Source organism: Cellulosilyticum sp. (genome assembly GCF_982396655.1).
Window position 1 is genome coordinate 1 of the sequence record NZ_CEVXFV010000011.1, and the last position, 99645, is coordinate 99645.

Annotated in this window: 83 protein-coding genes and 1 other RNA gene; 81 read left to right on the forward strand and 3 right to left on the reverse strand. The window is 34.1% G+C overall.

The window, feature by feature from the left end; genetic code table 11:
• The first annotated feature begins 98 nt into the window (after positions 1 to 98).
• From AC1VAQ_RS06570 to AC1VAQ_RS06740, 35 genes are all read left to right on the forward strand, one after another.
• Positions 99 to 338, forward strand: coding sequence for a hypothetical protein (locus AC1VAQ_RS06570; RefSeq protein ID WP_479903660.1), 240 nt, complete (start codon positions 99 to 101; stop codon positions 336 to 338).
• 103 nt (positions 339 to 441) lie between these two features.
• Positions 442 to 609 carry a Blp family class II bacteriocin gene (locus AC1VAQ_RS06575; RefSeq protein ID WP_303244135.1) on the forward strand — a complete coding sequence of 56 codons (168 nt, stop codon included), beginning with the start codon at positions 442 to 444 and terminating at the stop codon, positions 607 to 609.
• A 20-nt stretch (positions 610 to 629) separates the two neighbouring features.
• On the forward strand, positions 630 to 779 hold the full coding sequence (locus AC1VAQ_RS06580; protein ID WP_302595376.1) for a Blp family class II bacteriocin: 150 nt from the start codon (positions 630 to 632) through the stop codon (positions 777 to 779).
• Positions 780 to 1002: 223 nt separating this feature from the next.
• A complete protein-coding gene (locus AC1VAQ_RS06585) occupies positions 1003 to 1128 on the forward strand; it encodes a Blp family class II bacteriocin (RefSeq protein ID WP_302595377.1) in 126 nt (41 codons plus the stop codon).
• A 162-nt stretch (positions 1129 to 1290) separates the two neighbouring features.
• Positions 1291 to 3474, forward strand: coding sequence for a peptidase domain-containing ABC transporter (locus AC1VAQ_RS06590; protein WP_302595379.1), 2184 nt, complete (start codon positions 1291 to 1293; stop codon positions 3472 to 3474).
• Positions 3471 to 5000 carry a beta-barrel domain-containing protein gene (locus AC1VAQ_RS06595; protein WP_302595380.1) on the forward strand — a complete coding sequence of 510 codons (1530 nt, stop codon included), beginning with the start codon at positions 3471 to 3473 and terminating at the stop codon, positions 4998 to 5000. The genes AC1VAQ_RS06590 and AC1VAQ_RS06595 overlap by 4 nt, the downstream gene beginning before the upstream one ends.
• Before the next feature lie 213 nt (positions 5001 to 5213).
• Positions 5214 to 6530, forward strand: a complete 1317-nt coding sequence (eno, locus tag AC1VAQ_RS06600) for a phosphopyruvate hydratase (RefSeq protein WP_302595381.1) — start codon at positions 5214 to 5216, stop codon at positions 6528 to 6530.
• Positions 6531 to 6799: 269 nt separating this feature from the next.
• Positions 6800 to 7669, forward strand: a complete 870-nt coding sequence (locus tag AC1VAQ_RS06605) for a Yip1 family protein (protein ID WP_302595382.1) — start codon at positions 6800 to 6802, stop codon at positions 7667 to 7669.
• A 72-nt stretch (positions 7670 to 7741) separates the two neighbouring features.
• Complete coding sequence (secG, locus tag AC1VAQ_RS06610; RefSeq protein ID WP_330699208.1) at positions 7742 to 8224, forward strand: preprotein translocase subunit SecG; 483 nt, start codon at positions 7742 to 7744, stop codon at positions 8222 to 8224.
• 405 nt (positions 8225 to 8629) lie between these two features.
• Positions 8630 to 10933, forward strand: coding sequence for a ribonuclease R (rnr, locus tag AC1VAQ_RS06615; protein ID WP_479903688.1), 2304 nt, complete (start codon positions 8630 to 8632; stop codon positions 10931 to 10933).
• Positions 10934 to 11085: 152 nt separating this feature from the next.
• Entirely contained in the window at positions 11086 to 11727 is a 642-nt protein-coding gene (locus tag AC1VAQ_RS06620; protein WP_479903661.1) for a peptidoglycan recognition protein family protein, read from the forward strand.
• Positions 11728 to 12021: 294 nt separating this feature from the next.
• The gene (locus AC1VAQ_RS06625) at positions 12022 to 12402 is read left to right on the forward strand and encodes a hypothetical protein (protein ID WP_302595386.1); all 381 of its coding nucleotides are present in this window, start codon (positions 12022 to 12024) and stop codon (positions 12400 to 12402) included.
• Between the two features lie 345 nt (positions 12403 to 12747).
• Positions 12748 to 14085: an FAD-dependent oxidoreductase gene (locus AC1VAQ_RS06630; RefSeq protein WP_302595387.1), complete on the forward strand. Its 1338-nt coding sequence runs from the start codon at positions 12748 to 12750 to the stop codon at positions 14083 to 14085.
• A gap of 81 nt (positions 14086 to 14166) precedes the next feature.
• Positions 14167 to 14343, forward strand: coding sequence for a (2Fe-2S)-binding protein (locus AC1VAQ_RS06635; protein ID WP_302595388.1), 177 nt, complete (start codon positions 14167 to 14169; stop codon positions 14341 to 14343).
• A gap of 113 nt (positions 14344 to 14456) precedes the next feature.
• Positions 14457 to 14675, forward strand: a complete 219-nt coding sequence (locus tag AC1VAQ_RS06640; RefSeq protein WP_302595390.1) for a (2Fe-2S)-binding protein — start codon at positions 14457 to 14459, stop codon at positions 14673 to 14675.
• Positions 14676 to 14843: 168 nt separating this feature from the next.
• Complete coding sequence (gene smpB, locus AC1VAQ_RS06645; protein WP_302595391.1) at positions 14844 to 15314, forward strand: SsrA-binding protein SmpB; 471 nt, start codon at positions 14844 to 14846, stop codon at positions 15312 to 15314.
• Between the two features lie 132 nt (positions 15315 to 15446).
• Positions 15447 to 15797, forward strand: a transfer-messenger RNA (tmRNA) gene (gene ssrA, locus AC1VAQ_RS06650).
• 245 nt (positions 15798 to 16042) lie between these two features.
• Complete coding sequence (locus tag AC1VAQ_RS06655) at positions 16043 to 16942, forward strand: caspase family protein (protein ID WP_479903662.1); 900 nt, start codon at positions 16043 to 16045, stop codon at positions 16940 to 16942.
• 7 nt (positions 16943 to 16949) lie between these two features.
• A complete protein-coding gene (locus tag AC1VAQ_RS06660; RefSeq protein ID WP_479903663.1) occupies positions 16950 to 19190 on the forward strand; it encodes a hypothetical protein in 2241 nt (746 codons plus the stop codon).
• Positions 19191 to 19348: 158 nt separating this feature from the next.
• On the forward strand, positions 19349 to 19927 hold the full coding sequence (locus AC1VAQ_RS06665; RefSeq protein ID WP_479903664.1) for a DUF1643 domain-containing protein: 579 nt from the start codon (positions 19349 to 19351) through the stop codon (positions 19925 to 19927).
• Positions 19928 to 19966: 39 nt separating this feature from the next.
• Positions 19967 to 20305 carry a hypothetical protein gene (locus AC1VAQ_RS06670; RefSeq protein WP_479903665.1) on the forward strand — a complete coding sequence of 113 codons (339 nt, stop codon included), beginning with the start codon at positions 19967 to 19969 and terminating at the stop codon, positions 20303 to 20305.
• Between the two features lies 1 nt (position 20306).
• Complete coding sequence (locus AC1VAQ_RS06675; RefSeq protein ID WP_479903666.1) at positions 20307 to 20612, forward strand: DUF960 family protein; 306 nt, start codon at positions 20307 to 20309, stop codon at positions 20610 to 20612.
• Positions 20613 to 20846: 234 nt separating this feature from the next.
• Positions 20847 to 21212, forward strand: coding sequence for a hypothetical protein (locus tag AC1VAQ_RS06680; protein WP_479903667.1), 366 nt, complete (start codon positions 20847 to 20849; stop codon positions 21210 to 21212).
• A gap of 290 nt (positions 21213 to 21502) precedes the next feature.
• Positions 21503 to 22522: a hypothetical protein gene (locus AC1VAQ_RS06685; RefSeq protein ID WP_479903668.1), complete on the forward strand. Its 1020-nt coding sequence runs from the start codon at positions 21503 to 21505 to the stop codon at positions 22520 to 22522.
• 186 nt (positions 22523 to 22708) lie between these two features.
• The gene (locus AC1VAQ_RS06690) at positions 22709 to 24328 is read left to right on the forward strand and encodes a DUF927 domain-containing protein (protein WP_479903669.1); all 1620 of its coding nucleotides are present in this window, start codon (positions 22709 to 22711) and stop codon (positions 24326 to 24328) included.
• 25 nt (positions 24329 to 24353) lie between these two features.
• The gene (locus AC1VAQ_RS06695; RefSeq protein WP_479903670.1) at positions 24354 to 24860 is read left to right on the forward strand and encodes a hypothetical protein; all 507 of its coding nucleotides are present in this window, start codon (positions 24354 to 24356) and stop codon (positions 24858 to 24860) included.
• Positions 24861 to 24972: 112 nt separating this feature from the next.
• The gene (locus AC1VAQ_RS06700; protein ID WP_479903671.1) at positions 24973 to 25152 is read left to right on the forward strand and encodes a hypothetical protein; all 180 of its coding nucleotides are present in this window, start codon (positions 24973 to 24975) and stop codon (positions 25150 to 25152) included.
• 65 nt (positions 25153 to 25217) lie between these two features.
• Positions 25218 to 25634, forward strand: a complete 417-nt coding sequence (locus AC1VAQ_RS06705) for a recombinase family protein (RefSeq protein WP_479903672.1) — start codon at positions 25218 to 25220, stop codon at positions 25632 to 25634.
• Between the two features lie 784 nt (positions 25635 to 26418).
• On the forward strand, positions 26419 to 27585 hold the full coding sequence (locus AC1VAQ_RS06710) for a recombinase family protein (RefSeq protein ID WP_479903673.1): 1167 nt from the start codon (positions 26419 to 26421) through the stop codon (positions 27583 to 27585).
• 185 nt (positions 27586 to 27770) lie between these two features.
• Positions 27771 to 28679 carry a DUF2971 domain-containing protein gene (locus AC1VAQ_RS06715; RefSeq protein ID WP_479903674.1) on the forward strand — a complete coding sequence of 303 codons (909 nt, stop codon included), beginning with the start codon at positions 27771 to 27773 and terminating at the stop codon, positions 28677 to 28679.
• A gap of 243 nt (positions 28680 to 28922) precedes the next feature.
• The gene (locus AC1VAQ_RS06720; RefSeq protein ID WP_479903675.1) at positions 28923 to 30239 is read left to right on the forward strand and encodes a deoxyguanosinetriphosphate triphosphohydrolase family protein; all 1317 of its coding nucleotides are present in this window, start codon (positions 28923 to 28925) and stop codon (positions 30237 to 30239) included.
• Between the two features lie 91 nt (positions 30240 to 30330).
• Positions 30331 to 31359 carry a phosphoribosyltransferase-like protein gene (locus AC1VAQ_RS06725; protein WP_479903676.1) on the forward strand — a complete coding sequence of 343 codons (1029 nt, stop codon included), beginning with the start codon at positions 30331 to 30333 and terminating at the stop codon, positions 31357 to 31359.
• The gene (locus AC1VAQ_RS06730; protein ID WP_479903677.1) at positions 31343 to 31666 is read left to right on the forward strand and encodes a hypothetical protein; all 324 of its coding nucleotides are present in this window, start codon (positions 31343 to 31345) and stop codon (positions 31664 to 31666) included. Before AC1VAQ_RS06725 ends, AC1VAQ_RS06730 begins: the two co-directional genes overlap by 17 nt.
• Positions 31667 to 31780: 114 nt before the next feature.
• Positions 31781 to 32791: a retron St85 family RNA-directed DNA polymerase gene (locus tag AC1VAQ_RS06735; RefSeq protein WP_479903678.1), complete on the forward strand. Its 1011-nt coding sequence runs from the start codon at positions 31781 to 31783 to the stop codon at positions 32789 to 32791.
• 368 nt (positions 32792 to 33159) lie between these two features.
• Positions 33160 to 36258 carry a reverse transcriptase domain-containing protein gene (locus tag AC1VAQ_RS06740; RefSeq protein ID WP_479903679.1) on the forward strand — a complete coding sequence of 1033 codons (3099 nt, stop codon included), beginning with the start codon at positions 33160 to 33162 and terminating at the stop codon, positions 36256 to 36258.
• A gap of 1596 nt (positions 36259 to 37854) precedes the next feature.
• Here the strand turns inward: AC1VAQ_RS06740 and AC1VAQ_RS06745 are convergent.
• Positions 37855 to 38577 carry a 5'-methylthioadenosine/adenosylhomocysteine nucleosidase gene (locus AC1VAQ_RS06745; RefSeq protein ID WP_302595414.1) on the reverse strand — a complete coding sequence of 241 codons (723 nt, stop codon included), beginning with the start codon at positions 38575 to 38577 and terminating at the stop codon, positions 37855 to 37857.
• A gap of 479 nt (positions 38578 to 39056) precedes the next feature.
• On the opposite strand from AC1VAQ_RS06745, the gene AC1VAQ_RS06750 reads away from it, so the two are divergent.
• The 20 genes from AC1VAQ_RS06750 to AC1VAQ_RS06845 all read left to right on the forward strand — a co-directional run bounded on the left by AC1VAQ_RS06750 (position 39057) and on the right by AC1VAQ_RS06845 (position 69379).
• On the forward strand, positions 39057 to 40349 hold the full coding sequence (locus AC1VAQ_RS06750) for a hypothetical protein (RefSeq protein WP_302595415.1): 1293 nt from the start codon (positions 39057 to 39059) through the stop codon (positions 40347 to 40349).
• A 58-nt stretch (positions 40350 to 40407) separates the two neighbouring features.
• The gene (locus tag AC1VAQ_RS06755; RefSeq protein ID WP_303244146.1) at positions 40408 to 41562 is read left to right on the forward strand and encodes a BMP family lipoprotein; all 1155 of its coding nucleotides are present in this window, start codon (positions 40408 to 40410) and stop codon (positions 41560 to 41562) included.
• A gap of 107 nt (positions 41563 to 41669) precedes the next feature.
• Entirely contained in the window at positions 41670 to 43199 is a 1530-nt protein-coding gene (locus tag AC1VAQ_RS06760; protein ID WP_302595417.1) for an ABC transporter ATP-binding protein, read from the forward strand.
• A 13-nt stretch (positions 43200 to 43212) separates the two neighbouring features.
• Positions 43213 to 44379, forward strand: a complete 1167-nt coding sequence (locus AC1VAQ_RS06765) for an ABC transporter permease (protein WP_302595420.1) — start codon at positions 43213 to 43215, stop codon at positions 44377 to 44379.
• Positions 44379 to 45338 carry an ABC transporter permease gene (locus tag AC1VAQ_RS06770; protein ID WP_302595421.1) on the forward strand — a complete coding sequence of 320 codons (960 nt, stop codon included), beginning with the start codon at positions 44379 to 44381 and terminating at the stop codon, positions 45336 to 45338. Before AC1VAQ_RS06765 ends, AC1VAQ_RS06770 begins: the two co-directional genes overlap by 1 nt.
• Positions 45339 to 45565: 227 nt before the next feature.
• Complete coding sequence (locus AC1VAQ_RS06775) at positions 45566 to 46198, forward strand: polysaccharide deacetylase family protein (protein WP_302595423.1); 633 nt, start codon at positions 45566 to 45568, stop codon at positions 46196 to 46198.
• A 129-nt stretch (positions 46199 to 46327) separates the two neighbouring features.
• A complete protein-coding gene (locus tag AC1VAQ_RS06780) occupies positions 46328 to 47293 on the forward strand; it encodes an alpha/beta hydrolase (protein WP_303244148.1) in 966 nt (321 codons plus the stop codon).
• A gap of 86 nt (positions 47294 to 47379) precedes the next feature.
• A complete protein-coding gene (locus AC1VAQ_RS06785; protein WP_479903680.1) occupies positions 47380 to 48168 on the forward strand; it encodes an HAD family hydrolase in 789 nt (262 codons plus the stop codon).
• 135 nt (positions 48169 to 48303) lie between these two features.
• Complete coding sequence (locus AC1VAQ_RS06790) at positions 48304 to 48621, forward strand: type II toxin-antitoxin system RelE family toxin (protein WP_302595427.1); 318 nt, start codon at positions 48304 to 48306, stop codon at positions 48619 to 48621.
• Positions 48622 to 49047: 426 nt separating this feature from the next.
• The gene (gene glmS, locus AC1VAQ_RS06795; protein WP_302595429.1) at positions 49048 to 50874 is read left to right on the forward strand and encodes a glutamine--fructose-6-phosphate transaminase (isomerizing); all 1827 of its coding nucleotides are present in this window, start codon (positions 49048 to 49050) and stop codon (positions 50872 to 50874) included.
• Between the two features lie 188 nt (positions 50875 to 51062).
• Positions 51063 to 51320: a DUF4176 domain-containing protein gene (locus AC1VAQ_RS06800; protein ID WP_302595431.1), complete on the forward strand. Its 258-nt coding sequence runs from the start codon at positions 51063 to 51065 to the stop codon at positions 51318 to 51320.
• A gap of 344 nt (positions 51321 to 51664) precedes the next feature.
• Positions 51665 to 52603: a BglG family transcription antiterminator gene (locus AC1VAQ_RS06805; protein WP_479903681.1), complete on the forward strand. Its 939-nt coding sequence runs from the start codon at positions 51665 to 51667 to the stop codon at positions 52601 to 52603.
• Between the two features lie 41 nt (positions 52604 to 52644).
• The gene (locus AC1VAQ_RS06810) at positions 52645 to 53763 is read left to right on the forward strand and encodes a BglG family transcription antiterminator (protein ID WP_479903689.1); all 1119 of its coding nucleotides are present in this window, start codon (positions 52645 to 52647) and stop codon (positions 53761 to 53763) included.
• A gap of 2 nt (positions 53764 to 53765) precedes the next feature.
• The gene (locus AC1VAQ_RS06815; RefSeq protein ID WP_302595434.1) at positions 53766 to 55613 is read left to right on the forward strand and encodes a PTS mannitol transporter subunit IICBA; all 1848 of its coding nucleotides are present in this window, start codon (positions 53766 to 53768) and stop codon (positions 55611 to 55613) included.
• A 14-nt stretch (positions 55614 to 55627) separates the two neighbouring features.
• Positions 55628 to 56554 carry a mannitol-1-phosphate 5-dehydrogenase gene (locus AC1VAQ_RS06820; RefSeq protein WP_479903682.1) on the forward strand — a complete coding sequence of 309 codons (927 nt, stop codon included), beginning with the start codon at positions 55628 to 55630 and terminating at the stop codon, positions 56552 to 56554.
• A gap of 392 nt (positions 56555 to 56946) precedes the next feature.
• On the forward strand, positions 56947 to 58131 hold the full coding sequence (locus AC1VAQ_RS06825; RefSeq protein ID WP_302595437.1) for a M20 metallopeptidase family protein: 1185 nt from the start codon (positions 56947 to 56949) through the stop codon (positions 58129 to 58131).
• 128 nt (positions 58132 to 58259) lie between these two features.
• Complete coding sequence (locus tag AC1VAQ_RS06830) at positions 58260 to 58442, forward strand: (2Fe-2S)-binding protein (RefSeq protein ID WP_302595439.1); 183 nt, start codon at positions 58260 to 58262, stop codon at positions 58440 to 58442.
• 335 nt (positions 58443 to 58777) lie between these two features.
• Positions 58778 to 59731 (forward strand): rhamnogalacturonan acetylesterase, encoded by a 954-nt coding sequence (locus tag AC1VAQ_RS06835; protein WP_479903683.1) that lies wholly within the window; start codon positions 58778 to 58780, stop codon positions 59729 to 59731.
• Positions 59732 to 60050: 319 nt separating this feature from the next.
• Entirely contained in the window at positions 60051 to 68714 is an 8664-nt protein-coding gene (locus AC1VAQ_RS06840; RefSeq protein WP_479903684.1) for an S-layer homology domain-containing protein, read from the forward strand.
• Positions 68715 to 68905: 191 nt separating this feature from the next.
• A complete protein-coding gene (locus tag AC1VAQ_RS06845; protein WP_302595443.1) occupies positions 68906 to 69379 on the forward strand; it encodes a CYTH domain-containing protein in 474 nt (157 codons plus the stop codon).
• 62 nt (positions 69380 to 69441) lie between these two features.
• On the opposite strand, the gene AC1VAQ_RS06850 is transcribed toward AC1VAQ_RS06845, so the two are convergent.
• Entirely contained in the window at positions 69442 to 71571 is a 2130-nt protein-coding gene (locus AC1VAQ_RS06850; RefSeq protein ID WP_479903685.1) for a carbohydrate-binding domain-containing protein, read from the reverse strand.
• A 262-nt stretch (positions 71572 to 71833) separates the two neighbouring features.
• Between AC1VAQ_RS06850 and AC1VAQ_RS06855 the strand changes: the two genes are divergently transcribed.
• From AC1VAQ_RS06855 to AC1VAQ_RS06920, 14 genes are all read left to right on the forward strand, one after another.
• Positions 71834 to 72055, forward strand: coding sequence for a putative Se/S carrier protein (locus AC1VAQ_RS06855; protein ID WP_302595446.1), 222 nt, complete (start codon positions 71834 to 71836; stop codon positions 72053 to 72055).
• 27 nt (positions 72056 to 72082) lie between these two features.
• Entirely contained in the window at positions 72083 to 73105 is a 1023-nt protein-coding gene (selD, locus tag AC1VAQ_RS06860; protein ID WP_330697478.1) for a selenide, water dikinase SelD, read from the forward strand.
• Between the two features lie 25 nt (positions 73106 to 73130).
• Positions 73131 to 73766 carry a sulfurtransferase-like selenium metabolism protein YedF gene (gene yedF / locus AC1VAQ_RS06865; protein WP_302595449.1) on the forward strand — a complete coding sequence of 212 codons (636 nt, stop codon included), beginning with the start codon at positions 73131 to 73133 and terminating at the stop codon, positions 73764 to 73766.
• Positions 73767 to 73831: 65 nt separating this feature from the next.
• Positions 73832 to 74632: a selenium-dependent molybdenum cofactor biosynthesis protein YqeB gene (yqeB, locus tag AC1VAQ_RS06870; protein ID WP_302595450.1), complete on the forward strand. Its 801-nt coding sequence runs from the start codon at positions 73832 to 73834 to the stop codon at positions 74630 to 74632.
• Positions 74629 to 75765 carry an aminotransferase class V-fold PLP-dependent enzyme gene (locus AC1VAQ_RS06875; protein ID WP_302595451.1) on the forward strand — a complete coding sequence of 379 codons (1137 nt, stop codon included), beginning with the start codon at positions 74629 to 74631 and terminating at the stop codon, positions 75763 to 75765. Before yqeB ends, AC1VAQ_RS06875 begins: the two co-directional genes overlap by 4 nt.
• 18 nt (positions 75766 to 75783) lie before the next feature.
• Positions 75784 to 76497, forward strand: a complete 714-nt coding sequence (gene yqeC, locus AC1VAQ_RS06880; protein ID WP_302595452.1) for a selenium cofactor biosynthesis protein YqeC — start codon at positions 75784 to 75786, stop codon at positions 76495 to 76497.
• A gap of 48 nt (positions 76498 to 76545) precedes the next feature.
• On the forward strand, positions 76546 to 77538 hold the full coding sequence (locus AC1VAQ_RS06885) for an XdhC family protein (protein WP_303243764.1): 993 nt from the start codon (positions 76546 to 76548) through the stop codon (positions 77536 to 77538).
• 30 nt (positions 77539 to 77568) lie between these two features.
• Positions 77569 to 78708, forward strand: coding sequence for an N-acetylglucosamine-6-phosphate deacetylase (nagA, locus tag AC1VAQ_RS06890; RefSeq protein ID WP_302595455.1), 1140 nt, complete (start codon positions 77569 to 77571; stop codon positions 78706 to 78708).
• 120 nt (positions 78709 to 78828) lie between these two features.
• Complete coding sequence (locus AC1VAQ_RS06895; protein ID WP_302595456.1) at positions 78829 to 79389, forward strand: DUF421 domain-containing protein; 561 nt, start codon at positions 78829 to 78831, stop codon at positions 79387 to 79389.
• Between the two features lie 424 nt (positions 79390 to 79813).
• Entirely contained in the window at positions 79814 to 80587 is a 774-nt protein-coding gene (locus AC1VAQ_RS06900) for an alpha/beta fold hydrolase (protein ID WP_302595457.1), read from the forward strand.
• Between the two features lie 232 nt (positions 80588 to 80819).
• Entirely contained in the window at positions 80820 to 81650 is an 831-nt protein-coding gene (locus tag AC1VAQ_RS06905) for a DUF3298 and DUF4163 domain-containing protein (protein ID WP_302595459.1), read from the forward strand.
• 225 nt (positions 81651 to 81875) lie between these two features.
• Entirely contained in the window at positions 81876 to 82679 is an 804-nt protein-coding gene (locus AC1VAQ_RS06910) for a hypothetical protein (protein WP_479903686.1), read from the forward strand.
• A gap of 12 nt (positions 82680 to 82691) precedes the next feature.
• Complete coding sequence (locus AC1VAQ_RS06915) at positions 82692 to 83831, forward strand: ATP-binding protein (RefSeq protein WP_479903687.1); 1140 nt, start codon at positions 82692 to 82694, stop codon at positions 83829 to 83831.
• A gap of 3 nt (positions 83832 to 83834) precedes the next feature.
• Positions 83835 to 85274 (forward strand): vWA domain-containing protein, encoded by a 1440-nt coding sequence (locus tag AC1VAQ_RS06920; protein ID WP_302595464.1) that lies wholly within the window; start codon positions 83835 to 83837, stop codon positions 85272 to 85274.
• Between the two features lie 97 nt (positions 85275 to 85371).
• Here the strand turns inward: AC1VAQ_RS06920 and AC1VAQ_RS06925 are convergent, their stop codons facing one another.
• Positions 85372 to 86571, reverse strand: a complete 1200-nt coding sequence (locus tag AC1VAQ_RS06925; RefSeq protein WP_302595466.1) for a dicarboxylate/amino acid:cation symporter — start codon at positions 86569 to 86571, stop codon at positions 85372 to 85374.
• Between the two features lie 494 nt (positions 86572 to 87065).
• Here AC1VAQ_RS06925 and AC1VAQ_RS06930 point away from each other — a divergent pair, with 494 nt between their 5' ends.
• The 12 genes from AC1VAQ_RS06930 to AC1VAQ_RS06985 all read left to right on the forward strand — a co-directional run bounded on the left by AC1VAQ_RS06930 (position 87066) and on the right by AC1VAQ_RS06985 (position 99497).
• A complete protein-coding gene (locus tag AC1VAQ_RS06930) occupies positions 87066 to 87647 on the forward strand; it encodes a hypothetical protein (protein WP_302595467.1) in 582 nt (193 codons plus the stop codon).
• Between the two features lie 15 nt (positions 87648 to 87662).
• Positions 87663 to 89123 carry a sensor histidine kinase gene (locus AC1VAQ_RS06935; RefSeq protein WP_302595469.1) on the forward strand — a complete coding sequence of 487 codons (1461 nt, stop codon included), beginning with the start codon at positions 87663 to 87665 and terminating at the stop codon, positions 89121 to 89123.
• Between the two features lie 24 nt (positions 89124 to 89147).
• A complete protein-coding gene (locus AC1VAQ_RS06940) occupies positions 89148 to 90698 on the forward strand; it encodes a response regulator transcription factor (protein ID WP_302595471.1) in 1551 nt (516 codons plus the stop codon).
• 191 nt (positions 90699 to 90889) lie between these two features.
• Positions 90890 to 91897, forward strand: coding sequence for a TRAP transporter substrate-binding protein (locus tag AC1VAQ_RS06945; RefSeq protein ID WP_303243762.1), 1008 nt, complete (start codon positions 90890 to 90892; stop codon positions 91895 to 91897).
• A 10-nt stretch (positions 91898 to 91907) separates the two neighbouring features.
• Complete coding sequence (locus tag AC1VAQ_RS06950) at positions 91908 to 92393, forward strand: TRAP transporter small permease (RefSeq protein ID WP_302595475.1); 486 nt, start codon at positions 91908 to 91910, stop codon at positions 92391 to 92393.
• Positions 92394 to 92405: 12 nt separating this feature from the next.
• Positions 92406 to 93713, forward strand: coding sequence for a TRAP transporter large permease (locus AC1VAQ_RS06955; protein WP_302595479.1), 1308 nt, complete (start codon positions 92406 to 92408; stop codon positions 93711 to 93713).
• A 64-nt stretch (positions 93714 to 93777) separates the two neighbouring features.
• The gene (locus AC1VAQ_RS06960) at positions 93778 to 94785 is read left to right on the forward strand and encodes a TRAP transporter substrate-binding protein (RefSeq protein ID WP_302595481.1); all 1008 of its coding nucleotides are present in this window, start codon (positions 93778 to 93780) and stop codon (positions 94783 to 94785) included.
• A gap of 88 nt (positions 94786 to 94873) precedes the next feature.
• Complete coding sequence (locus AC1VAQ_RS06965; protein WP_302595483.1) at positions 94874 to 96187, forward strand: circularly permuted type 2 ATP-grasp protein; 1314 nt, start codon at positions 94874 to 94876, stop codon at positions 96185 to 96187.
• The gene (locus tag AC1VAQ_RS06970) at positions 96169 to 96840 is read left to right on the forward strand and encodes an alpha-E domain-containing protein (RefSeq protein ID WP_302595484.1); all 672 of its coding nucleotides are present in this window, start codon (positions 96169 to 96171) and stop codon (positions 96838 to 96840) included. The genes AC1VAQ_RS06965 and AC1VAQ_RS06970 overlap by 19 nt, the downstream gene beginning before the upstream one ends.
• A gap of 17 nt (positions 96841 to 96857) precedes the next feature.
• Positions 96858 to 97640, forward strand: coding sequence for a transglutaminase domain-containing protein (locus AC1VAQ_RS06975; protein WP_302595487.1), 783 nt, complete (start codon positions 96858 to 96860; stop codon positions 97638 to 97640).
• A complete protein-coding gene (locus AC1VAQ_RS06980; RefSeq protein ID WP_302595587.1) occupies positions 97633 to 98568 on the forward strand; it encodes a M14 family metallopeptidase in 936 nt (311 codons plus the stop codon). The genes AC1VAQ_RS06975 and AC1VAQ_RS06980 overlap by 8 nt, the downstream gene beginning before the upstream one ends.
• Complete coding sequence (locus tag AC1VAQ_RS06985; protein WP_302595489.1) at positions 98565 to 99497, forward strand: M14 family metallopeptidase; 933 nt, start codon at positions 98565 to 98567, stop codon at positions 99495 to 99497. The genes AC1VAQ_RS06980 and AC1VAQ_RS06985 overlap by 4 nt, the downstream gene beginning before the upstream one ends.
• The last annotated feature ends 148 nt before the right edge of the window (positions 99498 to 99645 follow it).

The window sequence follows — 99645 nt, forward strand, 5'->3', positions numbered from 1 at the left end:
ACCTAGAAGAAATACTTCGACTTGGAAAAACTTAGGCTTAAATTAACGGCTATGAATAAAAAATAAAAGAGAGGCTATCGCCTAATTAATTAGATTAGTTGGGCGATAGCCTTACTTTTATACAAAAATATAAGGCAGGGGATAATCCACGTCCTATAGATTTTGAAACTTCCATTGCACCAGATGATTCTGTTCGACTCCTAAGCCGCATACTGGAGAAATTAAATTACACTAAACTATATCAGACCTACTCTAAAAAGGGAAAAAACAATATAAAAACTGAATTTATTTTATTGAAGTTTGTTATAAAAATATTTTTAAATACATTATATAGCTAAAATTCTACATTTAGTGACAAAACGTTTACTTGTTAAAAGCAAAATGATATATTCATAGTGTCTTTACTAATAAATAAAAAATAAACAGATGGAGGAACTAGAAATGGAATTAAATCAATTTGAAGTAATCGATAATGAAGTTTTAGAACAAGTAGATGGCGGTGGCATCCTTACAGCAGCAGCAACAGTAGCAGCAGTTGGTGGTGCTTTATATGTAGTATATCAATGTGGTGAAGCAGTTGGTAAATTTGCTTATAATATAAGACACTAATACAAGGGAGGAAATATATTATGGTAAATGAAAAATTTAATGAATTAGATAATGAAGAATTATGTGCAGTAGATGGTGGTAGTATAGGAATGGCTTGTTTTGTTGGGGCATGTGTTATTGCAGGGGCTATTGGTATCGTTAATGGTTATTGCGATGCCAAGAACAAATAGTTATGGAAATATTAAATACAGTTAAAGAACTGGTAAACAATAATCCTAAATTATACATAATCTTAACAGGTGCGTTATGCTTAGTTTCATTTATACTTATATATATACTAGGAACTAAAGTGGGTAAGTTTATATATTATGTATTAAATTGGGTAAATTAGAGAAAGACATATTAGGGTTTAAAGAGTATACGGATAAATAAATTTACAGAGGGAGCAAAAAAATGAATAATTTTGATGAAATGACAAACGAAGAGTTAATGGATTTAGATGGTGGTTTTGGCGTAACAATAGTTCTTGCTACACTTGGTGGCTTGGCTGCTGGGTACCTTTTAGGAAAAAATAAATAAGAAATAGAGAAAGCTTCTTCTGAGTAAAATCAGAAGGAGCTTTTTTGTTTGTAGAATTATAGTCAGAAAAATATTTTTTTATATTTTAAATATAAAAATAGTTTATAATAGTATAAACGATATACAAAGTTATTTTTATATTAAAACAAGGGTGGATAAAATATGAAAAGATACCATTGCATCAAACAATACGATATAACAGATTGTGGCGCTGCATGTTTGGCTACGATATGTAAGCAATATGGCCTTAAGACACCTATTACAAAGATTCGAGAAGTAGCAGGAACGGATACACAAGGAACTAATGGATATGGTGTCATCAAGGCAGCAGAGCAATTAGGTTTTAGTGCAAAAGGCGTAAGAGGGAATAAAGAAGCTTTTTTCAGCGAATTTCCATTGCCAGCCATAGCACATATTGTAGTAGATGGTACACTGCTACATTATGTAGTTATTCATAAGATTACAAAGAAACAAGTGATTATAGCTGATCCTGCAAAGGGGATTGTAAAGTATACACCAGAAGAATTTTTTAAAATGTGGACAGGCGTCCTTATTTTAATGGTACCTAATCAATCTTTTAAAAAGGGAAAAGAAACCAAGGGTTTATTCGAACGCTTCTTTTATCTTTTGATTCCTCAAAAGTCATTATTAATTCAAGTTTTTTTAGCATCGCTTGTTTATACTGTGTTAGGTATATTAGGTGCATTTTATATGAAAGAGCTGTTAGATAGCATTCTTCCTTATGGGTTAATGAAGACATTACATATACTTTCATTAGGCGTTATTGGATTATATCTTTTTCAAGTTATTTTAAATGGATTTCGTGCCCATTTATTATTGTATTTAAGTCAAAGGTTAGATATAGCATTATTGCTTGGTTACTATGAACATGTTTTGAAGTTGCCAATGAATTTCTTTGGCACAAGAAAAGTTGGAGAAATTATTTCACGTTTTCAAGATGCAGGACATGTAAGGGATGCCATATCAGGTGCCACATTGACAATTATGATTGATACATTAATGGTGATAGTAGGTGCTATTATTCTTTATATGCAAAATAGCTTGCTCTTTGGGATTGCATTTATTATTGCCATTTTCTATGGTGTCATTGTAATTAGCTTTAATAAAGCATTAAGAAAAGGAAATGAAAAAGAGATGGAGGATAATGCACAATTAACCTCTTATCTCGTAGAGTCTTTAAATGGTATTCAGACTGTTAAGGCATTTAATGCAGAGCGAAAAGTTAATTTAGAAACAGAGGGTAGGTTTATTAAGCTGCTTAGAAGTATATTTAAATTATCATTAACTACTAATGTACAAGTTGTATTAAAGAACTTGGTAGAATTGGTAGGTGGTATAGTTATTTTATGGGTAGGGGCTTATCAGGTTTTAAAAGGAAATATGTCTGTTGGTAGTTTGATTACATTTAACTCATTATTAGCCTATTTCCTAACCCCTATGAAGAATTTAATTAACTTACAGCCAGAACTTCAAACAGCTATGGTCGCAGCAGAACGTTTAGGTGAGATTTTAGATTTAGATTTAGAATGTGATGAAAATGAAGAAAAGCGTATTAATCCAAGTAAATTAGAGGGGAATATTTCCTTAAAAGATGTAGATTTTAGGTATGGTACTAGAAGGCTTATTCTTAAGAAGATTAATATGGAAATCAAAAAAGGTGAGCGTATTGCCTTAGTAGGTGAAAGTGGATGTGGTAAAACGACACTGGTTAAACTTTTATTAAACTTTTACCCTATTGAAAAAGGACAAATACTTATTGATGGCAATAATATCTTAGATATTAAGAAGGAAGCATTAAGAGAGCGTATTGCTTATGTACCACAAGAGACATTCTTATTTAGTGGAACTATTTTAGAAAACTTATCATTAGGTCTTGAAAATAAAAATATGGAAGAAATAGTTGAAGCAGCTAAGATGGCAAGGGCCCATGATTTCATTAATGAATTACCACTTAGATATAATACGCATCTTGAAGAAAATGGTGCCAATCTTTCAGGGGGGCAAAGACAAAGACTAGCTATTACAAGGGCAATTCTTAAAAAGCCAGATATACTCATACTTGATGAAGCTACGAGTAACCTAGACTCTATAACGGAAGCGGCTATTGAAAATACCATTAATACCTTTAGTAAGGGGATGACAACTATTATTATTGCCCATCGTTTAAGTACAATTAAGCGTTGTGATAGGGTATTCGTTATGGACAAAGGAGAGATTATTGAGCAAGGCAGTCATGAAGAACTTTTAAGTCAAGGTGGTAGATATTATAAATTATGGCAAGAACAATTACCTGCAGTGAATGAAAGTGTGGTGAAAGAAGTATGAAGCCTATTATAAAAGAATTAAGAGAAATCACAGACAGTAAGGAAATGTATGAAAGTAAGCCACAGCCTTTCATTGCGATTTTTATTTATACTATATTGGCACTTATTATTATGGCGGGCATATGGGCTTATTTTGGTGAAATGGATATTGTTTCAAAAGGAATAGGTGTTGTGCGACCTAATACACATTTAAGTAGTATACGTAGCAAAACTGCTGGAGAAATAGAGTATTGGAATTTAGAAGAAGGACAAAAGGTTCAAAAGGGAGATATATTGTTCACCGTAAATCATGATGATTTAGATATAAGTTGTATGCAGGCTAAAGAAAGTTTATTGGAATTAGAAAGGCAAGGAAATAGTCTTAAAAAACTGAAGAAGAGCGTTGAAGAAGGGAAAAATCTATTTTCTAAGGAAAATGAAAGAGAAGATTATGAACGTTACTTGAAATACGAACAAGATTTTAAGGAATTACAAAATTTAAATACTATAGAAGCTAAGAGCGATGATATTACTGCTGAGCAAACAGAAATTAATCAATCTATATATGGTGATAAAATTACACAAAGTGAGGCAGAGTATAGAGAATTAGAGGAATATAAAGCATCAATTAATGCAGAAGAAAATTTATTTAGTAATTCATCTTCAGCTAAAGCATTAGAGTTTAAGGCTTATTTATATGAAGTACAAGCATTAAGGGCTGATCGGGATGCTAAAAGAGAAGCCTATGAGTTAAATGTCTCATTAAATGAAGAAGGTTTAGTCGCCGAGCAAGAGTTAACAAATTCTAAGGTAGCATTAGAATTAGCAGAAAATGAAATTATGACACTAAAAAATAAATATCTTACAACGATAGAGAGTCAAATAGAACAAACTAAAAAGGAAATAGAAGGGTTTAAGCAAGAAGCAAGTAAGCTTAGTGTAGATCATGAATTAATAAATCAAAAGAATGAGAAACGTGAGCTATCTCTTAAAACTTATAAGACAAATTATTTAGTTGATTTATATGATCAGATTAACGAAAATGAAGTAACTTATAAAGCTCAAAAGAAAGAGTTAGAAGCCATTGAACTTAGTATTAAAAATTGTGAAGTAAGTGCACCTATTGATGGGAGTATTCATATTGTTAATCAAATGACGGTAGGAGATCTAATAGCAGTAGGGGATAATATTGCAACGATTATACCCACAGAAGATAATTTATATACTATAGAAATATTTGTGCCTAATAGCGAAATAGCAGGACTTAAGGTGGGAGACCGCATTAAGTATAAGTTTGATGCATTGCCTTATAAGGAATATGGGGAACTTGAAGGGGAGATTACTAATATTTCAACTGATGCACAGTTTAGTGAAACTTATGGTATAAGTGGTTATATAGTAGAAGGAAGTATTGTGAATCAAACAGTATATAGCTATAAGAATGAAGCAGCAGAAATTAAAGTTGGTATGACTTGTGAAGCGCATGTAATTACTGAGCAGAAAAAGATATTGTATTATTTACTTGAGAAAATTAATTTAAAGGACTAGAAAGCAGATGATTAAATAACTAGTCATTAAATAAAATATGAAAATAAATAAAGAGAGATAGTATAGAAAATAAAATGTTTCATCAATAAAATTGGTGACGTCACACTTAAAGAATGGGAAACTTCCTGGGAAATAAAGATAATGTAGGAATGCATAATAAAAACATATTTCGGTAAAAATACGTGAAGATAATAATTCACATGGAGGTATGTAATGAAGGGATATATAGAAATTTTAGATGTATTTGCAAGAGAGGTACTTGATTCTAGAGCAAATCCTACAATCGAAGTTGAAGTTGTTGTTGAAGGTGACTTTGTAGGCTCTGCCATTGTACCTTCAGGTGCTTCAACAGGTGAACGTGAAGCAATTGAATTACGTGATGAAGATCCTTCACGTTATATGGGAAAAGGTGTTACAAAGGCTGTTGATAATGTTAACAATATTATTGCTGAAGCCATTATTGGTATGAATGCCATTGACCAAGCTAAAATTGATCAGACAATGATTGATTTAGATGGCACACCTACTAAATCTAAACTTGGTGCAAATGCTATTTTAGCTGTTTCTATGGCTGTTGCAAAAGCAGCTGCTAAAGCACTTAAATTACCACTTTATCAATATTTAGGCGGCATTAATGCAAAAGTACTACCTGTACCTATGATGAACATTTTAAATGGTGGTGAACATGCAGATAACACAGTTGACCTTCAAGAATTTATGATTATGCCAGTAGGGGCACAGTCTTTCAAAGATGCACTTCAAATGTGCGTAGAAGTTTATCATACACTTAAAAAAGTGCTTAATTCAAAAGGCCTTGCAACAGGTGTAGGTGATGAAGGTGGTTTTGCACCAAATCTTGCTACAGCCGATGAAGTCCTATCACTTATTGTAGAAGCAATTGAAAAAGCAGGCTATAAACCAGGTGAACAAATGTTCATTGCTATGGATGCAGCAGCATCAGAACTTTATAATAAAGAAGATGGTAAATACTATTTCAAAGGCGAAAGTCAAATGACAGGCCAAGAAGTCGTTCGTACTTCAGAAGATATGGTAGACTACTACGAAGATTTAGTTAATAAATTCCCTATTATCTCTCTTGAAGATGGTCTTGGTGAAAATGACTGGGAAGGATGGAAACTTCTTACCGATAGACTTGGTAAACGTATTCAACTCGTTGGGGATGACTTATTTGTTACAAATACAGCAATCCTTGAAAAAGGTATTGAAGCTAAAGTGGCTAACTCAATTCTTATTAAAGTTAACCAAATTGGAACACTTACAGAAACATTTAATGCCATTGAAATGGCTAACCGCGCAGGATATACAGCAGTTGTATCACACCGTTCAGGTGAATCAGAAGATAATACAATTGCAGATATCGTAGTAGCTGTTAATGCTGGACAAATTAAAACAGGAGCACCAGCACGTTCAGACCGTGTGGCTAAATACAATCAACTTCTTCGCATTGAAGAACAACTTGAAGATATTGCTGAATTTAGAGGCAAAAAATCCTTCTTTAATTTAGAATAAAAAAAAGGCTGAGGCAAAAAGTGCCTCAGCCTTTTTAGTTGGTGGGGCAATACCGATGAGTGAGTTGAAAGGCTGAGGGGCTTTTTGTGCAGACTTTTATGGAGGATATGGTGGTTATGGGCGGACTTAAGAGTGGTGACTGTTTGGTCATTTTGCTAGGAGGAAATAGTGTAATTGAGATAATAGTGTGAAAAATGTTAATTGTATGATTATGGGAAGTGTTATATAATGACTTTAGAATGAAAAATTATAAATGAGGAGGATATAAGATGAGTGAGGAGAATAAGATGGATACTACTGAGAAGGTAGTTGGGGATAAAAAAGTAGAAGATGAAGTGAAGACAGCTACAGAGGAAACAAGTGCAACTGCTGAGCGTGATATGATGGATGGCGGATTTGCAGTTGTTGATAGAGAAAGGCTTATTGCTGAGGAAACGAAGGTGAAGATACCTTGGTATAAAAACCTTGCAAATTTATTTGTGGCACCTAGTAAGACCATGGAAGAAACAATTGAAGCAGATCCTATTAAAGGAACTGGTTTAGGAATGTTTTGGAGTATCGTCTTTGCGATTATTTGTACTTTAATAACCTTTACAAATCCTTTACAAAAAGAATTCTTGTATGACACACTTCGAAAAGCAGGAACTGCAGAAGAAAAAATTGGGCAAGTATATCAGCTACAAATGATTAGTGGTAGTATTGGCGTGATTATAGGCGTTATTTTTGCAGCATTTATTATGGCATTAGGTTTACAAATTATACGTGCAATTTGTAGGGATAAAGGAAGTTTTAAAAAGCTCTTTATCATTTCATTATTTTCATGCGTTGTTGCATATGCTTTAAATAGTATTGATGCTGCGCTTCAATTAGTGGTTGGAACAAAAACAACTGTATTAGGAATGGGTTCATTTTTAGGAGCAGAAGCAGTAACAAATAGCATTTTACTTCAAACTTTAGCTTCTACAATTTCAGTAGCCAATATTTGGAGCGCTATTGTATTAATTGTAGGATATAAGGTAATGACACATAAGAGTATGACCAAAGCTGTAGTGGTTGTATTGATTTATGAGCTCATAGGAGTAGCAATTACATATGGTTCACTTATGCTTTCACAATCTGCAATGCAGATGATGGGATAGTTGCTTTTTGTGACCATTTCTGATATGATTAGATAAGATGTACACAATAAGGTTTCAAGGAGGCTTTATATAATGGAGATACTAAAACTCGTAATAACAATTTTATTTGTTATTGCAGCTCTCGCCATTATTGTTGTTGTCTTATTGCAAGAAGGTAAGTCAGCTGGTTTAGGTTCTTTAAGTGGGGCAACTGGTAATAACGACAGCTATTGGGAGAAAAACAAAAAGAACTCATTAGAAGGTAAATTTGAAAGATGGACAAAGATTACTGCAGGTATGTTCGTAGTTTTTGCACTTGTTTTAATGTTACTTAATTCTAATGGTACTGTGGCTAAAGTAGAAGCACCTGCATCTGATGCGGCAACAGAAAGTACTACTACAACAGATGGTACTACAACAGAAGCAACAGAAGGCGCTGAAACTACACCGGAAGCTACAACAGACGGTACTGCAGAAGCTACTGATCAAGCAGCGGATGAGACAAACGCAAATAATGCAGAGGCAACAGACGGTGCACAAGCACAAGATGCTGCAAATGCCAATAGCACTAACTAATAAAAAGTAAACACTTTGCCAAGGTAAGTAGGCTACGTATGTTAGCAGATTACTTACAATTGGGTGAGGTGTTTTTTTTTATTCAGTTAACTTTTGTCAATAAATCTATACTTGAATATAATAATTGTAAGGAGTATGTTATAATAAATTTAATTAACATTTAAGTTTATTGAATATACGAAAGCTACATGATTTATCTAGGGGTTTTTTGAGCATACTTAAAAGTGTAGTAAGCCTAGAAGATAGGCGATATTCAAAAGCAGTAATCAAAATGGCAACATTTAAGCCTATCTTATAGAGAAAAGAGATGAGAAGATGAAAAAATCAAAAAAGCAATATAACAAAAATGGTAAAGATCATAGAAAAGGCAATGACAGTAGAAATAACCGTCGTAAGATGGATGTCATGCATGTAGAACCAAGAGCCGCTAAAGTAGAACGTACTTATGCTTCAGAAGAAGAAAGAAAACAAATTGAACAAAGAAAAAATGTCTTAGTGGAACTTGTTAAAAATCCAAATTATGCACCACTTAAAATTAAAGAACTAATGATGGTACTTCAGGTTCCACCTTCAGACCGCCAACTTTTAGAAGAACTTCTAGGTGAACTGATTTCAGAAGGTAAACTTATTCGTACAAAACGTGGTAAGTTTGCAAGACCACAAACTTACAATCTTCTAGCAGGAACATTCCAAGGTCATCCAAAAGGATTTGGTTTCCTCATTTTAGATGAAGATGAAAAAGATGTATTTATTCCAGCGTCAGGTGTAAATGGGGCGCTTCACAAAGATCGTGTTCTTTGTCGTATTACAAGACCAGCTACAGCAGAAAAACGTGCGGAAGCAGAAGTTATTGAAATTCTAGAAAGAGGACCAGAAAGCTTAGTAGGCACATATCAAGAAAGTGAAAACTTCGGTTTCGTTGTGCCAGATGAACAAAAGTATGCTCGTGATATCTTTATTCCTAAGAAACTTTCAAAAGGTGCCGTAACAGGGCATAAAGTCCTTGTTCAAGTTACAGATTGGGCGGAAGAACGTCGCAACCCAGAAGGTAAAGTACTTTCTATTTTAGGTCACGTTAATGATCCAGGAGTGGATATCCTATCCATTATTTATCAATATGACTTGCCAATTGAATTCCCAGAAGAAGTTATGGCAGAAGTAGAAAATGTACCAGATGAAGTAGCAGATAGTGATAAGATTGGCCGAAGAGACCTTCGTCATATTCCTATGGTGACAATAGATGGGGAAGATGCCAAAGATTTAGATGATGCGATTTCTCTTGAAAAGCTAGAAAACGGCATGTATCGCTTAGGGGTACACATCGCGGACGTTACGCATTATGTTAAGGAAAATCACCCATTAGATAAAGAAGCTTATGAACGCGGTACAAGTGTATATCTTGTGGACCGTGTTATCCCAATGCTTCCTCATAAATTAAGCAATGGCCTTTGTTCACTCAATGCCCATGTAGACCGTCTCGCGCTTACTTGTATGATGGATATTGATAAAAATGGGCATGTACAAAGTCATGAAATTATGGAAACAGTTATTAAGATTGATGAACGTATGACCTATACAAATGTAAAGAAAATCTTAGTAGATGAAGATGCAGAGCTTATAGAACGTTACAAAGATTTTGTACCAATGTTTAAGACAATGGAGGAGTTGGCTGCTATTTTACGTGAAAAACGTATGAAACGTGGTTCTATTGATTTTGACTTCCCAGAAACGAAGGTTATCTTAGATAAAGAAGGTCATCCAATTGAGATGAAACCATATGACCGTAACGTTGCCACACGTATTATTGAAGAGTTCATGTTAATCTGTAATGAAACCATTGCAGAAGATTACTACTGGCAAGAGAAACCTTTCGTATTCCGTAGCCATGAAGATCCGGATCCAGAGAAGATGATGGCGCTTACTGAGTTTATCAGTAACTTTGGTTATACAATGAAAGGTGTCAGCACAAAGGTTCATCCTAAAGATATGCAAAAGATTTTAGGAGAAGTAGAGGGTAGTCCAGAAGAAAACATCATCAGTCATTTATTGCTACGTTCTATGAAACAGGCACGTTATACAGCAGAATGTAATGGACATTTCGGCTTAGCAGCACGTTATTATTGTCACTTTACTTCACCGATTCGTCGTTATCCTGACCTTCAGATTCACCGTTTAATCAAGATGAATATTCATCATCAGTTAAAAGGTAAGAAAGAAGCGCAGCTTATAGAACGTATGCCAGAGGTAGCTAAACAATGTTCAACACGTGAACGTCGCGCAGAAGAGGCCGAACGTGAAACAATCAAACTTAAAAAAGTTGAATTTATGGAAGCACATATTGGCGAAATGTTTGAAGGGGTTATTACAGGTACAACTTCATGGGGCTGTTATGTAGAACTTCCAAATACGGTAGAAGGGCTTGTACATGTCAATGAAATGGCAGATGACTACTATATCTATGATGAAAATGGTCATCAATGGATTGGTGAGCATAATAAGCAAATTTATCGTTTAGGTGATCGCGTATTTGTTCAAGTACTCAAAACAGATACAATGACAAGAAGTATTGACTTCAGATTTGTAACAGAAGAAGAGTATAAAAAGGGTGATAGTGTTTATGAATCAGCTTCAGAAGAATATGAAGAAGAAGACTTGGCACCAGAAGAACTTGCACGTTATGAATCTATTTTAAACAGCATTGAGAAATAAAGACTGAAAAGGTCAGGTAATGAAAGGTTGCCTGACCTTTTTTGCGTTAATCTTCCTAGTTTTACAGATTGAATATTTGAGCAAATTATGGTGTAATTGAGGGAGTACAGAGAAAAAGAATAAAAATAGACATAAGGAGTAGGGGATTTAGCGTGAAGTTTATAAATAAAGTTGTAAAGATGATGATTTTTCTTACCTTGATGTTAGGGTGCGTAGGAATACTTTTACCTAAGGGAAATGAAAAATTTCAGGAGATTGAAAGTTTATTTACGAATATGGGGATTTTCCAGAAGCCTTTAGAAGGGGAAGTGGTGAGTGAGGCCTTGGGAATACCTTATAGCGTCGATACACTGCCAATATCTAATAAGAGACCAGGTAATAAGCGAAAGATTAAGTATATTGTGGTTCATAATACGGCCAATGAAAATAGCACCGCGCAAAATGAGAGGGATTATTTAAGTAATCCCAACAATACAGCAAGTACATCTTGGAATATTGTAGTGGATGATGCGGAAATCATAGAAGCAATTCCAGTAACGGAAGTGGCCTTTCATGCAGGAAATGGTTTAGGCAATCAATATGGTATAGGGATTGAAATATGTGAATCAGGGGATATAAAGCAGGCAGAAGAACATGCGATACGGCTTATTGCTTATTTGATGAAAACGTATAATATTCCTATTGAAAATGTAAAAACGCATAAAGATTTTAGTGGCAAGGAATGTCCAAGACAGATTTTAGGACATTGGGATACATTTAAGCAGCAGGTGGAAGAAGCTTACAAGAAGCTGTAATATTGTTCCGCTCTAAGGCTATGGCAGATTACCATGGTTCTCCTATTGCATGAAGAAGAGGGAGTTTATAAAATAGAGCAATATGAAGGAGAGGAATAATGATGACATTACGTAGGTATATGAATTATTTATTATTGATGTTAATTGTATTATGTATCATTTATTTAAAGGCAATATAGACATATTTTTATACAGATAAAGGGCAAAACGTCTATTGCAAGTATAAAGAGCGGGTGATACAGTAAGAATGTATAATTTAGAAAATAACAAAGGATTGTTTTAGGGGGAGACAAAATGGATTGTATGATGAGGTTATTACAAAGATTAATACTTATCATAGGAATGGTTACATTAGGAACATATGCATTAGTTGAAAAGGCAGGAAATAAGATAACAATGATAGGTATATTTTATAGCATCATGTTTTTTATACTTGCCTTTATTTTAGTGCATCGATTCTTGAAAGTTTTAAAGAAAAAGTTACATATGAGTGAGCCGCTATTCTTTAAAATTTTAAAAATAGGAACCATTTGCTTAGGGCTTATTAGTGTTGTACAGCTTTTAGGTGCCTTGATTCGTGTCGACCAGGAAAGTCTATGGTTTACTTTTATTTGTATGGGAGAAATGTATGCTTTAGCCAATACATATAATAAACGAATGATTGAAAGTAGATAAAGTTGCATTATATTAGATGAACACACTAATTGTTTGGATATTAAAAAAGAAGTATATGACGTAAAGTCTTAAAAGGGTATAAAAAGTTGTTACACTAGCATAAAGTTAGGGTAGCAACTTTTTTTGTTAGGCTGTATATAGGTGTGAAATAGATAGAGCTATCAGGTGTTTGTTAGAGAATCGTTAATAATCTAACAAATTTTGCTATTTAAAAATAAAATTTTTTAGTTGATAATAATTATCCGAGGTAGTATATTATATCTAGATTCGTACAAACTAATCGTGAGAAGTTAGCTATATAAGTTTAGTATATAAAAAAATAGATCTCACACAGGAGGCAGAAAAATGAAAGTTATCGTTATCGGCTGTACACATGCAGGAACAGCTGCAATTGTAAATACAAAAGCACTTCATAAAGATGCAGAAGTAACAGTATATGAGAGAAATAATAATATCTCATTCTTATCATGTGGTATTGCACTTAATGTAGGTGGGGTAATTCCTACAACAGAAAGCTTATTCTATAACTCACCAGCAGGGCTTGCTGAGCTTGGTGTTGTTACAAAAATGGAGCATGATGTAACGAATATTGACTTCCAAAACAAACAAGTTGAGGTTAAAGATTTAACAACAGGTGAAAGTTTTACAGACAGCTATGATAAACTGATTTTAACAATGGGGTCATGGCCAATTATCCCACCAATTCCAGGGATTGAATCAGAAAACATTGAGCTTTGTAAAAACTATAATCATGCACAAAGAATCATTGCAAAAGCAAAAGAAGCAAGTAAAGTAGTTGTAGTAGGTGCAGGTTACATTGGTGTAGAACTTGCTGAAGCTTTTGAAATGAAAGGAAAAGATATTACACTTATTGATGCAGAACCACGTATCATGAGCAAATATCTTGATAAAACATTTACAGATAAGGCAGAAGAAGCTTTCACATCACATGGCATCAAACTTGCTTTAGGTGAGAAGGTACAAAACTTTGAAGCAAATGACGGTAAAGTTTGCAAAGTAGTAACAGACAAAGGGGCTTATGAAGCTGATCTTGTTGTATTATGCATCGGATTTAAACCAAATACAGCACTCGTAAAAGATAAATTAGAAACACTTCCAAGCGGTGCCATCGTAATTGATGATTACATGGAAACAAGTGAAAAAGACGTTTTCGCAGCAGGAGATTGCTGTATGGTACGCTACAATCCAGCAGAAGACAAACGTTATATTCCACTTGCAACAAATGCAGTACGCATGGGAACGATTATTGCACATAATTTAGTTGAGAAAAAATTAAAATACATGGGGACACAAGGGACATCAGGTATTAAAATTTATGACTTAAATATTGCTTCAACAGGTATGACAGAAGATGTGGCACGTGCAACAACATCTATGAATATTGCATCAAGCGAAATCACAGAAAATCATAGACCAGAATTCATGCTTACATTTGACCCTGTAACATTAAAAATTGTATATGATGCAGAGAGCAGACGTATCGTAGGTGGTCAAATTGTATCTAAATATGATTTAACAGAAATGATGAATACACTTTCAGTAGTGATTCAAAATAAAATGACAGTAGAAGAATTAGCACTTACAGACTTCTTCTTCCAACCACATTTCAACAAACCTTGGGGACTTCTTAACCAAGTAGCGTTAAAAGCTTTACAAGCATAGCTACTTGAGAGGGCATCATGCCTTTTAGAGAGCATAGAGAGAAAGAAATATAATGAGACAATACGGAGAGGAATTAAGCAAATGAGTACAGTAGTATGTTTATGTAAAAAAATCACAGAGGAAACAATCGTAGACGCAATCAAAAATGGTGCAGATACATTAGATAAAGTAAAAGAAACAACTGGTGCAGCTACAGGCGCTTGCAGAGGCGGCAGATGTGCTAAAAAAATCCAAGAGCTTATTGAAAGCAATAAATAATTGCTAAAGGCATAAGCGTAATGCTACCTAAAGAAGTTTTTAAAACACTGCTTTTAGGTAGCGTTACGCTTAAGCATTTGTTTGAAAAATTGGATGAAAGAGGAGAGGGCATAATGAGTAATATTAATGAAGAATTAATTAAGGACCGTTTAACAAAAACATGTCCATGTAGACAAGTAACACGTCATACAATTAAAGAAGCTATTAAAAGTGGTGCAACAACACTTGAACGTGTTAAAGCGTCAACAGGGGCAATGACAGGCTGCTGTAAAGGAAGCCGTTGTAAAGGAAGTATTGAAGATCTCATTCAAAGATATAGCGATGATTTCTAAGGATTAGGTGCGTTATTAAAAATAACGTTAAACTACAAGTTTAAAGAATTATGACAACTACACACTTGCAAAAGTGAAAAAGTATGATATAATAAGGAACAGATATTTAAGGAAGGCTGTTTAAAACAGCAATTCTTTGGGTATAATTTGTGAAGGAAGGAGCACACCATGGCTAAGGATAGAACAGGCTTTAAAGTAATTGCCAACAATAAAAAAGCAAATCATGACTATTTTATCGAAGAAGTTTACGAAGCAGGTATTGTACTTGCAGGAACTGAAGTAAAATCTATTCGTCAAGGAAGCTGCTCAATCAAAGAAAGTTTTATCAAGATCAAAAACAGTGAAGCATTTATTTATAACATGCATATTAACCCATATGATCATGGTAATATCTTCAATAAAGAGCCATTACGTACACGTAAGCTTTTACTTCACAAAAAAGAGATTAATAAACTCATAGGAGAAACCACTCAAAAAGGTATGACACTTGTACCAATGAGAGTCTACATCAAAGGAAGCCTTGTAAAGGTAGAGTTTGGTCTAGCGCGTGGTAAAAAACTTCATGATAAACGTCAAGACATCGCTAAAAAAGATGTCCGTCGTGCAAATGAACGTGAGTTTAAAATCAAAAATATCTAACTGCCAGATAGTCGACTGGCCGTTAAACCAAACACAGACCTTATTAGAAATAAGAGAATGCCTTGCGTAGCGTTTGGCACTTATTTCAGCAAAATGAGCGTTTTTAATAAAACACCGTTTTGTTTATGATAAGGGGGTGCACTGGTTTCGACGGGGGTCACATCTACTGGGGCAGCCATCCGTAGAACGCCGGAGTCTACGTTAAAAGCTGGCACTTAAAATAAACGCTAACGACAATTTAGCAATCGCTGCCTAATATTGGCATGCAGTCCGCCTAGGTCTTCCGCAACCTAGATCCGGGCTTCGACTTGCGGACCCTTCACCTGCCAAAGCTTTGAGGCAACGTGAATACTATGAAGCTACTGAAATCTAAAGCCTGTCTTTGGGCGTTAGATGGAGGGAATGTTAAAACAAAGAATATGATGGTAGAGACCACGCTATATGGGCTTTCGGACAGGAGTTCGATTCTCCTCACCTCCATGAACTAAACCCTCGAACTTAGAGAAATCTAGGTTCGGGGGTTTTTGTGATTTTATGAGAAATTAAAAAAATACACAGGAGTGCTCTGCTTTAGAGTGCTTTTTTTTGTGCAAGTTAACTTAATTGGGATAAAAGAATTATTATGTATCATATTACAACTATAAGGAGTTGTTAACTTCTTAAAAAAGTGATAAAATTTTATAATATAAATATTATTTACAAAATAATAGACAATTGGAGGAGGAGAAGTGAATAGACGTGCGTATATTGTAGGAAATGCAAATTATGAAAGGATAAATAGTTTAAAAAATACCTTAAATGATGTTGATAAAATGGATAAAGTATTAAAAAGTGCACAATTTGATACACATACATTTAAGGACTTAAGTCGATATGAATTAGAAGACTGTATAAACAAATTTACTTTTGATTTATTTGGAATAGATACAGCACTTTTTTATTATGCCGGGCATGGAATAGAGCATAATGGTAGAAATTATTTGATTCCCTGTGATGCAAAGATTGATTATGATAACATAGAAGAAATGGGAGTTGATATTTCTGATTTTCTGCTTAAGTTTGCGAAGGAAAAAGATTTTACATGTATTATTATCTTAGATTGTTGTAGGGAGTTTTTAGATAATAGTAGAGGGGTACATAGTGAGAATAAGTTGACAGCATTTAATGCACCACAAGGAACATTCATTGCATATGCTACTTCACCTGGTAAAAAAGCAAGTGATGGAGATGGGAAAAATGGACTGTATACAGAATGCCTGTGTAATCATTTGTTAGAAGAAGGGGTAAAGATTGAAGATATTTTTAAAAAAGTGCGTAGAGAGGTTATTGATGCAAGTAATTGTACACAGATTCCATGGGAATATTCCTCACTAATTGGTGAGTTTTATTTTGTAGAATCGGAACAAAAGATAAAAGAATTAATGAATGAGCATGACTGTTTTTCATTAGTTGATAGTCTATGTGCTAATCATAGCAGCTATGAAACTATTGAAAAAGAGATATATTGTTTTTGGGATTCTATGCATTATAAGTTAAAAGAATGTTTTACACAGTTAGGCTTAAAATCTAAACAAGAGTTTTTGAATTATTTATTAGACTATATTGATGAGAGTTTTATTATGAGGTGATTAAAATATGATGAAAAGTAGTCAGAAGAATAAAGATATTAATATTGCAGTTATCGGAAAGTCAGCTGCTGGAAAATCAGCATTTATTAAATCCTTTAGTAATTTTCCTGACTTAATTAATTCTGAAGGGACAGGTCAAACTACACGTTCATATGCAGAGTATAGATTTTTGGTTAGAGAGGAAAATGTTATTCCTCAGGTGAACGTAAAACTAATGACAAAAGAAGAATTTGTAAGTGTTAAATGTTCACAGGCATTTAGAAAAATAAAAAAAATGAGCCAAGAACAAAAAATAAGCTTTGAATGGCTGAATGAACAATACAATGATGATAGTTATAAAGAAGAAATCGATACTATTATTATCCATGCAGATGATTTTTTTAATATTGATGAATTGAGCTTCTTAGATAATAATGTATGTGTTGAAAAATTGAATGATTTATATAATGAATTTGTAGATATTTTAAATTCGTTTTATACTCAAGATAGTAGTATAAAATATAATTGTTTTTCTAAAGAAGCTCAAAAAAATGTACTTATGATTATGAATAGGTATTATAGTAAAGAGTACACACAAGAATATCCTGAAGATGATATAGAATCTAGAGAAGAATCAGCTTTTGAAAACTTATTAAGAGTAATGTATGAAGAAATGTATGAAATAATTATTTCTACAATAAAAAAGGTGTATATTAATACACCTATTTTATCAGAAAAAAATAATATACTATATTTTGATTTTGAAATATCATCTGAGTACAGTGAAATTTTAGGATTATTTTTGAAGGTTGTAAAAGAAGAGGAAAGTGAAGTAAAAAAATCATTTACAGGTATAGTATCAAAAGTAAAGATTATAAGTAGAATTGCAGATGCATATTTGGAGGTCTTAAAACATTCAGATATACGCAGTATTATTTTAGTAGATACATATGGACTTGACCATGATAAAATCTTAGATGATACAGTATTGAAAGAGCGTTATAATAGGATATTTAATGTTGATTATCCTGATATAACAACAGTATTTTTTATTGAGGCATTACATCAGGGGGCTTCAAATGATTTCATTAATTCTATAAAAGTTTTATATTCTCAAAGACCTGATATAATGACATATATTATTGGTACATATATAGATGAGCATTCACCAAATATACTTGATAAAAATAGAGAATGGTTGTTATCAGAAGACAAATATATAGATGGTGTACAAATACCAGAATTAAATGGAAAAGCAATAGATTTTATTTATAAAAAGGTTGACATTTTAAATACATTAAAGAAAAATAATGTTTATCCGACTCTAGCTAAAAAGCGTATTGAAGTTATGAGAAAGAGATTTGGAGTTTTTTGTGGCAAGATATTAGAGGAATCTGAACAAAGGGATTTATTTAAAGAGATTAATGCAATAACAATAGGTTCTATTTTTAATTCGATAGTAGATAGAGAGCATTTAGGTGATGGATATATAGATATCAACAAAATATTAAGTACAATTGATAAGAGTGAAAGTATTGATAAAATTTTAAGATACATGATTGGTAAGATTACAGAAAGGTTTTCATATATATATGGTGTTGCAGGTCCTAGGACCAAGTGGCGTATTAGAACAAATCTTGAAAAATATAAATTAGGGTTTACAGGAAATACATTAGATGCAACATGGTTTAGGGTATTTAATGATGCCTATAATGAAAGTTTTACTAAGCAGATAAAATTAGATGGAAAATTTACTTGTTTATCAGATGAGTTTGGATGTGCTGGAAATGAGAAGATTGCATTTGATGAGTTATTAAATACTTATTTTCCATTGTTATTTGCTAGAAAATGTGAAAATGGGAATAACTTAAGTTTATGGCAACATGAATTATCGTGTATTCAGTGTTCAGAAGAAAAAGAATTTAATCCTGGATGTTTATGGGGAATTATAATAAATGCAATAGGAAAAAGTGAATTTAATAATAGATATAGATATGATACAGTTGCAAGTTGGTTATGTAACATGCATAATCTAAAATCAAAGGTTAATGACCAATTTTATATGAAGCTAAAAGAATTATTTATTGAGAATATGAAGGAAAAGTTTGTTCCTTTATGTAGAGAGCATAATGCTAGAATAGCAGGGAAAAGAGTAAAAAAAGAAAAAAATGATTATGTTAATGCAAAAGCTAAGATTATTGAAGAATATATAACCAAATATGATAATCAAGTTGATAAAGGAGAGTTTCTAGCATTAATGAATAGGTAGTGTCTATAAAATTAGGAAATATAGTCAAAATAGATGTTGATATTATCCACGGTAATAAAAAAGCGTAATAATATAAATAAGAAAGATATATTATTAATCTGAAAGCTACAATCTAAGATGATTAGGTTGTAGCTTTTATTATTTTAGGAGGTGACAAAATGGAGATAGAGAAATCTACTATAACAACAGAGGTACATTATTCAGAAGATAGACATCATAGGTATTTACTATATAAGGAATGGGATAGCTCATTAAAGAAAGCAACTATTATTATGCTAAATCCAGCAATAGCAAATGCGGTAACAATGGATTTAACTACTATGTATATCATTAATAACATTTCAAAGTTAGGTTATGGAAGCGTGGAGATAGTGAATATCTTCTCAAAGCTTAATGAGGAGATTAATAGTGATATTAAGATAGAACTATTAACAGATGAAACCAATGATAAGATGATACTTGCTAGTGTAGCAAGAACAGATACAGTTATTGTTGCAGTTGGTAAGGGTGGAGAAACTAATAAGCAGATAAAGATAAGGGTAGAACAGTTGATGGAGCTTATTAAAGAGTATGAGAATAAGTTATATGAAATCTGTGATGAGAAAGGTAGATACGGTTGGCACCCTTTAGCTCCATCAGTAAGAAGTGGCTTTAAGTTATTAAAGATGGGTAAACCAAAAGAACAAAATAAAGTAGTAACAAAGCAATCTAAAAAGACAGGAAAAGAGTCTAATTAGGTTGCTTTTTAATTTGCTAAGAAGATGGAGGATATATAGATGATTAAATTAGGAAAAGTAAAAGAAATGGTTAAAATACAGGGATTAGGAAAAGATGTACAATCAAAAGTTGAAGAGCTACTTAAAATCTTAGATGGTGAATATGGTGAAGATAGAGATGTAGATAAAGATTGGGGAGGTTTCATTGCTATTATTGAGGAAGAGCAAGATTTTGAGATACTAAAAAAACACTATTATTTAGATGTAGCAGTTGCGGAACCGGAATGGTCAATGGAAATTAATGAGTTATGGGAAGAACATCTTTTTGTAATGAATAGTGAGTATAGCATTGTAGTAGTAGGTACAAAAGATAAGCTTAGAGTAATAAGAGGAGAATAAGATGTTTAATAATAGTAGATATGTAACAGCAGGAGTAATGGCAGAGGTTCCAGTAGAGCAGCAACTATTAATGTGGAGTATCATTGATAAATTTTTAGAGTCAGGTAAAGAGGTAGATTACCTACAAGTTATGGAGTTATCAATTCATGCAGATAAGAGCGGAAGAAAGGAGCAAGTAATTAAGCATAGGCAAGAAGTGCCAAGTTATCAACAGGAGTACATAGCAATAGTAGAGAATCCGATTGAAGAGCAGTTATTTATTATTGATGATGGACAAAGTACCATGCTACTAGCCAGTGAGTACTAGTAGTGTGGTACTTAAGAGGAGCCTTTTAGATAAGGCTTCTTTTTTTTGAATTAGTTTAAGTTTGAAATAGATATTATAGTTATGATGGAATATTATATGCAATAATAATTCCTTATAAGGAACATAGGAACACATATAGGTTCATTTAAAGATAAAAGGATAGAAAACAGTAAAATAAATACGTAGATGTAGATGTTTACATTTATGTATACATAAAGTTAAGGAGAATGAAATATGAGTTATGGATATGGCAGTAGAAGAAAGAGAAGAGACAACCCTATTTTTTTTCCTAATCAGACAATAGAGAGTGATGAAGTGTATGGAATAGAATGGGGATATGATGAAAGGAATCATGCAGAAATACAAGAAGGGGAAGAAGAAATAGAGGGCAGTGAGGAAGAAGAAGGAATCTTTATTGATGGAGTTCGAATTCGAACAGATAGAATACATACTACATCTAATAAGCCAAAGCTGGTAAGATATACTACATATTTAGAGGAACCAATATTGAATGTGCTAAAGATATTAAAGAAAAATAATAAGGTATGCGTTAGTACAATTATAAATAAAGCAATAAAAGAGTATCTTAAAGAAAGTTAAAATTAATAATAATTAATAAAAACTAATATTAATTATTATTAATTAATAGAGAGTGTGTTTGAGATAAAAACATAAAAATCCCGAATTCCCGTTAAGATTAGAAATAGAGTATATGAAAATGCAGATTAATTAAACTTTAATATAATCTATTTAGTTCTAAAATGACGGGAATTCGGGATTTTATAAATAGTGAGTTGTTCTTTTTAAATACTTTAATATAAGCTTGTATATTCTGTCTGATAGTTATACTATGTAAATGACTAGACATAATAAAGGAGTTAGGACAGAATATGGAAATAGTTTTTTTATCTGATGTATTATCTGAAATAGTAACACAAGGATTACAAGATGATAGCTTAAATCGAGCAATAGGTGAACAGAGAGCTAAATTAAGAAAGGCATATCATATATTTGACATTGAATTAGATACATTTAAGGTTAAGGGTAAGTATCATATTAATAAGCAATATGCTAACGATATAAAGTGGATTGTCTATTACACTAGCAATTATAGTAATAGAGATATTGATATAAGAGAAAATATGGGAATTATAAAGGAATCAATGGAAGCATTCTTAAATAGAGAGTTTCAAAATGTAAGAGTTCAGGATTTAGAAAAAATAGTTGGGCATATGGTAAATAGTTTATTGGCATTTAATACAGAAAAATTAACGGATAAACAAAAGGTATACTTAAATGAAGTTATCAATGACATTTATACATTAACGAGGTTACATTATAGAAAACTGGAATATCAGGTACAAACACAATTTAATAAAGCCACACTTATGGTAGATGATAAAGTATTGGTGTATCGCTATTTAATAGAAATCATAAACAAAGTAGGAGATTTTACTAAACAAATTATAAACGATATAAGTGATTATAGAGAAGCAGAACAAATAACTACATTAGAAGAATATCAAGAGAAAGAAGCAGTAGTAACTAGGGAACGAGTGGAGTCATTAGTAGTTAATTCATCTATAGATATTTTAAAAGATATTATTGAGGAGATAGAGCAAAGTAAGCAAGAAGAGAATAAGATTGAGATAGAGACTGATGTACAAGAGTGGTTAAGAGAAATAGCTAATAATAAAGTGAGTAATTATAATCAAACTACTAGATATATAGATATGAGAAGCCGTTTAGAACATAATAAGAAGTATTTACAAGAAAAAAATAGTTATTTGAAAGAAGAAGTTAAGCGAAAACATTATACAAGCAAGAAGGTTAAAAGCATTAAACAAGAAATAAAAGAGAATGAAGCTAAGATTTTACAAATAGATACTGAGCTTAAAAGTATTAAATAATAAATCATAGTCAAAAAGGATTACTGCGTTAGGTAGTAATCCTTTTTTCATAACTGCGTATGGGAAAAATATAAAAATTTCGTTTCTCCTCAAAACTAATAGTTAGTTGTATTATTAACACATAGCTAATCAAGGCGTGCACACCTGATGAGTAGTAATTATTATATCATTGGAGGAAAGTTGATAATGAGTCAATTTAATGAAAGACAAGTAGATATGCCATATAGTTATATCTACTTGCAAGAGGATGGTATTTATAAAGAAGATGATGAGAATCAAAGTTATAAAATTGCAGATTACATGGCTATTAAAAAAGTATTTATGAATATAGATACAAATGATGTTATTGCAGAAGTTGAGTATAATGCATTTAAGAAAAGACATAGGATTACTGTTCCTAGAACAGACTATATGAATCCACTTAAGCTTATTACTTATGCAGGAAAAGGACTCGACTTGGTAAGAGGGAACATTGAAGATGTTGTTAGACATTTTAGAAATCAAGAAGAAGTAGCAGAGATAGAATACCAGCATACTAATATTGGGTTTGGTTGTTATGATGGTAAAGAAGTTTATAAGTTATACAATGCAGTGGGGGTAGAATCTACTTATTGTGGGCAGTATGATTTAGAACCTAAAGGGCATAAAGATAAGTATTTTCAAATGCTAGAAAATGAAGTCCTAGGTCATGCTCCATTAGAGCTGGTACTTATAATGGCTTTATCAGCAGTTATTATTGGATATGTGGGTGAAGAGTTAAGTTTAGATACATTAATTATTCATCTAAAAGGGAATTCATCAACAGGAAAAACAACAGCAGTTAGATTGGGCATATCTGCTTTTGGATATGCTGATACAAAAAGAAATGGATTAGTTAGCACATACAATGCAACATCTAATGCCTTGATAGGGCAATTAAAAGGAATTAAAGGTGTACCGTTTGTGTTTGATGAGTTATCTATGGCTCAAGAAAATGATTTAACAAGTGTCATTTATACTATAGCCAACGGAACAGATAAGGCAAGACTAAATGCAAATGCAGAACTACAAACGAAAGGAAATTGGCATACAGCAGTCTTTTCAACTGGTGAAAAAAGTTTGATTGGTTCCGCTAAGAAAAACGTAGGTATTCAGAATAGGGTCATAGAAATTGACGATGTTGTATTTACAAAGGATGCAAGTAATGCAATGCGTATTAGTAGTACTATTCAACAGAATTATGGTTTTTTAGCCTATAATTTTGCAAGGTATGTTCTTTCTATAGGAAAGCATGAATGTATGTCAAAGTATAACACTAATTACGAAGAAGTCTTAAAAATCTTTAATGAGAATCATATTGTAGACTCCTTTACAGAAAGAAGAGCTAAAAGTTTTGCAGCAATTGTAACTACAGGCAAATTGGCAGAGCAAGTTTTAGGAAAACAGTTTAATTGGACAGAGATATGGCAGATGCTTCTATCAATAGAAAAGAAAGCATTATATAGACGTAGCTTTGACAAAGTGGCTATTGAACAGATTAAGCAGTACATTAATATCAACATTGGTAAATTTGCTAGAGATAGTAAATGTACAGGCAGTACTTACTGGGGGAAAATCATTGATAAAGGTGACCATATGGAAGTACAGATGTTACTTAATAAGTTTGAAATGATGTTAAAAGAACAAGGATTTGAGGACGCCCAAGTAGTACTTAAAGAATTAAAACAAGGTGGATATTTAAACTGTGAAAAAGATAGGTACACACGCTATCGAAAGACAGAAGCTGGATTTAAGGCAGAAGTATATGTCATAAAGATATTAAAATAATTGGACTAGAGAGGAAGAAATTATAATGATGAATTATACAGTAGCAAAGGAATTACAAGAATTACAAATGAATAACTTTTTTTCAGATATGGAGGAAGCTATGGAGATTTATAGAGAGATGCAAGAAGATGAGTACAGAGCAAGTCAACAAATTCAAACAGGGACTATATTTGATGTGAGTATTAAGCTTGACCCACAAGCAGAGTCACAAAAAATTTATATAGATGGTGAGCATCAGTGCTTATTAATTTATCAAGTAACTGTATCAATACCTAAAAGTGATAATGACACTAAGAACCAAATTAATATTGATAGTATAAAAAAGGTACTGGAACAAGAAGGAACTATCAGGGAAATTAGTACGAATGATTGTGATATTCAGTTTATGTTACATAGAGGTGGAAGTGATTATTATAGTAAAATAAAAGAACTTTTTGAGTTAAGAGATGAAATGATTGATTTATTAAACCCTACATTACAATGTTTAGAGGTAAAAAAATGTAGTATAGAATTTTATGTAGATGCATATTAGAATCACTAAGCAAAAAGTAGATTGTTCACTTGAGTCTAGGGTGGCTTAGGCTCAAGTGATTTTTATATCAAATAGCGTTAATGTAGCAAAATAAAAGATAGGAGTTAATCAGATGAAAGTAGTAGTTACAAGGGAAAAATTATATGCTCATAGTTATGATAAATCTACATTAGAGGATATTGAAGTTATAGCAGAACATAGAGTGTTAGCAGATATTTGTTATACCTTATTTAAGGAAGCAGATATGACATTATCTATGTTAGGAGAAAAGCATGAGCATAGTGTAAATTAGTAAGTTTTGAAACTTATATTATATCTATGATGGCAGTTAATGAAGCATTAAAGGAGGAAATATATATGGGAATAACTAAAGTGAGTAAAGGAAGATTAGCATTTTATGCAAGGTTTTCAAGTGATAATCAGAGAGATGAATCAATTGATGCTCAAATTAGAATTATGGAAGAGTATGCTAGGAGAAATGGTCCTTGGGAAGTGGTAGAATCGTATGTTGATAGAGCTAAATCAGCTACAACTGATAAAAGACCAGCTTTTCAGCAGATGATAGAAGATGCCGAAAAAGGCAAGTTTGATGCAATATTGGTACATAAACTAGATAGATTTGCGAGAGATAAGTATTCAAGTGCAGTTTATAAACATAGATTAAAAAAATGTGGTGTTAGATTAATTAGTGTTACAGAGAACCTAGATGGAAGTCCGGAATCTGTAATGTTAGAATCAGTATTAGAAGGAATGGCACGTGCGACTTGTTGCTAGACAAAACCTTAGTGTAGATTAAGGATACAAAACTAGCTTAGTTAACTGATTAAATTCAGCAACTAGAACTGTTATCATGAATAGTGGAATGATAGAGTAACGTCTTGAAACGCTATCCCAAAGTTACGACTTGCTTTCTCTTACGTGGAAAAGAGTTGGTAAGAAGCTCGTTAAAAAGGCTTAGAAATCACCCTAACGGATAATTAATTATGACGAGGCAAACCGAACCAGAGGTGGTCGAGTGATATAGGTCTAGGGTCTATAAAATATCTATGGTTAGGATGTTCCGATAGGAACTGACGAAATCAGGAAGGTACGGGTCTAAATGATTGATATTCAGAAATGGATATGGCACATACAAGTGCAGTGAGTGTGGTAGAGTAAAATTGTGCTATATGAAATTCCATCTAGTGTTATAGGCACTAGCAAGCTCACAGGCTTATACTGATAACCTAAGGATATATGTACAGATAATGATAATGGAACAAGGGAAGCCTAGAATACAGAGGGACACGACCAATGAAGTATTGATAAGGAAAGGTTAAAGGCTATAACTTATCTTAATCTAGGTGAAAGTAGTGGCATGACTGATGAAATTTTTGTAATGAGAATGGAGGAATAGCCACAAGACAGGTTTATGTACAGGATTGATAAATAAACTTGTGGGAACGCCGTATGACACTGAAAGGGTCACGTACGGTGTGGAGTGGGGGAAAGCTTAGAGATGACTTCAAAGAGCTACCTATCACTATAGTATTATTCAGCCAACTTATCTAGGGAAGTAATGAAAGGACTGATGGAAAATGCTTTAAGTGCAAAACATACAGGTGGAAAGCCTGCATTAGGATATGATGTGGGGATTGATGGAAAATACATTATTAATGAGAAGGAAGCTATTATTATAAAAACAATTTTTAAGCTATATCTTGAAGGAAAGGGATATGGTCAAATTCTTAATGTACTTCATGAAAAAGGATGGAAAACTAAAACAGGTAGACCTTTCTCAAAGTCAGCCCTATATCATCTATTGAGAAATGAAAGTTACAAAGGAGTTTATACCTTTAATAAAGATAAAAGTAGAAATAAATTTTCAAATTCACTAGCTGCTGATGCTGAGAATGAGGTGGTAAGAATTGAGGGTGGAATGCCAGCTATTATTAGTCAAGCTGATTTTGATGAAGTACAAAAGCTATTATCTTATAACAAGTTAAGTGGTGGAGCACAGAAAGCAAAAGAACCTTATTTACTAACAGGAATTGCAGTGTGCGGAGAGTGTGGAAGTCCTATGCAAGGAAACAGTCGAACTGGAGGTAATACAGATAAAATGTATAGGTCTTATAGATGTGGTTGTAAGGTAAATAAGAAGTTATGCAAGAACAAAGAGATTAGAAAAAATCTGATTGAAGAATTTGTGCTAGACCAGTTAGAACGAGTAGTACTAAATGAAAGAATGGTACCACAAATGGTGAAAGCTCTTAATGAAAAGATAGCAGAAACAAAAAGAAGCAGTAAAGCTGAAATTAAAGAGGTAGAAAAGAAGCTCAAAAAGGTAGAAGAGCAGATAGATAAGATAGTAGAAATCATAATGGAAGGTGTAGGAATCAGTAGTTTTAAAGAGAAGTTAACAAAGCTTGAAAAAGAGAAAGAGGAACTACAAGCTAGATATGATAAGTTAAACGAGATTAATACAAATCAGCAGATTCAAGAGGTAACGGAACAGGAAGTTATGGGATTAATCAAGAAAGTAAAAGAGTATGTTTTAACAAGGAACATTCCACAGTGCAAGCAGTTTATTAGGGACTATGTAAAACAAGTTAAGGTATATGAGAGCCACATTGAAGTAATATTCAATGTGGCTTTTTCTATGGGAAGATATATTGAATTTACAGAGGAAGTCAAGATAAGCAGAGAAGAACTATATAAGGAGTATAGATTACCTTTGGCAATATAAAAGTAAGGTTTAAGAGTCTGGTATTGAAAGAAAGTCCTAAAAAGTCTTAATTGTTGAAAATAATATTTTAATAATTAAGACTTTTTGATAAAATAAAGGTGATAGTTTATTTTTTTGTAGAAATGAAGTATATACCACAGATAATAAGAAGTTATTTGTGAGGCACTAAGAAAGTGGGGAAATGTATGATAGAGAAGAATAAATTAATTGAAAAGGGAATTGTAATGGAGAAGGTACCTAAAAGTTTGTATAAATATGGAAATCTTGATATAGCAAAAGAAGAAAAAATATTATCGATAGAAAAAGGAGAGATATGGCTTTCTTATGCTAAAGAATTAAATGACCCATTTGAAGGAAGAAATCTATATATAGATGTACAAAAGATGAAAGATGTAAGGTACACAGAGAAACATATAAAAGCTGCTTATGAAATTTATAGTATGATGCAAGAACATATGTTAATTGGGAGTTTTGCAAATAATAGTGACGATGATAACATGTTAATGTGGGCTCATTATGCAAATAGCCATAAGGGATATTGCTTAAAATATAAGGTGGTTAATGATGAATTCATTTATCCAATAGAGTATAGGGAGAAGAGAATAAATGGAACTATACTTATAGATAAAATATACAGAAATCATTTAGAGCAAATGCAACAAAGAAAACATATTCCTTGGGATAAAGAAACAAAGATACAACTACTTTTAAATTATCTTATAAAAGATATAGTCTGGAAATATGAAAAAGAATTTAGAGTAATAAAGAGTTTTTATCAAGATAATAGAGATGCAATGGATAAAACTCTAAGTGAAATGATTCCATATTTTTTGAATGATGATACTAGTAGTCAAAGGTTTAATGAGTTACAAGAGGAATTTGATAAAATATGTAAAGGAAGTCCGGGAAAAAATTATACTGAAAATGAGTTGGGTATGGAACTGGAAGAGATTTTGATTGGCTATAGATGTGAATATATGGATGAATTGATTGAAGTTGCGAAGAAGAGGGGAGTAAAAGTATTTAGAGTAGAACCTACAATTCATGAAGAGAAATATAGTTTAGAGAATATAGAAATAACTGGTTCTAAATAATATAATTTATTGAGTAAATTTGGGTTAGTACTATCTAAATTAATGATTCGTGAACTGTACTGAAAGTAATTCACCTCCATGAACTAAACCCACGAACTTAGGGATTACCTAGGTGCGTGGGTTTTGGTGGTTTTATGAGAAATTACTAAAAATGTAAAACTAGATATAAATTGACTAATCCTTGTATAACAGAGTAAATATGGTGTACAAGGATTTATTTTTTATATAAGGAGTGAAAATTTAATGGTGGATAGAAGTAATATACTAGAAAAATATGCAGCAAAAAATAACTCTGCATTTTTAACCCATAGAATGATAATGGAAGAAGAGGAGAGTGGTATTGAAATTAGAGAAGCATATCAAAGAGATAGAGATAGAATAATTCATTCTCGTGCATTTAGACGATTAATGCACAAAACACAAATATTTAATGCTAATAAAGGGGATCATTATAGGAATAGATTGACTCATACACTTGAAGTAAGTCAAATTGCTAGATCGATAGGTAAAGTTTTAGGGCTAAATGATGAATTAATAGAGGCAATTGCATTGGGGCACGATTTAGGACATACACCATTTGGACATATTGGCGAAAGAACATTACATAGAATAATATCAGGAAGAGAGGAGGATATATTAGTAGATGATAAGATAGGATTTAAGCATAATTTTCAAGGGATGCATGTAGTAGATAATTTGGAAACTCATAGTAATCAGCATACAGGGATGAATTTGACACTAGCAGTTCGAGAAGGAATTTTAAAACATACTAAATGTAAAATCAAGCTATTAGAGAAAACTGAACATGGTCTTCAAAAAATAACAGAAGATGTTAAATATGATCAATGTTTAAATTTAAAAGATATAGATACACAAGCTCCTTCTTGTACATTAGAAGGACAAGTAGTAGCGATTGCAGATGAAATTGCACAGTGTACACATGATTTGGAAGATGGTATTAGAGCTGGTATAGTCAAATTGAGTAGTATTTCTAAATGTGCATTAATAGAAAAAGTATGTAGGATAGCAGAGATAAAGGTTGAAGAGCTAGAGTTAACTGTAGATATTAGAAATAGTATCATAAGAAAAATGGTAGGATATTTAATCGAAGATGTTTGTAAAGAAACAAGACAACGATTAGAAAGAGAATATCCAGGGGAAAGTTATCCTAATTTTACTTGTGCAACAGATACTTTTAAAAAGGAGATAGTAGCTTTTTCAGATGAGACATTAAATGATGAGAAAGAATTAGCAGATTTAACGAGTAAATTAATTGTTATGTCTCAAGAAATTAGTCAAGCAGATTCAAAGGCAGAATACTTAATTAAAAAAATATTTAAAGCATACTATAAACATCCACAACAGTTACCGGATTATATATTAAATAGATATTTTTTCAGTAAAGGAGAAGAGTTAAATAGATCACTGTTGGAAGAAAAGATTCCAGCAATGCAAAGCGATATTATATTTTTGAGAGTGATTTGTGACCATATTGCAGGAATGACTGACCAGTTTGCAGCAAGAGAATATAAAAGATTATTTGAGCCAGAATATTTTTAATAGATGAAAGATATGTTTAGGAAAATGATAGGAAGCTAGTTTGATTTTATTATTAATATTAAATCTGGTTAGCTAAAATGTGGGGTATACAATGGATATTGAAGAGAAGATAAAAAATGCTTTGAATGATTTTTGTACTAGAAATCAGATTGAGAAGGATAAATATTTAGCAGATAATAGGCTAGCAATAGAGCAAGGCAAGGAAATTGATAGATATATTGGAGAAGATATATTAGAAAATAACTTGCGTAGTTGGATAAGTGATGTGGATGAACAAACGGCAAATAAATTATTGAAGTTATTTAGTAACTATACATATATTACTTACCGAAAAATGCAATATTTATTAAGTGATTTATCTGAAGAAATAAAAGAAGAAGTATTTAAGCAAGGCGGAAACTCTAATGAGATATTATTTATTTCAGTAGAGGCAAAGTATAAGTCTGGAGGAGATAATATTCGTTCTATCTTACAAGCAATTAATATGAATTGTATGACTAAAGACCAATATATTGCATCAGTTTCTAGAATTGATACAAGCGTAATTGATAAATATAAATACATAATATTTATAGATGATATTATAGGTACGGGATTTACTACATATACTAATATTAGAATGACATATGAGAGATTTAATAGCATAGATTGGGAAAGTAAAAAAATTATGTTGGCATGTCTTTATGCGAGAAAGCAATCAATTAACAAGGTTAAGAAATGGTGTAAAAAGGAATTAAACCTTGAGATACAAAGAGAGTTTTATAATAAGTTGTATCGTTGCTTTGAAGCAGGATATTGTTTTCTTGGGGAAGAAATGACAGCTGCTAAAGAATTAATTACTAGGTATGAAAAATTAGTAAATGAAAATCCAAAAATTGAGGAGAAAGAATATTTTTTAGGATTTAGAGAGAGTAAAGCATTGATTTCTTTTTACTATGAAACACCTAATAATACATTGTGTTCATTTTGGAAGTATTCCCAGTATGGAAGACCTATTTTCCCAAGACAGACACAGATACCGCCTAGTCGCCTATGTATAAATGATTTAAAGAAGAAAAAAGAGATGAATAGATTAAATGCGTATAATGCAGGGATGGTAATAAATGATAAAAATGTATAGTGATCTAACAATTCCAGAGATAATAATTCTAAAATCTATAAAAAGAAATAAAAGAATTGATTTTGTTGAGTTGAGCATTGAATTAGGGTTACCAGCTGGGATAATAGCAAATCTAGTTCAAGGGTTATATGATAGAGGATTTATAAAGATTCAGCAAAAAAGAATGTATCTTACAGAGAAAGTATATCATCCTTTACTTGAGGATGAAGAATGGTTTGGTAATGAACACATAAATGATAATGTAGAATTTGAGTGGGATTACTTGTATATACCTAAAAATTTTGATAATATAGAAAAGAGCAACTAGATTGAGGCGATTCGCCTCCTTGGTAAAGGGTACTAAGTTTCTGTTCCACACCAATTTATAAGCTTATAAATTGGTGTGGAACAGAAATGAAATAAATAGTAGTTGCTCTTTTATATGGAGGAAAAGATGTATAGTCATAAATATACAAGGCGTTTATTCGAAGAACTAAAAAATCTAAATGCTGGTGATGAATATATATTTAAATGTTGTAATTATGCTGAAGAATTATTGAATAAGGAACTACCAGTAATATTTGACTCTACACATTTAAATCAAATATTACGTTTAGATGATATTTCTCTTGATGATGATTATCATATTTTTTATATTGATAAGAAAAAAGGAAAGCAAAGGGAGATTAATGCACCAAGTGAAAATTTGAAGAAGAGACAAAGATGGATATTAAAAAATATTTTAGAAAAGATAAATATATCTCATAATGTTCATGGATTTATTAAAGGAAAGTCAATAGTTTCAAATGCAAAGGAACATTTAAATAAAGAATATGTATTAAATATTGATATAAAGGATTTTTTTCCATCAGTTACAAGATATAGTGTTGAGAATATATTTAGAAAAATAGGTTATTGTAATAGTGTAGCACAATTATTAGCAAGAATTTGTTGCTACAGAGGGAGCTTGCCTCAAGGAGCCCCAACTAGTCCCTATTTAGCTAATTTAGTATTTGATGAAGTCGATCAAGAGATTATTGATATAGTAAAGAATAGAGGGATTACATATACTAGATATGCAGATGATATGACGTTTTCATCTAATTATGATTTAAATACATTTAAAAAAGAGGTCTATAAATTACTTGGAAAACATAGATTTAGTCCTAACATAATGAAAACACATCAAATGAGTGGTAAAAGACGTAAGTTAGTAACAGGGTTAATAGTTGATGATAAGGTTAAAGTATGTAAAGAATATAAAAGAAAGTTAAGACAAGAGATATACTATTGCAAAAAATTTGGTGTTATTAATCATTTAATGAATTGCAACAGTAAGAAGAGTGTTAATTATAGAGAGTATTTATATGGAAAAGCATATTTTATTAAGATGGTTGAAGAAACAGTGGGAGAAAAATTTTTGGCAGATTTGGATTCTATAGATTGGTATTAATATATTTTAAAAATGTAGGTGTTAAATAGTATTTTAATAGGAATGAATGATAAGACTATGTTGTACTATACAGTGTGTAACTTATAATATTATTATTTTGAGAATTGTACATAGAGTAAATCACCTCCATGAATAAAATCCTCGAAATACTTAGGAATGGGTATTTCGGGGATTTTCGTGTTTTTAGGAGTAATTACAAAAAACGTTAATAGTAGATAAAGATGACAATATTTATGCATAAAGAATATTATTACATAAGATAATATGGAAATATTTAACAACGTGTTATATAAAAATTATTTGTATTTAATATTAAGGAATACTTGAAAATATATGGAGAAGATATGAGAGGTTTATTTAATGATCAGATGTTTAGATTAGCATGGAATCAATGCAGGCGTCATAATTACAATAACTATACTAACTTTGGGTTAATCAATGAAATATATTTTTATGATAAATATATAGATACCATTATATTAGACATAATTAATAGAATTAATAATAAGAAATATTGTTTTTCAACTAAGTATATCGTATATATTCCAAAATCTAATGGATTGGCTAGAAGAATTAGTGTTACTACTTTAGAAGACCAGCTAGTTATGCAAGTGATTTTAAATTATATTGCTAAAAAATCGGATAAAAATTTTATAAAAGCATCATATGGAAATAGATATCAATATAAAAAGGGAAAACTAAGTACGAATATTTTTAAACCATATTATGAGCAATTTAATAAATTTATAAATGCTATTATTTATAATATCGAGCAAGGATATAATTGGGTAGGAGAAACAGATATTACTGCATTCCATGATACAATTGCACATACGGAAATTGAAAATAGTTTAAAGCAATATTTAAATAATGCAGACATGCAAGATAGGTATATAAAAAAATTAATAGCCGACTTTTTAAAAACTGACGTAATAGAACATAACGAACGAAAAAAGATAATAAGAGGGATACCACAAGGGGTAGAATTAAGTAATTTCTTGGGAAATTTAGTATTGGATGAAATTGATAAAAAAATGATTCAGCTTGATAATATAGTTTATTTGAGGTATGTAGATGATATTAGGATTTTAGGTAAATCTGAAGAGAGTGTAAGAGAGGCATTAATTTATCTCCAAAAAATATTACTTTGTAGAGAACTATATATAAATAATGCAAAAACTAAAATTTATAATGTGGATTTAAGTCTAATAAATAAAGATAAGTTAAGAAGATTACAAAGGGAAAAATTATCTATTGATAAAATGAAAGAAATCCAATTTGAAGAAATAGAAGAGGATGAAGAAAAAAACTTTGATGAATTAAAAAGAATGGCAGAAAGAAGAAATTACTTAATTAAAAACTACTTAATTAAGAAAATATATAAAGAAGAAAGATATTTTCATCATATAGAAGATATTTTAGATACCAATCCTAAACATTATTATTTAGTTAAGGAAATTAGGAAGTATAGAAATAAGTTACCTAAGAATAAAATCAAGAATGTATATAATAAGTTCTTGAAAAATTCGTATGAAGTAATTAAAGCACCATTAATAGCAGATACCTTTGATTATTATAGAGACATAGAAATAGATGTAGACATTAAGAAAATAGGAGAAATACAGTCAATAAACATATTGATGCAAGAAATATCTATACAAGATATATTGAAACAATTAGTAAGGCATGTTCTAACAATGGATAAATATGCGATTAATATTGGCATGAAAGCTACAATCTGTTTATTGAAAGAAATAGAATGCTCCGATAAGTGGAAACAAAAGGTATTAGAAAAATTAATTAGCAGTGATATCATTTTTAATGATACTAATTTATTTATAGATATATTATTTGCTGACAATATAAATAATAAGAGAATATCAAGTTATATTAATGAACACTATAATTATACGCATCAAAAGTATAGCAAGAATAGTACTCATAATACAAGAGAAACTCTTTTTGATAAATTAAAAGATAAACCAATAGATTTTTCTACTATAAAAAATATCATTAAGCAGATAAGATTAGACTTACCTGAAAGTTATTGTAAAAATCCAGGTTTAATTAATCCGTATAATATTACTGTAAATATAGGTTTAGATGATAAAGTTAAAGTTAACTACTTAGAAGATGATAAGATAAATATAGAGAATAAGACACCAGAAGACTTTTTATTAATGAATGTAGGTAATAACTACAGAATAACATATATGTTAGGATTAATTTGGTTTTGTCTATTTACTAAAGAACCAATGAAAATATATAATGAGATTGTTCCGTATATTCAGTTTTCTCCTACTAAATATAAGAATAAAGCAGATATTTTTGAGGAGATGTATTTTAATTATAAAGAAAGATTTGAGTATGAATTAGAGTTAATTGCAAGTTTAACAAAGAAATCATTAGCACATAGAATAAGTATTGATAAGATATTTAATATGATAGAAAATAAAAAGGAAAATTTAGTTAAAGGGAAGAATGAGATGAAAGAAATAAATATATTACACTTATCAGATTTACATTTCGGTATGGAGCCATTTAAAGATACGGAAAATGAAATTAATTCAACCAAGGTAGCAGAGAGAGTATTAACCCTTAAATCTTTAAAGAAAAGTTTAAAAGACTTAACAGAAGAATGGAAACCACAAATACTGGTAATCTCTGGTGATATAGGTTGGAAAGGGCATGAGCAAGACTATATAGAGGCTGAAGAATGGATAACTAAATTGAGGAATGAACTGAATATAAAAGATATAGTAGTATGTCCTGGAAATCATGATGTAGATATGGATAGATCAAAATTTATGTCAAAACCTGGAAAAGCACAAGAAGCAGATGATTTTTTAGCTATTGAAAATATAGGCCAGTATAGTGAGTGTTACAAGTATTATGAAAGGTTTTGTGAAAAATTAGATATTAAATCGTATAAAGTAGGGGGGACGGAAAGTCACTTATGTGGAGAAGCAGTTGTAGCGGGGATTAGGTTTGTTATGTTGAATTCAGCTTGGTTTTCGAAAATTAAAGATGTAACAGGAACACTGTGGATGGGATTACCTCAATTAAAAGTTATGGATGCAAATAATCAATTAGCTAATGATGAAGATGGCTATTTAACAATAGGAGTAATGCATCATCCTAGTGAATGGTTAGCATATGATGAAATTCATGGTTGTGGGGGACGTAGAACGTCATATCAATATTTTGCACAAAAGACTCATTTGATTTTATCAGGACATGTACATGCTTTACCAGAGAAATCTAAAGAAGCAACAAGTGGGTCAAAGACGAGAGTAATTACCGGTGGAAGTACATATGCAGGAAATGAATACAATAATCATTGTTCAATTATTAATATTAATTTAGAAAGTAACATAATGAGGAGAGCATTAGTCGAATATAAATCTAATACAGGAGAATGGAAAATAAATTATGGATATGAAGACTCAATTAAGATAAGAGATTAGTATAGTGTAATAAAATATATACCTAACTTTAAAATAATGATGTGACAATATATGAGTATAATAAAGTTAAGTTTATTAAAAGTGATTAAGCTAAAGGTTGGAAGCACTAACTATATTGAGCTAGATTAATAATTCGTGGACTGTGCCGTCAGTAAATCACCTCCATGAACTAAACCCTCGAACTTAGAGAAATCTAGGTTCGGGGGTTTTGGAGTTTTTACTTTAAATAAAAAGCATATTAATTAGGACTATTTAAATTAGCTATGCTATTAGAGAGATATGACTAATGTTAATTAGTAAAGGAGAATTCAAAGCTTCTCTTCTCATACAGGATTAATTATATTGTGATGCCCACTATTTAATTAGCGTACATAAATTAAATTTATATAAAAATAGGTAGGGATTTTTCTTTTTTATAACATATATATAAGTGTAAAGCAACTCACAACAATCTAAATGGCAACGCTGGCGGGCTTACTTTTTAATCCGGTGGGGCGAGAATCTAACACGCTTAGGGTGAGCACTATCAAAACTTATGGCTGCGAGGATGCCTAGAAGGCTGAGTTTAGTTAGGGCGGGGTGAAGTACTTTACACAAAACTATTTTATGAGTATCAGATGGCCTTTTTAGTTATGGGTACCAGAGTGCGCTTAGTATAGCGGCTTTTCATGTAGTGAGTAAAAAGGTTGGCCTCCCCCTTTATCTGAGCTTTGAAAAATATATATTTCTAAGTGGACTTACCGGTACTTAAAGATTTATAAAGCATCGGGAGGCTATTTATAAGGGCAGTGCCTAGCTTGTGTTTAGGGAACAGGGTATTTGTATGTTTGCTAAGCGTAGGTTGTCTTTAAAGAAGGTGGGAACGCATAGAAATATATAGATGAAAAGACTTGGAAAAGAGGATGATAAATATACATTTTGAATGCATAAGCCCTCGAACTTAGGGAATCTAAGTTCGAGGGTTTATGTTTTATTTAAATCTTTTTAGTTCAACTTCGTCAAAAGGATAAGGTGAATTTATATTTTCAAAGCTTTTACAAATGATAATGCGAATAACAACTATATACCAAATAAACATAATAGCGATACCTATTAAATAATCCCAGATGTTAGCCAGATTATTGACAGTGATATAATTGCAGAAAAATATAAAAGGGCAATTAAGCCATTACTATTTAAAAAATTCGATTTAGCAAAGGATGATCCGCGTATTGATATTTTATGCGAATATTGCCTGGGTGCCATTTTATCATCAATTATTTACTGGTATGAGTATAAGCCTTTTACATCAGAAAAAATTGCTTCATTACTATATAATTTAATGACAGTCGGTATATTTTCAGTATTAGAATAAATTAAGGGAAATATTTTAAATGCCCATAGGTTAGCATATAATAGCTTTGAAAAAGTGGTGCAAGAGGAATAAGCGTATGATAGCATAAATTTATTTAAAAAAGTTCGTAAAGTTTGCAAGTAAAAACCGTAATAAAATTAGAGCATAAGGTTCTAACTTTATTACGGTTTTTTATTTTGCAATATACATAGTTACTATGAAATGACTCAATGTTCATTTTGTCACAGCCTAAGTGGTGTGGACTATGAAAGTTTCACCATTTCTTCTAATAATGCACTAGCATGTTTGGCTGCAAGTGGTAAGAATTCTTCGTAAGATAAATCTGCGCTACCATCTGCTTTGTCAGAGATTGCACGGATAATAACATATGGCACTTGATTTAAGTAAGCCACATGAGCAATAGAAGCGCCTTCCATTTCTACTGCAGAAGGTGCGAAGTGAGATTGGATGCGGTCTTTGAGCTCACCACCAGCAACGAATTGGTCTCCACTGGCAATACGGCCTTTAAAGATTGATACGCCTTCAAAGTGTAAGTTTGTAGCAGCTTGCTCAGCTAATGCCATAAGTGCTTTATCTGCTTCGAAGAAAGTTACACCAAGACGTGGAATAGCACCTAATGGATCGCCGAATACTGTTGTGTCGACGTCGTGTTGTACAGCATCAGTAGAGATAACAAGATCTCCTTGATTAATGTCTGGATGCAGTGTACCTGCTACACCAGAGTTAATGAGGCAGTCGATTTTAAAGAGTGTAATCATAAGCTGTGCACATACAGCTGCATTTACTTTGCCGATGCCTGAACGTGCAAGGATGACTTCTTTATTATGTAACATACCTTTGTAGAATGTCATACCTGCTTCAGTAACTGTTTCTTTGATGTCTAGTAATGATTTTAGGATTTCTACCTCTTCATCCATAGCACCAATAATTCCGATTGTTTGAGATAATGTTTGATTTGTTGTCATATATACATTAAGTTCCTTTACTAAATTTAATAAATAAAATACCAAGTTTGGTTATAGCACGGATTGAGGATGAAATCAAGAGATAACGCAAATGAAAGTAAGAAAAGTAGGGGGATTCTTTTAGCGTTGATGCATAAAACGGGTGAGGAGAAAGCTATATTCCGAACGATTATAATAAAAACATAAAAAATGTTCTATTTGTGTAAAGTGTACATTTGAATATAATTAATAATTAATATATTCAATGTATGGGGGTAAAAAGTAGAGTTAATTTAAGTGAAAACCTTCATGTAAATCAGTATAACGAATAGTCAGAGTTTTAAAATGTGCATTTTTACAAATGGTGTTAGGAAAATGGGCCGTTTGAGGGCTAAAAAAAATTGACAATGTGCAAAAAAGAAATAAAATAAATTATGTAAACAGGAACTGAGCAGAAAGCTAAGAGGTTACTAGAATAACTTACAAAAGGATGAGAAGTAATGTCAAAAAGATTTAGAAGTAGATCAAAATATTTAGCATTTTTACTAGCAGCTGCTGTAGGAATCGGAACATATGGTTATATAGATGTCTTTGCAAAACAAGACCAAAGTGTACAAATTAGTGTTAATCAAGTACAAGAAGAACGTACAGTAACACAAAATAATCAAAGATATTTAGAACTTTATTTTGGAATCAATGAAGTGCCAGAAGTGATTTCAGGGCAATTCTTTGAAACAGCTATGAATAAGGTTTCAGATAAAACATTTAATGAACTTTCTACAAAGGAAACAGTAAGTTATGTAGAAGCAATTAAACTTGCAGTTAAAGGGGCTAACTTTGAAGAATTAGCACTTGGATATAGTAAAGAGAAAGTTGAAGCAAAAAAACTTCCAGCAGCAATAACTGCTGAGGATGCACGTTATATAGCATGTGCTTTAGATACTGAGTTAATTGGTGAGGAAGCCTTAAGTGATATTGCACAAGAAATTAATAAGGAACAAGCGATTAACTTACTCATGGCAGTAGCAGATGCTAATGGTAAGGCACGTAACTTCCTTGGCTATACAAACGAAGAAGATATTTATGGTAGAGTATTAAAGGCTTGGAATGAAACGACTTTATTTGAAAATGAAAAGTTAGAGTCAATTGGTGAGCAAGCTGTAATGAATGGCGTTGTAACAGGATATAACTTATTAAATCGTCATTACAGTGCGAACTTTATTCCAGAGTTAACATTACGCTATGGTCATAGTACAATACTTCATGCAACACAGCTTATTGGGCTTCTTAATAGTGAAGGGATTGTTGCAAAAGTACAGTTAGAACCTAAAACATCAATCTTTGAATACTTACCTGAGTGGGGTGATGTACCACCAGCAACACCTAATTACCGTGTAGAAGTGGTAAATGAAAACTTAATGTTAGCACATTCTTTAGAATATGACTTAGTATTTGAGTTTGAAACAATGGAAGACAAAATTAGATTTAATGAAGTTGTTGAAACATATGCAAAGAAAAATGATGATAATCCAGATGGAGAGGGCTTACTGCTTGCTTCATGGTGGCAACCACTTTATGTTTCAACTGTAGAGATGGGTGAAGGTTATAAAGCTATTTATAACAATGTGATAACAGATGGTGATTATACATTAAATCCATTCTGTATAGCGGAAGATAAAGAAGAAGTACTTCAAGGATTAAAGGCGATTGATGCCTCAGTAGAAGTAAATCAAGAGAAAATATGGTGTAATGATGCCTTCTATCGCTATTTAAGTGGAGAAAGTCATCAATAAGTGTAGTTTATAACGAATGATTAGATCAATAACTAAAGACAACTTGAGGAGAAAAATCATGAAAAAGAAATTAACAGGCTTAGTATTATCAGGACTTTTAGCTATGACAACTTTAGTAGGTTGTGGTGGCAGTACAGCACCAGCAGAACAACCAGCTCAAGAAGCAAATGGCGATGGATTAAAAATTGCGATTGTAACAAGTATTACAGGTGTAGATGATGGTAACTTTAACGAAAATAACTATAATGGTATTTTAAAATTCATTGAAAATAATCCAGATGCTACTGTAAAAGCAGTTCAAGAACCATCAGGTGATACAACAGCTGCGGTACAAGCTGTAAGCGATATTGTGGCAGACTATGATGTAATCGTAACACCAGGTTTCCAATTTGCAGGTGTTTCAGAAGTAGCTAGTGAAAACCCAGATAAAAAATTCATCCTTGTAGATTCAGAGCCAGCTGCAATTGGTGACCAAACAGAATTTGATAACGTATATTCTATGTTATTTGCTGAGCAAGAAGGTGGATTCTTCGCAGGGGTAGCAGCAGCACTTGAAACAAAAACAAATAAAGTGGCTGTTGTAAACGGTATTGCTTTCCCATCAAACGTTAACTATCAATTTGGATTTGAAAGTGGTGTTAACTACGTTAATGAAGTATTTGGTAAAAATGTAGAGCTTGTAGAGCTTCCTTCTTATGCAGGAACAGATGTAACAGGTGCAAACGTTGGTGGTAACTATGTTGGCGACTTCTCTGATGAAGCAACAGGTAAAGTAATTGGTTCAACTTTAATTAAAGAAGGCTGTGACATTTTATTCGTAGCAGCAGGTGGCGCTGGTAACGGTGTATTCACAGCTGCAAAAGAAGCAGGCAATGTAAAAGTAATCGGTTGTGACGTTGATCAATTTAACGATGGTGCAAATGGTGATTCAAATATCATTTTAACATCAGCTTTAAAAGTAATGGATGCAAACGTAGAAAGAGTACTTGAAACAGTTAAAGATGGTACTTTTGTAGGTGGCAATGAACTTCGTGGGGCAGATACAGATTCAACAGGATATGTAAAAGAAGAAGGACGTCATCAGCTTTCAGAAGACACATTAACAAAAATGGAAGAAATCTATAACCTTGTAAAAACAGGTGAAGTTGTACCAGCTTCAAACTTCAATGGTATGACACCAGAAGCTTTCAAAGGTCTTCCAAGCTATCAATAAGTAGAATGATTAACCAATAATTAGAGAGTTATCTGAATAATCTTATTCAGATAACCCTCATTTTTGCGTTTTGTACGCCATATAAGAAGATTAACAGGAGGCTAAATATGAGTGAGTACATTGTAGAAATGCGACATGTTACGAAGAGATTCCCTGGAATTGTAGCAAATGATGATGTGACATTAAAGATTAAAAAAGGTGAGATTCTGGCTATATTAGGAGAAAATGGTGCAGGGAAATCTACCCTGATGAGTATGCTCTTTGGGATGTATGAGCCAGATGAAGGGGAAATCTTGGTACGTGGTGAAAAAGTAAATATTACATCACCTAATGAAGCGACAAGATTAAACATTGGAATGGTGCATCAGCACTTCAAATTAGTTCAGGACTATACAATTACACAAAATATTGTATTAGGTATAGAGCCTATGAAGAAGAGATGGGGCTTTTTGCCTTATGTTGATTTAAAAGAAGCAAATGAAAGGGTAGCTGCGCTTTCTAAGCAATATGGGCTAGAAGTAGACCCGACAAGTAAAATTAGCGATATTACTGTTTCTGTTCAGCAAAGAGTAGAGATTCTTAAAATGCTTTATAGAGATGCAGAAATCCTCATTTTCGATGAACCAACAGCAGTACTCACACCACAAGAAATTGAGTTTTTACTTAAGATTATTGAAAATCTTAGAGACAGTGGTAAGACGATTATCTTAATTACACATAAGTTAGAAGAGATTAAAAAAGTAGCAGACCGTTGTGCTGTTTTATGTCGTGGAAAACTGGTAGATATGTGTGATGTAGAGACAACTTCTACTAAAGAAATGGCAAGACTGATGGTTGGGCGTGAGGTGACTTTTGAATTAGATAAGAAAGCCCCAAATTTCGGAAAAGAAGTTCTAAAAGTAGAGAACTTAACAGTTAAGGATAAAAATCAATTTGAAGTTGTAAAAAATGTTTCTTTCTCTATTCGTAGTGGGGAAGTCTTTGCGATTGCAGGGGTTTCAGGAAATGGCCAAGTAGAAATCGCAGATGCTATTGCTGGACTTATGCCAGCAGCAAGTGGAAAGATTATATTAAATGGTCAAGAGATTACACATATGGATATTAGAGAGCGTACAGAGGCGGGAATAGGATATATTCCAGAAGATAGACAAGCTTATGGACTGGTTTTAGATTTCACTGTAGCAGAAAATGCGGTTCTTAAAGATTACTTTAAGCCTGAATTTTGTGAGAAGGGTGTTTTAAAAAGAGATAAGTTTGTGACGTACAGCAATGAAATGATTGAGAAATATGATATTAGAAGTGGTCAAGGTGCGAAGACACAAGTCCGTAGTATGAGTGGTGGAAATCAGCAAAAGATTATCATTGGGCGTGAAATTGAATTAGACACACCGTTAATTATATTTGTACAGCCAACACGTGGATTAGATATTGGTGCCATTGAGAGAATTCACGAACAAATTATTGCAGAGCGTGATAAAGGAAAAGCAATCCTACTGATTTCCCTTGAACTTGAGGAAGTAATGAACTGCGCAGATACAATTGGGGTCATCTATAATGGTGAAATTAAGACAATCAAAGAAGCGAAGTCACTCACAACAAAAGAGGTAGGCGAATACATGATGGGGGTACATGCTTAAAATGAAAAGGAATATGAAACAAAATATAATTAAATTTTTAGGAAATGAAAAACGCCAAGAAACGATTGTGCCTATTTTTGCAGTTTTAATGAGTTTACTAGTAGGCGCTGCTGTAATTGGGATGGTAGGTCAAAACCCTATAAGTGCCTACCATAACTTACTTCAAGGTTCAGGGATCTTGCCAAAGGCATCTTATGCAGGTGGGAAGGGAATGCTTACAGATTTTATGAGCTTCTTAAATGCCTTAACACCACTTATTTTTGCTGCTTTAGCAGTAGCCGTTGCCTTTAAAGCAGGCCTCTTTAATATCGGGGTTTCTAGTCAAATGCTTTTTGCAGGATTTATGGCAACGATTATAGTGGGTTATAGTGACATGAATAGTTTCATTGCAAAACCTATGGTGATTGTGATTGGGATTGTATGTGGTGCTGTAGTAGGTGGCTTGATTGGTTACTTAAAGTATCGCTTTAATATTAATGAAGTTGTATCGTGTATTATGGTCAATTATATCTTCCAGTATGTAATTAGTTTCTTCATTAATATGTTTTATGTAGATGTTGTATCACGTCAATCAAGAAACATAAGTGAGGCTGCTTCTTTAACCTTAAAAAACGTAGAATTTATGGGAATGAAAATGGAAGTGCCATTAGGGATTATCTTAGCATTAGTTGCTACATTTGGGCTTAAGTTTGTCTTAGATAAAACGAAGTTAGGATATGAAATGAAAACAGTAGGTGCGAATCAAAAGGCCGCAAAATATGCAGGAATTAAAGTAGGCCGTACAATGGTTATTGCCATGCTCATTTCAGGGGCGCTTGCAGGTCTTGCAGGGGTAACATTCTACTTAGGTTATAATACATCTATTCAGCCTAGAGTGCTTTCATCAGTAGGGTATGATGCTATTGCAGTATCTTTACTTGGTAATGCTAACCCTATTGGAAGTATGATTTCAGCCTTCCTTATTATGATTATTAGTAAGGGAAGCACTTATATGAGTAGTGCCGCAGGCGTACCACAAGAGATTGCTTCAGTTATTACAGCACTAATTCTCTTATTTAGTGCATGTGGTACGTATATTAAATACCGTTTAAAACGTATTCAAGATGAAGCAGAAGAAAAGAACCAACAAAATAGTGTACAAAAAAATGCGATGCAAGAGCAGATGAAGGAGGAGGCATAATGGAAACAGTCATTATTGATGGATTAGCCTTTGCATTACCACTATTTATTATTGCAATTGGTGGTATTTACAGTGAACGTAGTGGGATTACCAACCTTGCTCTTGAAGGCTTTATGGGAATGGGAGCTTTTATAGGAGCCTTAGCTGTTATTTTGACAAAAGAATTTTTCCCAGCGTTAGTACCAATGTCCTTTTATATTGCTATTATTTTTGCAGTATTAGGAAGTACGATTTATGCTATGTTACATGGTCTGGTATGTATTAAATTTAAAGCAAACCAGGTGATTAGTGGGGTAGTTATGAATATTTTAGCGATTGCCCTTACTGGATTTTTAACAAGTCAATTCAATGCAGTCATCTTTGGAAAACCTTCATCTAAATTCGTATTAGATGTATTAGGACGTTTTAGTGTGCCAGGGCTTTCAGAGATTCCAGTTATTGGTGGATTCTTTAAAGATATTTATCCATTCCAAGTCATTATTATCATTGTGGCAATTATTGCATGGTATGTCCTTTACCAAACAAAATATGGTATGAGATTACGTGCTTGTGGGGATAACCCACATGCAGTAGATGCAGGTGGCGCGGATGTAGCGAAAATACGTTTTAGTGCAGTTATGATTTCGGGTGCTTTAGCGGGACTTGGCGGTATTTGCTTTGCATACTCTATTTCAGCAAACTTCTCTTCAAGTTTTTATGTAGGCTATGGTTACTTAGCGATTGCAGCCTTAATCTTTGGAAACTGGAAGATTGTACCGACTCTCATTGCTTGTATTTTATTCGGGTTTGCAAGATCGGGTGGTTATATGATTAGTGGCTTACTAGAACTACCAAGTACATTCTCTGATTTAATTATGACATTACCTTATATCTTAACAATGATTCTGCTTGTATTCTTCTCTAAAAATAACAATCCACCAAGAGCGCTTGGGGAAGTTTATGATAAAGGTAAGAGATAATAAGGCAGTAGGGTAAAAATAAATTTAATAGATATAAATTAAACAAAAGCAATATATGATTTTATAACTCATAAATACCAAGCTATTGGTGTTTATGAGTTATTTTGTGTTGCCATTATTTTAGTAAGCATGGGTGAATTAATATTTTGAAGAGGCATTTTACTTATAGTAAGTGCAAACAAGAAGGCGTATAATGAGCTTAATAATACATAGGGGAGATGAAGAAGATGAGTAAACAAATCGCATTAACATTTGATGATGGACCTAATATTACGACAACATTAGAGGTACTTGACAAGCTTAAGAAGTATGGCATAGTGGCCTCATTTTTTTTGATTGCAGATCATATTAATGAAGCATCTGCAGAATCTGTGAGGAAGGCGTATGAGATGGGCTGCGAGATTGCAAATCATTCCAAAACCCATGCAGATATGACACAGCTTTCTGCTGAAACCATAAAGGCAGAAATTGCTTATACCAGTGAAAGGATTAAGGCAATAGTAGGGGAGGCACCAAAGTTTTTTAGACCACCATATATTTCGGTAAATGCAACCATGGTAGAAGCCATTGATTTACCTTTTATATGCGGCATAGGGGCTAGAGACTGGGAAGCGGAGGTAAGCAGTTACGAGCGTGCCCGTTTGATTTTAGATAATATAGCAGATGGAAAGATTATTTTGCTGCATGACTTTGAAGAGAACCGTAATACTGTAGAGGCACTCGATATGATTATTCCAGCCCTTTTAGAAGAAGGTTATGAGTTTGTAACAATCTCTCAGCTTTTTGAGAATAAGGGGATTAAGCCAAGTGTACATAGTGGCATTGTTTATTCGGATGTCATGGATAAAATAAAAGAATAAATAGTAGTAATGCAGGTGGAATTACTTTTTTGTGAAGTTTTGAAAGGCTATCACATATAGATAATAATATGTGATAAAAATAACTGATGTTGTCTATCGCTAGGCTTAAATTCAAAGGAGGCTAAGTCTATGAAAAGAATAGTGCCATTAGAGCCTGAGGCAGAAAAGGTTTGTAATGAGAATTCAAAACCACCCCTTATTTTTCAAATTCCACCTGAGGAAGGCCGAGAAAGATTAGAAAGAGCACAAGATTCACCTGTTTATAAGTATCCAGCAGAGATTAAAAAGCTATCTGTAACAACCAATGGATGGGGATGTGTAACGGTTTACTTTGTCGTACCTAGTAATCTAAGTGGTATACCGCATGTGATTTATTATATTCATGGTGCAGGATGGGTATTTGGCAGTTTTCATACCCATGATAAATTGGTTAGAGAGTTAGCCGCTAGAACCAATTCAATCGTGGTATTTCCGGAGTATTTACGTTCCCCAGAGGCAAAATATCCTACAGCTATTATGCAGTGTTATGATCTTTTATGTCAGTTGCCTAGCTTACTGAGTGAGGTAGCGTGCGAAGCGGATTTAAGCAGCTTAACAGTAGCTGGCGATAGTGTCGGAGGAAATATGGCTACGATTATGACCATTATGGCGAAACAGCAAGAGGGGCCTAAAATTCATAAGCAGCTCTTATATTATCCTGTAACGAATGCTTACTTTAATACACGTTCATATTGTCAGTTTGCAGTAGATTATTATTTATATAGAGCAGGTATGATGTGGTTTTGGAATCAATATACAATGCGCGCACAATCACGGCATGAAATCACGGCATCACCACTTAGAGCAACTAAGGAAGACCTGAAGGGGCTGCCAGCTGCTATGATTTTAACAGGAGAAGCGGATGTATTAAGAGATGAAGGTGAATGTTATGCGAGGCAGCTTCGAGAAGCAGGCGTAGAGGTAACTGCGATGCGTTTTCAGGCAATCATTCATGACTTTGTGATGCTAAATGCGTTGGACCAGACTAAAGCATGTAGAGCAGCTATGGATGTATCCACTCAGTGGATTAATAGAAAGAATGGCGAGATAGAATAAATAGAAAACTCCCCCTACTTATTGAAATAGTTAGGAAGAAAAAGTAGTATTATAAGTGTGATAATGTGAGTGAGGGGGAGATGAATATGAAAAATAATATGTATACCAATTATTTATTTGATTTATATGGCACATTAGTAGATATTCGTACAGATGAGGAAAAGCTTGAATTATGGGAGAAGTTAAGTTTGTTTTATGGCTATTATGGGGCAGTATATACTGCAGAGGAATTAAACGAAGCTTATCTGCAAGAAGTTAAAGGAGCGCAGGAACAGGCTAGAAGTAAGCAAGTAAGTAGCTTAAAAGATGGTAAGCTGATAGGCAATAAGCCATCAGATAGCCATGAAGCATATTCTGAAGTACAACTTGAATATGTCTTTCAAAAGTTGTTTAGGCGTAAAGGTGTAGAAGCAGATTTAGTGCAAAGCACCTATGCAGGACAAGTATTTCGCTGTGTTTCAACGGAATATATTAGGCTTTATGAAGGGGCTAAGGCGCTATTACAAGGCTTAAGAAACAAAGGAAGAAAGGTTTATCTCCTTTCAAATGCACAAAATATTTTTACACGTTATGAACTAAGATATTTAGGGATTGAGACACTTTTTGATGATATTTTTATTTCCTCTGAGTATGGTTGTAAGAAGCCGGATGCTGCATTTTATCAGAAACCTATAGAGAAATATGGCCTTGATGTAGAAAAAACTATAATGATTGGCAATGACTATACTTGTGATATTTTAGGGGCGCAGCAGGTGGGACTTAATACTTTTTATGTGCATTCGAATCTTTCACCGGATGTGGCGCAAGAGATTGAAAGTACATATCATTTAAGGGATATAGACTTAAATAAGGTAAGAGAAATATTAGAGGGATAGGTAAGATTAAGAAAAATGCTAAGGGCAATGGAGAGACTAGAAAAGTAGTTTTTAGAGATATAAGTTGATTTTTGGGTTACTGTATATTAACATAATGATGAGTTGACAGTAACTAAAGATGAAAGGATGCGTGCAATGAATAAAGAGAACATACATAATGGAGGAGAACAAGAAACAATTTGTTTAGAAGAATTAGCAAGTGAATTAGGGATTACACTCAAAAACTTTAAGATTGAGATTAAAAAAGAAGTCAAAGAGGTACTTTTAACACTTAGTAAAGCGGAACAGGAAGTTTTATTAAATGCCATCTATCACATGCCAGAAGGGGAACTTAATAAATTGTCAGGTTGCTCAGATGTAGAAGGCTTATATAGCTTGAAGGTGGACAACTTTAGAATAACTTATACAGCACAAAAAGATGTTATTACAATCATTATTTTAAAGCAGGAGTAACAAAGAGGTAATAGCTAAGTGGCATTATAGATGGTGACAAAAGTGTGATAAGTATTTATGTTAATTGGACATAAAGGATGCTAGAATCATTTCGAGGTGTAAGAATGATTAAAAAGGAGCTGATCATAAACAGTAATAATAAATCATGACATATGAAAATGAAGTATAAAAAATGAAAGTATAAAAGCGCCAGGACTAAAACCTAAGGATTTAGTTGACGAGGATAGGGAGAATCGAAAGAGTCGGCGGATGCCCTACGGTATAACACTATCGTTAAAGATTGACAAAACTAAAAAGTGATTTTTAGAACAAATTCAATCGGGTGTTAAAATTTTAAGCGTTGATATTCTAATAAAACTACGCCTCTCAAAATTAAATTAGAATAAGTCTTAAAAAATATTTGCAAAACTGAGAGGATAATAAAATATGTGCGGAATAGTAGGATACATTGGAAACAATAATGCTTCAAAATTTTTAATTGAAGGGTTATCAAAGCTTGAATATAGAGGATATGATTCAGCGGGAATAGCAGTTGTAAATAATGCTGAGGTATCAGTTGTAAAACATAAAGGGAGATTATCTAACTTAACAAATGAATTAGATAAAGCACCTGTAGAAGGTATGATTGGTATTGGGCATACAAGATGGGCGACTCACGGAGAACCATCAGATGTGAACTCACATCCACATCAAAGTTCTAAAGGAAACATTGCAGTTGTGCATAATGGGATCATTGAAAACTATGATGAATTAACAAAATGGTTAAAAGAGCAAGGTTATACATTTAAATCAGCAACAGATACTGAAGTTATTCCAAACCTTATTCATTATTACTATGAAGGGGATCTTTTTAAAGCTGTAACAAAAGCTGTAGAAAGATTAGAAGGAAGCTATGCACTAGGTGTTGTATGTGGTGATGAGCCAGATAAAATTATTGCTGTAAGAAAAGATAGCCCATTAATTGTTGGTCTTGGAGAAAATGAAACATTTATTGCATCAGATATTCCAGCTGTATTAAGTTATACAAGAGATATTTATTTATTAGAAGATAAAGAATTTGTCGTTTTAACTAAAGAAGGTGCTAAAATCTTCACAGCTGAAGGACAAGAAGTTAAGAAAGAAATTTATAAAGTAACATGGAATGAAGATTCAGCAGAAAAAGATGGCTATGACTCATTTATGTTAAAAGAAATTCATGAGCAATCAAGAGCAATTCGAGATACTTTAAATTCTAGAGTATTACCAAATGAAAAAGTTAACTTAGGTGATTTTAAACTGACTTTAGAAGAGCTTAATAACATTGATAGAATTTATATTATCGCTTGTGGTACAGCATATAATGCAGGGCTTATGGGTAAAGTAGCAATTGAAAAATTAGCTAAAATCCCTGTTGAAGTAGAAATTGCATCAGAATTTAGATACAGAGAGCCACTTGTGACAGATAAAACATTAATTATTACTTTAAGCCAATCTGGAGAGACAGCTGATACATTAGCTGTACTTAGAGATTGTAAAAAAGTAGGCGCTAAAACATTAGCCGTTACAAATGTTGTTGGAAGTAGTATTTCAAGAGAAGCTGACCATGTGATTTACACAATGGCAGGACCAGAAATTGCAGTTGCATCTACAAAGGCTTATACAACACAAGTTGTTATCATGAATATCCTTGGTATGTATTTAGCAGACTTAAAAGGATTACTTGCGCCAGAAGTAGAAAAAGAATTAAAAGAAGCATTATTAAGCCTGCCACAAAAAGTAGCAGAAGTTTTAGAGCATGAATCAGAAGTGGATAAGGTAAGTGACTTATTAGTTGATGAAAGAGATTTATTCTATTTAGGTAGAGGAACAGACTATGCACTTGCTATTGAGGGGGCTTTAAAAATAAAAGAGATTTCTTATATTCACTCAGAAGCTTATGCTGGTGGAGAGTTAAAACATGGTACAATTGCCTTAATTGAAGAAGGCACAAAGGTAATCGCATTATTAACTCAGCCACAATTAAAAGATAAGATGATTAGTAATATTAGAGAGGTTAAATCAAGAGGAGCAGTTATTATTGGAATTGCTTATGAAGATGAAGAGCTTGATTTAGCAATCTTTGATAAAGTGTTAAGAATTCCACGCATATCAACAATGGTTGCGCCAATTTTAGCAGCTGTACAATTACAACTTATTGCTTACTATGTAGCAAGCAAAAGAGGTTGTGATATTGATAAGCCAAGAAACTTAGCGAAATCTGTTACAGTAGAATAAGAGATATCACTAATTTGATATACAGGTTGAAAATAGCTAAAATCATGAAAAGATGATTTTAGCTATTTTTTTGTAAGTATATTTTGTAAGTATATTTTGTAAGTATATAAGGTAAAGCTTTGTTTGAGGGCAAATAATATGTATAATATTTATATAGAACTAAGTAAGTATGCAGGAGGCTATACAAGATGGAATTATTACCTTTAGGATCAATAGTTGTTTTAAAAAATGGCTACAAGAAATTAATGGTTATTGGTAGAAAACAACTACAAGGTGTAGAGGAAAGACTTTGGGATTACATGGGCATATTGTACCCTGAAGGTTATTTAGGAGAAGGCTATACATTTTTGTTTAATCATAGCGATATTGATACGATTATTTTTAAGGGGTATAGTGACTTAGAGGAAGATGCCTTTAAATTAGCCTTAAAGAAGATGGAAAAATAAGTTTGAACAAGCAATAGAAGTGGCGTAAGCCACTTTTTTTGTGCTTTTTTATAGGATAAATGGAAAAAATAAATATTTAGACCAAAAAGTGTCACTAATAATAGGGACAAGTGTCATGTATGAATGAATTGATAGAACGCTTAATTGGAATTACAATTTAATTAAGCTTATAGAGAAACCAACTAGAACCTTAAAATATACATGTAGGTAAATTGGTTTCTCCCAATGATTTTACATTGCTAAAAACTATGAATAACTAAAATTTATAAATGTGAAATCTATAAAACAAGCGGCAAACTTAAAAGTTATAAATTAAGTTATAGCGCGCCATATTAGGAGAAGAAATGAAAAGTAAAAAGTTAACATTAAGACAAAAGCAGATTATAGAATTACTAATTTCTTTAGATACTGGTAGCGGCGTTACTATTGCAAATATAGCTAAGGAATTAGAAGTAAGTACTAGAACAGTTTTAAGGGAGCTACCCAATATTGAGACATGGTTAGATGAAAATGACTTTAACTTTGTTAAAAAACCTGGAGTGGGACTCTTGATTGATGAAAATATAGAAGGTAAGGAGTTGATTTTAGAGCTATTAGAGATTGAGCATATCGTTAAGACTTATACGAAAGAAGAAAGAAAGCGAATTATTTTATATGAACTGATTTTGCATAGGGAACCGTTAAAGCTCATTTATTTCACCTCATGTCTTAAAGTATCAGAAGGAACTTTAAGTAATGACTTGGATGAAATTGAAGAATGGCTTCAGAAATTTGGTATTACACTGATTAGAAAGCAAGGCGTCGGGATTTACCTAGAGGGTGAGGAAGAAAGTTATAGAAAGGTCTTATCTGAGATTCTTCACAGTACCATTGGTGATGAGGAAATCATAGGTTTATTAAAAGGTTTAAATCAGCAGCAAGGAGAGCGCAATATAAAGCAGAATATATTGAGGTTTTTAGACGTTAATGTATTAAGGATTATACAAGAGGTACTTTCTGAATTAGAACATCAAAACAATCTAAAGTTATCAGATAGTACGTATATTGGGCTAGTGATTCATTTAACCTTAACCATTCAGCGGATTCAAAATGGTGACCATATTGAGATGGATGAAGAGGTTTTAAAAGACCTTCAGCGTTTACCGGAATTTAAAATGGCTGAAACCATTTGTAATCATTTAGAAGAAAGTTGTAAGGTGAAGATTCCTAAAGATGAATGTGGTTATATTACAATGCATATTAAGGGCTCTAAGTTGCACTTGAGAAGTTTGAAGATGATATAGACCTCTTTAATTTAGATACAAGGCAACTTACAACCTATTTAATTACAACGGTAGAAAGTGAACTAGGGATTACCATTAAGGATAAATCCAGATTAAATAAAGACTTATTAAATCATGTGGTGCCAGCTATTAATAGGCTTAAGATGAAACTGAGCATACGTAATCCTTTATTAGATAAGATTAAAGAAAGGTATGCAGAGATTTATGAGGCTTGTGAACATGCCTGTGAAATATTGAAGAAAATAGCCCATATAGACAAGGTGCCAGAAGCAGAAATAGCTTATATTGTCATGCATTTTGCAGTTGCTATTGAAAGAAATAGCGTTAAAGAAAAAGTGGCAGCAGTAATTGCTTGCCCAACGGGAATTGGGACATCTAAGTTATTAGCCTCTAATATTGAAAAGCATTTTGACAATATTGAGGTGAAGGGAAATATCTCTGCAATTAATATTGATACTGAGAAGTTAAAGGCGAATGGCATAGAGTGTATTATTTCCACAGTAGAATTAGATATTGATTTTCCTAATATATGCATTAATCCATTTTTGCTAGAAAATGATAGAGACAAACTTAAAGTATTTATTAAAGAGATGATTAGGCATAGGATGTATTGCCCAATAGATAGGAAAGAAGTAAAGCTTAATAAAAATAGTATTGAATTTATCTCTAAGATAGGGACCACTATCCTTGAAGTATTAAAAACACTTCAGGTAGAAGAAATAGCCACTTCATCTAGTATCACACAACTTATAGAGGTGGCAGGGCAATTATTTGGTCATACACCAGAAGAACAAAAAGCGATACAAGAAGGACTCACTAAAAGAGAGGAAATTGCGACAACCTATTTACCGGAATATAACATGATGTTCTTACACTGTAAAACAGCAGTTATTAAAGAATGTAGATTTGGTGTTTTACAACTTACAACACCACTAATCATAGGTGAAAAGCGTATAGAAGCAGCAGTTGTCTCCGTTGTACCAGAAAATAGTACAGAAGCTGATTTAGCTATTATGAGCTACATTAGTGGTGAGGTATTAGCAGATGAAGATTTTAGAGAAAGCATTAAGAAAGAAGGCATAGCACATATAGAAAGCCTATTAGAAACAAAATTAAAAGGCTTATATAGACAGCAATTAATGAAAACACTGGAGGGATAGCGATGTTTAAAGAGAAGGTACAAAAATTTGGGAAGTTCCTAAGTGGAATGGTAATGCCTAATATAGGTGCATTCATTGCATGGGGATTCATTACAGCATTATTTATTTCATCAGGATGGTTTCCAAATGAAAAATTAGCAACTTTAGTAGACCCAATGCTTAAATATTTATTACCTATACTTGTAGGTTACACAGGTGGTAAAGTCGTTGCCGACGTACGCGGCGGTGTAATTGGGGCAATTGCAACATTTGGCGTTATTATGGGGGCAGATATTCCAATGTTCATTGGTGCCATGATTATGGGGCCATTGGCTGGATATGTGATTAAGAAATTTGATAAAGCAGTGGAAGGCAGAGTGCCAGCTGGCTTTGAGATGTTAGTAAACAACTTTTCAATTGGTATTTTAGGGATGCTACTTGCAATCATAGGATTCTATGGCGTAGGTCCAGCAGTAAGTACAGTAACAGATGTTTTAAAAACTGGTGTAGAAATTGTTGTAAACAAAGGATTACTTCCTTTAAGTGCAATCTTCATCGAACCAGCAAAAGTATTATTCTTAAACAATGCAATTAACCATGGTATTATCGGACCAATCGGTATTGAACAAGCACAACAAGCAGGTCAATCTATTATGTTCTTATTAGAATCAAATCCAGGACCAGGACTTGGTGTATTATTAGCATACTGCATCTACAGTAAAGGAAATATGAAACAATCAGCACCAGGTGCAGCAATTATTCATGCATTAGGTGGTATTCACGAAATTTACTTCCCATATGTACTTGCAAATCCATTATTATTAATTGCACCAATTGCAGGTAGTGCAGCAGGTATCTTAGTATTCTCAATCCTTAAAGTTGGTTTAGTAGCAACACCATCACCAGGAAGTGTTCTTGCAATCTTAGCATTAGCACCAAAAGGCGAAATGCTTAGCGTACTTTTAGGTATCGCGGTATCAACAGTTGTTTCACTTCTTGTAGCTGCACCAATTGTTAGAAAAGCAGCTAAAGGTATGAGTGATGAAAAAGAAACTAATGAGTCAGTTGAAGTAGGAGAAAAAGTAGATTTATCTCAAAAAGAAACAATCAATAAAATCGTCTTCGCATGTGATGCTGGAATGGGATCAAGTGCAATGGGCGCAACTAAATTTAGAAATAGAATTCAAAAATTAGGATTAAACATTACAGTAACAAACTCATCTGTTGACACGATACCAAGTGATGCAGATATCGTTGTAAGCCATGTAAAACTAGTAGAACGTGCAAAGAAAAATTCACCACAAGCACATCATGTGTTTATCCAAAACTTCTTAGGTGATCCTAAGTTAGATGAATTATATACAAGCCTTGAAAATAGAGGAAACAATGTAGCAAACAAAGTGGAAAAGACAGTAACAACTGAAGTAGTAGTAACTGAAGTAAAAGAAACACAAACTTTAACAAAAAATAATATTGTATTAGGTTTAGAAAGTGTAAGTAAAGAAGAGGCCATTAGAGCAGCAGGAAACTTACTTGTAAAAGAGAAATATGTAAAAGCAGATTATGTACAAGCTATGATTGAACGTGAACGCATCGTTTCAACATATATGGGTATGGGTGTAGCAATTCCACATGGTGTAGGTGAAGCTAAGAAAGAAGTTATAGCATCAGGGATTACTGTACTTCAATATCCAAATGGTATTGATTTCGAAGGTGAAACAGCTTACCTCGTAATAGGAATTGCAGGTGTAGGTGATGAACATTTACAAATCTTATCAAATATAGCGATGGCTTTAGATGATAGTCAGCTCGTAGAAAAACTTAGAACAACTCAAGATGTTAATGATATATTAGAAGCATTTACTAGATAACGGAGGGACAAGGGATGAAAAAAGCGATTCAATTTGGTGCAGGTAATATTGGAAGAGGATTTATAGGTGCATTACTTTCAAAAGCAGGATATTATGTGGTATTCGCAGATGTTAATGAAGAGATTATTAGTAAAATAAATGAAGATAAATGTTATACCATTCATGTGATGGATGTGGCATGTTATGATGAGAAAGTTGAAAATATCAGTGGCGTGATTTCAACAAGTGAAGCTATTTTAGAAGAAATTAAACAAGCTGAAATCATTACGACAGCAGTTGGTCCTGTAGTCTTACCAAGAATAGCAAGTACGCTTGCAAATGGGATTAAGTTAAGAAAATCAGAAGGAATTACAATACCTTTAAATATTATTGCTTGTGAAAATGCTATTAAGGCATCTTCACAATTAGAAGAAGAAATCAAAAAATATTTAGAGGAAGAGGAATTAGCTTATTTAGAAGAATTTGTAGGCTTCCCTAACTGTTCAGTAGACCGCATTGTACCACCAGTAAAAAGTGAAAACATATTAGATGTAGTGGTAGAAGGTTTCTATGAATGGAATGTTGAAAGAAGTGCCTTCAAAGGTGAGATTCCTGAGATAGCAGGTATGAATTTAGCAGATAACTTAATGGCATACATTGAAAGAAAGCTCTTTACTTTAAATACAGGACATGCAATCACAGCTTATTTTGGCTATCTAAAAGGATATGAGACTGTAGATGAAAGCATTAAAGATGAAGTAATCTATGATTTCGTTAAAAAAGCTATGATTGAAAGTGGTCAAGGATTAATTGAAAAATATCAATTTGATGAAGAAACACATCTTAAATATATCGATAAAATTATTAATAGATTTAAGAATCCATATTTAAAAGACGATGTGGCAAGAGTTGGTAGAGAACCACTTAGAAAATTAAATGAGAATGATAGATTAATTAAATAAAGAAAAAGGTGTAAGAAATTCTATGGCTGAGATTGCTAAAATTCCACAAGATAGCAATATTTTAGATGATATTGATTTAAACTATAGTAAAGTAAGAAGTATTATTGGGCTTTAAAATAAATTTAAAAAATCCTTGAACAACTAGAAATAGAATGTTCAAGGATTTTTTTTGAATAATGGGTGAGCTTATAGCAGATAATAAAATATAGTGTTATATTGTGATGCAGTAAATAGTTTTTTTCAATGATTTCACATGACTAAAAGTTATGAATAACTAAAACTTATAAATGTGAAATCTATATTATAAATGAATATAAAATATTCATAAGTTCGTTATATGATATTAAACAGACGGAGATTAAACTAAATTTAAGAACAAATGAGGTGACATTATGAATAAATTTATGGAACAAGCCCAATTCATAAAAGAAGATATCATAGGATATAGAAGAACAATTCATAGTAATCCGGAGGTTGGCACTAAGCTACCTGAGACAAAAGCATATGTGATGGAGAAGTTAAGAGAGTTTGGCTATGATCCTCAGGAAATATGTGAAAGTGGGATAGTTGCAACAATTGAAGGAAATAAACCTGGGAAAACATTTTTATTAAGAGCAGATATGGATGCATTACCAATGGCAGAAGCCAATGCATGTGATTTTAAAGCAACAAATGGTTGTATGCATTCATGCGGTCATGATATGCACACTGCGATGCTTTTAGGTGCAGCAAGATTGCTTAAACAAAATCAAGACTTAATAGAAGGTACTGTTAAATTAGTTTTCCAACCGGATGAAGAAGGATTTACAGGCGCTAAAAGCATGTTAAAAGCAGGCGTACTTGAAAATCCTAAGGTAGATGCGGCTATGGCAATGCATGTGCATTCTGGCACACCTTCTAATGTGGTATTATGTGGTTTAGGAACAAGTATAGCAGGATGCAATAGATTTAGAATTGTTGTCAAAGGAACTGGATGTCATGGGGCAATGCCTGAGCTAGGTGTAGACCCAATCAATATAGCAGCACATATTTATTTAGCTTTACAAGAAATTATTACGAGGGAAATATCAGCTACAAAGTCAGCCGTAGTAACAATCGGTAAATTTGTTGGTGGAGATGCAGCTAACATTATACCTGGAGAAGTGATTATGGAAGGGACTATTAGAAGCTTAGATAAAGAAGTTGGTGAATTCATATTTAATCGAATGAATGATATTGTGACATCAACTGCTAAAATGTTTAGAGGAGAAGCACAGCTCATAGAGTTATCTTCAGTGCCTCCATTAAAGAATGATGATCAATTAGCACATGAAGTAACTAATTATATGAAAGATGTAGTAGGTGAACAGGCTGTTATTTTATTTGAGAGTGGGGGCATGGGCTCAGAAGACTTTGCTTCTTATTCTTACGAAGTACCAAGCTTATATGTCATGCTAGGTGCAGGTACTAAAACAGAAAACAGTTTATTTGGCGAACCAATGCATAGCGAAAAAGTTATGTTTAATGAAGATATATTACCTACAGGTGCAGCGATACATGCTTATAGTGCAGTCATGTGGTTAAAAAATAATAAATAAAAAATAAATAAATGAGCGCACGAATATGAATGGTGAAACTTACATTGTATCCTTATATTTTGATTGGAGAAAATAATAAGGGAAGGAAGCAGGAATTTGAGAGTGAAATTTCAAAGGAGGCTTTAGCAATGAGTGAAACAGATGAAAAAGTTTGTTTATGTAAGTATGTGTCAAAGGAAACAGTTCAAAAAGCCATTGATAAAGGTGCAGACACTGTAGACAAAATCGGACATGCAACAGGTGCAGGAAGAGGTGCGTGTAAGGGCACAAGATGTAAACAGAAGTTGTTTGAAATGATTAAAAAGAAATAAGATTAAGCAAAGGGCTTTGAGTATATTTTACTCAAGGCCTTTTTTTCTAAATAGATTAGAAAGTTTAAGTATAAGAAGAGGCTGTCTGAAAGAAAGTATAGCAACACAGGCTATATATATGTTGAAAATGCACAATTGTATAAAAGTGACTATAGAAAAAATATATAAAATTAACGAATATTTATATTAGAGGGAAAAATTTTGTCGAAAGGTGTTAAAAAATACAATGAAAAAAGATATAATGGGTGCGTAAATGTTTTTCAAAAGAATAGAGAAGTAATCTATAAAGTTGAAATTTATATTTACAGGAAAATAGAATATGTTGGAGGAAGAATATGAAAAGACATCAGAAAACTATAGTAAGTTGGTTTGTGATATTTACTATGATTTTCGTTAACTGTTTTAGTAATATCTTTGCAGTAACTGCCGATGGCGAGGGTATATGTAAGAATGCTATGAACAGTTTAACAACAGAGAGTAGCTTACAAGTAAATGGGGACAGCTTGCAAGCAAATCCATATGAGCCAAATTCATTTGAATTTAGTGGCAATGTATATTTAATAGGTGATTCAACGGTATGTGAATATCCAGAGTCAACTGTAACAACATTAGATAGACAAGGCTGGGGTATGCGCCTTGGTGATTATTTTAATGACAAGGTAACCATTCATAACCTTGCCCTTTCAGGAAGAAGTTCAAGAAGCTTCGTGACAGAAGCATACTATACAAAGCTCTTAAATGAATTAAGTGAAGGTGACTATCTATTTATCCAGTTTGGTCATAATGATCAAAAAAATGATGGAAGAGAAACAAAACCAGGCTTAGATTTAACAACATTAGATGAAGAAGGAAAAAATGAAGCAGGCGAGTATAGCTATGAATGGTTTATGATACATAAATATATTGAGCCAGCACTTGAAAAAGGTGCAGTACCAGTGCTTATCTCACCAATTACAAGACGTTCATCAAGTGGTAAGGCAAGTTACAAAGATCATGTGCCATATAAGGAAGCATTAGAAAGTTTAGCAGAAGCATATCAAGTACCATATATTGACTTAATGAGTCAAACAGTAGACCTTTATTTAGAAGTTTTTGCTGAAGGAGGGGCAGAGGCAACAGCTGCTTTACATGCACTCAAAGAAAGCAATGGCGAAATGATTATAGATAACACACATTTAAGTACAAAAGGTGCAACATTAGTAAGTGGCCTTGTAGCAGCGTCTGTTAAAGCACTTGATTTACAACTTGCTGAGTATATTCAGTCAGAAGAAGTAGCGGATACAAAATAAGAGATTATACAATCGCATAATTAACGAAAAGAAAGTGTTATCGTCAAGTTATAACTAATTTGGCGGTAGCACTTTTAATATATTCAAATAAATTAACTAAATAATTAGAAGATTTTTATAAAATATCAATGGGTGTCGATAGAATTTTGTGTAATAGTTTGAAAATTATATTTATTATATGGTGAAATTGTTATATACTTAATAAAAGAACTATTTATATAGATTTTACACGGTAAGGCATTCAGCAAATTGAAAATGATGGGTGTGGAATCTGTAGTACAACAAGTAACTATATAAGATGTATAAATAGGGGGGACTTATGAAACACAAAATTCTTAAAATCATAGCCGTAATCCTTGTACTATGTATAAGCATATCTGCGCTACCTAATATTACTGCTGAGCAGAGCTTAGAAGAACAGGTTAAGGCAAATATTCAAAATGAATTGACAACAGGTGAAGCAGTAGCGCTTAACCCGAATACGGAGCTTGCCTATGTATACTGGAATCCAAATGAAGAAGAAAGTACCACAACAGATGGGTACACAACCATTGCAGCAGGGAATGATGAAAATGATGGAACGTCTGTAAGTAATCCGGTTTTGACGTTAGAAAAAGCTATAGCACTAGCAGGTGAGTGTGCGACGATTTATTGTATGAATCCCTATATTATTAGTGGGGAGGATTTAGTGGTAGATGGAAAGGGAAAGACACTAGATATTGTTAGGGAAAAGGCTCATGCAGGAAATATTTTCTTAGTAGGCGGTGATGGGACCTTAACATTAAGAAATATTACATTGGCAGGGGGTGGCAGTGATACACCTATTATTACAGTAACAGAGGGCGGACAAGTAAACATTGATGAAGCGGTCCAATTCAGAGATGAGACAACTTATGCCATGTTAGAAGTAGGTGCAAAGCCAATTAATTTTACAGCTATGCTACCAGAAGAACGTGTTTATTTTGTTGCATTAGAAAAAGTAGAGGAAGGTACCCCAATTGCACAAACCAGTTATTCAGCATTAGAAATTCAGAGCTGCATTAAGCTTAAAAATATTTTGGAGACAGAAAATGGCAGTTTTGAAACTTACATAGAAGACGGTATAATGACGCTAAGAAAAAAGACGGTCATTGATACGGTCTATTTAGCATCTAATGGGGATGATACATATGCAGGTATAAGCCCTGAGACCGCAGTAAGAAGCTTTAAAAGAGCACAAGAACTTAAAGCTCAAATGGCGGGAGTGACATCTATTACTGTATGTGACACCTTGCTTATAGAGGAGTCGGAGACTTGGTCTGATGAAACTATTAAGAGAAGTACTGGCTTTACAGGTCCGCTACTTGATATTAAAGGAAGTATGAGACTTGAAAATATTAATATTGTAGACGCATCAACGCAGCAGAGTATTTTAAACGAAGGAAAGCTCAGTATAAATGATACCAGCTGCATTGGAGGTGGCATAAAAAGTCAAGGTGAAATGTTAGTTGGCGGGAAGGCTCAGTTAAAAGGAACTGTATCACTTATAAATGAGGCTTATCCCTTAATATTAACTTCAGAACCTACAAAGTCCATTAAACTAAATGTTATGAATTTTGACATAGGAGATATTGTTGTAAAAGGTGATATGCTGAGCGAAGAGGCGTTAGCACTTTTTGAGGTAACGAGTAACAATATTCTTTACACCCTTTATTATAATGAAGCATCTAGAAGCTATATATTGGGAGATAGTGGTGTAGTTTTTGTAAATGGTGCAGATGGGGATAATGGAAATACCGGTCTTACTAGTGCTAAGGCTGTTAGAAATTTAGAGACCGCTCTTCAAATATGCTATGCCAATGACTTAAATACCATTTGTATCATTGGAAGTGGCGCAAAAATAGAAAGTAATTGCAACATTCCTGAGAAAATGATTATAAAACGAGATGCGAACTATAAAGGAGAACTTTTTACAATTGATGGGAATTATAATGTGACAGTAGCACAAGATGTCTTACTAGAAGGTGGCATTATTATAAATGCTGGGAGTTTATTGCTAGAAGGTGGCACAATTACAAATACTTTAGGGGCAGGAATTGATTTAAAACAAGGCAGTGTCAACATGTATGGTGGGACAATTACTAAGTGTAAAAATCAAGCTATTAAAGTAAGCGCAACAGGTGAATTTAATGTATATGGTGGAACAATAGCAGACAATGGGTCTGAAACTAGTGAAGATGTTTATTTACAAGGGAAGATGAAAATCTTAGGCACAAGCAGTATTACAGATATCATTTATATAGGAAATAAGAATTATCCATTAGAATTAGGACAGACATCTTTTGAATGGCCAGAGAAACCCTATCAAATAAGTTGTGGGTCAGGATTTGCCAATGATAGCAGCCGCCCAGTTGTAAAGGGCAATGAAGTGATGAAGGCTACCTTGGCAAATTTTAAGGGCGGTGCAACACTTGTCGCAAATCTCTCTTTAGTAGATAATCAAAGTCCTAATAATATTAATATTATTAGGGACGAGGACGTAGAGGCGATTTATTTAAATGGCGATAAGGCGGATAGCAAATTAGGTGTAGGTGTAGGAGACGATGCAAACGACGGCTTAAGCATTGCGACACCAGTCAAAACAATTACTAAGGCAAAAGAATTAGTTGAGCAGTATAAGAAGGAAGAAGACTTAGCGTTAGATATTATTGTATGTGGTCAGATTACAGTAGAGAGCCAAGATGAGGAATGGGAGCTACCAGAATATACAAGATTGCTAAGGTATTATGCCTATTCAGGTGCAATGATAAAGGTAAATGGCACAACTTTAACCCTCAAAAATATTACCATTGATGGCAATAAAGAAGAAAATAGTATCAATTCACAGGCAGCTGTAATGTTAACGGCTCAAGGTACATTAAACATGCAAGAGGGGGCCTGTATTAAGAATAATAAGAATACTAATGGATTAGGTGGTGGTATTAATTTAAATAATGCTACTTTAAATATGACAGGTAATGCTTGCATTACAGGAAATATTGCCAAACAAGGTGGTGGTGTTTATGGCACAAAATCCACAGTAAATATGTCTGATACTGCCCAAATAAGTATAAATGAAGTAAGCGAGCACGGGGGCGGTATTTATCAGAATGAGAGTGAGCTCTTGATGGCGGAAGAAAGTAGCGTGAGGGAGAATACAGCTGCTAAGATGGCAGGTGGCATTCGCCAGGTTAATAAAAGTCAGGCAGAGCTTACAGGCAGTGCCAGTGTCTCTTATAACATTGCCGAAAGTGATGTTGGAGGCGGGATACATCAATATGGAGCAGATAATAAAGTGATTCTGCGCGACCAGACAAGTATTAGCTATAATGAAGCTAGAGAGCAAAATGCAGGTGGTATTTGTGTGGCTAGTGGAAGTTATTTAGAAATGTATGACGAAAGTAGCATTTCTTATAATGTAGCTAAACGTAGCCAAAACGTAAGTTATGGTGGCGGTATTTATTCATCAGGTGATATTATGATGACAGATAAAGCCAGTGTACATGATAACAGTACAGGCTATGGCGGCGGTATATGGCTTAATTCAAGTAGTACGTCTAAGTTACAAGGTGAGGTGGAGATTTATAATAACGTGGCAACTAAGACCGCTGGTGGCATTGGCCAAAGTAATAATACCAAGTTAGCCTTAGGGGAAAGTGTTGTAATAAGGGACAATCAAGCCGAACGTGGTGGTGGGCTTTATTTATCGCCAGATAAAGACGGCCTATTTGCAATCTGTAATATATATGGAAATGTAGTCATTAAAAACAACTGCGCAGCCGCAGCAGGTGGTGGCATATGGCAAGCAGGTGGGCAGCTTTTATTATATGATAATGTTAGTATTTCTGGGAATATAACACAAAGCTCTGGTGGTGGCATTGCAACGCAAAATGGTAAGCTTATAATAAATAATCAAGTGTCCATTAGCGGAAATGAAGCTACTAGCAGTGGTGGAGGTATTTATTTTCAAAGTAGTGAAATGGAAATGTTAGGTGGACAGATTAATGGAAATAAGGTAGAGAAAGGCTATGGTGGGGGCATTTATGTGTATCCTAGTACAGTGACATATCCTCTTCTTATCGAAGGCAACATTAGTGGGAATACGGATAAGTTAGGGAGTCAAGTTACTGTAGGTGCAGGAAGTAGCCTTGGCATTGGTAAGGGGGCACTTATAGTACAGGGAAGCATTTACCTAGATCAAGATGCAACAATTAAGATTGTCCGTTCAATTATTTATCCTAAGGCCCTTTATGAGGTGCAATGCGCCAATGAAGAAGGCGAACGCATTGTAGTCCAACCAGATGGCAGTGTCCTTGATGCAGCACAATATTTAAGTAATTTTAGTTTGATAACAGATAAATGCATGGTACTGAGTAAAAAGGACCAAAACATAGTCATTGACCAAGTCTATTTCATAGATGGTGAAAAGGGGCGTGATACAAACACTGGAACCACGCCAAAGGATGCTTTTGCAACAATGGAAAAAGTACTTTCAATTATAGGAAATAGCAGTGCCACTATTTATGTGAGTGGCCCTATAAATATTAAAAAAGATACAAAATGGGATTTCCCAGAAAAGGTACAGATTTATAGATATACAGGACAATCTATTTTGGGTAATACTTATGACAATTTTTATGGGGATTTAATTAAAGTTGAAAACAACAGTACATTAACCATAATAAATGGCCATTTGTATGGTAAGCGCTCTGAAGCAGAAGAGATTAATCCGAGTGGTAGTATTTTAAATATTGCAGAAGGTACAGTAAGGCTTTTGGAAAATACAATCTTGGCAAACAATGAAACGGAAAATGGTGTAATTACTCAAAATGGGCAACTGCAACTAGATGGGAATGTTCAAATTGAAGGGACCATCAAGTTAGGAGAAGAAAAATATATTCAAGTTCAAAACGGGGCGCAAATTAAAGAAGGCATTATTTTAGATGTAACGGCACCCGAAACAAAGCCGGTACTAGTTAAATATGAAGATGCGCGTAAGGTGAATGTAGATGACTTTATGTTATCTGAAGCGCTTAATGCGCAGTGGATTTTAATGAAAGAAGAGGAAACGATTACGGTTGTCGAAAAGGGAAAGGTTTATCTAGACCCTAAAGAGGGCAAGGCGGACAATTCAGGACTTACTGTAAGCTATCCAGTTCAAACATTAGAGGCAGCTATGCAAGTTGCCCAAAAGACAGGGGCAACCTCTATTTGTATATTAAATCCTGTAACAATTTCAGAAGATATAAGCTTAGAGGCTTATCATTATGTTCAGCAAGGAGATTGGCATGAGCCACTCTTTACAATCTCAGGGAATGCATCCTCACAAGGGACGCTAAGATTAAAGGCTGGATGCAAGTTACAAAGCGCAGATAAAAGCGTAGCCGTATGTGTAACAGCAGGTGATTTAATCATTGAAGATGCAGATGTGCAGATAGAAGGTGCCATTAATCTTAAAAAAGATAAATACATTACAAGAACAAATTTAAATAAAGAGGTACTGCTTAATTATCAAATTCAAATGGAAAATCCTAAGTTAGGTGACATTGTTGTGAAATATACATGTACAGAAAATGCAGATAACGAGGCAGTAGAAAGCTATCTATTAGAAGATGAAGTAGTAAGTCATTTTAGATTGGAGATGAAGGAGCAGACCCTTAGGCTCTCTAATTTAGAAGCTGTTTATGTAGACACTAAGGAGGGCAGCGATGAACCTAGCAGGAATGCAGGAACTAGGGAAAAACCATTAAAATCTCTAGAGCAGGCGTATAAGTATTTACAAGAAGCAGGTGGCAAGATTTATGTTATGCAGCCCATAGAGATAGCATCTTCTGTTAGACTCACAGACACAAGTTATAGTGAAGGAGAAGACATCTCAACGCTGATTAAAAATAATGGTCAGGTGGAAATCATAGGGCTTTGCACGGATTACTTATTTAAGGTCACAGAAAGAGGCGCGTTGACACTAGAGACAATAACTATAGAATCAAACTTAGAAGAAGCGCTGCAAGGGCAGCTTGTAAACATTGCCTCAGGTGGGGAATTTATTACGCACAAGGGCACAGTACTCAAATATAATTTAAATGCAGCAGGAATACCTGCCATTAAAAATGCAGGCACCATGACATGTTATGGTGGAACACTTATAAATGTAAATGAGAAAAATGAGGGGATGCAAGTTGCTATTTCTCAAGAAGGGATACTTAACTTAGCACCAACAGATGAAAAGGTGGACTTAGGAAATGATAAGATTAAACTTGCAAAGAATCATTTCATTCAAATGCAAAAACCATGGCAAGGTACGATGATATCACTAGATGTTGAAGCAGCTGCAATAGGAGATAAGGTCATTACCTTCACAGATGCGGCTATGCCTAAAGGTGAGAGTGCTTGGGATCAGGTAAAATGCTTTAGCTTATCAGATGATAATAAAACATTAGTACAAGATGGGCAAAATACGCATGTACTTATAATTGCTGAGGCCTTAAGTGTAGTAGAGGCGCCTAAAGATTATTTGGGACAAATCGGTGAGCAAGTAGAATTTGTCGTGAAATGCAATGCCAGTATTCATGTTGAGAAAACGAAGATAAGTATAAGCGATAACAAGGATACAAAAGTTGAGAACTTTAGCCTGAATACAGAAGAAAATAGTATAGTTATTCCAGTAACTATTAGTGAGGAGACAATAGGGACTTACACTGTAACGATGCAATATATGTCAGGAATTGAAGTAAGCAGTTTTGTCCTTTCTGCATATGAGGTGGCATATGGCACTGAAGAAAATAAATTAATAGCAAGAGCCAGTCTCACTGAAACGCCACATGAAGAGACTGCAAAACTTAAGATATATAGTGGATATAATACGGTAAGTATGTTAACTGTATCGCATAAGTCTTTAAAAGCTGTGACTGAGGGCTTTGAACCAGAATTAGTAGCAGATATTAAGGCGGCATTAGAGGAGCAGGACTGCTTTGCAGTAGCAGTGCCTATTGAGACGTACGTAGATGGAACTGGGGTTCTAGAGATTAAACTAAGTAATAGTAACTTGTTAAGTGATAAGATGCAAGGTGAGATTATTTTAGAAGGGCTCACATTAAGACAATCAGATACCAATAGCAGTCAATCAGATATTAAAATACCTTTTGAAACAAAGGCTGTAACAGGTGCTGTCATAAGGATTGAGAAAAATAATGTATTAGAAGAGGAAGTTTCTTTAAAAGCTGAACAAGGCGGTCAAGTCTATAAGCTTACAGCAGATGAGCATTTAAGGATTAGTTATATTGAAGATATACCAGCTGGAAAGTATAGCATATGGCGAGGTGAAATGCCAACGGGTAAAGTAATAGAGGTTAAAGAAGGGCAGTTAAGTAAGCTGACACTAAGATACTATACATTAATACTGATGCATAATGATGGCACAGGAGCATCCACTGAAAAAGAAGTATTAAATGGCACGTATTATGGCGATGTTTTAGAGGCACTAAGCCGAGAAGGATTCTATTTTGAGGGTTATTATACAAAGGCTGAAGGCGGTGAGAAGTACGAGAGCGAGCAGATCGTTAATTTAGAAGAACCAGAGAGACTGTATGCACGTTGGACAAAGAAAAACTATGCTTTGGAAGTTTCTGAGGAAAGTCAAGATTCACCTTTAGTATATGGATATGCTGAAAAGATGCCTATGAGGTTTATCATCAGAAATACTGGGAATGTACTGATTACCCAGCTTCAAGTAAGTCTAGACGTAGGAACAAATTTTGAATTAGAGCATCTAGAAAAGCAGCAGCTAGCACCTGGTGAGTTAGCAGAAGTTATAGTAAGGCCTAAGCTGGGATTAGCAGCAGGAATATATTCTGCTCAACTTGAGATTACAAGCAAAGAAACTCAAGCAGAATGTAGGGTGATACAGGAAATCCAAAAGGCAGTGCCAGAGGTGATATTAACGGCGCCTAGTGATGAAATGACTTATGTATATCAGGGTGAAAAGCTTCCTAATTTAAAAGGAACAGCTGTATATAAAGGAAATGAAGTGGCAGGAACCCTTACTTGGGAGAAGCCAGAAGCTATTATTGAGCAGTCAGGTGAGTATATATGGAAATTTATACCTGAGGTGTATCAAAACTATGAAACTGTAAGCGGCAAAGTGCTAATTCAGGTTAAAGGAAATAAACCATCAGATGGTGGTAATAGCTCAGGCAGTAGTAGTTCAGGGGGAAATATAGAAAAAGAAGAAATAATAAGAAGAGAAGAAAATTATAGCGCGCCAATTAATGAAGGCGAAGTACCTTATTATATACAAGATGGGGAAAGGGTTGTCATAGGATTTAGCATGGCACTTGATAATACATTAAAATATATGGCACCACCTAATCAGGAAGTTTATACAATGAATAACCCCAAATATTTTAAGGATATAGAGGGGCATTGGGCAAAGTCAGCTATAGACTTTATTACAGCAAGAGAAGTGTTTGTAGGTGTTACAAATGAAATATTCAAACCTAATGGCGATATGACAAGAGGTATGATTGTAACTGTGTTAGGCAGATTATATGAAAGATCTTATGAACCTATAACTTTAAGCAGTTTAAGAAGCTTTGATGATGTAAGTGAAACAGCATACTATGCGAAGTATATTGCTTGGGCAAAGGAAAATGATTTAATAGAAGGAAGAACGTCTAAGATATTTGATCCAAATGCATCTATTACGAGAGAAGAATTTGCTAAAATGCTGTATAAGTTCTCTAGAAAGTTAGGAGAAGACATAAGAGCAAATGAGGACGCATTAGGCATAATGGAAGATCAAGATGATATTTCAGATTGGGCAGTAGAATCAGTGGCTTATTGCATAGAAGCATCACTGATGAAGGGCAGTGGCAATCAGTTGAGACCTAGAGATTTCGTCACACGTGCGGAATGCGCACAAGTGCTTGAACGTTATATTAAAATGATAGTAAGTCATAACTGTTAGGCACAAGTTTCGTGATGAAAACAGAAGTATAAATTTTACTTTAAGAGAGAAAATGATATTGATATAGTGTAAAATAAGCGTGTAAAAATGATTTCACATGACTAAAAATCATGGATAACTAAACTTTATAAATGTGAAATCTATATAAGCAAGAAGACTTAATATTTGAGCTAGAAGAGTAGGAGATTGGTATGGAAATCGAAAGAAGGTTTATTGTGACACAGTTCCCAGATGATGAGGTGTTAAAAAAGACATATATGGAACAAGGGTACTTATGTACAGCAGATATTGAAGCAAGGATTAGAAAAACAGTTAACGAATATAAGAAGACTTATAAGATTTGCTTTAAATCAGATGGGACACTTTCTAGAAAAGAAGTAGAATTTGAAATAGAAAAAGAGCATTATGAAGAGTTAGTAGATTTACTAGATGGCGAAATCATCAAAAAAGAGTTTAGAGTATATGCTTTAGGCAATAATCGACTAGAAGTAAGCTACGTAGATGGTGGCACATCGCATGCTTTTTATTATGCAGAAGTAGAATTTGATAGTGAAGAAGAAGCGATGCGTTTTAATCCAGAAGAAGTCCCATATTTAGTGAAAGAAGTAACTTATGACAAAGAATATAATATGAAGAATTACTGGAAACGTACAAGAGGTAAATAAATGAATTAAAACAAGCCATGAGACTGAAAAAACAGTCCATGGCTTGTTTTAATTCATGGTGATTATTTGTTACAGTACTGCATAAGAAGCGCTGCAATTTGAGCGCGTGTTGCTGGTGCTGTACTAGTAGCTTGTACATTTTGAACTTGTGTAAGGTCGCCGCCTTTACCAAAACGCTCTAACATCGTAATAGCATCTTTGACAGTGATAGGTTGACCTACGCCAAAGGCTGTTGCACTGACACCTTTTGTAATACCAGAGGCATTAGCCCATGCTACTGCATTGTAATAGTAAGCTGATTTGTTAGTGACATCTGTAAATGAAGTTGTAGCAGCTTGAGTAGGAGATTCAGCTAAACGATAAAGAATTGTTGCAAACATTTCACGAGTAACTGTTGCATCAGGAGAGAAAGTTGTCTCAGATGTCCCACCCATTAAACCTTGTGATTTACAGAAAGCCACTGCAGGAGCATACCAGCTATCATTTTTTACATCTGTGAAAGAAGTAGAAGGAACTGTGCTAGAAGGATTACTAGCTGTTTCGTTAGTAGATGTATTTAAAGTAGCTGAAACGTTGGTGAAAGCTTTGCTTGTACTACTGAGCGTAAAGTTATTGCTTGCAGTTTCACCAGAAGCTTGGATGCTTTGAAGGCCACCGAAGCCGCCACCGCCATTACCATTTCCAGTGCCTTCAGGGCGTGCAGGACGTTCACCTTTGTTATTCTTATCATCAGTAGGAGGCGTCATATTCTCCATGCCTTCAGGAGGTGTCATATTCTCCATACCTTCAGGAAGTGTAGGGCGTTCGCCATTATTCCAATCAGTATTTGAGTTTGGTTTATTGCCACCGAAATCACCGTGCATCATACCGCCATTTGCTGTGGCAGAAGTGCCGCCGTGATAGAGTGTAGTACCTTTAAGGTAAGAGGTAATTTGGCTGTAATAGCCATTTTGCTCAGTACCTGAGATTGTACCGCCTTTGTAGACGTGATAAGTGCCCTCAGTAAGTTGAGGCGTACTAAATACAATATAGCTATAGTTATTTGGGAAATCATAAGCAAAAATAGGTGTATCATTGGCATCCGTAACAGTAATTAATTCATCTGTCTTTTCACTAAACTGGAGTACCATGAAAAGCTGATCGGAACTGTTTTCTAATGGGTCATACATATTTCCTGCACCAATAACTGTTCCGCCATTGATTGTTGTTCCCATATCTGAATCAATGCCACCATCCATACTTTTTGGATTGGCTAAAGAAGTGATAGTTCCCCCATTAATAACAATCCAACCATTTGAGTCAATCCCATCACCTTCATTGCCATTACCAGCATAGATGTTAAGAGAGCCACCATTAATTGTTAGGACGCTAATACCATCTTCATTAACGTTGATGCCGTCATCACAAGATTGAATATTAATATTTCCACCATTAATTGTAAGGTGAAGCTCTGTATCTAAACCTTCATTATCAGCAGTAATATTGAGGACACCATTATTTTTAGTTTCACCATCGATTTCCATACTCATGCGAGAATAGAAAGCGGCATCATATTTATGTAATTTCTTCTGCTCAGTATTATCTTTATAAATACGTGCCACATGTGAACCACTGATATTGTTGACAGAGTCATCGGCAATAATAACGCGTGCACCAGCATCTGAAGTATCCACTTGATTACTTGCAGTTTCTGTAGTAGCTGTACTATCACATTCATAGACCTTATAGAAGAAGATAGCAGGTGCCACGGTACAATTGATATCTACATTATCTAAGATTAAAGTAACTTTATCAGCTTCCTCTTTGCCAACATTTACGAAGATTTGCCCATAAGAAAGTTCTCCTGAAATACGATATGTACCTGGCTGAGTAATATTAACGACTGTATGTTTAGCAGCTTCCTCGCTACTGTGTTTATCGCTGCTAGTACCTTCACCATATGGATTGCCACTCTCATAAGTATCCTTATCTTCATAGTAGATAATATCGTGACTTGTATAAACGCTATCGCTACTATCCGTAGAAGCTGTTTCACCATTGACTAAGACAGCGTTATCCGAAAGAGAAATTGTGATTTCTTCAGATGAAATTTGTGTACTAGAAGTAGTAGTAGTTGCTGCAAAAACAGGTGCAGCAGAAGATACCACCATAGTTGCGGTTAATAAACCATATAAGAATTTTTTGATATTCATTATTTAAACCTCCTGTTATTTAAGGTAAATTTTATGAGATTAAAATTACACTTTAAATTGTTAAATTTTAGTACTTATGATAGTGAGTATAGTGTGTCAAATTGATAATAGATTGATGGTAATGTGATGAGTGTGTGAAAATGAGAAGTATTATTAAATAAAAACACAATTAGATTAAAAAAACTATAATCTTTTAAAGAAGTTTAGTATAATTAATTATAAGAAGATTAAAAGTTAGTAAATAAGTATGAGGAGAAGAGGCTTGAAATTAATTATTGCATTTTCAACAACTACATATGCTTTGAAGATGGAGCATTTATGTAAAGAAAAAGAAATTCCTGGGAGACTTATACCCACACCACGCGAGATTTCGGCAGGGTGTGGTTTTGTGTGGTGCACGGAAATCGTGTATAAACAATGTATATTAGAGGTATTAGACCAGGCACATATAACGCCTGATGGCATTTATGAGATGCAGTTATAGTGAAGAGAGGTAAGTATGGAAGAGAAGATGTCGCAAGAAATTATATTTTGTAAAGGTGGGGGCTGTACAGCCAAATTAGGACCAGGGCTATTAGGTGAGGTATTAGCTAAGCTGCCTAAGTTTGAAGATCCTAACTTATTAGTAGGATTTGATGGGCTAGATGATGCAGCAGTGTATCAATTAACTGATGAAATTGCTATGGTTCAAACTTTAGATTTCTTTCCACCTATGGTAGAAGATCCTTATATATTTGGACAGATTGCAGCAGCCAATGCCTTAAGTGATGTTTATGCTATGGGTGGTGAGGTCAAAACAGCACTTAATATTGTGTGTTACGAAGAGCATATGGATTTAAACATTTTAGGTAAGATTTTACAAGGTGGCAGTGAAAAGGTAAAAGAAGCTGGCGGTGTATTATCAGGTGGCCATTCTATAGTGGATGAAAGTGTGAAATATGGTCTTTCTGTAACAGGAATTATTCATCCAAAGAAAATTTACAAGAATAAGGGGAGCCAGATAGGTGATGCGCTTATTTTAACTAAGCCCTTAGGTGTGGGCATTGTAGCTACAGCTCACCGCGTAGGTGAGGATAAAATGAATGCTATGGCAGAAGCTATAAAGTCAATGACTACCCTTAATAAATATGCAGCAGAAGTGATTAAAAATTACGAGGTACATGCTTGTACAGATGTGACCGGTTTTGGCTTTTTGGGGCATTTACATGAAATGATGCAAGAAGATTATAGTTGTGAGATTGAAAGTAAGAGACTTCCAATTATTAAGCATGCCTTAGAGTATGCTGAAGAGTTTCTTATTACAGCAGCAGGGCAGAGAAACCGCAAACATTTGCAAGAATATGTCCATTTTGAAGGTATTTCATTTGGTATGGAGGAAGTATTATTTGACCCACAGACTTCAGGCGGCTTATTAATTAGTTTAAATAAAGAAGAGGCACAAAAGGCCTGCATGGCACTTAAGCAAAAAGGCATAGATGCCCAAATAGTAGGTGAGATTACGCCAAGAAAGCAATATGAAATCATCGTTAAATAAGTAAAAGACATAAAGGAGAAAGTAAATGATAAAGCATATAGAAGCAAGAGGTAAACAATGTCCTATGCCACTTATTTTAGCTAAGAAGGCATTGGCACAGTTAAGCGCAGGAGATACATTAGAAGTTAGTGTGGATAATGAAATTGCAATGGAAAACTTAGTGAAACTGGCGGTACAGAAGCAATTATCTTATACCAGTGAAGGCATAAGTGAAAAGCATTATATTGTAAGAATGGAAGTGCAAGAAGTACAAGAAAGCGAAGCTTACGATGAAAGAGATGATATGGCATTTGAAATGTGTGAAATGCCAAGTGCGACACCTACAAGTGATACAGTGGTAGTCTTAAGTTCAGATCAAATGGGTGAAGGTGAGGCGCAACTAGGCAAACTATTGCTGAAAGGTTTTATTTATTCATTAACAAGTTTAGAAAAGTTGCCAACGAAAATTATTATGTATAATAATGGTGCCAAGTTAGCCATAGCATCTTCAGAAGTCATAGGTGATTTACAGCTTTTAGAAGAAAAAGGCGTATGCATTATGACATGTGGAACGTGCCTTGATTATTATGGGATTAAAGATGAATTAGCAGTAGGCACAGTGACTAATATGTATGATATTGTGGAAACACTAGCCGCTGCAGATAAAATTATTAAACCATAATAAATGCTAGGAAACAGCTAATCAAACTAAAATGATGTAATAAGAAAATAAGAAGGATAGACGTAATGATTTTTGATGAGATAATTATAGTAAGAGGTGGCGGAGACCTTGCCACCGGGGTGATACATAAATTAGTAAGAAGCGGCTTTAAGGTAATCGTATTAGAGACAAAACTGCCAACTGCTATTCGCAGAAGTGTTTCTTTTTGTGAAGCCGTTTATAATGGACAAGCTGAGGTAGAAGGCATATGCTGCGTCAAGGTAAATCACTATGAAGAAGCCCTTGATGTTTTAAAAAAGGGGCATGTCCCACTGCTCATTGATGCAGAAGGAAGCTGTATTGCAGAGATTAAACCGATAGCAGTAATAGATGCCATTATAGCAAAGAAAAATATAGGAACCCATCGTGAAATGGCACCTATTACGATTGGATTAGGACCTGGTTTTGAAGCGGGAGTAGATGTGGATTATGTCATCGAAACAAGCAGAGGACATAATTTAGGGCGAATTATCGAAAAAGGTATGGCAAAGCCCAATACTGGCATACCGGGCCTTATTAATGGCTATGGAAAAGAACGTGTAATTCATGCCCCTGTTTCAGGTAAGTTTCATGGGGTAAAAGGGATTAGTGACCTTACAAAAGAAGGCGAGATTATTGCTTATGTAGGCAATCAGCCTATATGCGCCACATTAACGGGTGTGATAAGAGGTATGATTAGAGAAGGCTATCAAGTAGAAGAAGGCCTTAAAATTATAGATATTGATCCAAGAGAAAATGAGAAGAATAACTGCTTTACCATATCGGATAAGGCAAGGTGTATTGCTGGTGGTGTAATGGAGGCAGTGCTTTTGGGGTGGAAGAAATGATATATTTTGATAATGCAGCTACGACTTTAAGAAAGCCAGAAGAAGTCTATACAGCGATTATGGAAGCTTTGCATGAAAGTGGCAATGCTGCTAGAGGAATTTCAAGATATGCTTTAGCGGCGAGTCGAACTGTGTATGAGACAAGGCTTAAGTTGGCAGAGCTATTTGGCGTGAGTGATGAGAGCCGCATTGCCTTTACTTACAATGGGACAGAAAGTTTGAACACCGCCATCAAGGGTATATTTAACCAAGGTAATCATGTGATTACGACTGTGCTTGAGCATAACAGTGTTTTAAGACCTTTGTATCAGCTAGAAGAAGCAGGCATTATTGAAATTTCTTTTGTAAAATGTGATGCCAATGGTGTCATTGATTACGAAGAAATAGGTAAGCGCATTAAAGCAAATACAAAGGCGATTATCTGCACACATGCATCTAACCTGACAGGCAATGTGGTGGATATTCGTAGGATAGGGAAGCTTTGCAAGGCATATGATTTACTCTTTATAGTGGATGCTTCTCAGTCAGCAGGTATATTACCCATAGATGTGACAAAAGATGGCATAGATATTTTATGCTTTACAGGACACAAAAGTTTATATGGCCCGCAAGGAACTGGCGGAATATATGTGCGAGAAGGTATTGATATAAGGCCTTTAAAAGTAGGGGGAAGCGGCATAAATACTTATCGGCATCATCATCCTTGTCAGATGCCAGATGCTTTAGAAGCTGGCACCCTAAATACACATGGCATTGCAGGCTTAAAGGCGGGGGTGTCATTTGTATTAAAAGAAGGATTAGAATGCATTAGATTAAAGGAACAAGCACTAATGTGGCAGTTTTATGAAGGTGTGAAAAATATTAAAGGTGTCACAGTTTATGGCGATTTTACAGATAAAAACAGGGCACCTATTGTAGCGCTTAATATTGGTGAAAAAGATTCAGGACTTATAAGTGACTTACTCATGGAGAAATATGGCATAGCGACACGAAATGGTGGACATTGTGCGCCACTATTGCATGAAGCATTAGGAACTAAGATGCAGGGGGCTGTCAGATTTAGCTTTTCTTATTTTAATACGGAAGAAGAAGTTAACATAGGGATTAAAGCAGTTCGTGAGTTAGCCAATTAGAGAGATTAGGGTGAGAAAATGAACTTAAAAATGAAATTAATAGAAGCATTACATATAGAAATGAAGGAAAAGATGGTGATTTCTGTAGTAGGTGCAGGCGGAAAGACTACATGCATCCATACATTAAAAGATGAATTTGTGAGAAAAGGGAAAAAAGTAGTAATCACTACAACTACCCATATGTATTTGCCCCATAGTCATTATGTACTGGATGAAGATATAAATGCCATAAAGAAGGCGTTAGCGAAGGAACACTTCGTCATTGTAGGTACAAGGGCAAATGAGGAAAAAATGAAGGGTGTCAGTCAGAAATTTTTTGAGGCACTTTTAGAAGTAAGCGATGTTGTTTTAGTAGAAGCAGATGGGTCTAGAAGGTTACCTGTAAAGATGCCAGCAGCATTTGAGCCAGCCCTTGCAATGGGGACACAAATGGTAATCGTTGTTACAGGCATTGAGAGTATAGGAAGACCTGTAAAAGAAGTCTGTCACCGTTTTGAAATCGCCCAGCAAATATTAGGTGTAGAGGCATCACATCTTTTAGACGCAAAAGATATCGCGACACTTATTTATAAAGGGTACTTAGAAAATAGAAATGCTATGCAGAAGTATGCTGTTTTTATTAATAAAGTGACCGGTGAGAAGGAGCAGCAAAAAGCTGAGGAGATTCTAAGGTATCTCAAGGAAATGGATTATACAAATGCTGTAGTGCTTAAAGAAGGCAAGTTTTTCTAAGAAGCATCATCGCGGTAAGATATAAAAGGATAAAGGAGTTATGAATAGATGCAGGAGATTTACTTAAAAATATTAAATATATTACAAACAGGAACGATAGCTTTAGTAAAACTACATATGGGTGCAAAATCTGGAGAAGTAAATGAACTTGAAACACTGGTTATACCAGTGCAAACACCTAAAGAACTTATGTCACATATGTCAGCGTGTAGTGATACCTTATGCTACGCTTATATTCCATCAGAAAGGCTTATTTTACTTGGCGGCGGACATATTGCCTTGCCATTATGTGAATTTGCCAGTAAAACTGGATTTAAAGTGACGGTGGTGGATGATAGGCCACGATTTGCGAGTAAGCAGCGTTTTCCATATGCAAAAGAGACTATTTGTGAGGCATTTCCAGCAGCTATCAAAAATCTAAAAATAACACCTAATGATTATGTGGCCGTTATTACCCGTGGCCATCATGAAGATGAAGCTTGCCTTAAGGCTTTATTAGAAGGTACATGGCCGAATTATGTAGGGCTTATTGGGTCAAGAAGAAGAGTAGGTAGTTTATTTGATAAGCTTGTAGAAGACGGCTTTGATAAAGAAAAGTTAGAAACGATTTGTACGCCAATAGGCCTTTCTATAGGGGCACAAACACCAGAAGAAATTTCTATCTCTATTTTATCAGAGCTGATTAAGGTAAAGCGTACGATTAATCCATTAAAGTCTACAGATAATCTTTGCTTATGTTATGATACACTAGAGTTTTTGGAGCAAATTACACAGCAAGATGAACCTTTTGCCATGGTGATGATTTTGTCAACTAAAGGTTCTACGCCAAGAAAAGCAGGGGCTATTATGGCGGTTACAAAACTTGGATATACCATAGGCTCTATTGGTGGCGGCTGCAGTGAAAATCAGGTGATTCATATTGCAAGAAATATGATAGGCAGTGCAAGTTACAAAGTAGTTACCCTAGATCTTACTAGTGATTTTGCAGAAGATGAAGGCATGGTTTGCGGTGGAACGATGGAAGTACTGATAGTTGGTTAATGATAAAATATAAGTAAGAGAGAACGTACAATGATTATAACAAATTGCCATATTATTTATAAAGATAGGATAGAATTTGGGTCAGTAAGGGTTGAAGCAGGAAAAATCAAGGCAATCAATCCAAAAGAATACGGAGGCGCTGAAGTGTTAGATGCTAAGGGGTTATATCTTTCGCCAGGCTTCATTGATGTACACATTCATGGTGCAAATGGATGTGACACTATGGATGGAACAATAGAAGCTATAAATAATATTTCAAAGGCTATTTTGAAGCATGGGACAACCTCTTTTTTACCAACGACAATGACCGTTGCTATTTCTGAAATTCAGCAGACGCTGAAGGCGATTAAGCTACTTAAAAATGGAGGAAGTGAAGGGGCACAGATATTAGGCGCCCATCTAGAAGGCCCATTTGTAAGTCCTAAAGCGATAGGTGCGCAAAATCCAAGGTATCTAGAGCGGCCGTCTATAGAAACCTATAAGCAGATGGTAGCAGGATGCGAGGAAGCAGTAGTATCTATTACGCTTGCACCTGAATTAGAAGGTGCGAAAGAACTTATTGCGTATCTTAAGGCGCAGGGCATTGTATGTTCAGCAGGACATACAATGGCAACTTATGAGGAGATGCAAGAGGCCATAGGGTGGGGGATTTCACATTCTACGCATTTATATAATGCGATGCGCCCATTTAACCATAGGGCCCCTGGTGTGGTAGGTGCCATCTTTGATAGTAATATTACGACAGAAACAATTGCTGATGGCATTCACAGTACTTATTCGGCATTACGTATTGCCTATAAGCAAAAAGGGACAGATAAGGTGTTACTTATAAGTGATGCAATGATGGCATGTTGTATGCCAAGTGGCGACTATGCCTTAGGTGGACAAAAGGTTATTGTGAAAGATGGGGCAGCGCGGCTTGAAAATGGTGCGTTAGCAGGTTCTGTGCTCACTTTAGATAAGGCAGTACGTAATGTTTATGAAAACTGCAACTTACCGTTATATGAAGCTGTGAAGATGGCAACTTATAATCCTGCAAAGTTATGTAAGGTAGATACTCATAAAGGTTTAATTCAAAAAGGCTATGATGCCGACCTATTATTATTTGATGAAAAGGTTCAGATTAAGAAAGTTTTTATTAAAGGTCAAGAAGTTTATAGTGAGATGTAAACTTAAATTTATAGCATAAAGGTAGCCCGTGGCAATGGCAATAAAGGCGGGAATCATAAGTAGCTTCATGAATGGATTTAGAGACAATGACACATACTACTTCAATAGGAGTGATGATGTATGGAGATTCCTTTTTTATTAAAGCCTATTATTTTATTTATTATAGCTGTTGCACTTATACGTTTTACAGGAAGACGTTCCATTTCACAAATGACTATTGCACAGACAGTAATGATGATTTCTATTGGTGCAATCATTGTGGAACCTTTTGCAGATAAGGATGTTATCAAAACGATTATTGCGTGTATTATCTTTGTTGTGCTCTTGATTATTTTTGAATTATGTTCATTTTATTCTAAAGGATTTAAAAGGCTGGCCGTAGGGGATAAAGTGGTTATTATTCGGAATGGCATTTTTGTTGAGTCAGAGCTTAAGAAGATGCGCATTACAAAAGAAGAAGTGCTATCTAGATTAAGACAGGAAGGGATAGCAAAACTTTCATATGTAGAAGAAGGTACATTAGAAACAAATGGAGAGTTTGGTTTTAAGCTTACAAAGGCAGCAGAACCTGTAAGAGTAGAAGATATGATTTATATTTTAAATGAAGTGCTGAGTGAAGAGGCGAAACAAAAGGCTATTGTGAAAGTAGAAGACTTTATGAGGCATCATGAAGAACGTTAAAAGTAAGCTTTATAGTGTTATATAAATAGTGACCAATCCTTGAGCAACGAGACATAGAAGCTCAAGGATTTTTTTTATAGATGTGTATGTATTTCAAGAAGATATTCTCTATAAGAGGTATAATAAATTAATATATCAAAAATTCTCAAAAGTGTGATAAAATATAAAGAAACCAACTATAACTTAAATGATACATCGCATAAATAGGTTTTTCCCAATGATTTCACATGACTAAAAATCATGGATAACTAAAATTTATAGAGAAACCAACTAAAAACTTGAAATATACATGTACGTAAGTTGTTTTCTCTCAATGATTTCACATGACTCAAAATCATGAGTAACTAAAATTTATAAATGTGAAATCTATATAAATGTAAAATCTATATTGAGACTTAAATATATAATGAAGGAGAGAAAGAATATGCCATCTATTAATGTTGAAAATGAAGAAATATATTACAGTCAGATAGGGAACAAAAAAGCTGAGAAATCTTTATTTTTCATTCCAGGTTCAGGGATGACAAAAGAGTTTATGGGACTGTTTTCAGACCAATTTGCAGAGTATAACACAATTACTGTAGATTTACCAGGGCATGGAGAAAGCTGTACTTCTGTAAAAAGTTCCGTTGAGGACTTAACAAGTTGCCTAGCACAAGCCATTAAAGGACTTATAGCAGAAAATGTACTTTCTAAGGAAATAGTTGTTTTAGGATATTCATTAGGAGGATTTGCAGCCATTTCATTAGGGTTACAAAACATTCCAGAAATTAAGCAGATTGTCATTATCAGTTCTTGTGCGGATTTAGCAACTAACCCTTTAGGCAATATGTTAAAGGCAAGCACGACAGTCGATCCTGATGTGATTTATAGCATTGTATGTGGAAGTGCTACACCCAAGGAAAGAGCAGCAGAGATTAAGCAGCTTTTCTTAGACTATTTAAGAGATGCAGATCTTTTATATCAAGACCTTGTAAGTGCTGCACCTTTTGATATTTTAAGTAAAGTTTCCAGTGTAAGTGTTCCAGTGCTAGTGGTAATCGGCGATGAAGACCAAGTTATTCAGCCTAAAGATGCAGTGAATTTAGCTGAAACAGTACAAGATGGACAGCTTATTACATATAAAGGTTTTGGTCACGGTATGTTATTTGAAAATACAGCACAAGTTATAGCGGATATTAAGAAATTCATTAAATAATGTGTATTAAAAACTCCTTGAAAATGATAAGATTTCAAGGAGTTTTTAGTACATATTTTGTGGTATAACCCTTAAATGTAAAGTATAGATAAGAAAGATTCTGGCTTTTTAATAAGCACGTCAAGTATTTTTAGAACATCTTCCAAAAAGTGAATATTAGTCAATAAATATGTGATAAAAATTTCAAAGAAGCATATAAATGTAGAGTAAAACAAGAATAGAAGGTGTTAGTATGAAAAAACGAATTTGGGCATGGGCATTTGCAGCAGCTATGTTAGGTGGTAGCTTAAGTGTTCAAGCACAAGCAGTTACTACAGATAACACAAATAATACAGAGACAACAAAAGTTGAGACGACGAATCAGGAAAAACAAGCAGTACAAGTAACATTTAAAAAGCTAGGTGGAGAAATTAGAGATGGTAGAAAAGGTTCATTACTTGTAAAAATCAGAGGCAATTACCCTATTTTAACTGCAAGTAGTGAAAATGCAGCGGTTAATAAGATTAATGATTATTATAAAGCACAAGTAGAAGCGGTTAATAAGCAAAAAGAAGTGGCTTATGAGGCAGCTAAAGAATACTACAACAAAGAAGTTTATAAGAGTGATGAAGGCGATCCTAATTCTTGGAAAGGATATGAACTCAATAATACTTATACGCTAGCGCATCAAGGCGATAAAGTGATAAGCTTTATTAAGTTAGATAGCAGCTATACAGGTGATGAAACTACCGGACCTAAACGTTCTATAGAAAACTTTGATTTAAATACAGGTGAGCTTTTAACGTTTAAAGATATTGTAACTGATGAAACGAAGGCACAACAATATATTCATGATTATATTGTTGATGAGATTAAGGATGCTGTTGATGATGATAAAGGTTACTTATATTATGGCTATAAAGATCATGTTGAAGAATGCCTTGCAGAAGGTAATTGGTACTTATCAGATTCAGGTATTGTAGTCTTAATGAATGAATATGTTTTCACACCTCAGGCAGAAGGCACTAAGACATTTTATATTCCACTTAGTACATTCCCATATTTAAAAGAAGCATATAAATAATCATAATACAATTTATCATGTTGCTATAAGTTCAGTAATTAAAGCAATAGCATTATCAAAAAGAAGGAGGTGCTTTAGGTGACATCTCCTTCTTTTTGTGCTATTTAAAACGAGGGATTATGAGTTGCGGGCTTAAAAATTATAGACTATACTAGAGAAGTAATAGATAATAATTTATCATATATAATAATAATTATTATATAAAAGTGCTAGAAAGGGAATATTATGGAAGAATCAAAGATGATAAGTGCCATTAATAATAATCCTTCTATTATAAAGATGATTAACAGTCCTACGGATGAAATGAAATTATTGGCCGTTCAGAAAAATGGTTTAGTATTAGAATATATTAAAAATCCAACACAAGAGATGGCGCAAATAGCGGTGGCAAATAATCCAAGAGCTATTAAATTTGTCGCAGAGCCAACTTATGAAATGATGGAAATGGCTATTCAAAGTGGCTGGAGCCTTCTCGGCGTGATTGCAAATCCACCGGAAGAAATTATTAGATTAGCCATTAGGGCGTCTGGTTGGGCAATCCAATATGTTAAAGCACCAAGTGAGGCATTGCAGCTAATGGCAGTTAAGCAAAATTATGATGCTATAAAATATATTAAAGAGCCGTATGAGAGCGTACAGGAGGAAGCCGTAAGCCAGAGCTATGATGCTTTAAGATATATTGCCTGCCCAAGTGAAACAGCACAGTTGATGGCAGTTAAGGCGAATGAAGCAGCGATTAATTTCATTGCAGACTTAAGCGAAGAAAAAATAATAACATTTTTAAAAGCTAATATTTTAGTCATTAAATATGTGTCAAAGAAAATAAGTACAGAAACATTAGAAGAAGTTTTAAGACAAGTCTTATCTGAAGAAAATGTAGATGAAAAGTACGTGAGGGATTTCTTAAACTGCAGTGTGATTGATAGAAATAGTCATAATATTGCTCTTGATAAGGTGATGTTTATTTATAAATACGGCAGTAAAAAGGCAAAGCGCATTACAGTAGATGAGAGATTAAGGATGTTATAGGAGAACAAAGTGATGAATTTTACAGAAACATTACAAAGTGCAGCGTTAGTATTAGCTACAGGAGAGGTACCCTTAATAATAGGAGAAAGTGGTATTGGGAAAACTGCTCTAGCTAAAGAATTAGCAGCCATGAATAAATGGCATTTGATTGTCATTGACGGCAATTTATTAAAAGAGGGAGAAATTGGTGGTCTACCAACGGTAGAAAGTTATGAAGTAATCGATGAGCAGGGAAAGGCAGTTCAAAAGAAAACAACCATATATGCGGTGCATCATAAACTACGTGAAATTGATGAGACAATTAGACAAGGAAAAGATGTACTTCTATTCATAGATGAGATTAACCGCTGTGAACATACGGTACAACAGGAGTTAATGAACCTGATTTTAAATCGTGAAATAAATGGTTATAAATTAAATGATAAGGTCAATATTTTAGCAGCCATGAATCCTTCTAGTAAGTATGGCAGTAATTTTGATTATCAGGTTGTAGATATGGATGCGGCACAAGAAAATAGATTTGTATGGCTGCAAATGGAAAGTGATTACATGCAGTGGCTTAAGTGGGCAGTAGGTGCAGACATTGAAGAAAAAGTTATCGAATTTATTTCAACATTTCCAGAATACTTAAATCAAAGAAATGAAGAGGATGTACGTGCTACACCTAGAAGTTATGAAAGAGTTTCTAAGAGTTATAAGATTTATAAAGCACAAAAAGAAAGCATACCAAGAGCTGTATTTTTAAATGTAATCAAAGGAAATGTGGGGAAAGTCATTGCAGAAGAATTTATGAGCTTTATTGAGGCGGATGCAAGTCCAATCATCACGTATGAAGAGGTATTTAATGGAGAAGTGCTTGATGCGGCTATTATAGACAAACTTAAGGCTGAGACACATACAAGGCTTTATTTATCTGCAATGAATATTATAAAGAGATTAGAAGAACAATTTGAAAATGGCAATATAGAGGCAGTAAGCAGTATGGCATACATCTCACGTTGGATAGAATTTTTAAGAGGCTATCCTATGGATTTAAGGGTAGGTCTTATGAAAGAGATGAAAAACAGTTTTCCACAGGTTTATAAAAATGCATTAGAAAGTGATGCTTTTACGGACTTATATTTTGAGGCTTATGCATCAATTCGAGGATAAAAAATGGCAACTTATTTTGAAGAACAAGTAAATAGCTTAATTGAAAAAGCAAATGCAGTTATAAGTACCCATGCAATGCTAAAAGCTAATCGTAAAGGTGAAAGCATTGAAGTAACAGTGCCAAAAGCATTTAAAGAATCTTTTTTTAAACTTGTAGATCAGGTGACTTTGAGCTTAATGGAGGAGCAGGATAACTTCTATGGTTATTTTTTGTTTCAGATGAATAGGGAAATCAAGTTTGATTTAGCAAGTCCTACAGGTGTTAATTTTAAAGGGGCCAAATATGTGATGTATTTTAATCCGTTAATCTTTTTAAATCTTACATTAAGCCAAATGGAGACAAGCATTAAGCATGAAATACTTCATATTGTTTCATTACATTTAGTCCGTGCTAAAAATTTAAAAGGCAAATATACAGATTTAGCAATTAATATGGCAATGGATGTAGTAGTCAATCAGTACTTAGGTAACTTGCCGCCTTATGCAACAACTATTGAGCAGATTAACAATCAGTATCAGTTAGATCTAGAACACTATGGGACTTTTGAATATTATGCAGAAAAGTTGCAGTTGGCCTTTGACTTACAAGATGCGGATGATGAAGGTGAGGCAGGTGCCAAAGGTGAAAGTGAAGAGGCGGAAGACAAAGAAGAGGGAGAAGAAGGCATTGCTAGAGCATATGACCCGGAAAAGACACATGATATATGGGCGGCTTCAGAAGAAATAGAGGAAAAGACGCTACAAGATTTCACTGAGAAATTTGTGAGTCGTTCACAAAAAGGGGAGATACCAGCTTATTTAGGCAGTATGATAGCAGCTCTTAAAAGTAGTAGAGGGGAACTACCCTGGAACATATATCTTAGTCGCTTAATGGGGAGTGTAGAGAGTCATTATAAGAAGACGATGACAAGACGCAATCGCAGGCAGCCTGAGCGACTAGACCTACGAGGAAACCTTAGAAGTCATAAGGCAGAAATAGCAGTTGCCTTTGATATAAGTGGTAGTATTAGCGATGAAGAGTTTACTCAAGCAGTAAAAGAAGTGCTTCAGATTGTAAAAAACTATAATCATGAAATTACCATTATAGAATGTGATGATCAGATTAGACGTTGTTATACAGTACGCACAAGCAAGGATATAAAAGAAAGGATGCATATTGCTGGAGGTACGAAGTTTACACCAGTTTTTGACTATGCCAATAAGAAGAACATCGATTTACTTATTTATTTTACAGATGGTAAAGGCGAAGAAACATTAAAGGTTATACCAAGGGGCTACAAGGTACTTTGGGTTATTTCTGGAAGAGGGCAGACACTTTCTTTAAAAGAGCCGTATGGTGCGGTAAAGAAACTAAGTCAGATAGAAGTAAAGGTTCAGGATTTAGACATGAGTGATGTAAGAAGTGATGGCTACTCTATGAACAATCAAGCCCCTAGTCTATAAGCTACTGAGTTTCTCTAAGACTTAAATATAAAAATAGAGGATTAAAATCTTTGCATAAAGATTTTAATCCTCTATTTTTATATATTTACCTGAAAAATTAACAAGCTTCTAAATCAGTGATGACTGAAGAGGGAGTAGGATTTTTATCAAGTACGGCCTCAACAAGTACTGAAATAGCCCCATCCCCTGTAATATTTGTTGCTGTACCGAAGCTATCTTGGGCTGCATGTAGGGCAATCATAAGTGGTTTTTCAAAACCGCCAAAACCAAGCATAGATTCTAGAAGGCCAAGCGCAGCCATAACGCCACCGCCAGGAACACCAGGTGCAGCCACCATTGTTACGCCTAACATTAAAATGAATGGCATCATGAGAGAAAATGTAGGTACCTCACCTTTCATAAGCATAACAGCCATAGAAGTAAGGACTAATGTAATGGTATCTCCTGCTAAATGAATTGTTGCACCCAGTGGGATTACGAAACCTAAAACTTCTTCATTGATATGATTTTTCTTCGCACAAGCTAATGTGACAGGAATCGTTGCAGCAGAAGATTGTGTCCCTACTGCTGTAAAATAAGCAGGCATCATATTTTTAAGCATTTTAAATGGATTGTCTTTCTTAACCCATCCTGCAATGAGATATTGAATGAGGATGTAAGCTATTTGAAGTGAAAGTAAAATCACATAAACGGTTCCAAAAGATTTAAGTGTAGAGATAATTTCGCCATTAAAGCTAATTTTAGCAAAGATACATCCTATGTAGATTGGGACTAATGGAATGAGTACATTTTGAACAACTTTTAAAACAATTTGATTGAACTCTTCCATGCATTTTAATAAAACACTATTTTTAAGGCCAGATAATCCAATACCTAATACAAAGGCAAGAACTAAAGCAGACATAACCCCCATAATAGGTGGAATCTCAATAGAAAAATAAGATGTCACGCTTTGACCAGCTTCTTCAAACATATTACTGCCTTGAATAAATAAAGGTAATAGTGTGCGTCCTGCTAAGAAAGCTAAAACCCCTGCAATGATTGTAGAAGTATAAGCAATAATAGTTGTAATTAAAAGCCCCTTGCCAGACTTTTTGCCAAGTGAAGCGATACCAGGAATAATGAACCCTATAATAATTAATGGAATCATGAAGGATAAGAAGCTTCCAAATAAATCGCCAAGCGTTACTAAAATACGAATAGGCGCATCTAGTGTAAGCATATTACAAACAAGACCTGCTAAGATGCCAATGATTAAACAAATTACAATTCTAGATATAAGTGATAACTTTTTCATGTATGTCCTCCCTGTATGGTATGTATAGGTGTGTATTCGTGTAAAAAACATTTGTATTTATATGAGACTATACAATGAAAAAATGTTTTTGTCAATCGATATTATTAGACAAAATAAAAAAATATATTTTTTTGATATAAAATAAAAAAATACGTACTAAATATTTAAATAGTATGTTTTTAAGGCGCGGACAACTGAAAAGAGATAAGCCGAAACCACATTTGCAAGATGGCGTAAATTGAGCAAAGTTTAAAGCACATAATGATAAAATATGGTCATGGGACAATGGGGGTTGTGGAAAATGCTAAATTAGAAAGGAGATGTTTTGTGAAAAATACTACAGATAAATGAAGGAGATACACAGCAAAGAAAGAGTTATAGCTAAACCTATCTGTGCAAAATGCGAATAAATTGTTATTAATCATCATAATATGGAATTTTATAGTATAATAGTGACAAAGGAACTGTTCGAAATCCATGTGAGGAATTAAAAAATGAAAGACTACTATATGAATAACGTATTATTGCATAATTTTTTACAAGAACTTAATAGTATTTCAAGAATGGCGGTCATTGAGAATGCTTTTACAACAGAAAAGATGATTAATATCTATAGCCATCTCTTGAAGTATAGGTGGAATGAAGTAGGCAAAAAAGTAACAGCAACAAAAGAAATGAATATGGTACTTAAGTGTTGTGAACTGTTTAAATTAAAAAATGAAGCGTTAATTGATTATACCTACATAGAAAATGGAGATATTACAACGGTATTTATACCACATTATACAATGGTAGCCTATATCAAAGGTGTATTAAGCGTGACACAAGGTATGATGAATCCTCTTAAATTACATATAGAGGTAAGTCAGAGAAAAGCTGAGATTTGGATACAGTTTTTCTTTACAGGACAGGTGAACTTTAAGGAAATTGTGGAAAAAGCGGATTATCTAGATAATGGGCAAGATTATGAGAGCTTCAGTGAAGCTACAAAAAGGTGGCAAGAGACATTCAAAGAAGATTCTTTTAAGATAGCTATTCAAGAAAATCAGCTAGAGATATGTTTTGTGTGCAGATGACATATGGGAGTAATCATGAAGAAAATCATACATTATATAAAGAATACATCACTTGGTATGCAGCTGCTGAGTGTTTTTGCGGCTATAGGAATTATAATTGGAAGTCTGATGGTTATAACATTTAGTTTAAATTATACAACGATGGAAAATCATAGTCAGTATCTACAATATATTTCTATGATGAGTAAATTATCAGAAGAAATAGATGGTAGTAAGAAAGTGATTAATCAGATGATGTATACTATGAGCGGTGATGAAAAGCAGCAAATGAGTAATCATGCAAAAGAAGTAAAAGAGTTAATTGCAACGATTAGAGATAAGACTACATCTGTTGATATTAAATTACGACTTCGTGTAACAGCGTACTTGGTAGAGCAGTATGAAGAAAAAGCGAGGCTGCTTAGTGAAACGTTAGCGCATGAGCAGTATTTAGAGGTCATAGAGATATTAAATCGCATCGATATTTATATTCAAGAAATGATTTCTTGTAGTGTTAAAGAAAACGAAGCACTTTTACAAGCAAGCTTAAAAAAGAATAAGATGCTTCAGTATAGTTTGATGAGTATAGCCTTTGGTATAGTTGGCATGATTATGTATCTATGCTTAAGGTATAGTAGATACCTAGAAGAACTGATTGGTAATATATTGGCCCTTACGAAACGTGTGGCAAAGGGAAATAAATCAGAAGTACTTCAGATTCAAGAAGGACCTGAGGAAATTAGGGAAATTATAGCAAGTTTCAATGGCCTGATTAGAACGATGGAACAGTTAAATCAAAAAGCAGATGAAAAGGCACAATTGGAATTAAAATTAGCAGAAGAAAAGCTAGCAAGAAGTCATATGAATGAGTTGCTAAAAGAAGCACAGTTACAAGGTTTACAATTTCAGATTCAGCCTCATTTCTTATTTAATACATTAAATGTTATATCGATGATGGCAATTATGGAAGATAACCGAAAGGTTTATGATTTAATAATGGCATTGTCAGGGTTTATGCGATATAGCCTAAAAAAAACTACGGCCTTGGTAAGTTTAGATGAAGAACTGGATATGGCTCAGAAGTATCTTTATATATTAAAAGCAAGATTAGGGAGTAAGCTGGAATATGAAGTAAGGAGTGAAATTCAGGAGGAAATAGAAGTGCCACCTTTTATTTTACAACCTATTGTGGAAAACGCCTTTCGTCATGGACTAGAAGAAAAGATGGGAAAGGGTAAGATTGTTGTACGCATAACCAGACGGAGAGAATATGTAATCCTACGTGTATTTAATGATGGCATAGGCATGGAAAAAGAAAAACTTGCAGCACTACGTAAGCAGTGTAGGCCTCAAACAGTACGTATGGATCAAGAGCAGCATATAGGCATTCAAAATGTAGTATATCGTTTAAATATGCTATTTAATGATAAGGTGAATTATAAAATTTATTCTAGTGTAAGACGTGGTACATTATTTACAATTGAAATTTTATCATAAGCAGGAAAGTGTAGGTTGAAGAATATGTTAAGGTTATTATTGGTGGAAGATGAATATATCGAAAGAGAAGCGATGAAGCATATTATAAGCCAAAGGTTTCAAGGGAAGTTTGAAATTAAAGAGGCCAGTAATGGTTTAGAAGCGACTGAACTGGCAAAAGTATTTAAACCGCAAATTGTTTTCCTAGATATAAAAATGCCCGGATGTTCTGGGATTGAGGTGGCAAGGAGATTAAGAGAATTTTTACCAGATGCCAATATGATTTTTATTACAGCTTATGATTATTTTGATTATGCCAAAGAAGCTATTTCGCTAAGAGTAGATGAATTTTTACTTAAGCCTGTAGATGTGGATGAAGTATGCAAGTATATAGAAAAGGTTATGCATAAGTTAGAAGAAGAAAAGTTACCTGCTGCCTATACAGAAAAGATGGAGCAGGAATTTTCTGTGATTAAAAGAAAGTTTCAGATGGAATTAAAAGAACTCTTACTGGACAATAATGCCAAAGAAGAACGAATTACGCAATATCTACATCTAATGGATATAAAGATGGCATGTGCAGTTATAGGTTTGATTGACTTTACAACGATTGCTCAGTATGAGGAGATTGGCAGTATTCAAAAAGAATTCATTAAAGAACGTTTAAAATGTAAGCTAGAACGTAAGTGTGAACAAAATGAGATTATTGCGCTTACAGGAGAACTCAAAGATTTAATGACAGTTATTTTCATAGTAGAGCAGGAGGAGCGGGCACAAATAGATTATGCCAGTAGGGTAGCCAATATAGAAAAGAAACTAAAAGAAGATTTAGATGAATGTATCAGACTAATTGGGATGTCTATTTCGTATCAGCTTTCAAAACCAGTTATGCAGGCAGGAGACATTCCAGCAGTATTAGAACAGGAAAAGGAAAGACTATTTGAGCTAACGTATAAGGAAAAGAAGAGTTATCCTTATGAGATAGAAGATGATGTCATAGAATATATTCGCAAAAAAGAATTTGAGGCGGCTAGAGAAGCAATCATAAGGCTTATAGCAGATTTAAAGAGTGAATGTGAATTTATAGAATTTAGAAATGAGATTCAAGGACTATATACAATGATAGAACGAGCGATGCGTAGAAACGCATCACAATGTTTAATGCCACATGCAGAGCGAATAGCCAGTGATATTTCAAGTTACATAGAGATGGAAAACTTCTATAACCGTCTGATGACATATGCCAAGAACATGATGGGCCAGATGCCAGACCGCAATCAAATGCTTATTGAGAAGATTTGCAGATATCTAGAAGTACATTATAACGAAGATATTTCCTTAGAAGAAGCAGCAAGTATGATAGGTTTTAGTTCTTTTTACTTTACAAAATTAATGAAAGAATATATGAATATGAGCTATGTAGACTATATTACATCTCTGAGGGTTGATAAGGCAAAGCAGCTTTTAGAAAAAACGAAGATGAGTGTAAAAGATGTAGGAATTGCAGTAGGCTATGAGAATGCTAATTATTTTACAAGGGTATTTAAAAGAATAGAGGGGGTTGCCCCAAGTCAATATAAGAATAGGTTCAGCTAAGTTTTTTAGGGCTGGGCCTATTCTTATATTGTTTTTGTGAAAAATAGAAAACAATATTGTGCTATAAAAGTTTGCCTTATAAAAAATAGGGCAAAAAAGTGAAGTTTATAACAATATATGAAATAGAGTGCCAATACTGATGTTTGCTATAATTTTTATATAATTAGTAATTAGCTTGGAGGAAGGTAACGTTGAAAAAATATAAAGCATTAGTAGCGCTTATAACAGGTATGGCAATGACAGTGGTTATGTCAGGCTGCGGGGTAGAAACATCAGCAGGTGTCAAACAAAAAGTTTGGAATGTAGCCGTTATTCAAACTGAAGATCATCCTCAGACCATGGCAGTTAAGAAAATGGGAGAAGTATTTACTGAGCTTACAGATGGTAGATATAAATTTGAGGTTTATCCAAATGAACTATTAGGACCTCAAAGAGAAACATTAGAACAAGTACAATACGGTATTATTGAGATGGCTGTAGTTGGGAATCCAATCCTTTCAAGTATGGTAGATGGCTTCTTAACTTTTGAAATGCCATTCTTATTTGATGATGAAGCACATCAAAAAACATTCTTTGAAGACTCACCAGAAGTCGCAACATTATTTGGACAAGCAGAAGAATATAACTTAAAAGTAGCTTCTCAGTTTACAGCAGGGACACGTAATATGTATGCTAATAAACCCATTGAATCAGTAGCTGATTTAAAGGGGATGAAAATTCGTACGGCTGAATCAGATACATATATTAAAATGATGAAATGTCTTGGTGGTGCAGCGACGCCAATGTCTTTTGGCGAAGTATTTACAGCTATTCAATCAGGGGTAGTAGATGGGGCTGAAAATAATGAAGCTTCTTATGCCAATACAAAGCATTATGAGATTGCACCATATTATTCGTATACAAGACATTTAATCGTACCAGATTATGTCGTTGTTAATAATGACCTTTATGAAGACCTTTCTGAAGAAGATCAGGCAGCATTTGATGAAGCTGCACGTATTGCAAGAGAATATGAGTATGAGCTTTGGGAAGCAGAAACAGAAAAATACCTTCAAAGTGTAAAAGACAATGGCGCCAACATTATAGAGGATGTGGATGTGGCATCTTTAAAAGAAGCAGTAAAACCTCTTCATGCAGAATTAACACAAAATCCAGAAGTCAAAGTTGTCTATGATGCAGTTAAAGCGGTCGCACGATAGGAGGATTAACATGAATCAATTAAGAAATATCATTAATAAATGTACAGAGTGGCTTGCGTGTGCCATATTAGCCATCATGACAATTCTTGTAACATGGCAAGTTGTAACACGTTTTGTATTTAAAGCACCAAGTTCTATAACAGAAGCATTGGCAAAGTATTTATTTGTATGGTTAGTATTAATTACAGCAGCTTATGTTGTAGGTAAAAGAGAGCATATGGCAATTGAATTCTTTGTGAACAAATATTCATTTAAGACAAAAACAATTCTTGAGATTATTGTACAGGTTTGCATCTTCTTATTTGCCACAATTGTTTTAACTTATGGCGGTGGCTATATTGCAATACACGCTATGAGCCAGACAGACTCGGCATTATCGATTCCTATGGGGATTGTTTATCTTGCATTGCCAGTAAGTGGCGTTTTATCAATGTTTTATTCAGTGTGTAATATCATTGATGACGTGAAATCATTTAAATCAAACAAAGCACAATAGGAGGAAACATTCATGAATACAGCACTTATATGTGGACTGATTATGATTGTTGTCATTCTCGGTTTACTTTATATTAAAACACCAATTAGTATTAGTGTTGGAATAGGGGCAGCCCTTTCAATGGTTGTCGTATTACCAGGAGCAAAGGCAGCATTAATGTCAGCACAAAAAATCTTTACAGGGATTAATTCTTTCACCTTACTTGCCATTCCATTCTTCATCTTAGCAGGGATTATTATGAATAATGGAGGGATTGCAAGAAGACTCGTTAACTTAGCGCTTGTATTAGTAGGTAGACTTCCAGGTTCATTAGCACTTACTAATGTTGTGGCGAATATGTTATTTGGCGCTATTTCTGGTTCTGGTTCTGCAGCTTGTGCAGCAATTGGTGGGATTATGGGGCCATTAGAAGAAGAAGAAGGTTATGACAAAGATTATGCAGCAGCAGTTAATATTGCATCTGCACCAACAGGAATTTTAATTCCACCGAGTAATACATTAATTATTTTCTCAACAGTAGCTGGCGGTGTATCAATTACATCTTTATTCTTAGCTGGGTATATTCCAGGAATTCTCTGGGGGATTGCCGTAATGGTTATTGCCTATCTTATGGCGAAGAAGAGAGGGTACAAAGGTAGAGCACGCGTACCATTTAAAGTGGTTGTGAAAACATTTTTAGAAGCACTTCCAAGTTTATTATTAATCGTTATTGTAATTGGCGGGATTCTTGGCGGCGTATTCACACCTACAGAAGGTTCTGCAATTGCAGTATGTTATGCATTAATTTTATCATTCATTTATAAAAACATTAAAGTATCAGATTTACCAAGAATTTTACTTGAATCTGCAAAGCTTACAAGTATTATTGTATTCTTAATCGGCTTATCTTCAATTATGTCTTGGATTCTTGCCTTTACAAAAATTCCAGATTTAATTGCCTCAGGGTTACTTGGTATTTCTAGTAATCCAGTGATTATCTTGCTTATTATGAATGTGATTTTATTAGTGCTTGGGACATTTATGGACCCAACACCTGCTATTTTAATCTTTACACCAATCTTTTTACCAATCGTAGAGAGCTTTGGTATGCATCCAGTACATTTTGGTGTAATGATGACATTTAACTTATGTATTGGTTGTATTACACCGCCAGTAGGTGCAATTCTCTTTACAGGATGTAAGGTATCCAATGTATCTATTGAGCAGGTTATTAAGACATTATTACCATACTTTGCAGCCACTATTGTGGTGTTATTATTAGTCACATTCTTTGAACCATTAACACTTTGGTTACCAGCTATGGCAGGTTTGCTGAAATAATGATAAAATAGGTTGTTCTAGTTGAAACTAGGACAGCCTATTTTTTACGTTTGGAGGTAAAAAGGTGAATAGAAATCACAAGATTGTGATAGGTATGATATTGGTGATAGGAACCATTATTTTAACAAGTATGAAGTTAGATCAAAAGCAAGTATTTAAATTAGCAGAAGTTCAAGGAATAGATTACCCCACTTCTATTGCCAATCAGAAATTTGCAGATTTGGTAAAAGAAAAGACAGCAGGAAGAATTCAGATAGAGATATATACAGATGGTAAATTAGGAGAAGAAACAGAAGTTATTAAAGAAATGCAAAGTGGTAACATCGCCTTTGGTCGAGTTTCCATAGGCCCTTTAGCAGAATATGTAGACCAGTTGCATGCGCTCATGCTACCTTACTTATATGCAGATAGTGCCCATATGTGGCGCGTATTAGAGGGCGAAGTGGGACAAAGTATGTTAGAGGCCTTAGGTGAAGCAGGTTTAATGGGACTTACCTGGTATGATGCAGGAGCAAGAAGCTTTTATTTCACTAAAGAGATAACGCGTATTGAAGATTTTCAAGATCAAAGAATTCGTGTGCAAAAAAATAGTCTCATGTATGCCATGTGTGAGGATTTAGGTGCAAAACCAGAGTCACTGTCAGAAGGGGACATTTATATTGCCATATTAAATGGGTCATTAGATGGTGCTGAAAATAATATTCCAACTTATGAAACCTACAAGCAGTATGAAGTATGTCCATATTATATTTTAGATGAGCATACAAGAATGCCGGAGTTATTAGTTGCTTCACAGCATATTATGAAGAAGCTCAGTAAGGCGGATCAAGCTATTATTTTGGAAGCAGCTAAGGAAGCAGGTGCATATGAACGTACTTTATGGAATGAGAGAGAACAAGAGGCGATTGCACGGTTAAAGGATCAGGGTGTACAGTTTGTTGCGTTATCAGAAGAAATAAAATCTGGTTTAAAAGAGGCCTCCAAAGGTTTGTATGAGGCATTTGGCAGCAAATATGAAAACATTATTAGACAAATTGAAGAAATTAAATATTTAAAAAATATTGACTATTAGCAAGGTCAGTTGTATGATGAAAGAAAGCGAAGGGGCTTATTAAAAGAGCCACTTCGCTTTTTTTTATTTTTTATTAGGGGGAATCGACATGCATGAACTTATTAAACACAGAGAGAGTATTAATCAGTTATTAGCACGATATGGGGTAAAGTTTGGAATTTATAAAAATAAGGTATTTCATGAACAACTATTTCCCTTTGATGCTATTCCTAGGGTGATTTCTAAAGAGGAGTTTGCATATTTAGAAAAGGGACTTATTCAAAGAGTGACTGCACTTAATAAGTTTTTATTAGATATTTATGGGGAAAAGCGAATTGTAGAAGAAGGGATTATTCCAGAGGAGTTTATATTTTCATCTAAAGGATATCTGCCACAGTGTGAGGGAATCTTGCCGCCTAAGGCAATCTTTAGCCATATTTCAGGGATTGATTTAGTACAGGCAAAAGAGGGGACATGGTATGTTTTGGAGGATAATTTAAGAGTGCCCTCAGGTGCGTCTTACCCTATGATTGCAAGAGAAATGACAAGAAGAGCTAGTCCTATGACATTTGTTCATCATCATGTGGTGGATAATAGGGATTATGGTAAGCTTCTAAAAGAGATGATGGATTATGTCAATACCGGAGGTATTAATGTCATTATGACACCAGGACGTTATAATGCAGCCTTTTTTGAACATGCCTATTTGGCAGAACAAACAGGAGCGGTCTTGGCTACGTGCAATGAGCTTTTTGTAGATGAGAACATACTTTATTTCAAAGATTATAGAGGTGATAAACAGAAGGTAGGGGCATTATATCGTCGTATTTCAGATGAGTACTTAGATCCGATGACGTTTTATGAAGACTCCTTAATCGGTATTCCGCATTTAATGGAAGCTTATGCAGCTGGTAATGTGGCGATTATTAATACACCAGGTAATGGGGTAGCAGATGACAAAGGGATTTATTACTTTGTACCGATGATGATTCGTTATTACTTAGGGGAAGAACCCATTTTAAAAAATGCACCTACATATTTGCCATTTTATAAAAAAGATTTTGAGTATGTAATGACACATTTAGAAAAGCTTGTTATAAAAGATGTTTCTGAAGCTGGCGGTTATGGCGTTGTCTTTGGAAAAGATTTAGATGAAGTGGCACTTGAACAGTTAAAACAGACCATTATAAAAGAGCCAAGACGTTTTATTGCCCAGGAAATAGTTGATTTTATAGACTTAGAGATTATGGACGGGCAAGAATGTGTAGAACGAAAGGCAGATTTACGTGCTTTCGTTTTAACAGGAGCAGATGTCAAGGTTTGGGCAAGTGGTTTAACAAGATTTTCAAGAAATGAGGATTCATTTGTAGTGAATTCATCACAAGGAGGAGGTTTTAAAGACACATGGGTATTATCGGAGTAGAGAAAGCAAATCATTTATTTTGGTTAGGACGCTATACAGAAAGGGTGTTTACAACACTTAAGGTATTTTTTAGATATTATGATGTGATGATTGAGAAGGAACCTACGTTTTACAAGGATTTTTGTAAGCGATTAAGCATTCCTAATGTATATTTTTCTAAAGAACAATTTGTCAGTGACTATTTATTTGATAAAGATAATCCAGATTCAATTTATGCCAATTTATTACGTGCTTATCATAATGCGGTTGTGATGCGTAATGACTTAAGCAGTGAATGTTTATCTTATATTCAAATGGCATTAGATGTATTTGAAAATAGCAAAGAAAGTAAGGCACCACTTGTAGCACTGCAGCCAGTTATTGATGACATCTATGCTTTCTGGGGAAGCCTTGATGACTATATGACGTCAGATGAAAGCCGCAACATGATTAAAACAGGTAAATATATTGAACGTCTTGATTTATATTTAAGGCTAAGCATAGGGGAATATGACTTGAAAAAAGAGTGGGATAAGGTAAAAAAACAAATAGGTAAGATCGACTGGGAATATGATAGGAGTAGCCTTGAAGCGTTTGATAGACTATGTGAAAATCAAAATTATAAAGTGAAGGATGTGGGACATGCTGTTCATTTGTTAGAAAGTATTTTTTGAAGGCTAGGGGATAGAGCATGAAAAAGTTAAAATTTATTTTTGAGAGAACATTAACTTTTGAAAACAATGTGGGGATGCATTATTTTTCCTTAAGATGCATCCCACATCATACCAAGATGCAAGAGGTCCATGAGATAAACTTTGAAATGAGTCCGTATGCAAGTTTGGCAAAATCTAAAGATTGTTTTGGAAATCATCTTTATACAGGATGTATTAAAAGGCCACATAACCATTTTTACTTTCATGTAGACGGTATTGTAAGTGTGAAAGGGGAACCACTTGTGGATGAAAACTTAGTGGGACTTTTTAAATATCCCTCTAGCTATACACAAATAGCAGGTGATTTGACCAGTTATTATAATGGATTAAAGATACCAAAGTTTTATAATGACTTAGAGAAGGCAGTATTCTTAATGGAGGAATTAAATGATGAAATGTATTATGAAACGCAGTGTACAGATATACATACGACGGCAGCTCAAGCATTTGAAATTAAAAAGGGCGTTTGCCAAGATTATGCCCATATTTTTTTAGCCTTATGTCGTGCAGAAAAGATACCAGCTCGGTATGTAGCAGGTTTTATACTAGGAGAAGGGGAAACCCATGCATGGGTAGAAGTTTATAGTGAGGGTTTATGGTATGGTTTAGACCCGACCCACAATAGCAGTATAGATGATACGTATATTAAGCTGGCCATAGGGCGAGACTATGGAGATTGTAATATAGATAAAGGCTTATTTTATGGGAATACGACGCAGAAACAAGAAATTATGGTAAAGGTGGAGACATGTGATGATTAAAGAAGTTGTAGCAATTGATTTACCTGTGAACGAAAGACTTGTTATTCAAAAACATACCTTACAACCTGAGCAATTAACAGGAGGTGAAAAAAGGCTGTGTATTGTAACGGGTACACATGGTGATGAATTAGAGGGACAGTATGTTTGCTATGAATTAAACCGGCGTATTAAGGCCGAAAAGCAATATTTGAAAGGGATTGTGGATATTTATCCTGCTTTAAATCCTCAGGGGATAGATTCTATTACAAGAGGCATTCCATTATTTGACCTGGATATGAATCGCATTTTTCCAGGATCACAAGATGGCGCCATGGTTGAATATGTAGCCGCTAAGATTATAGATGATATTATAGGAGCAGATTTATGTATCGATATTCATGCAAGTAATATTTTTCTAAGAGAGGTACCACAAGTGAGGGTAAGTGAAGAAACAGCTGCCAAGCTAGTGCCTTATGCAAAACATTTAAATGTAGAATTTGTTTGGGTACATGCAGCGTCTACAGTGTTGCAATCGACTTTAGCACATAGCTTAAATAGTAGGGGGGTACCTACATTAGTTGTAGAAATGGGCGTCGGTATGCGTATGACAAAAACTTATGGGGAGCAGCTTGTGGCGGGCATCTTTAACTTAATGCAGCAAATAGGCATTTGGGAAGGGCCGGTGGAAGAAGTGATGACACCTATTGTTTCTTCCGACCATAAGGTAGGATTTGTTAATGCAAATGCATCAGGCTTTTTTGTATCAGAGATGAAACATTGGGAAAAGGTTGGTGAGGGGAGTTTGATAGGTAAGATTGTATGCCCTTTAACAGGAGAAGTGCTAGAAGAAGTTGTGGCACCTTGTGAGGGCATTATTTTTACTTTGCGAGAATATCCACTTGTATATAATGGCTCATTGATTGCTAGAGTGCTAGGAGGGATACAATGAAAGAAAAGATAGTTTATGAAATGAAGTCTCTCTATAGACAGCCTTTATGTATTAAGGGATATAGCTTTGGAGAAGGTGAAAAATCTGTATGCATTATAGGTGCGTTAAGAGGCAATGAAGTACAACAGCTATATATTTGTTCAAAGCTTGTACATAGACTAAAGAAGTTAGAAGAACAGGGGAAATTAGTGGCTGGTTATGAAATTTTAGTAATACCATGTGCCAATCCATATTCGATGAATAGTGGCAAACGGTTTTGGGTAATTGACAATACAGATATTAATCGTATGTTTCCAGGATATGACCAAGGGGAGACGACGCAACGTATTGCGGCAGGTATTTTTGAAAATGTAAAAGATTTTAAGTTTGGCATTCAGTTTACAAGCTTTTATATAGCAGGTCACTTTTTACCCCATGTACGTATGATGAAAACAGGTTATGAGGCAGTAAATTTAGCTAAGGATTTTGAGATGCAGTATGCCGTTATTCGAAAGCCTAAGCCTTATGATACGACAACGTTAAATTACAATTGGCAAATCTGGAATGTACAGGCGTTTTCTATTTATACTAATGAAACAGATACAATCGATGAAGTTTCAGCTGATGAAGCTATTCATAGTACACTAAGGTTCTTAAAAGCAAGAGGGCTTATTACAAAGCAGCTTAAGCGAGGGTTTATGACAACGACGCTATATGAGGAAGATATTATTTCTATAAAGGCAACTCAAGCTGGGATTTACAGGTCCTTTAAAAAGCCTGGGGAAGAAGTGCGAGCAGGTGAAATACTTGCCCATATTATTGAACCTAATCTTGGAAAGATTATAGGACAAGTGAGGGCACCTCAATCAGGCATTGTATTTTTCGTTCATGCGAGTGCATTGATTATGGCACAAGATGTGGCATATAAATTAATTATAGCGGAAGACTAGAAGTCTTGCCCTTTTTTGGGGCAAGACTTCTAATTTTTATAGGTGCGCAATATATATAGAAAGAAATCACCTATAGGGATGAAGAATAAATATTTAATAGGTAATTGCGAAACTACTGTTTAAAAATGAATAGCACTCCTTTTAAACA

Coding starts and splice junctions, on each gene's coding strand:
- AC1VAQ_RS06575 (WP_303244135.1), top strand. CDS start 442: ATGGAATTAAATCAATTTGAAGTAATCGATAATGAAGTTTTAGAACAA.
- AC1VAQ_RS06580 (WP_302595376.1), top strand. CDS start 630: ATGGTAAATGAAAAATTTAATGAATTAGATAATGAAGAATTATGTGCA.
- AC1VAQ_RS06585 (WP_302595377.1), top strand. CDS start 1,003: ATGAATAATTTTGATGAAATGACAAACGAAGAGTTAATGGATTTAGAT.
- AC1VAQ_RS06590 (WP_302595379.1), top strand. CDS start 1,291: ATGAAAAGATACCATTGCATCAAACAATACGATATAACAGATTGTGGC.
- AC1VAQ_RS06595 (WP_302595380.1), top strand. CDS start 3,471: ATGAAGCCTATTATAAAAGAATTAAGAGAAATCACAGACAGTAAGGAA.
- eno (WP_302595381.1), top strand. CDS start 5,214: ATGAAGGGATATATAGAAATTTTAGATGTATTTGCAAGAGAGGTACTT.
- AC1VAQ_RS06605 (WP_302595382.1), top strand. CDS start 6,800: ATGAGTGAGGAGAATAAGATGGATACTACTGAGAAGGTAGTTGGGGAT.
- secG (WP_330699208.1), top strand. CDS start 7,742: ATGGAGATACTAAAACTCGTAATAACAATTTTATTTGTTATTGCAGCT.
- rnr (WP_479903688.1), top strand. CDS start 8,630: ATGCATGTAGAACCAAGAGCCGCTAAAGTAGAACGTACTTATGCTTCA.
- AC1VAQ_RS06625 (WP_302595386.1), top strand. CDS start 12,022: ATGGATTGTATGATGAGGTTATTACAAAGATTAATACTTATCATAGGA.
- AC1VAQ_RS06630 (WP_302595387.1), top strand. CDS start 12,748: ATGAAAGTTATCGTTATCGGCTGTACACATGCAGGAACAGCTGCAATT.
- AC1VAQ_RS06635 (WP_302595388.1), top strand. CDS start 14,167: ATGAGTACAGTAGTATGTTTATGTAAAAAAATCACAGAGGAAACAATC.
- AC1VAQ_RS06640 (WP_302595390.1), top strand. CDS start 14,457: ATGAGTAATATTAATGAAGAATTAATTAAGGACCGTTTAACAAAAACA.
- smpB (WP_302595391.1), top strand. CDS start 14,844: ATGGCTAAGGATAGAACAGGCTTTAAAGTAATTGCCAACAATAAAAAA.
- AC1VAQ_RS06660 (WP_479903663.1), top strand. CDS start 16,950: ATGATGAAAAGTAGTCAGAAGAATAAAGATATTAATATTGCAGTTATC.
- AC1VAQ_RS06665 (WP_479903664.1), top strand. CDS start 19,349: ATGGAGATAGAGAAATCTACTATAACAACAGAGGTACATTATTCAGAA.
- AC1VAQ_RS06670 (WP_479903665.1), top strand. CDS start 19,967: ATGATTAAATTAGGAAAAGTAAAAGAAATGGTTAAAATACAGGGATTA.
- AC1VAQ_RS06675 (WP_479903666.1), top strand. CDS start 20,307: ATGTTTAATAATAGTAGATATGTAACAGCAGGAGTAATGGCAGAGGTT.
- AC1VAQ_RS06680 (WP_479903667.1), top strand. CDS start 20,847: ATGAGTTATGGATATGGCAGTAGAAGAAAGAGAAGAGACAACCCTATT.
- AC1VAQ_RS06685 (WP_479903668.1), top strand. CDS start 21,503: ATGGAAATAGTTTTTTTATCTGATGTATTATCTGAAATAGTAACACAA.
- AC1VAQ_RS06690 (WP_479903669.1), top strand. CDS start 22,709: ATGAGTCAATTTAATGAAAGACAAGTAGATATGCCATATAGTTATATC.
- AC1VAQ_RS06695 (WP_479903670.1), top strand. CDS start 24,354: ATGATGAATTATACAGTAGCAAAGGAATTACAAGAATTACAAATGAAT.
- AC1VAQ_RS06700 (WP_479903671.1), top strand. CDS start 24,973: ATGAAAGTAGTAGTTACAAGGGAAAAATTATATGCTCATAGTTATGAT.
- AC1VAQ_RS06705 (WP_479903672.1), top strand. CDS start 25,218: ATGGGAATAACTAAAGTGAGTAAAGGAAGATTAGCATTTTATGCAAGG.
- AC1VAQ_RS06710 (WP_479903673.1), top strand. CDS start 26,419: ATGAAAGGACTGATGGAAAATGCTTTAAGTGCAAAACATACAGGTGGA.
- AC1VAQ_RS06715 (WP_479903674.1), top strand. CDS start 27,771: ATGATAGAGAAGAATAAATTAATTGAAAAGGGAATTGTAATGGAGAAG.
- AC1VAQ_RS06720 (WP_479903675.1), top strand. CDS start 28,923: ATGGTGGATAGAAGTAATATACTAGAAAAATATGCAGCAAAAAATAAC.
- AC1VAQ_RS06725 (WP_479903676.1), top strand. CDS start 30,331: ATGGATATTGAAGAGAAGATAAAAAATGCTTTGAATGATTTTTGTACT.
- AC1VAQ_RS06730 (WP_479903677.1), top strand. CDS start 31,343: ATGATAAAAATGTATAGTGATCTAACAATTCCAGAGATAATAATTCTA.
- AC1VAQ_RS06735 (WP_479903678.1), top strand. CDS start 31,781: ATGGAGGAAAAGATGTATAGTCATAAATATACAAGGCGTTTATTCGAA.
- AC1VAQ_RS06740 (WP_479903679.1), top strand. CDS start 33,160: ATGTTTAGATTAGCATGGAATCAATGCAGGCGTCATAATTACAATAAC.
- AC1VAQ_RS06745 (WP_302595414.1), bottom strand. CDS start 38,577: ATGACAACAAATCAAACATTATCTCAAACAATCGGAATTATTGGTGCT.
- AC1VAQ_RS06750 (WP_302595415.1), top strand. CDS start 39,057: ATGTCAAAAAGATTTAGAAGTAGATCAAAATATTTAGCATTTTTACTA.
- AC1VAQ_RS06755 (WP_303244146.1), top strand. CDS start 40,408: ATGAAAAAGAAATTAACAGGCTTAGTATTATCAGGACTTTTAGCTATG.
- AC1VAQ_RS06760 (WP_302595417.1), top strand. CDS start 41,670: ATGAGTGAGTACATTGTAGAAATGCGACATGTTACGAAGAGATTCCCT.
- AC1VAQ_RS06765 (WP_302595420.1), top strand. CDS start 43,213: ATGAAACAAAATATAATTAAATTTTTAGGAAATGAAAAACGCCAAGAA.
- AC1VAQ_RS06770 (WP_302595421.1), top strand. CDS start 44,379: ATGGAAACAGTCATTATTGATGGATTAGCCTTTGCATTACCACTATTT.
- AC1VAQ_RS06775 (WP_302595423.1), top strand. CDS start 45,566: ATGAGTAAACAAATCGCATTAACATTTGATGATGGACCTAATATTACG.
- AC1VAQ_RS06780 (WP_303244148.1), top strand. CDS start 46,328: ATGAAAAGAATAGTGCCATTAGAGCCTGAGGCAGAAAAGGTTTGTAAT.
- AC1VAQ_RS06785 (WP_479903680.1), top strand. CDS start 47,380: ATGAAAAATAATATGTATACCAATTATTTATTTGATTTATATGGCACA.
- AC1VAQ_RS06790 (WP_302595427.1), top strand. CDS start 48,304: ATGAATAAAGAGAACATACATAATGGAGGAGAACAAGAAACAATTTGT.
- glmS (WP_302595429.1), top strand. CDS start 49,048: ATGTGCGGAATAGTAGGATACATTGGAAACAATAATGCTTCAAAATTT.
- AC1VAQ_RS06800 (WP_302595431.1), top strand. CDS start 51,063: ATGGAATTATTACCTTTAGGATCAATAGTTGTTTTAAAAAATGGCTAC.
- AC1VAQ_RS06805 (WP_479903681.1), top strand. CDS start 51,665: ATGAAAAGTAAAAAGTTAACATTAAGACAAAAGCAGATTATAGAATTA.
- AC1VAQ_RS06815 (WP_302595434.1), top strand. CDS start 53,766: ATGTTTAAAGAGAAGGTACAAAAATTTGGGAAGTTCCTAAGTGGAATG.
- AC1VAQ_RS06820 (WP_479903682.1), top strand. CDS start 55,628: ATGAAAAAAGCGATTCAATTTGGTGCAGGTAATATTGGAAGAGGATTT.
- AC1VAQ_RS06825 (WP_302595437.1), top strand. CDS start 56,947: ATGAATAAATTTATGGAACAAGCCCAATTCATAAAAGAAGATATCATA.
- AC1VAQ_RS06830 (WP_302595439.1), top strand. CDS start 58,260: ATGAGTGAAACAGATGAAAAAGTTTGTTTATGTAAGTATGTGTCAAAG.
- AC1VAQ_RS06835 (WP_479903683.1), top strand. CDS start 58,778: ATGAAAAGACATCAGAAAACTATAGTAAGTTGGTTTGTGATATTTACT.
- AC1VAQ_RS06840 (WP_479903684.1), top strand. CDS start 60,051: ATGAAACACAAAATTCTTAAAATCATAGCCGTAATCCTTGTACTATGT.
- AC1VAQ_RS06845 (WP_302595443.1), top strand. CDS start 68,906: ATGGAAATCGAAAGAAGGTTTATTGTGACACAGTTCCCAGATGATGAG.
- AC1VAQ_RS06850 (WP_479903685.1), bottom strand. CDS start 71,571: ATGAATATCAAAAAATTCTTATATGGTTTATTAACCGCAACTATGGTG.
- selD (WP_330697478.1), top strand. CDS start 72,083: ATGTCGCAAGAAATTATATTTTGTAAAGGTGGGGGCTGTACAGCCAAA.
- yedF (WP_302595449.1), top strand. CDS start 73,131: ATGATAAAGCATATAGAAGCAAGAGGTAAACAATGTCCTATGCCACTT.
- yqeB (WP_302595450.1), top strand. CDS start 73,832: ATGATTTTTGATGAGATAATTATAGTAAGAGGTGGCGGAGACCTTGCC.
- AC1VAQ_RS06875 (WP_302595451.1), top strand. CDS start 74,629: ATGATATATTTTGATAATGCAGCTACGACTTTAAGAAAGCCAGAAGAA.
- yqeC (WP_302595452.1), top strand. CDS start 75,784: ATGAACTTAAAAATGAAATTAATAGAAGCATTACATATAGAAATGAAG.
- AC1VAQ_RS06885 (WP_303243764.1), top strand. CDS start 76,546: ATGCAGGAGATTTACTTAAAAATATTAAATATATTACAAACAGGAACG.
- nagA (WP_302595455.1), top strand. CDS start 77,569: ATGATTATAACAAATTGCCATATTATTTATAAAGATAGGATAGAATTT.
- AC1VAQ_RS06895 (WP_302595456.1), top strand. CDS start 78,829: ATGGAGATTCCTTTTTTATTAAAGCCTATTATTTTATTTATTATAGCT.
- AC1VAQ_RS06900 (WP_302595457.1), top strand. CDS start 79,814: ATGCCATCTATTAATGTTGAAAATGAAGAAATATATTACAGTCAGATA.
- AC1VAQ_RS06905 (WP_302595459.1), top strand. CDS start 80,820: ATGAAAAAACGAATTTGGGCATGGGCATTTGCAGCAGCTATGTTAGGT.
- AC1VAQ_RS06910 (WP_479903686.1), top strand. CDS start 81,876: ATGGAAGAATCAAAGATGATAAGTGCCATTAATAATAATCCTTCTATT.
- AC1VAQ_RS06915 (WP_479903687.1), top strand. CDS start 82,692: ATGAATTTTACAGAAACATTACAAAGTGCAGCGTTAGTATTAGCTACA.
- AC1VAQ_RS06920 (WP_302595464.1), top strand. CDS start 83,835: ATGGCAACTTATTTTGAAGAACAAGTAAATAGCTTAATTGAAAAAGCA.
- AC1VAQ_RS06925 (WP_302595466.1), bottom strand. CDS start 86,571: ATGAAAAAGTTATCACTTATATCTAGAATTGTAATTTGTTTAATCATT.
- AC1VAQ_RS06930 (WP_302595467.1), top strand. CDS start 87,066: ATGAAAGACTACTATATGAATAACGTATTATTGCATAATTTTTTACAA.
- AC1VAQ_RS06935 (WP_302595469.1), top strand. CDS start 87,663: ATGAAGAAAATCATACATTATATAAAGAATACATCACTTGGTATGCAG.
- AC1VAQ_RS06940 (WP_302595471.1), top strand. CDS start 89,148: ATGTTAAGGTTATTATTGGTGGAAGATGAATATATCGAAAGAGAAGCG.
- AC1VAQ_RS06950 (WP_302595475.1), top strand. CDS start 91,908: ATGAATCAATTAAGAAATATCATTAATAAATGTACAGAGTGGCTTGCG.
- AC1VAQ_RS06955 (WP_302595479.1), top strand. CDS start 92,406: ATGAATACAGCACTTATATGTGGACTGATTATGATTGTTGTCATTCTC.
- AC1VAQ_RS06965 (WP_302595483.1), top strand. CDS start 94,874: ATGCATGAACTTATTAAACACAGAGAGAGTATTAATCAGTTATTAGCA.
- AC1VAQ_RS06970 (WP_302595484.1), top strand. CDS start 96,169: ATGGGTATTATCGGAGTAGAGAAAGCAAATCATTTATTTTGGTTAGGA.
- AC1VAQ_RS06975 (WP_302595487.1), top strand. CDS start 96,858: ATGAAAAAGTTAAAATTTATTTTTGAGAGAACATTAACTTTTGAAAAC.
- AC1VAQ_RS06980 (WP_302595587.1), top strand. CDS start 97,633: ATGATTAAAGAAGTTGTAGCAATTGATTTACCTGTGAACGAAAGACTT.
- AC1VAQ_RS06985 (WP_302595489.1), top strand. CDS start 98,565: ATGAAAGAAAAGATAGTTTATGAAATGAAGTCTCTCTATAGACAGCCT.